General features: G+C 63.0%; 79 protein-coding genes, 3 pseudogenes and 1 riboswitch. Of the genes and pseudogenes, 37 read left to right on the top strand and 45 right to left on the bottom strand.

What is annotated here, in order from left to right:
* Window positions 1-121: 121 nt before the first annotated feature.
* Window positions 122-253, bottom strand: a pseudogene (locus AB4Y44_RS26995) (epimerase); the annotation flags it as partial.
* A gap of 21 nt (window positions 254-274) precedes the next feature.
* Between AB4Y44_RS26995 and AB4Y44_RS26990 the strand changes: the two are divergent.
* Window positions 275-841, top strand: coding sequence for a tyrosine-type recombinase/integrase (locus AB4Y44_RS26990; RefSeq protein WP_342922462.1), 567 nt, complete (start codon window positions 275-277; stop codon window positions 839-841).
* Between the two features lie 120 nt (window positions 842-961).
* Here AB4Y44_RS26990 and AB4Y44_RS26985 read toward each other — a convergent pair whose 3' ends face one another.
* Complete coding sequence (locus AB4Y44_RS26985) at window positions 962-1,162, bottom strand: hypothetical protein (protein WP_342922463.1); 201 nt, start codon at window positions 1,160-1,162, stop codon at window positions 962-964.
* Window positions 1,163-2,500: 1,338 nt separating this feature from the next.
* On the opposite strand from AB4Y44_RS26985, the gene AB4Y44_RS26980 reads away from it, so the two are divergent.
* Both AB4Y44_RS26980 and AB4Y44_RS26975 read left to right on the top strand, forming a co-directional pair.
* Window positions 2,501-2,872 carry a YciI family protein gene (locus tag AB4Y44_RS26980; protein ID WP_028207700.1) on the top strand — a complete coding sequence of 124 codons (372 nt, stop codon included), beginning with the start codon at window positions 2,501-2,503 and terminating at the stop codon, window positions 2,870-2,872.
* The gene (locus tag AB4Y44_RS26975; protein ID WP_342922464.1) at window positions 2,869-4,137 is read left to right on the top strand and encodes a DUF6596 domain-containing protein; all 1,269 of its coding nucleotides are present in this window, start codon (window positions 2,869-2,871) and stop codon (window positions 4,135-4,137) included. The genes AB4Y44_RS26980 and AB4Y44_RS26975 overlap by 4 nt, the downstream gene beginning before the upstream one ends.
* A 341-nt stretch (window positions 4,138-4,478) precedes the next feature.
* Here the strand turns inward: AB4Y44_RS26975 and AB4Y44_RS26970 are convergent, their stop codons facing one another.
* Window positions 4,479-5,396: a LysR family transcriptional regulator gene (locus AB4Y44_RS26970; RefSeq protein WP_368701322.1), complete on the bottom strand. Its 918-nt coding sequence runs from the start codon at window positions 5,394-5,396 to the stop codon at window positions 4,479-4,481.
* Window positions 5,397-5,531: 135 nt separating this feature from the next.
* Between AB4Y44_RS26970 and AB4Y44_RS26965 the strand changes: the two genes are divergently transcribed.
* From AB4Y44_RS26965 to AB4Y44_RS26955, 3 genes and pseudogenes are all read left to right on the top strand, one after another.
* Window positions 5,532-6,296, top strand: coding sequence for an SDR family NAD(P)-dependent oxidoreductase (locus AB4Y44_RS26965; RefSeq protein ID WP_368701321.1), 765 nt, complete (start codon window positions 5,532-5,534; stop codon window positions 6,294-6,296).
* A gap of 42 nt (window positions 6,297-6,338) precedes the next feature.
* Window positions 6,339-6,449: pseudogene (locus AB4Y44_RS26960) on the top strand (RES domain-containing protein); the annotation flags it as partial.
* Between the two features lie 277 nt (window positions 6,450-6,726).
* Window positions 6,727-8,187 (top strand): esterase-like activity of phytase family protein, encoded by a 1,461-nt coding sequence (locus AB4Y44_RS26955; RefSeq protein WP_368701320.1) that lies wholly within the window; start codon window positions 6,727-6,729, stop codon window positions 8,185-8,187.
* A 511-nt stretch (window positions 8,188-8,698) separates the two neighbouring features.
* Here the strand turns inward: AB4Y44_RS26955 and AB4Y44_RS26950 are convergent.
* Window positions 8,699-9,166, bottom strand: coding sequence for a hypothetical protein (locus AB4Y44_RS26950; protein ID WP_368701319.1), 468 nt, complete (start codon window positions 9,164-9,166; stop codon window positions 8,699-8,701).
* Window positions 9,167-9,371: 205 nt separating this feature from the next.
* On the bottom strand, window positions 9,372-10,172 hold the full coding sequence (locus AB4Y44_RS26945) for a LuxR C-terminal-related transcriptional regulator (protein WP_368701318.1): 801 nt from the start codon (window positions 10,170-10,172) through the stop codon (window positions 9,372-9,374).
* Between the two features lie 162 nt (window positions 10,173-10,334).
* Here AB4Y44_RS26945 and AB4Y44_RS26940 point away from each other — a divergent pair, with 162 nt between their 5' ends.
* Window positions 10,335-10,718, top strand: a complete 384-nt coding sequence (locus AB4Y44_RS26940) for an ATP-dependent protease (RefSeq protein WP_342921614.1) — start codon at window positions 10,335-10,337, stop codon at window positions 10,716-10,718.
* Between the two features lie 62 nt (window positions 10,719-10,780).
* Window positions 10,781-11,005 carry a hypothetical protein gene (locus AB4Y44_RS26935; protein ID WP_368701317.1) on the top strand — a complete coding sequence of 75 codons (225 nt, stop codon included), beginning with the start codon at window positions 10,781-10,783 and terminating at the stop codon, window positions 11,003-11,005.
* On the opposite strand, the gene AB4Y44_RS26930 is transcribed toward AB4Y44_RS26935, so the two are convergent.
* Window positions 10,988-11,194 carry a hypothetical protein gene (locus AB4Y44_RS26930; protein ID WP_028204535.1) on the bottom strand — a complete coding sequence of 69 codons (207 nt, stop codon included), beginning with the start codon at window positions 11,192-11,194 and terminating at the stop codon, window positions 10,988-10,990. The genes AB4Y44_RS26935 and AB4Y44_RS26930 overlap by 18 nt on opposite strands.
* 786 nt (window positions 11,195-11,980) lie before the next feature.
* On the opposite strand from AB4Y44_RS26930, the gene AB4Y44_RS26925 reads away from it, so the two are divergent.
* The 3 genes from AB4Y44_RS26925 to AB4Y44_RS26915 all read left to right on the top strand — a co-directional run bounded on the left by AB4Y44_RS26925 (window position 11,981) and on the right by AB4Y44_RS26915 (window position 15,766).
* A complete protein-coding gene (locus tag AB4Y44_RS26925; protein ID WP_368701316.1) occupies window positions 11,981-12,601 on the top strand; it encodes a carbonic anhydrase in 621 nt (206 codons plus the stop codon).
* A gap of 112 nt (window positions 12,602-12,713) precedes the next feature.
* Window positions 12,714-14,243 carry a SulP family inorganic anion transporter gene (locus AB4Y44_RS26920; RefSeq protein ID WP_368701315.1) on the top strand — a complete coding sequence of 510 codons (1,530 nt, stop codon included), beginning with the start codon at window positions 12,714-12,716 and terminating at the stop codon, window positions 14,241-14,243.
* 356 nt (window positions 14,244-14,599) lie between these two features.
* Complete coding sequence (locus AB4Y44_RS26915; protein ID WP_342921619.1) at window positions 14,600-15,766, top strand: porin; 1,167 nt, start codon at window positions 14,600-14,602, stop codon at window positions 15,764-15,766.
* 131 nt (window positions 15,767-15,897) lie between these two features.
* On the opposite strand, the gene AB4Y44_RS26910 is transcribed toward AB4Y44_RS26915, so the two are convergent.
* From AB4Y44_RS26910 to AB4Y44_RS26885, 6 genes are all read right to left on the bottom strand, one after another.
* Window positions 15,898-16,635 (bottom strand): BON domain-containing protein, encoded by a 738-nt coding sequence (locus AB4Y44_RS26910; RefSeq protein WP_342921620.1) that lies wholly within the window; start codon window positions 16,633-16,635, stop codon window positions 15,898-15,900.
* Between the two features lie 135 nt (window positions 16,636-16,770).
* Entirely contained in the window at window positions 16,771-18,270 is a 1,500-nt protein-coding gene (glnA, locus tag AB4Y44_RS26905) for a type I glutamate--ammonia ligase (protein ID WP_368701314.1), read from the bottom strand.
* Window positions 18,271-18,289: 19 nt separating this feature from the next.
* Window positions 18,290-18,493 (bottom strand): hypothetical protein, encoded by a 204-nt coding sequence (locus tag AB4Y44_RS26900; protein WP_342921622.1) that lies wholly within the window; start codon window positions 18,491-18,493, stop codon window positions 18,290-18,292.
* Window positions 18,494-18,555: 62 nt separating this feature from the next.
* A complete protein-coding gene (locus tag AB4Y44_RS26895) occupies window positions 18,556-19,530 on the bottom strand; it encodes a cysteine synthase A (RefSeq protein ID WP_342921623.1) in 975 nt (324 codons plus the stop codon).
* 167 nt (window positions 19,531-19,697) lie between these two features.
* On the bottom strand, window positions 19,698-20,042 hold the full coding sequence (locus AB4Y44_RS26890; protein WP_342921624.1) for a hypothetical protein: 345 nt from the start codon (window positions 20,040-20,042) through the stop codon (window positions 19,698-19,700).
* Window positions 20,043-20,780 carry an alpha/beta hydrolase gene (locus tag AB4Y44_RS26885; RefSeq protein WP_368701313.1) on the bottom strand — a complete coding sequence of 246 codons (738 nt, stop codon included), beginning with the start codon at window positions 20,778-20,780 and terminating at the stop codon, window positions 20,043-20,045.
* 192 nt (window positions 20,781-20,972) lie between these two features.
* Between AB4Y44_RS26885 and AB4Y44_RS26880 the strand changes: the two genes are divergently transcribed.
* Window positions 20,973-21,920 carry a pseudouridine-5'-phosphate glycosidase gene (locus tag AB4Y44_RS26880; RefSeq protein ID WP_342921625.1) on the top strand — a complete coding sequence of 316 codons (948 nt, stop codon included), beginning with the start codon at window positions 20,973-20,975 and terminating at the stop codon, window positions 21,918-21,920.
* Between the two features lie 148 nt (window positions 21,921-22,068).
* Window positions 22,069-22,491 (top strand): ACT domain-containing protein, encoded by a 423-nt coding sequence (locus AB4Y44_RS26875; RefSeq protein ID WP_342921626.1) that lies wholly within the window; start codon window positions 22,069-22,071, stop codon window positions 22,489-22,491.
* A 248-nt stretch (window positions 22,492-22,739) separates the two neighbouring features.
* Here the strand turns inward: AB4Y44_RS26875 and AB4Y44_RS26870 are convergent, their stop codons facing one another.
* The 8 genes from AB4Y44_RS26870 to AB4Y44_RS26835 form a co-directional block, all read right to left on the bottom strand.
* On the bottom strand, window positions 22,740-23,300 hold the full coding sequence (locus tag AB4Y44_RS26870; protein WP_342921627.1) for a hypothetical protein: 561 nt from the start codon (window positions 23,298-23,300) through the stop codon (window positions 22,740-22,742).
* A 9-nt stretch (window positions 23,301-23,309) separates the two neighbouring features.
* The gene (atzF, locus tag AB4Y44_RS26865; RefSeq protein WP_368701312.1) at window positions 23,310-25,121 is read right to left on the bottom strand and encodes an allophanate hydrolase; all 1,812 of its coding nucleotides are present in this window, start codon (window positions 25,119-25,121) and stop codon (window positions 23,310-23,312) included.
* Window positions 25,122-25,139: 18 nt separating this feature from the next.
* Entirely contained in the window at window positions 25,140-28,739 is a 3,600-nt protein-coding gene (gene uca, locus AB4Y44_RS26860) for an urea carboxylase (protein WP_368701311.1), read from the bottom strand.
* A 172-nt stretch (window positions 28,740-28,911) separates the two neighbouring features.
* Window positions 28,912-29,553 carry an urea amidolyase associated protein UAAP2 gene (locus tag AB4Y44_RS26855; protein WP_342921630.1) on the bottom strand — a complete coding sequence of 214 codons (642 nt, stop codon included), beginning with the start codon at window positions 29,551-29,553 and terminating at the stop codon, window positions 28,912-28,914.
* Between the two features lie 14 nt (window positions 29,554-29,567).
* Entirely contained in the window at window positions 29,568-30,272 is a 705-nt protein-coding gene (locus AB4Y44_RS26850; protein WP_342921785.1) for an urea amidolyase associated protein UAAP1, read from the bottom strand.
* A gap of 13 nt (window positions 30,273-30,285) precedes the next feature.
* Window positions 30,286-31,074: an ABC transporter ATP-binding protein gene (locus tag AB4Y44_RS26845; RefSeq protein ID WP_342921631.1), complete on the bottom strand. Its 789-nt coding sequence runs from the start codon at window positions 31,072-31,074 to the stop codon at window positions 30,286-30,288.
* Window positions 31,071-31,886 carry an ABC transporter permease subunit gene (locus AB4Y44_RS26840; protein WP_342921632.1) on the bottom strand — a complete coding sequence of 272 codons (816 nt, stop codon included), beginning with the start codon at window positions 31,884-31,886 and terminating at the stop codon, window positions 31,071-31,073. Before AB4Y44_RS26840 ends, AB4Y44_RS26845 begins: the two co-directional genes overlap by 4 nt.
* Window positions 31,887-31,919: 33 nt before the next feature.
* On the bottom strand, window positions 31,920-32,990 hold the full coding sequence (locus tag AB4Y44_RS26835) for a putative urea ABC transporter substrate-binding protein (protein WP_342921633.1): 1,071 nt from the start codon (window positions 32,988-32,990) through the stop codon (window positions 31,920-31,922).
* A 58-nt stretch (window positions 32,991-33,048) separates the two neighbouring features.
* A riboswitch (guanidine-I (ykkC/yxkD leader) is annotated at window positions 33,049-33,148 on the bottom strand.
* Window positions 33,149-33,448: 300 nt separating this feature from the next.
* On the opposite strand from AB4Y44_RS26835, the gene AB4Y44_RS26830 reads away from it, so the two are divergent.
* The 4 genes and pseudogenes from AB4Y44_RS26830 to AB4Y44_RS26815 all read left to right on the top strand — a co-directional run bounded on the left by AB4Y44_RS26830 (window position 33,449) and on the right by AB4Y44_RS26815 (window position 37,927).
* A complete protein-coding gene (locus AB4Y44_RS26830; protein WP_368701326.1) occupies window positions 33,449-34,855 on the top strand; it encodes an MBL fold metallo-hydrolase RNA specificity domain-containing protein in 1,407 nt (468 codons plus the stop codon).
* A 214-nt stretch (window positions 34,856-35,069) separates the two neighbouring features.
* Window positions 35,070-36,299, top strand: a pseudogene (locus AB4Y44_RS26825) (PAS domain S-box protein); the annotation flags it as partial.
* A complete protein-coding gene (locus AB4Y44_RS26820) occupies window positions 36,296-36,943 on the top strand; it encodes a response regulator transcription factor (protein WP_342921634.1) in 648 nt (215 codons plus the stop codon). The pseudogene AB4Y44_RS26825 and the gene AB4Y44_RS26820, both read left to right, overlap by 4 nt.
* A gap of 276 nt (window positions 36,944-37,219) precedes the next feature.
* Window positions 37,220-37,927, top strand: coding sequence for a helix-turn-helix domain-containing protein (locus AB4Y44_RS26815; protein WP_368701325.1), 708 nt, complete (start codon window positions 37,220-37,222; stop codon window positions 37,925-37,927).
* A 72-nt stretch (window positions 37,928-37,999) separates the two neighbouring features.
* On the opposite strand, the gene AB4Y44_RS26810 is transcribed toward AB4Y44_RS26815, so the two are convergent.
* Both AB4Y44_RS26810 and AB4Y44_RS26805 read right to left on the bottom strand, forming a co-directional pair.
* On the bottom strand, window positions 38,000-38,326 hold the full coding sequence (locus tag AB4Y44_RS26810; protein ID WP_368701324.1) for a hypothetical protein: 327 nt from the start codon (window positions 38,324-38,326) through the stop codon (window positions 38,000-38,002).
* A gap of 69 nt (window positions 38,327-38,395) precedes the next feature.
* The gene (locus AB4Y44_RS26805; protein WP_324160659.1) at window positions 38,396-38,635 is read right to left on the bottom strand and encodes a hypothetical protein; all 240 of its coding nucleotides are present in this window, start codon (window positions 38,633-38,635) and stop codon (window positions 38,396-38,398) included.
* A 338-nt stretch (window positions 38,636-38,973) separates the two neighbouring features.
* Between AB4Y44_RS26805 and AB4Y44_RS26800 the strand changes: the two genes are divergently transcribed.
* Entirely contained in the window at window positions 38,974-39,795 is an 822-nt protein-coding gene (locus tag AB4Y44_RS26800) for a universal stress protein (protein ID WP_342921636.1), read from the top strand.
* Between the two features lie 82 nt (window positions 39,796-39,877).
* On the opposite strand, the gene AB4Y44_RS26795 is transcribed toward AB4Y44_RS26800, so the two are convergent.
* The 8 genes from AB4Y44_RS26795 to AB4Y44_RS26760 form a co-directional block, all read right to left on the bottom strand.
* Window positions 39,878-40,567: a CBS domain-containing protein gene (locus AB4Y44_RS26795; protein WP_368701310.1), complete on the bottom strand. Its 690-nt coding sequence runs from the start codon at window positions 40,565-40,567 to the stop codon at window positions 39,878-39,880.
* A gap of 178 nt (window positions 40,568-40,745) precedes the next feature.
* A complete protein-coding gene (locus AB4Y44_RS26790; RefSeq protein ID WP_368701309.1) occupies window positions 40,746-41,630 on the bottom strand; it encodes a dienelactone hydrolase family protein in 885 nt (294 codons plus the stop codon).
* 174 nt (window positions 41,631-41,804) lie between these two features.
* Window positions 41,805-42,632, bottom strand: coding sequence for an enoyl-CoA hydratase-related protein (locus AB4Y44_RS26785; RefSeq protein WP_368701308.1), 828 nt, complete (start codon window positions 42,630-42,632; stop codon window positions 41,805-41,807).
* The gene (locus AB4Y44_RS26780; protein ID WP_368701307.1) at window positions 42,629-43,075 is read right to left on the bottom strand and encodes a nuclear transport factor 2 family protein; all 447 of its coding nucleotides are present in this window, start codon (window positions 43,073-43,075) and stop codon (window positions 42,629-42,631) included. Before AB4Y44_RS26780 ends, AB4Y44_RS26785 begins: the two co-directional genes overlap by 4 nt.
* Window positions 43,076-43,114: 39 nt before the next feature.
* Window positions 43,115-45,139, bottom strand: coding sequence for an FAD-dependent oxidoreductase (locus AB4Y44_RS26775; protein ID WP_368701323.1), 2,025 nt, complete (start codon window positions 45,137-45,139; stop codon window positions 43,115-43,117).
* Window positions 45,140-45,267: 128 nt separating this feature from the next.
* Window positions 45,268-46,380 carry a lactonase family protein gene (locus tag AB4Y44_RS26770; RefSeq protein ID WP_368701306.1) on the bottom strand — a complete coding sequence of 371 codons (1,113 nt, stop codon included), beginning with the start codon at window positions 46,378-46,380 and terminating at the stop codon, window positions 45,268-45,270.
* Between the two features lie 150 nt (window positions 46,381-46,530).
* The gene (locus tag AB4Y44_RS26765; protein ID WP_368701305.1) at window positions 46,531-47,223 is read right to left on the bottom strand and encodes a DUF1223 domain-containing protein; all 693 of its coding nucleotides are present in this window, start codon (window positions 47,221-47,223) and stop codon (window positions 46,531-46,533) included.
* Between the two features lie 97 nt (window positions 47,224-47,320).
* Window positions 47,321-50,218 carry an EAL domain-containing protein gene (locus tag AB4Y44_RS26760; RefSeq protein WP_368701304.1) on the bottom strand — a complete coding sequence of 966 codons (2,898 nt, stop codon included), beginning with the start codon at window positions 50,216-50,218 and terminating at the stop codon, window positions 47,321-47,323.
* A 32-nt stretch (window positions 50,219-50,250) separates the two neighbouring features.
* On the opposite strand from AB4Y44_RS26760, the gene AB4Y44_RS26755 reads away from it, so the two are divergent.
* A complete protein-coding gene (locus AB4Y44_RS26755) occupies window positions 50,251-51,690 on the top strand; it encodes a GGDEF domain-containing protein (protein ID WP_342921644.1) in 1,440 nt (479 codons plus the stop codon).
* 30 nt (window positions 51,691-51,720) lie between these two features.
* Here the strand turns inward: AB4Y44_RS26755 and AB4Y44_RS26750 are convergent, their stop codons facing one another.
* The 3 genes from AB4Y44_RS26750 to AB4Y44_RS26740 form a co-directional block, all read right to left on the bottom strand.
* The gene (locus tag AB4Y44_RS26750; protein ID WP_342921645.1) at window positions 51,721-52,581 is read right to left on the bottom strand and encodes a transporter substrate-binding domain-containing protein; all 861 of its coding nucleotides are present in this window, start codon (window positions 52,579-52,581) and stop codon (window positions 51,721-51,723) included.
* An 84-nt stretch (window positions 52,582-52,665) separates the two neighbouring features.
* Complete coding sequence (gene ehuD, locus AB4Y44_RS26745; RefSeq protein ID WP_368701303.1) at window positions 52,666-53,367, bottom strand: ectoine/hydroxyectoine ABC transporter permease subunit EhuD; 702 nt, start codon at window positions 53,365-53,367, stop codon at window positions 52,666-52,668.
* A gap of 65 nt (window positions 53,368-53,432) precedes the next feature.
* The gene (locus AB4Y44_RS26740) at window positions 53,433-54,239 is read right to left on the bottom strand and encodes an IclR family transcriptional regulator (protein WP_342921647.1); all 807 of its coding nucleotides are present in this window, start codon (window positions 54,237-54,239) and stop codon (window positions 53,433-53,435) included.
* A 264-nt stretch (window positions 54,240-54,503) separates the two neighbouring features.
* On the opposite strand from AB4Y44_RS26740, the gene AB4Y44_RS26735 reads away from it, so the two are divergent.
* Entirely contained in the window at window positions 54,504-54,761 is a 258-nt protein-coding gene (locus tag AB4Y44_RS26735) for a hypothetical protein (RefSeq protein ID WP_342921648.1), read from the top strand.
* 45 nt (window positions 54,762-54,806) lie between these two features.
* On the opposite strand, the gene AB4Y44_RS26730 is transcribed toward AB4Y44_RS26735, so the two are convergent.
* Window positions 54,807-55,166, bottom strand: coding sequence for a DUF3564 family protein (locus AB4Y44_RS26730; protein ID WP_342921649.1), 360 nt, complete (start codon window positions 55,164-55,166; stop codon window positions 54,807-54,809).
* A gap of 315 nt (window positions 55,167-55,481) precedes the next feature.
* On the opposite strand from AB4Y44_RS26730, the gene AB4Y44_RS26725 reads away from it, so the two are divergent.
* Complete coding sequence (locus tag AB4Y44_RS26725) at window positions 55,482-57,323, top strand: EAL domain-containing protein (protein ID WP_368701302.1); 1,842 nt, start codon at window positions 55,482-55,484, stop codon at window positions 57,321-57,323.
* Window positions 57,324-57,405: 82 nt separating this feature from the next.
* A complete protein-coding gene (locus AB4Y44_RS26720; RefSeq protein WP_342921789.1) occupies window positions 57,406-58,569 on the top strand; it encodes a hybrid sensor histidine kinase/response regulator in 1,164 nt (387 codons plus the stop codon).
* On the opposite strand, the gene AB4Y44_RS26715 is transcribed toward AB4Y44_RS26720, so the two are convergent.
* From AB4Y44_RS26715 to AB4Y44_RS26700, 4 genes are all read right to left on the bottom strand, one after another.
* Window positions 58,542-61,130 (bottom strand): hybrid sensor histidine kinase/response regulator, encoded by a 2,589-nt coding sequence (locus AB4Y44_RS26715; RefSeq protein WP_368701301.1) that lies wholly within the window; start codon window positions 61,128-61,130, stop codon window positions 58,542-58,544. The two genes, AB4Y44_RS26720 and AB4Y44_RS26715, sit on opposite strands and share 28 nt — an antisense overlap.
* A gap of 28 nt (window positions 61,131-61,158) precedes the next feature.
* Window positions 61,159-62,196, bottom strand: a complete 1,038-nt coding sequence (locus AB4Y44_RS26710; RefSeq protein WP_368701300.1) for a 3-oxoacyl-[acyl-carrier-protein] synthase III C-terminal domain-containing protein — start codon at window positions 62,194-62,196, stop codon at window positions 61,159-61,161.
* Between the two features lie 440 nt (window positions 62,197-62,636).
* On the bottom strand, window positions 62,637-63,881 hold the full coding sequence (locus AB4Y44_RS26705; protein WP_342921653.1) for an FAD-binding oxidoreductase: 1,245 nt from the start codon (window positions 63,879-63,881) through the stop codon (window positions 62,637-62,639).
* Between the two features lie 31 nt (window positions 63,882-63,912).
* A complete protein-coding gene (locus AB4Y44_RS26700; protein WP_324156923.1) occupies window positions 63,913-64,710 on the bottom strand; it encodes an ABC transporter substrate-binding protein in 798 nt (265 codons plus the stop codon).
* Between the two features lie 168 nt (window positions 64,711-64,878).
* On the opposite strand from AB4Y44_RS26700, the gene AB4Y44_RS26695 reads away from it, so the two are divergent.
* On the top strand, window positions 64,879-65,847 hold the full coding sequence (locus AB4Y44_RS26695; RefSeq protein WP_342921790.1) for an ornithine cyclodeaminase family protein: 969 nt from the start codon (window positions 64,879-64,881) through the stop codon (window positions 65,845-65,847).
* 104 nt (window positions 65,848-65,951) lie between these two features.
* The gene (locus AB4Y44_RS26690; protein ID WP_069262415.1) at window positions 65,952-66,599 is read left to right on the top strand and encodes a transcriptional regulator; all 648 of its coding nucleotides are present in this window, start codon (window positions 65,952-65,954) and stop codon (window positions 66,597-66,599) included.
* An 18-nt stretch (window positions 66,600-66,617) separates the two neighbouring features.
* Here the strand turns inward: AB4Y44_RS26690 and AB4Y44_RS26685 are convergent, their stop codons facing one another.
* The 4 genes from AB4Y44_RS26685 to AB4Y44_RS26670 form a co-directional block, all read right to left on the bottom strand.
* Window positions 66,618-68,426 (bottom strand): SLC13 family permease, encoded by a 1,809-nt coding sequence (locus AB4Y44_RS26685; RefSeq protein WP_368701299.1) that lies wholly within the window; start codon window positions 68,424-68,426, stop codon window positions 66,618-66,620.
* Window positions 68,427-68,478: 52 nt separating this feature from the next.
* Window positions 68,479-70,140, bottom strand: coding sequence for a gamma-glutamyltransferase (ggt, locus tag AB4Y44_RS26680; protein ID WP_368701298.1), 1,662 nt, complete (start codon window positions 70,138-70,140; stop codon window positions 68,479-68,481).
* Between the two features lie 69 nt (window positions 70,141-70,209).
* Window positions 70,210-70,428: an EmrB/QacA subfamily drug resistance transporter gene (locus AB4Y44_RS26675; protein WP_368701297.1), complete on the bottom strand. Its 219-nt coding sequence runs from the start codon at window positions 70,426-70,428 to the stop codon at window positions 70,210-70,212.
* 10 nt (window positions 70,429-70,438) lie between these two features.
* Window positions 70,439-72,073 carry an L-lactate permease gene (locus AB4Y44_RS26670; RefSeq protein WP_342921658.1) on the bottom strand — a complete coding sequence of 545 codons (1,635 nt, stop codon included), beginning with the start codon at window positions 72,071-72,073 and terminating at the stop codon, window positions 70,439-70,441.
* 540 nt (window positions 72,074-72,613) lie between these two features.
* Here AB4Y44_RS26670 and AB4Y44_RS26665 point away from each other — a divergent pair.
* The 3 genes from AB4Y44_RS26665 (at window position 72,614) to AB4Y44_RS26655 (ending at window position 73,690) form a co-directional block, all read left to right on the top strand.
* Window positions 72,614-72,919, top strand: a complete 306-nt coding sequence (locus AB4Y44_RS26665) for a hypothetical protein (protein WP_368701296.1) — start codon at window positions 72,614-72,616, stop codon at window positions 72,917-72,919.
* A gap of 63 nt (window positions 72,920-72,982) precedes the next feature.
* On the top strand, window positions 72,983-73,186 hold the full coding sequence (locus AB4Y44_RS26660; RefSeq protein WP_368701295.1) for a hypothetical protein: 204 nt from the start codon (window positions 72,983-72,985) through the stop codon (window positions 73,184-73,186).
* 288 nt (window positions 73,187-73,474) lie between these two features.
* The gene (locus AB4Y44_RS26655; RefSeq protein WP_342921661.1) at window positions 73,475-73,690 is read left to right on the top strand and encodes a hypothetical protein; all 216 of its coding nucleotides are present in this window, start codon (window positions 73,475-73,477) and stop codon (window positions 73,688-73,690) included.
* A gap of 168 nt (window positions 73,691-73,858) precedes the next feature.
* On the opposite strand, the gene AB4Y44_RS26650 is transcribed toward AB4Y44_RS26655, so the two are convergent.
* Window positions 73,859-74,761, bottom strand: a complete 903-nt coding sequence (locus tag AB4Y44_RS26650) for a LysR family transcriptional regulator (RefSeq protein WP_368701294.1) — start codon at window positions 74,759-74,761, stop codon at window positions 73,859-73,861.
* 134 nt (window positions 74,762-74,895) lie between these two features.
* Here AB4Y44_RS26650 and glyA point away from each other — a divergent pair, with 134 nt between their 5' ends.
* Entirely contained in the window at window positions 74,896-76,212 is a 1,317-nt protein-coding gene (gene glyA / locus AB4Y44_RS26645) for a serine hydroxymethyltransferase (protein ID WP_368701293.1), read from the top strand.
* Between the two features lie 143 nt (window positions 76,213-76,355).
* On the top strand, window positions 76,356-77,501 hold the full coding sequence (locus AB4Y44_RS26640) for a branched-chain amino acid ABC transporter substrate-binding protein (protein ID WP_368701292.1): 1,146 nt from the start codon (window positions 76,356-76,358) through the stop codon (window positions 77,499-77,501).
* Between the two features lie 33 nt (window positions 77,502-77,534).
* On the opposite strand, the gene AB4Y44_RS26635 is transcribed toward AB4Y44_RS26640, so the two are convergent.
* Window positions 77,535-78,638, bottom strand: a complete 1,104-nt coding sequence (locus tag AB4Y44_RS26635; RefSeq protein WP_368701291.1) for a GlxA family transcriptional regulator — start codon at window positions 78,636-78,638, stop codon at window positions 77,535-77,537.
* Between AB4Y44_RS26635 and AB4Y44_RS26630 the strand changes: the two genes are divergently transcribed.
* The 6 genes from AB4Y44_RS26630 (at window position 78,631) to AB4Y44_RS26605 (ending at window position 84,073) form a co-directional block, all read left to right on the top strand.
* Window positions 78,631-79,164, top strand: a complete 534-nt coding sequence (locus AB4Y44_RS26630; protein ID WP_368701290.1) for a 4-oxalocrotonate tautomerase family protein — start codon at window positions 78,631-78,633, stop codon at window positions 79,162-79,164. The genes AB4Y44_RS26635 and AB4Y44_RS26630 overlap by 8 nt on opposite strands.
* Window positions 79,165-79,529: 365 nt before the next feature.
* Entirely contained in the window at window positions 79,530-80,006 is a 477-nt protein-coding gene (locus AB4Y44_RS26625) for a MarR family winged helix-turn-helix transcriptional regulator (protein ID WP_368701289.1), read from the top strand.
* 49 nt (window positions 80,007-80,055) lie between these two features.
* Entirely contained in the window at window positions 80,056-81,048 is a 993-nt protein-coding gene (locus AB4Y44_RS26620) for a carbon-nitrogen hydrolase family protein (protein WP_368701288.1), read from the top strand.
* A gap of 80 nt (window positions 81,049-81,128) precedes the next feature.
* Window positions 81,129-82,064 (top strand): NAD(P)H-binding protein, encoded by a 936-nt coding sequence (locus AB4Y44_RS26615; protein WP_342921669.1) that lies wholly within the window; start codon window positions 81,129-81,131, stop codon window positions 82,062-82,064.
* Window positions 82,065-82,217: 153 nt separating this feature from the next.
* The gene (locus AB4Y44_RS26610) at window positions 82,218-83,576 is read left to right on the top strand and encodes an epoxide hydrolase family protein (protein WP_368701287.1); all 1,359 of its coding nucleotides are present in this window, start codon (window positions 82,218-82,220) and stop codon (window positions 83,574-83,576) included.
* A 68-nt stretch (window positions 83,577-83,644) separates the two neighbouring features.
* Window positions 83,645-84,073, top strand: a complete 429-nt coding sequence (locus AB4Y44_RS26605; protein ID WP_368701286.1) for a hypothetical protein — start codon at window positions 83,645-83,647, stop codon at window positions 84,071-84,073.
* Between the two features lie 32 nt (window positions 84,074-84,105).
* On the opposite strand, the gene AB4Y44_RS26600 is transcribed toward AB4Y44_RS26605, so the two are convergent.
* Window positions 84,106-84,732, bottom strand: coding sequence for a LysE family translocator (locus tag AB4Y44_RS26600; protein ID WP_342921672.1), 627 nt, complete (start codon window positions 84,730-84,732; stop codon window positions 84,106-84,108).
* A 124-nt stretch (window positions 84,733-84,856) separates the two neighbouring features.
* Here AB4Y44_RS26600 and AB4Y44_RS26595 point away from each other — a divergent pair, with 124 nt between their 5' ends.
* Entirely contained in the window at window positions 84,857-85,309 is a 453-nt protein-coding gene (locus AB4Y44_RS26595) for an Lrp/AsnC family transcriptional regulator (protein WP_069262125.1), read from the top strand.
* Window positions 85,310-85,610: 301 nt separating this feature from the next.
* Window positions 85,611-86,030, top strand: coding sequence for a MarR family winged helix-turn-helix transcriptional regulator (locus tag AB4Y44_RS26590; RefSeq protein ID WP_342921674.1), 420 nt, complete (start codon window positions 85,611-85,613; stop codon window positions 86,028-86,030).
* The last annotated feature ends 277 nt before the right edge of the window (window positions 86,031-86,307 follow it).

Below are 86,307 nucleotides of genomic sequence, written 5' to 3'. Positions count from 1 at the left end.
ATCACCAGCCACCCACCAGACCCGGTGACAACACCCCCCGGATCATGACTGCGACTGGGGGCGAGAATCATGCCGGGCCTGGCTGGCCAAAGCCTCGATTATCGAGGCGGGAAGATAGTAACGGGGGCCAGACCCGTGCAGGGTGAAGACGATCGACAGGCAATCGCGCAGCGTGGAGCAGGTTGTCAACGCATCGACCTCGCGACATCCACCATGCAGTGGCCGATGAGGAAACCGGACAGGTATACGGCTGGGCCCACCGCTACTACCCGACGTGACGCGCATCGCCATTGTGCTTCTGTATACGGCGGGGTTGCGGCGCGGCGAACTGCTGCACCTGACGCTACGAGACGTTGAACCCAAGTCGGGGGTGTTGCAGATTCGAGAGTCGAAGTTCCACAAGAGTCGGCTGGTGCCGCTATCAACCGATGCCGCACGCGAACTTCGGCTTTACCTACGCAAGCGCCTCACCGCTTCGCTCAGCACAGGCCCGGAAACACCACTGTTGTGCAATACGACCCGAGGTCTACGTGGATACACCGGCACGGGAATCAGCCGTCTCATACATGCACTCTTCGAGCTTGCTGACGTTCGCGATGCCGAGGGACGATGTCCACGAATTCACGACTTACGGCATAGCTTTGCAGTCCAGGCTCTGATCCGGTGGTATCAGCAAGACGCGGACGTACAGTCGAACCTCCCGAAACTGGCCATCTACATGGGGCATGTCTCGATCGTATCGACGGCATACTACCTTCCATTCGTTCCGACGATCGCTGCGCTCGCAAGTGAACGCTTCGAGAAGCATCCAGGCCACGTGCTCGGCGGGAGAAAGCCATGAAACCGCGCAAACCGACAGAGCTTGGCCGATGTCTGCTGCGCTTCTTCCAGGATTATCTGCCCACACTGCGCGGGGTCAGCGTGCATACGATACGGAGCTATCGGCAAGCGCCATGTCGAACTACTGCTCCCGCACAGCGGCCGCCTGACTCTTGAGTTCGTCAAGTTGTGCTTTCAGTTCCTGTACGTTGGCACGGACTTCCCCCATGTGGATACCCGGGGCGGCCTGGAGCCTTTGCATCACCGTCTCATACAGGCGTCCACCATGTCTTCTAACCAGTGCTGGCTTCGCGGTTGAAAAGCGGATGCGGATATCTGTCATCGGGCTCCCCAAGACTAGCGGCTAAGGAGCGTAACCGTGATCGAACTGTACGCGCCCCCCACCAACAATTCACTCCCGGTCAGGCAAGTCGACAGGGAATGCGCCCTTTTTTTTGCTTCAAAAGCGCTTGCCGGTCTCTGATGCCTAATAGGTATAATCGCCGCCCGGGTGGCGCAAAAATCAAACAAGGGGACATGTCGTGCGCGCGACAATGGCAGCGGTAATGGCAGTTGCGACAATGAGTGTGACGACGGCGGCCGCGGCCTCCGTCGAGTATCGCGAACAATGGACGCCGCCGGATGTGCGGCACGGAGCCGTCGCGAAACGGGCCGAGGCAACAGATCAGAATGCGGTCGGGGCGGCTGCGGGCAACGCGTGTGTTTGCCAGCCTGCGGGCGCCGACCCGCGCGCTGCGGCAGCCCGCCCTGCACCGCCGTCGGGCGATCATAAAGACCAGGATGACGACGGAGCGCTAAAGGCGGGGGCAGCGATGCTCGGGCTTTGGCCGAAAGACTCGGGGAACCATACAAGTCACGTCGTGACCGGGCAGATTGTCCGCAACGTTCGGCACGAGCCGGTTGCTGCCGCACACGCGCCGGAGGGTGGATCGCATCACGCGTTTAGCTATGGCCGTCGCGCAAACGTTTGGCATGCGCCGAGTACTGTCGCGCGAACGACAACGGACGCGCCGCCGCATCGCACTTCAGCCGGCAACAGTAAGGACAACACCCGGCACAAGCCGGTCGCTGGCGCGCGCCTGGCGGCAAAGTTACCGCCGCACAGTGACGGCTCGCGACGTTCGCTCGCAACTGCCGCCGCTCATGCGGTGCCGCATCATCGCCTCGTCGTCGAGACGAAACCGATGCAACCGAAGGTCCTGCCGAACTCGCCACGACGGGAATTGCCGCCCATTCTCAGTTGATACTGCATATAAACTGCGCAGAGATTCGCTCTCTGCGCTGCGCTTCGTTTCGCGCAGCGGCACGTCGTGCGACATTCCCGCCCATCGCTCGATCTGGTCACGGCATGGCGCATCGAGAGATCGCCTGGCGTTCTCCCGGAGGGATGTTCCTGCAGATACGTTTGGGAAACTCCGTTCATGCGCGTGCGCCGCACCTTCGCCCGTTGCCAGGGCACGTGTCGCCGAACGGCGCTGCGTGTATGCGAATCTGACAGGCCGTTAGTTGCGTTGAATTGTCGACCCCTTTGCTGCTGCCGCTTGACATCTGCCCTCCGCGATTTTTTTGATGCGCCTTGTCCGTCAGCATGCCATGCGAGCGTCATTATGATGGCGGCACGATGTAATTCATCCGCCTCAACCCCATGACGGAGGCTCAAATGGAATACCTCTTGATGATCTATTCGGAAGAAAACGGCTGGAACCAGATGACCGACAGCGAGCGACAGCAAGGCGTCGCCGCCTATCACGCGTACACCGAATCGCTCCAGAAAGCGGGAGCGCTGGTGGGTGCCAATCGGCTGCAGCACACGAATACGGCCACGACCGTGCGGCTGGTCGACGGCAAGCCGCAGGTGCTCGACGGACCGTACTCCGATTCGAAGGAGCAGCTCGCGGGCTACTACCTGATCGACGTACCCAACCTGGACGCGGCAATGGCGTGGGCGTCGCGATGTCCTGGCGCGGCGCACGGCATCATGGAAGTGCGCCCGGTCTGGACCGCTCCGTACGATGCGCCATCTGCTGCATGAGCCAGTCCGGTGGCGGCCGTCACGCTGACGCCGCCGCACATTCCATCGCCGAGGCAGTCGCGCGCCGCAGTTATGGCAAGCTCGTCGCGCTGTTGGCGATGCGCACGCGCGACGTCGCCGCGGCCGAAGACGCACTCGCCGACGCGTTTGCGGCGGCGCTCACGGACTGGCCGGAGCACGGCTGCCCCGCGAGCCCCGAAGCGTGGCTGATGACCGTTGCGCGCCGCCGGGCGATAGATGGCGCACGCCATCGCCATGTCGGCGACGCAGTGGTGAACCAGCTCGCGATCCTCGCGGAAGAGATCGACGAGTGTGAACCCGGGGCGTTGCCCGACCGGCGGCTCGCGCTGCTCTTCGCGTGCACTCACCCTGCACTCGAGGCCGCGATTCGCACGCCGCTGATGCTGCAGGTAGTACTGGGCCTGGAAGCGAAGACGATTGCATCCGCGTTTCTGATGTCTCCCGCCGCCATGAGCAAGCGCCTCGTGCGCGCGAAGACCAAGATCCGCGAAGCGGGCATTCCGTTCAGCGTGCCCGCGCGTGAGGAACTGCCCGGCCGGCTCGACTCAGTGCTTGAAGCTGTCTATGCCGCGTATGCGGAAGGTTGGACGGACCCGGTCGGCGGCGATACCGAACGGCGAGACCTGGCCGACGAGGCGTTGTATCTTGCACAATTGCTCGTCGAACTACTGCCCGAGGAACCGGAGACGCTGGGTCTGCTTGCGCTTATGCTGTTTGCGCAGGCGCGGCGAGATGCCCGACGCGATGCGGCTGGCGATTACGTGCCACTGTCGGCTCAGGACCCGGCAACATGGAACGCACCGATGATCGACGCAGCCAACGCACTGCTGCGGCGCGCGAACGCGTTAAATTCAATCGGTCGCTTTCAACTCGAGGCTGCGCTGCAGTCGGCGCATGTGCATCGCTGCCGATCGCATTGCCCGAACTGGGACGAGATCGTGCAACTCTACGATGGGCTGCTCGCCATTGCAGCTTCGCCCGTGATCGCGGTGAACCGCGCACTCGCGCTGGCGGAACGCGACGGCCCACAGGCGGCGCTCGACGCACTCGCGCCGTATGCGGACGATCCGCGGCTGACTGACTACCAGCCATACTGGGCCGCACGCGCCAATCTGCTCGCGCGCGCCGGCGCTACGACCGAAGCGCTTGACGCGTACGATCTTGCGATTGGCCTCGAGCGCGATCCGGCCGTGCGCCGGTTCCTGCAGCGCAAGAAACTGGAACTTGCATCGGCGAGCAGCTAGGGACGCGTGGCTATGCGAACCTCCGCAATGGAACGTTGCAGCCGCCGCACGGCCCCTGGTCACCGACCTTCGGCAATGGCCGAAATCCTGTCGTCGCGCAACGTTACCGAATGATCTGGCCGCCCGGCGGATTCAACCGGTCATTGCGACACCTCCACTGCTCACGCAGATTCCAGGTGTTGCATCGACCGGTCGAATCCGCCACGCATCCTTCGTCATTGCTGCGACGCCGGATTGAAATGCTGCATCGAGGCGGTATGACGTATTCGCCTCCCGGTCGCTATATCGCCACATCCACAATTGCAATGATCCATGCACTCCGGACTCACCACAGCGTCGGGTCACTTCGGCCATCGCCACGACGGTTCGGACAGATGCTGCGCGAAGTAATCGGAAAGCGCGCTCACCTTCGCGGGCCGCGCACGCGCCGAAGGCGTCACGAAATACAACCCGCCTTTCGTCAGCGACCAGTCGGTGAGGATCGCCTCGAGGCGACCGTCCGCCAGATACTCGCCGGCGATGAATTCCGGCAGTTCACCGATAGCAAGTCCGTCGAGCAGCGTCGGCAGCAACGCATCTGAATTCGTCACACGCAGCGGACCGCTCGGCATGACCGGCTCTTCCTCGCCCGCAGCGTTCGTGAAACGCCAGACATCGCTACGCGCGCGGTACGCGTAGGAGAGACTCGGGCGATCCGCGAGTTCGCGCGGGTGCGCAGGCCGCCCTTCGCGCTTCAAATACTCCGGCGACGCCACGACGTACTGCGTCACCGCGCATAAGCGCCGCGCAACCAGCGACGAATCCGGCAGCGCGGCGATGCGCAGCGCCGCGTCGAAGCCGTCGGCAACGATATCGACGGTCGCATCGGAGAGATGCAGGTCGATCGACACGTCGGGGTACATGCGGAAGAAACCCGGCAGCAGCGGCGCCACCCAGCGCAGGCCAAACGACATCGGCACGGCCAGGCGCACCAGTCCGCGCGGCTGCACCGACATTTCGCGCGCCGCGCTCTCGGCTTCCTCGGCCTGCCGGTAGATCTCGCTCGCCTTCTCGCAGATCGTCCGACCGAACTCCGTTAACGCCAGCTGGCGCGAGGTGCGGTTGAAGAGCCGCGCGCCCAGGCGGTCCTCGAGCCGCGCAACGCCGCGCGACACCGTGGCCACCGACACGCCCATGGCGCGCGCGGCCGCGGCGAACGAGCCTTCTTCCGCGACCTTGGCAAACATCGCGAGGCCTTCGAAGTCAGGCAGTTTCGGCATTTGCTTTCATCTTTTCATTTTTGCAACGTTGGCTTGCGATTCATTCTATTTCGAAAAGTTCGTGCCGTCGATATTCTCCTTACATCGCAGTACCAACGCCCCACCCACTCGATGACCGAATGAAGGAGAAACACCATGGCACTCAAGCTCGACAACAAGATCGCCCTCGTTACCGGCGCAACCAGCGGTATCGGTCTGGCCACTGCTCAACGCTTCGCAGCCGAAGGCGCGCACGTCTACCTCACCGGCCGCCGTCAGGCCGCGCTCGACGCAGCGGTAAAAGCGATTCGCGAAGCGGGCGGCAAGGTGACCGGCGTGCGCGTCGACTCGTCGAAGCCGGTTGAACTCGACGCCCTCTACGCCCAGATCCGCGAGGAACAGGGCCGCCTCGACGTGCTGTTCGCGAATGCCGGCGGTGGCTCGATGCTGGCGCTCGGCAGCATCACCGAAGAACACTTCGACGACACTTTCAACCGTAACGTGAAGGGCGTGCTGTTCACGGTGCAGAAGGCGCTGCCGCTGCTCGCCGGGGGCGCATCCGTGATCCTCGCGGGCTCGACGGCGGGCAGCGCGGGCACGGCAGCGTTCAGCGTCTATTCGGCTTCGAAGGCCGCCGTTCGCGCCTTCGCCCGCAGCTGGATTCTCGACCTCAAGGACCGCGGCATTCGCGTCAACACGCTCAGCCCCGGCGCGACGCGCACGCCGGGCCTCCTCGACCTCGCCGGTCCGGACGCCACGCAGCAACAAGGCCTCGCCGATTACCTCGCCGCACAGATTCCGCTGGCGCGACTCGGCGAGCCCGAGGAAATTGCAAGCGCAGCGCTCTTCCTCGCCTCGGACGATTCAAGCTTTGTGAATGGCGCCGAACTGTTCGTGGACGGCGGTCAGCAGCAGATCTGAGTGTGGAGATGGTTGTGGGCGCATCGAGCAGTCGAAACGCCCAACGCGCTGACGAATCCCGCCCATCCAGACGCCGCGCGGCTCGTCGTATCCGAAGCGCAGCCGGTCGTATGGAATGAGCGCCTGTTCGTACTACCAACGATGACCGGTTGAGCGAAACCGCAGCTATTACGACGAGTATCAAAGGCGTTCGTTTTCTCGTACGACATTCACGAACGAAAACGAACCTCTCCCCGGCTCCCGGCCATGACTCGATCGCCCGATTAACCAGTGCCGTGCATAAGCGTCACGCGTTCGTCATCAACAAACCTGACAATCTGCAAGCTTGACCACAAGAGAAGGCCCGCACCGCCATGCGCATGGTGACGGGCACGAGAATGACTGCGGGGATCGTCCTTCGAGAATGACCAACAACGAACGGAGATCGACCATGCTGCAGATACACCGTCTAATGACTTCAGGGATCGTTGCTTTCGCATTGACGAATTACGCACACGGCGCCGTTGACTTGATCGCGAACGGCCAGTTGAGCGGAACGATCGGCGACCGCGCCACCCAAACCGCCGCCCCGCTCGAAAACGGCGTGGCGGGCAACCTGCTCGGCGGCCTCGGTTCAGGCATCGCCTATGCTGGTTGCGAAACGTTTCTCGCCCTGCCCGATCGCGGGCCCAACGCCGTCTCGTACAACGCCGCGGTGGACGACACCGTCTCCTACATCAACCGCTTCCAGACCTTGCGCCTGCGCCTGCGACCCGCAGCCAATGGCGCCGCGCTTCCCTACACGCTCACGCCCGAGCTGCGCGCCACCACGCTTCTGCATACTGACGACGCCCTCGTCTACGGCAGTGGCTCTGCACAAGGCCTGCCCAACGGCGCTCCCGCGCTCAACGCCAGCGAGCACACTCGTTACTTCACAGGCCGCTCGGATAACTTCGCGGCTACGCACCTGTCGACCTGGCCGCTCGACGCGCGCCTCGACCCGGAGAGCATCCGCGTAAGTAACGACGGCGCGAGCGTCTATATCTCCGATGAATACGGCCCGTACATCTATCGCTTCGACCGCCGCACCGGCCGCCGGATCGATGTCATCAAGGTGCCCGACTCGTTCGCCGTGTCCACGTTGAGTCCCATCGGCAATACCGAAATCAGCGCGAACACCTCGGGCCGCGTCGCGAACAAGGGCATGGAAGGCCTCGCCATCTCGCCGGACGGCAAGACGCTCTTCGGCGCGATGCAGAGCCCCTTGCTGCAGGACGGCGGAACCAGCGGCGCCTATACGCGCATCCTGCGCATCGACCTTCGTACGGGCAAGTCGCAGCAGTTTGCCTATCCGCTCAGCAACATCGGCACCACTGCGAAGCCGAAATATCCGACCATCAGCGACGTGCTCGCCGTCAACGATCACCAGCTGCTGATGGACGAACGTGACGGCAATGGCCTCGGCGACGACTCGACGGCCTCGTTCAAGAAAGTCTTTCTCATCGATCTCGACCATGCGCAGGACGTGAGCCAGGCGAGCGGCGAGGCGGGGCTGGCACCCTATGCGCTGACCAAGACGCTGTTCCTCGACGTGGTCTCGGTGCTGACCTCGCACGGCTATGCGACGGCCGATATTCCGGCGAAGCTGGAAGGTCTCGCGTTCGGCGAAGACGTGACCGTGAGCGGCCAGCGCAAGCACACGCTCGTGATCGCCAACGACAACGATTTTCTCGGCACGATTACCGACACCCATCACCCGAATGGCATCGCGAATCCGAACCAGTTCTTCGTGTTCGCGTTTTCGTCGGCTGACTTGCCGGGATTCACGCCGCAGGATCTGCGTACACGCGCCTGTAACGCCGAACGCGACGATCATCACGGCGACAACGACGACCAGGGCCACGGCCACTGAAACACCGCCCGCGCGCGCCCACGGCGGGCGGGTAGCACAGGCGTGGCGATAGAGAAAAAGGACCCACGGTTATTACCGTGGGTCCTTGCGTTTTTTCCGCGCTTCGCTTGACTGTCAGTCCTTTCGGCTCACGCCTGGCGGTAACAAGACATTGCGCCCCAACGACGTCGCGCTACCCGTGTTGGAGTGAGCAATACAGGTCCGGGAGGCAAAGCGCAATGTCCAGGGACGGTAGGGGCGCCCCCGTATCCGACGGCGCATGCAAAGGGAAGAAACGTGGGAACGGCGTGGCGCCCGAATGGGGCACGTCCGCGGAGCCGCCAAGCTCGAACTCGGCCTCTTCGGGAGCTGCAACGCATTGTTGACTCCCTGCTGCCACAATCGCCGCGAAAATACAGCAGGCTAAAGCTATTGCGCTGCGGACCTGGAATCTCATGTCCTGTCTCCCCATCCGGTTGCGTCGTTCTCCTCATCAATGGAGGAGCCCGAAATCGCTTTCACCCTTAGCCCGTCACGTGGGTCGATCGTCAATGACGAACCATCGGAGCGTGCGAGCCGGTTGGTCAGGCACGGCAATCTGTGTAGGAAGGCTGCTGATCACGCCCTTCACCTCGGCGACAAACGCGTCACCCTTCACCGACGCAAGCGCGACGGTTTTCAGGCCGCACTGCGCCGCCGTGTTCAAACGCGAGTGAACGACGGTGAGCCACCAATCCGTCATCGTGTAGCCCGTGTCGAGGCTTTCGATGCACGTCCGATAGTTCGAGGCGACAAACTTCCCCGCGTCACCGGAGGCAGCCACCACCGCCCACGCCTTCTCGTAACCCCCGCCAGCCCGTCCCGGAGCGGCCCCCTCTATCGGCTGCGTTTGCAGCCCATAGAGGTTGACCACTGCGACACCTGCAATGGCAACGAGTCCTGCGAGAGACACGGGATGACGCTTCGCTGCCTGACGCCCCGTTTTCAGTACAGAAATCATGACGATCCCCTCCCTTCGACGACACGGTCTGGTCCATGGATCTGCGGCGGTTATGGTCACCCTGCAATGCAATAGCGGCCTGTATCTTCTACGGCATCGTAGATTATTCGCTGACGCCCGAACATAACCTGAACAGGTGACACGCGTGAGCCGCGCCCAGCCAGCCCGGCATCGTTGCCTGCAGAGTCGCTGCGCCTGCAGTTCGCTATCGCAACTTGCCGAGCCACAGCGCGGTGAGCGTTGAGCGGCTCTGGACGTTGAATTTGGTGTAGATCGACTTGACATGGACATGCGTCGTATTCGGACTTTGGTCGAGCTTCTGCGCGATCTGTTTCTCCGTGAGTCCGTCGAGCAGCCCAAGCAGCACCCTTCGTTCGGCCGACGTCAGGGGAGCGTCGGCGATGAGCAGGCCGTGGCTGAGCAGTTGCTGCCGGCAGTACCATCTCAGCCCGTGCATCACGAAAGCCAAAACTTCGAGATCCAGCGCAGAGAAGCGGGAGGCCTGCAGATCGCGAAACACAAAGAGATGAATCCGCACATCGTCGTTGAGCGAGCATCGCACCTGGATGCTGTCGCCGTGACCGACTTCGAGGTAGTGGCGGCGATAGTGCTCACCTTCAAACCATCCGGCAGGCATCGCCTCGAAGAGCAGGTTGGCGCGGAACGGCTCGTTTCCCGACGCGGCCACGATATGTGACGCGTCGACGTTGCCGGACCAGAGCGTGTCGAACTGCTCCTGCACGGAAGCGACCACCGCGGGTACCGGATGCAGGAGCCGAACCAGACGCGGACGCCAGCCGAACAAAGGATCGTTTGGCGCGGGCGAAGGCAAGCGCACAACCACGGCCCACAGCGCATTCTGTGCCGAGACCATCGCACAGAGCGTGGTTAGCAAGTGGGTCAACGCGGCATCGCCTTCGCCTGCGGAGAACTCGGCCAGCCGATCCCAGAGTGCAAAGACGCCATCGTGGAGCGGTGGATTGGCGGAATCCGCGAATGGAGGCATGTCGTCCCCAGCAAGAATGGGCAGATCACCGATATTCGGTGATCCTGGCCTCCCCTGACAAGGGCCTTCGCACGGAAAACCTGTCGTTGGGCGCGGCCTTTGTTTTCCGAACGGTGCATGCGGCCCGTGCGATGATGTGCCACGAACAACATGAGATATGAAATGAAAACGACATTCGACGAGCCAACAACGGCGGCGATCGCCGCGTTTGCCGAACTGGATTTCTACACGGCTGTGCAGGCGATGCGCGCCGAGGCCGACTACGACCGCGAACTGGACCAGTGGATCTCGCGCTACATCGACGAGCACGGCGGCGGCGCGGACGATGCGGCATACGACGCCTTGCACGCGCAGGCCCAGGCAACCCCGGAATACGCGCAGTTCGTCGATGCCGTTCGCAGGGAAATCCTGGAGTACTTCGGCGTGAACGACAATCAACTGGACTGGGTGGTCCTGCTGCGCAACGACGACGGCGACGAGCTTTGGGCGGAGGTCAACCGGCGGCGAGGCGTGCTGGGAACCGGTGAAGTGCGCGGAGATCTCTGATCATCGCTTGCCATCGGGGTTTCAAGTCGTGCCGGGTGCGGGGCGAGCGTCAGGCCAGTCACGTGTTGCGCCTTCGCGTCCCGACCGAGGTGATCGAACTCCGGCTGGACCGGGTCTGCGACGTATTTTCCAATCCCGCGGACCATATCTATGTCGAGCAGCGCTGCCTGCGTCTGGATTTGCTGAACGTGGTCAGGAACGACGATACCGAGGCGAGCCGGGAGATTGAGTTCGGCGTCGCTTCCAGGTCCACCGTTGCTTCCTGTTTTCTAGTATTCGTTAATTAATCGCGCCAACGACTCGGCCTCTCGGGCAACGGCTTCGTCTGCGGATACGCCATCACCTATCCATAGCTGAACGGTGTCTGCGAACGCTGTTTTTGCCGCGCCGCACAACTGCGCGATGCGAATTCTATAAACACCGTCGAAGCTGAACACTTCCAGCCGCCCTTCATACTCTCGCGCATAGAATTTCATCGCCAGCTCCTTGTGTCGCCGCCGAACGTTTCTTCACTGCTCCAGGTATCGCCGCCGCGCCAGGCGTGCTGCCTACCTCTGGTACGCGCACGACCACAAACCGCGTTCACCCATCATGCGCTCAATCGGCCAGCGGTCGCAACGGTCGTCGCGATACGCCAGCAACGGCCTATGGTCAACATCGTTTCCCGGATATCTGCGCGTCGAATTGACAGCGATATATAGACCTTCGCAAACCAGCTCAATCTGCTTTCTATCCACGGTTTCCGAACGTTGACCTCGCCACTATTGATATGTCGCCTAACGCGAGGCACCCTTTCACCGTCATCGTGCGGATCATGCAGGCACTTGGGATAAAGTCCCGCCTATTACCGTGGTCCCGACCGATGGCATGTCGAGCAAGGACCCGATCGGCGAGCTCTCGGCTGCGTGGATTCTCGCCAATGCGCCGGGCAGCGTGTCCAGAAACGTTACGCTGACCCGCTCGGGCATGATCAAGTTTCCGCAGTAGGCGAGGCTTCATCGGCAAGCGTAGCAAGCGCGAGGCACAGGGATGACGTGAGTTGCGCCTCCGTGTGAGCGGACTGCCGAGCTTTCGGCGCGCCGCGACGAGCCAGATTCCGACGGTTGCGTTTCTGCCGTTTGCGGGCGGGTGTTGCGGGGCTGTTTTTTTATATTCGCCGCGCATGTTTCCGATTTATTTTTCGAAAGCGACAGGCTGATTTCTGATAGAAAGGTATACGTAAGGATTGAGCGAAGCCGCCACCTTCAATGGAGCCTCGACCCATGAATCTTCCGAAACGTATGCTCGTTGCCAATGTCGCCTGGGCGCAGGAAATCGTCCGGCGCGATCCGCAATTCTTCAGCACGCTTGCCACAGGGCAAAAGCCCAAGGTGCTCTGGATCGGCTGCTCCGACAGCCGCGTACCCGCCGAAAGCGTCACGCACTGCGCGCCCGGAGATTTGTTCGTTCACCGCAATATCGCGAACCTTCTCCATCCCGACGACGACAACAACATGAGCGTCCTCGAATACGCGGTGCATGTGCTGCGGGTCGTGCACATCATCGTTTGCGGGCACTACGGATGCGGCGGCGTACGCGCCTCGCTGTTGCCGCCCGCCGACGCCCTGCCCCACTTGAACCGTCGCATCAAGCCGCTTTGCGCGCTCGCGCAAACGCACCGCTCGACGCTGGCGCGCCTGCCGTCGGAAGAGGCGCGCGTCAACCGCCTTGCCGAACTGAACGTGATCGAACAGGTACGCCTGCTGCGCGAGCATCCCCTCGTGCGCAACGCCGCAACTGTGCCGCTCGTGCACGGGTGGATCTTTTTGCTCAACGACGGCCAACTGCGCGAACTCGCGTCGGGCTACGACGTTGAAACAGCGAAGGCCACCGTCGCGGCCTGAGCAAGTCCATTCTGCTTTGTGCAGTCCACGCACGCTCGAGGCGCAGGCCTCAAGTCGCGCGTCAGGACCGCCCCATCGACTCCTCTACCTTCCTTTTCTACCCGCTTCCATCATGACTTCGAGAGCTTCCCTGTCCGCGCTCGCGCGTGACCTCGCCGCCGGCACCGTCGTCTTTCTCGTCGCCCTGCCGCTATGCCTCGGCATTGCAAGGGCATCCGGCGCGGAGCCGTTGGCCGGGCTCGTTTCCGGCATTGTCGGCGGCATCGTCGTCGCCGCACTCAGCGGCTCGCGCCTGAGCGTGAGCGGCCCCGCCGCCGGGCTCGTCGTGATCGTCGTGGATGGCATCGCGCGCCTCGGCAGTTTCTCTGCATTCCTGATTGCCGTGCTGCTATCGGGTGTGCTGCAGTTCGGTTTCGGCATGCTCAAAGCCGGTCGCCTCGCCTCGTATGTGCCCACCCCCGTCATCAAGGGCATGCTCGCCGCAATCGGCCTGCTGCTGGTCATCAAGCAGGTTCCGCTCGCACTCGGACTGTCCTCGGGCAGCGGGACCAGGTCTCTGACCCACGCGCTTGAGTCGATCTCACCCATCGTATGCGCGGTCACCGCGATCTCGCTCGCCATTCTCGCGGGTTGGGAAACGCGCGCATTGCGTCGCTTCGCGCTTGTGCGGCTCGTGCCCGCACCGCTCGTCGTCGTGCTTGCGGGCGTGAGCGCGACGCTGGTCTGTGGCGCGCCCGGCACGGCGTTCGCATTGCCGGTCGACCAACGCGTGGCACTGCCTGCCATCGAATCGTTCGCGGCCCTGGGCAATGCCCTCCAGTTCGGCGAGTTCGAGCTTAGTTTCGCCCGCCTGGTCGACCCGGAGATCTGGATCGTCGCCCTGACGCTCGCCGTCGTGGCCAGTCTCGAGACGCTGCTGAGCCTCGAAGCCGTCGAGCAGATCGACCCGCAGCGGCGCGCCGCGCCGCCCAACCGCGAACTCAAGGCGCAAGGGGTAGGCAATATCGTCGCCGGCGCAATCGGCGGCCTGCCCATCACTTCGGTCATCGTGCGCAGCTCGGCAAACGTGCACGCCGGCGCGCAAAGCCGGCTCTCCGCGATCGTGCACGGCGTGCTGCTGCTCGTCAGCGTGTTTGCGCTCACCGACGCGATCAACATGATTCCGCTCGCGAGTCTTGCGGCCATCCTCATTCACACCGGCATCAAGCTCGCCAAACCTTCCTTGTTCATCGCGCTCGCGAAACAGGGCGCGGCACCGTTCGCGCCATTCATCGTTACGATCGCCAGCGTGCTCGCCACCGACCTGCTCACCGGAATCATGCTCGGCGTGCTGTGCAGCGCGGGGCTCGCGCTGTGGGCGAATCTGCATCGGCCGATCGCGCTCGCGCGGCACGACGATCATTTCCTGGTTTCCTTTCGCAAGGATGTGTCATTCCTCGGCAAGGTGCCGCTCAAGCAGATGCTTGCTCACATCCCGGATCGCGCGACGGTGATCGTCGACACCTCGCGCGCCGACTACATCGATCACGACGTGCGTGAACTGCTCGATCGTTTCATCGCCGATGCGCCGCTGCGGTCGATCGCGGTGGAGGTACGGCATGCAGCCGCCGTGCTACCGCCGGCAACTCGCGCCGGCGCCTGAGCGCTCACCGGGTCACCCTCTACCAGAGGTGCCACCCGATCGCGCCGCAAGGCGGCAAGCGCTGGCCGATGCGAAACGCGCGAGTCGGCTGCCGGCCATGAAGCGCCAGTCACAGAAGGGTCCGGCCGGACCTTCAAACGTCGGCGGCCGACGGGAATGGCCACCCATCCGCCCTTGCCGACCTGGCACGGAATAGTCCATCGATCCCCCGCCGGACAAGACATTGCGCCTTTTTGTTACGTTTTTGCGACAGTCTATTTTTTTTCGTTTCTTGAGTTTGCAGGAGGTGCCGTATCCTCCGGCGCGCAGTAACAGATAAACCAATCCAAAAGATAATCAGGGACACTGAATTACAGATGAAGAACAGCACCATCAAGGCAACGGTTATCGCTGTTGCCGCTTTCGCCGCATCCTCGGCAGCAATGGCACAGTCGTCGGTCACCCTGTACGGCATGCTGGACGCAGGTATCAGCTACACCTCGAACGTCAATGGCCACTCGCTGGTCGCGCTCGTCGGCGGTGCCTCCGGTTCGAACAAGTGGGGCCTCCAGGGTCAGGAAGACCTCGGCGGCGGCCTCAAGGCGGTCTTCAAGCTCGAAAATGGTTTCAACATCGCCAACGGCGGCATCGGCGGCCAGGGCCCCATTGGCTCCTCGCGTTCGCTGTTCAACCGCCAGGCCTACGTAGGCCTCACGTCGGACCAGTACGGTACCCTGCGTATGGGTCGCCAGATCGACGCCGTGACGGAAATGGTTCAGGGCCTGACGGGCGACGCCGTTTCGGCGTCGACGTTCTCGACCCCGGGCGACGTAGACAACAACGACAACACGACGAACCAGAACAACGCCGTCAAGTACATTTCGCCGATTTTCCACGGCTTCCAGGCTGAAGGCGCGTACTCGTTCGGCGGCGTTGCCGGTGCGATGGGTTCGGGTCAATCGTGGTCGGTGGCTGCAGACTACGCTCAAGGTGGTCTGACGGTCGCTGGTGGCTACTTCCATGCCGCAAACCAGGGTGAGAACGGCTGGCAGAACGCAACGGCACAACCGTCGTTCGGTGGTGCGCTGGGCTATCCGAGCTCGGGTTACTACGGTGGCAATGCGTTCAAGAGCGCGGGCATCGCTCAAATCGCTGGCCAATACCAGTTCGGTCCGTACACGGCCGGCCTGCGCTACTCGAACGCTCAATATGAAGGCAACGACGGCCAGGAATCGATCCACTTCAACGTAGTGGGTGCCCTTCTGCAGTACCAGGCAACCCCGGCGCTGTCGCTGGCTGCTGGATACACGTACGTCTACGGCTCGGCAGCCACGCCTGCACAAGCCGCTGAAGGCCGCACGATGGCTTCGATCAACCAGGCGTCGCTGGGCGCTACGTACGCGCTGTCGAAGCTTACCTCGGTATATGTGATGGGTGCCTACGTTCACGCGCAGGGTGCTCAGGCTTCGGCTGCTGACTTCGGCAACACGGCATCGGGCGGCAACCAGGTTCAAGCCAACATTGGCATGTACCACCGGTTCTAATAGCAGGTTCAGAAGCCCGGGGGAAATGGACGCATTACCCCGGGCCAGGAAAAGCCGCGCTAGTAAATTGCCCCGCAGCAGAGCTTGATGACAAGCAGCATTCGTCGACTCCGGAGCATGCCCCAATACGGTCAGGCGCGCACCTCGATCCGGTTGACCACACCTCCTATGGTGTCCAGACACCACGCATCCGTCTCTGCCTGGCGCCTCTCAGCTTCGGTCGCTACACACCCCGCGAGCGTAATCCGCTTGCCCTGCACGTCGATTGTGATTTGTTCAGCGTGAACGCGCGGATCGGATTCGAGCACGAGAGCGAGGGCCTCGTGAATCTCTTCGTCGCCATCCGCTTCGGCCGGCACCAATTCCAGCAGATTCGCCACGTCCCGGCACCCGCCGACCCACCACGCGATCACACTTGCGAGCCGTCTATGCGACAGGCTCATCACCTGGCCCGTCAACGTCACGACGCCACCTTCCACGGTCACCTCCACAACGCCGCCGCCCTCCTCGCCGGCCTGATCCATGGTGCCACGCAGCATTTCGAGCTGGTCTTTCACGCGCGCGCATATCACGCAGTTGCGGAACTCCACCGTCTGCAGAATCCGTTCGCAGATCCGCGTGCGCAACTCGCCGTCGCCAATCGGCGGCACAGCGCTGACGCGCAACTGGTCAATGAGCGCTTCGCCGTCGCTGTAAGTCCGGGTCAGTTGAATCAGCCGCTTCTTTGACGCAACGTCCGGCGCCTCGCCTGCAACCGTCAAGGCACCGCTATCGCGGCTGATATGAATGGCGGAATTGTGGAGCTTCAGGTGCGATTCGTGTTCGAACGCCGCCATCACCTGCTTGAGGATCGCGTCAGGGCGTTGCATGATCTGCCTCGCGCAAAGGGGGACGAAGCAGCACTCTCCCTGCCCCGCAGTCTAAAACGTGTCACGCGAGGCGGGCGCTGCCCAGTTCATTATAGTTATTGCGCCCTTCCCTTCCCCTCAGCGTTGCACGGGTGATCAGACGTCGAAGTACAAATAAAACTCCCACGGATGCGGGCGCAACCTGATCGCGTCGATCTCACGCTTGCGCTTGTACTCGAGCCACGTGTCGATGACATCTTCGGTGAAGACATCGCCTCTGCGCAGAAACTCGTTGTCGGCCTCGAGCGCATTCAGCGATTCGTCGAGCGAACCCGGCACCTGACGGACGTCTTTCGCTTTCTCGGGCGGCAGGTCGTAAATATTGACGTCAAGCGGATCGCCCGGATCTGTCCTGTTTTCGATGCCGTCGAGCCCGGCCATCAGCATTGCCGGGAAGGCGAGGTACGCATTGGCCGACGGATCGGGACACCGGAACTCGACGCGCCGCGCGTTCGGCGAATCGGAGTACATCGGAATGCGCGCGGCCGCCGAGCGGTTGCGTTGTGACATCGCCAGATTCACCGGCGCCTCATATCCGGGCACGAGACGCTTGTAGGAGTTCGTGGTCGGCGCGCAGAATGCCATCAGCGCTGGCGCATGCTTAAGCAGGCCGCCGATATACCATCGACACATATCGGACGTAAGCGCCCAGCCGTGCGCATCGTAGAACAGATTCTCGTCGTCCTTCCACAGGCTTTGATGGCAGTGCATGCCGCTCGCGTTGTCGGCGAAGAGCGGCTTCGGCATAAACGTCGCCACCTTGCCGTGCTGGCGCGCGACGTTCTTGCAGATGTACTTATAGATCATGACGTTGTCGGCCATCCACGTAAGCGTGGAAAACCGCATGTCGATTTCGTTCTGCCCCGCTGTCGCCACCTCGTGATGATGCACTTCCACCTGCACGCCGGCCTGCTGAAGCAACAACACGATCGTCGAGCGGATATCCTGCAGGGTGTCGTGCGGCGGCGCCGGGAAATATCCTTCCTTGAAGCGAGGCTTGTAACCGAGGTTGCCGCCGCCATACGCTCCTTCGTCGCGGCCCGAATTCCAGTCCCCTTCGGCAGATTCGACATAGAAGTAGCCACTATGGGCATCCTGGCCAAAACGGATCGAATCGAATATGAAGAACTCGAGCTCGGGTCCGAAGTAGCATGTCGTCGCAATGCCGGTCTGCTTCAAGTAGGCCTCGGCCTTCTTCGCGATGTAGCGCGGATCGCGCGAGTAAGGCTGATGCAGTACGGGATCGATCACGTCGCAGATCATCGAGAGTGTGGGCGTTTCGCTCACGGGATCGATGAACGTGGTCGTGGGATCCGGCTTGAGAAGCATGTCGGATTCCTGAATTTCCTGAAATCCGCGAATCGACGACCCGTCGAAGCCGATCCCGTTGGCAAAGAGGTCTTCGTGCACCTCGGGCAGCGTGATCGAAAAGTGCTGCCAGAGACCGGGCAGATCCGTGAATTTGAGGTCGACGATCTGAATCCTGTGTTCGCGCAGTAGCTCGATCACCTGCTGCGGGTTATCAGGCCGCGCGACACGATAACTGCCGGGGTCGACGGATACGCCGAACGCCGATCCCCCTCTTGGACTGGCCATGAGGACTCTCCCTGCGCAGCTACTGATCGTGTGCGAGCGCTTCGAGACGGGCGTAGCCTGCGTCTTTCGCCGCGCGCTCCGTGGCGAAGGGTTCTTCGGCGACGAGCGAGCGCCGCACTTCGCGCGCATCGAAATCGACGAGCGAGATAACCCACACCCAGCCGCCGATCTGTTCGGCCGTCTGCACGAATGCGCGCACGTTGCCTTTATCCTTGGTGTTCATTTGACCTCCTCACGAGATAAACACAAGGGGGAACATGGGTGACGCCAGACTTGACGGGCAGTCTACGCCGGGACCAGGCCCCTTTGTTTCAACCAGTCCAGATTGAAAAGGCGGGAGCGGTACAACTCGCCGCCGTCGCACAGCAGTGTGACGATCGTATGCCCCGGCCCCATCTCCCGGGCAAGCCTGACAGCAGCCGCGACGTTGATGCCTGTCGAACCGCCGACATAGAGCCCTTCTTCGCGCAGCAATCGGTAGACCATGGTGACGCATGACTGGTCATCGATCTGGTAAGCGTCATCGATCGGCGTGCCATCGAGGTTCGCGGTAAGGCGGCTGGAGCCGATCCCTTCGGTAATCGAGCTGCCTTCCGCGTGAATCTCGCCCGTCTTCACGTAGCTGTACAAGCCGCTACCGTACGGGTCGGCGAGAACGATCCACACATCGCGGTTCTTCTCCTTCAGGAAGCGGGCCACACCGGCGAGGGTGCCACCAGTACCGGTCGCGCTGACGAATGCATCGACCGTGCCAGCGGTATCGCGCCAGATTTCAGGGCCGGTGGTTTCGTAGTGAGCCTTGCGATTGGCAAGGTTGTCGAACTGGTTCGCCCAGATCGCGTCGTCCAGTTCCTGCGCGAGCCTTCCTGCGATCTTCTGGTAGTTGTTCGGGTCCTTGTAGGGGGCGGCCGGTACCGGGTGGACCTCCGCACCCAGGACGCGCAACAGTTCCATTTTCGCGGGAGACTGCGTCTCTGGAATAACGATGACACAGCGATAGCCGCGAGCCGCGCAAATATGGGCAAGGCCAATGCCGGTATTGCCCGCAGTCCCCTCCACTACCGTTCCGCCAGGCTTAAGTTCGCCACGCTGCTCGGCGTCCTGAATAATGGACAACGCGGCCCGGTCCTTCACCGAACCACCCGGGTTCATGAATTCGGCCTTACCGAGAATCTCGCAGCCGGTTTCGTCGCTGAGCCGCGCGAGCCTGATCAGCGGCGTATCGCCTATGCACCCGACAAAACCCGTCCGAACATGCATACCGCCCCCCGTAATCGCAAGCCTGGCAACAGGCCACTCTCACACTGAAAGCATAGGCAAAGATCCGGCGCACTTCCCGAGGTTTGATCTGCAGTCGGCGAAGGTGACCACGAAATGGATACGCTGACTCACCTGCAAAAAGCTTGCCAGTGATTTGGGCGCGCCGATCATCGCCCGGTCAGCAGCCGAAGGATCTTCTGCACGATGCGTTCGTGCAACTCGAGCGCCTCACCGAGCGTGCTTGCGCCAAAGCTCTCGTTGTCTTTTCGCGCTTCCATTCCGGCGATGCGCGTCACGAAGAGCGCGGGCTCGCCCGTCCGCGCGTCGGCCACACCGCGAAATCGCGTCGTGACCGTCACGCCGGACGCTTCGAGCAGCGTGCGGCGAAAGATCAATTCGTTTTCGGCCATCCAGCGCGACCACTCGCTGCGGTCGAACATCTCAACAGGCCTGTTCTTCGCGTCGAGGATGTAGAAGCGTTCGCACTGGGGCGGGACCGGGCGGGATCTCATCTATTCTGATCCGGAAGGTGTGAGCAGGAAGCCAATCGCCTCCCGCCACCAGCTATCGTCGACGTGGCCAGGCCAGTCGTTATGCTCAGCCGCCTCCACGATCCTCAGTTGCTTCGGACCGGGCAGCGCGTCGTAGAGCGCTTCGCCCAGGCGTGCCGGTACGATGCTGTCGCGTTCGGCAACCACCACGAGAACCGGGCGGCCGAACCCAGCCAGGTGGGCCACGCTGTCGTATCGGTCATGCATTAGCCACTTCACGGGCGCCCATGGGTAGTGGAAAGCGGCGACGTTCAGCAGCGTATCCCACGGTGTGATGAGCATCAGGCCCGCGATCCTGTCGCGTTCGCGCGCGCCGGCGGCGGCGGCCACGCCGGCCCCGAGCGACTCCCCGGTGACCAGCACAGGCGCGCCGTAAAAGCGATGCGCAAGGGCGATGGTCTCTTGCGCATCGGCGACCAGGCATTGCTCATCGGGCGTGCCCTCGCGTGGCCCATAGCCCGGATATTCGGCCAGGATCGTGCGCAGTCCCAGCCGGTTGAGCGCGGCGGCGTAGAAGGCGCGATGTCCAGCGTGCCCCGCGTTGCCATGAAAAACAATGGCGGTGCCGCGTGCGGCTCCGGGCGGCTCGGCGGCGAGCCCCCGGAACGCCTCCATCGTCGGCCAGGCCGCGAGTCGATCGGAAACGACGTCCTCGATTACGGCCTTCTCTGGAAAGTAGAGAAAACGTTCCTGCAACATGGCGAAGCCTGTCAAAAGGATCGGCGCGCGAAGGCGCGCCTCAGCACGAATCCCGTGAACGATGCGCCGGTCAGGGTCTGGCCGCAAGCCGGACTGCCCGATCGTTCGTCTGGAGCACGTGGATCAGGTGGTGCGCCGTGAAGCGGCCCCATGCGGCATACTCGAGTCCACGATCCCCAAAGGCCCAAAGACATGGTTGCCGACCTCGCACACTCCTGGTTGACGTTCAGCGCCTCTGTTGCCGCTGCAAAGGCCGCCGGCCGCCCGCTTGTCGCGCTGGAATCGAGCATCATCGCTCACGGCATGCCCTATCCGGAGAATATGCGCACTGCGCGCGAAGTGGAGGCTCTGGTCCGCGCGATGGGAGCTGAACCGGCAACGATCGCACTGATCGGGGGGCAAATCCACATCGGACTCGCTGACGACGAACTGGAACGGCTTGGCCGCTCGGAGCATGTACACAAGGTTAGCCGCCGCGACCTGCCAGCCGTGCTGGCCGGCGGCGGGCTCGGCGCCACGACGGTGGCTGGCACGATGATATGTGCCGCGCTGGCCGGCATCGAGGTCTTCGTCACCGGAGGCATTGGCGGCGTGCACCGGGGCGCGCAGGAAACCTTCGACATCTCGGCCGACCTGCAGGAATTGGCAAAGACCTCGGTGGCGGTGGTTTGTGCCGGTGCGAAGTCCGTCCTGGACATCGGGCTCACACTGGAATATCTGGAAACTTACGGCGTGCCGGTGCTCAGTTGCGAGCAAGACAATTTCGCGGCCTTCTACACGCGCGACAGCGGCTTTCGCGCGGACTTCCGGCTGGACGACGCAGCGGACCAGGCGCGCTTCATCCGCACCAAGTGGAACCTGGGCCTCAAGGGCGGCGTCCTGTTGAGTACGCCGGTGCCAGAAGGATCAGCGATGCCGTCCGCAGAGATCGACGCGCTGACTCAGCAGGCGCTTGCTGAGGCCACGGCACAAGGCATCACAGGCAAGGCCGTGACGCCCTTCCTCCTGTCTCGCATCACGACACTCACGGGTGGACGCAGTCTGGCGACGAACATCGCGCTCGTGAAACACAACGCCGAGGTCGGGGCACGACTAGCGTTGGCGTTGGCACACACAGCGCGCGAGACAGGCTCGGCGTAGCCGCCGGAACGCCCATCCTCCACCGCACTTCCGGCAACCGCCCGCCTGCGCCAGGCACGGGCGCGCACATCCGCGCGCGGCCTGTCTTGCCCGCGTGCCGTTCGTGAAGTAGATTTTTCTAATCACGTCCGAGGCGGGAGAGACTGCCATGGAACTGAGTGTGGAACGAGTCGAGGTTTGGGCAGCGACCATCGACGACAAACCGGGCGGCCTCGCAAAGGTATTAGGCGCCTTGCGAGATGCGGGTGTCGACTTGCAGTTTATCGTGGCGCGTCGCACGCCGGAGGCATCGGGCAAGGGGGTCGTATTCGTCGCTCCGATCGAGGGCGACAGCGCGATCGGTGCTGCCAGACAGGCGGGGTTTAGCGTCACCCCGAGCCTTCATTCCGTCCGTGTAATGGGTCTTGACCAACTGGGAATCATCGCCCAATTGACCCAGATGCTGGCGGACGGGGGCATCAGCTTCCGCGGCGTTTCTGCCGCGGTACTTGGAACGCAGTTCATTGCTTATCTCGCGCTCGACTCATTGGACGACGCCGAAAAGGCAATCGACATTCTGCAAAGGGCCTGAAGCGCCCGTGTCGAGCGCGATGAAAACACCGACGTCCAGAGGGCGGGTACTTTGGGTGCTCTCGCTCTGCACTACTACCACCTGCGCGGCGGTTGGCGCGGTATTGCTGTTCGAACTGTCGGTGCTGACTGGCGGCACTGGGGGTTGCGAACCAAGGTCGCGGCCACCGTGATGTGGCTGGGCCACGATCCACCGGGAACGTGGTGGACCTACGTGCAAATCAAGTGCGTTGACTGGTTTCCTCAAGCTCACGCGGACAGCGAGCCGATCGTCGATGTTGCCGACGCTTGCCTCGGCGAACCGCGTTGATTGGCGGCCCCGTCCAGGGCGACTGAGGATAGTGAGGAATTGCCTGACTCAGGCAAACCCATGGTTGGGCACTGAATGTCCAGATATCCAGCCCGAAGTCGAACAATCAAGTCGTCGGTAACCCTGCGAGCCGTCGATAAATCGCGTCGCAACCGTCCGAAGGCAACCATGCACCATGGCACGGCAATGACGATGACAACGCATCCCATGCCGGTGAGCATCGCTGCAATCGTCCGGTTTTCGAGCGTACCGGTATGCGGCAACCTGTGGCGCAGCCACACAAATGCCGGTTCAATCCCAACGTCGAAAGTCATCGCCAAAAGCAGGATCAGAGCGACGTGCAATGCCAGCTTCATTTCGAGGAAAACCATAGCGTGGTCATTGCCTTCGTGGATGAGCACTATCATTCGGACAGCAATCGCAAACGTAGCCAGCGGTAAAGCGCAAAGACAGCTCAATTCGAACATGGTGATTTGGTCGTCCCAGGTATTGCGGTCCATCTCGCAGGGTCAGTCGGGCCGGCGCTCGCTGGCGAGCCACGCTCGCCATCCGCCGAATTCGGAGATATCGGTTCCCGACAGCACGCCATAGGGTTCGCACAGGAAGCCGGTCACCCACGAGCCGTCCGACAATTCGACTTGCCCCAGCACCAGCGGAGACGGCACGGTTGCCATGAACGAGCCCAACTCGACGCTTGGCATTTCCCAGACTTCGACCGCAATCCTGGAGCCGCTCGCGGTAACTCGCCACAATCCGGGGCGCCTGGTGCCGTCGGCAGAAGCGGGCAGCGCGGCCAGCCGATAATGGGCTGCCGTCTGCGTTACCTGCATGCGTTGCGCGCCTCGCGAAACCAGGTCCTTGTTCAGCGGCAGCCCCTGCATGTGAGCACCGCACACTGCGATGCGAATCCGGTCGTTGGCCGCGACTCGTCGTGCGCCAGGCTCCGGGCGGCTTCCGCCAACACATTCGATGCCGCTCGCCGTTTGCAACACATCGGCGACACCCAGCAGATACTGGTCGGTGAACGCGCGCCCGAAGACCGTCACGCCCCACGGGAGTCCGTTCTTCATGAACCCGGTCGGCGTAGCGACGGCCGCGTAATCCAGCAGATTCATGAAGTTCGTGTAGTAGCCGAGCAATGAGTTCGGCCCAATCGGGTCCTCTTCCAGTTCAGCGAGCGTCACAGGGCGCGGATACGTCGGCGTCAGCACGAAGTCCAATGAATCGACTACCGCATCGCAGGCTGCCTTCAACGCCTGCAGGCGATACTGCGCGCGAAACAGTTCGACCGCCGTCGCACCCGGCGCCTTGGCGAGCACGTCCCGAATGACGGAAAGCACGGCGTCCGGCGTCGCTGACATCAACTCGCCAACCACGCTGTAGCGCTCCGCAACCCACGGACCCTGATAAAGGAGATTCGCGGCCTCGACAAAGGGCTCGAAATCAATCTCCACTGCCTCGCCACCTGCTGCTTCGAGGCGTGCCCGCGCCCTTGCGAACAGTTCCGGACTCTCGGCGCATCCCGCGAATTCAAGGCGCGCCGGCACGCCGAACCGGAACGACGAGGGCTTGCCGAACGCCCTTGCCGAGTTCCACTGCGGGTTCTTGCGGCTGTATGCATCGCGGGCATCGGTTTGCGCGGTCAATGAGAGAAGCTCACTGGCCTCGCCGGCCGTGGCCGTGAAGAACGTCACGCAATCGAGTGTGCGGCAGGCCGGGACGACACCTGCCGTCGACAGGATGCCTTTGGTCGGCTTGAGTCCGATGAGATTGTTCAGGCCGGCAGGCACGCGGCCCGACCCCGCCGTGTCGGTACCGAGCGCGAAACTCGCCACGCCCAACGCAACGGCAAGCGATGAGCCCGCGCTGGAACCACCCGACGGGTAGTCAGGGTGCACGCTGTTGCGGCATTTGCCGTATGGCGAACGCGTGCCGTTCAGACCTGTAGCGAACTGGTCGAGATTGGTCTTCCCGATCGGGATCGCGCCAAGCGAAATCAGCTGGCTGACGAGCGTCGCGGACTCCCCCGGCGTGTACGCAAAGTCGGGGCATGCAGCGGTCGTTTGGACTCCTGCAAGGTCGATGTTGTCCTTGATCGCGAACGGCACACCGTACAACGGCAGACGCTCGAAGTCCTGCGCCTCGACCCAGTCGAGGTACGGCGCGAGTTCGCGTTCGGACAGAATATGAATGAAGAGATTGAACTCCGGATTCAGCGCGAGCGCTTTTCCAAGCAGTTCAGCCACGAGCTTGCGCGGCGTGAGGCGCCCGTCACGATACGCGCTACGGAGCGTGGAAAGTCGCAGATCGAATGTCGGCATGATGCTCTGTCCTTGTAGTTAGTGGCGTTCAATGACTGCGACTCGCTGCCCTGCCCGCACGGGCGAGCCAGGGGCCACGTAAATTTCGCCGACTGTCCCCGCACACGAGGCAAACACCGAGATCTCCATCTTCATCGACTCGATAATCAGCAGTACGTCGCCGGCGGCAACGACGTCACCGGTCTTCACCTTTACCTGCCAGAGGCTGCCGGCGATTTCACAGTCCACGGCGACCTGGCCGTCCTCCAGGGGAGCCAGTTGGGCGTCCTCCGCGTCCGGTGCCTCGATTGCCTCTTCCGGGGTGCCCGCTTCGCGCCAACGCTCCCGTTCGGCCTGGAAGGCCGCCTGCTGTCGCGAACGGAATTTGCCGATGCTGTCCGCTTCGCTGTCGAGAAACGCTTGATAATCCGGCAGCGAGAGTTCCGACTCTTCGATCTTCAACGGATAACGCCCAAGCGGAAAATCGGCGCGGATGCGAAGCAGTTCGTCGGCCGACACTTCGTAGAAGCGAATCTGGTCGAAGAAGCGCAGCAAATAGTGCTGACCGGCGAAGTCCGCGACCTTGCGATAGCGATTCCACATCTGCAGCGTGCGCCCGACGAATTGATAGCCGCCGGGCCCTTCCATGCCGTACACGCACAAATACGCGCCGCCGATGCCGACCGAGTTCTCCGCGGTCCACGTACGGGCCGGGTTGTATTTGGTCGTCACGAGGCGATGACGTGGGTCGAGCGGTGTCGCAACGGGGGCACCCAGGTAGACATCACCGAGGCCCATCACGAGATAGCTCGCGTCGAAGACGATCTCCTTTACGGCATCGATGGATTCGAGGTCGTTGATCCGGCGAATGAACTCGAGGTTGCTCGGGCACCACGGCGCGTCTTTGCGCACCGTGGTCATGTATTTTTCGATCGCGAGCTGGCACGCCGGGTCATCCCAGGAGAGCGGAATGTGCACGACTCGCGACGGCACCCGCAGATCCTTTTTCAGCAAGACCCGCTCCCACGCCTGACGTACAACGCCCAGCAGATGCGCGAGCGCCAGTTGCTCCGGTCGATAGTGAATCTGGAGAGAGCGGATACCCGGTGTCAGATCGATCACGCCGGGAAGCGCCATGGCCTCGAGCGACTGCATGAGCGCGTGCCCACGAAAGCGCGAGACGAGGTCCAGTTCAGCCGGTCCAATCTCGAGCAGCAGATGCGTGTCGCCGGACACGCGCACAACGAGCCGCTCGCCGCCCGAACCCATGTCGAGCACGATGGGGGACGTCAGGGACGACCGTCTGCGGGCCGGCGCGTTCGACTCGATCTCGAGACTTTCCAGTTCGCGGGCGCGCTGGTGTGCGGCTTCACGCGCTGCTTCCACTTCCACCGGCACAAAGCGGATCTTGTCGCCCGCCTTCAGCTGCCCGATGTGCCAGAGGTCGGCCTCGATGATGGTCACCGGACAGACGAAACCGCCGAGACTCGGCCCATCGGGGCCGAGAATCACCGGCATGTCGCCAGTGAAATCGATGGCACCGACCGCATAGGGATTGTCGTGAATGTTCGACGGGTGCAACCCCGCCTCGCCGCCGTCTTCGCGTGCCCACTCCGGCTTCGGCCCGATCAGGCGCACACCGGTACGGCTCGAATTGAAGTGAACTTCCCAGTCGGTGTCGAGGAAGCGTTCGATGTAGCGGGAGCTGAAGTACTCGGGCGCGCCATGCGGACCATAGATTACGCGGATGTGCCGCACGTCTTCGAGCTTCGGCACGGCAAGCAGCGTCTTGCCAGCCTGCGGATTCCCGAGCGCATAGACGTGAAGCACGTCGCCTGCGCGTATTGCGCGGCCGCCATGCCCGCCGAACTGGCCGAGCGTGAAGGTGCTACGGCTGCCGAGATACGCGCCGACGTCCAGGCCTCCGCGTACGCACAGATAAGCGCGTGCGCCGGCGCCCCGAATGGTGCCGAGCGACAACGTCGAGCCTGCCGGGACAAAGAGGCTCGTATTCAACGGTTGCCTGACGTCGTCGAGCAGTACGGGGATTTCGGCCCCCGTGATGGCAACGACCGCGTCGGTATTGAAACGCAGCGTCGGGCCGCTCATCGTGATTTCGAGTGCGGCGGCATCCGGGGCGTTGCCAAGCAGGCGGTTGCCCAGCCGCATGGCGCGGTCATCCATCGGCCCAGAAGGCGGAATGCCGACTGACCAGTATCCCAGACGGCCCGGGAAATCCTGGACCGTCGTCTGCGTACCGCCGCTGACGACTTCGACCGTACTGGCCTCGTACTTGAGTCCTTCGAGGCACCGCGTCCATGGTTCGCCCGATGCAAACGGCTCGTCGTCCAGGATCTGACGCAGGTAGTCGCGGTTCGTCTCCACGCCGTAAATGCGCGTGTTTTGGAGCGCGTCCTTGAGCGCGCCGCGCGCCTCGTCGCGAGTCGGGGACCAGGCGATCACTTTGGCGAGCATGGGGTCGAAGTACGGCGGCACTTCGCAGCCGGCTTCGATCCACGTGTCGATGCGCAGCGCGCGACCGTCGGCTTGCGGGAACGCAACGTCGGTCAGCAGGCCGGGGCTGGGCTTGAAGTCCCGGCCGGGGTCTTCCGCATAGAGCCGCGCCTGAATCGCATGGCCGCGCGGCGTCAAGTTCGCTGCGAGTTCCTGCAACGGCTCGAGCGTGCCCGCTGCCAGCTCGACCATCCAGCGCACGAGGTCGACACCCCACACCTGCTCCGTTACGCCGTGCTCCACCTGCAGGCGCGTGTTGACTTCGAGGAAGTAGAACTGCTCGGCAGCACTGTCGTACACGAACTCGACGGTGCCGGCGGAGCGATAGTCCACCGCCTTCGCGAGCTTCACGGCAGCCGCACAAAGTGCCTCGGAAATCCCATCCGGCAAGCACGGCGCGGGCGTTTCCTCGAGCACTTTCTGGTTGCGCCGCTGCACTGAGCAGTCGCGCACACCGAGTGCGATGGCATCGCCCTTGCCATCTCCGAAGATCTGCACTTCAAGATGTCGCGCCCGCTCGATGTACTTTTCGAGGAAAACGCCGGAGTCGCTGAAATTGTTTTCACCGAGTCGCTTCACGGCATCGAAATGCGCACTGAGTTCGGCTGCATTCCAGCAGACACGCATGCCGATACCGCCGCCGCCGGCCGTGCTCTTCAACATCACCGGATAGCCGATGACTTCCGCCGCTTCCTGCCCCGCCATCAGGTCACCGAGCAAGCCGGTGCCCCTGAGCATCGGCACGCCCTCCTTCTCCGCGATTTCACGCGCCGTGTGCTTCAGGCCGAAGGCGCGCAACTGCGCGGGCGCGGGCCCGATGAACGCGATGCCTGCCGCTTCGCAAGCCTCGCCAAAGGCTGCGTTCTCGGAGAGGAATCCATACCCGGGATGAATGGCCTGCACGCCCTCGCGGCGAGCGATCTCGAGGATTTTTTTCGTGTCGAGGTAGGTCATTGCCGCGGGCCCGTCGCCCAGGCAGTGCGCGACGGGAGCCTCGCTTACATGACGGCTCGCTCTATCCGCCTCCGCAAAAACGGAGACTCCGGTGACATCGAGTTCGCGCAGCGTTCTCAGAATCCGGCACGCGATAGCGCCACGATTGGCGATAAGAATCTTCTCGAACATGGAAGGAATCTTGATTCAGAGGCGGGCCGTCCCGCCGTGGGAAAGGCGAGCCGCGGTCGTCCACGGCCGTATTCGCGTCAGCGATCTGCCTGAGTCAGCGCTTCGCGCGTGAGCGTGAAATGACGTCCGGAGCGCACGAGCATGAGAAACCAGTACCAGCTACGGATACGCCTCAGTCCCATATCAGCAGCTCCGCTGGCGTCGGGTTGTAGGCGTTGCACGGATTGTTCAACTGGGGGCAGTTGGAAATCAGCACGATGACGTCCATCTCGGCACGCAGTTCGACGTACTTCCCCGGTGCGGAAATGCCGTCTTCGAAGGTGAGCCCCCCTTCCGCCGTCACGGGCACGTTCATGAAAAAGTTGATGTTCGCGCCGATGTCGTGCTTCGAGAGGCGGCCGTCATGCGCGCAAGCGCGCAGGAAATTGTCGCGGCAGCTGTGCATATAGCGCTTTCCCAGCGCATAGCGCACGGTATTGCTCTCCTGTGCGCAGGCGCCGCCGAGCGTATCGTGGCGTCCACAGGTATCGGCAACGACGGTCAGCATGGGGTTGCCGAGATTCGAGTACAACACCGAGCCAGCCGTCAGGTAGAGCCTCTTCTGCCGACGCAGCGTGCGTTGTGGGTCGAAGCGCTCGCGCGGATCGGCGAGACTGTAGAACAACGTATCGACCGCCTGGTTGCCTTCCAGATCGACGATGCGTAGTGTCTGACCCGCCTTCACTTCGTGAAGCCAGGGCTCACCCGCAGCCACCGTCTCGCGGTAGACCGCGCTCTCGGGCTGTTTGTCGCTGACGACAAGCGTGCTCATCATGAAGTGATCTCCGCTCAAAGAAAGAATCGCTCTGTGTTGATAAAGCCGCGTACGTTTTCCTCGCATGCGGTACGGCACACTTCAGCCACGCCAGGCTGCGCCTCGCTCAATTCGAGTTTCACCGCTTTGGGCGCATATTCAGGGTTCGGGTCGAGCGGGTGCTGAATCGCGGTGAGCACGACAAGCGTGTTCATCGGCGCATACAGTTCGACGTAGTCGCCGGCCTTCGCGTTGTCGCTCACGAAATTCAGCTCTCCTTCGCTCGTGACATCAACGCGGCTGAAAAGATTGAGCGTCATCAGCAGGTCTGAAATCTCGAGGCCCCACTTGCCCATCTCGACGAGCAAGTTGTCCGTGCCATTCCGGTAGAACGCGTTGCGCAGCTCTTGATAGCGGCCAGCACCATACCGCGCCATGACCTCGTCGGCGTTCGAGACACCGCCGATGCTGTCGTGCCACCCGCATGTATCGTCGACGATGGCAGCGAGAACACGCCCCATATCGGAGTACAGGCAGTGACCCGTCGTGAGCTTTGCGGTGTGCTGGCACTTCAGCGAATCCGGGAGATTCAGTCGCTCGCTCTTCTCCGTTGCATTGACCATCATGACGCTGACATTGGCGCCACCGTGCAGGTCAGTCACGCGCAGCGATTGCCCGCGCTTCACGATGAGCGAGGTATGGCCCCCGCCCGGTACGGTTTCTTCAAGCAATAACTTCATGTTCGAGTTCCCTTCATGAGACCACTTCGATGCTGGACGCGCCTTGAACCGCCGCACGCGCCAGATGCACCGCCGACACCGATTCGCGGCTGCGGTCGAGTGGAATGTTGTAGGTGATACGGGCTCCGTAGGCGCCCGGCGCATGGGGGTCTACACGTACCTTGTCGAAAACCAGCACACGGCTTCCCAACGTGAAGCCCTCTTTGAGATCATGCGTAACCATGAAAATGGTCAGCTTCGCTTCGCGCCACAGGTCCGAGAGCAGCGCGTGCATGTCCTTGCGGATACCGGGGTCGAGTGCGCCAAACGGCTCGTCGAGCAGCAGGACGCGCGGCTTCATCATCAAGGCCTGCGCGATGGCGAGGCGTTGTTGCATGCCACCGGAGAGTTGCTGCGGGTATTTGTTCAAGGCCGCACCGAGTCCCACCCGCTCGAGCATGGCCACGGCCTCGTCTCGCGCGGCGCGCCGTTGCGCTCCGAAGAGTCTGCCCGTGAGCTTCGCTTTCGGAAGCTCCAGTCCCAGCATCACGTTGCCCAATACGCTAAGGTGCTCGAACACCGAGTAACGCTGAAACACCACGCCGCGATGGGCGTCCGGTTCGCCGGGCAGCGGTTGACCGTCCAGCAGGATCTCACCGCGCGTCACTTGCTCCTGACCCAGCAGCAATCGCAGAAACGTCGACTTTCCGCAGCCTGAAGCGCCGACCATGGAACAGAACTCGCCCTCCTGGATCGTCAGATTCAAACGTTCCAGGACCACCTGGCTGCCGTACTCTTTCCAGACATTGCGAACTTCGATCATCGCCCACCTCCGCCGTACCAGGGGAACGACCACTGCGTGATGCGGCGAAGCAGTTCATCGGTGAGCCACGCGAGCAGCGTGATCCAGGCGACGTACGGCAGAATCAGATCCATGGAGAGGTAGCGGCGCACGAGAAAGATGCGGTAGCCCAGGCCGTCCGTCGACGCGATCGCTTCAGCGGCGATAAGAAACAGCCATGCAGCGCCGAGCGAGAGACGCATCGCCACCAGCAGGCGCGGCAGCAGTTGCGGCAAAACCAGACGCAGAATCACCGTCCAGCTCGTGGCCCCCAATGTCTGGGCCTTCACCCACAGCTCGGCGGGAATATCGCGGGCACGGGCATGCAGGTCCCGAATGATCATCGGTGTGATGCCGAAAACAATGAGCACGACTTTGGATAGCTCATCGAGCCCGAAGACGATGAACAGGATCGGCAGCACCGCCAGCGGAGGCACCATCGAGACGACAGTGATGAATGGCGAAAGCGTTGCGCTGACGAGCGGAAACGAGCCGGTCGCGATTGCGGCCACCAGTGCAATCACCGCGCTCACAACGAGACCGATACCCAGTCGTCGCAAGCTCGACAGGGTGTCGTCCCACAACAGATATTCACCCGTGCGCTTGTCTTCGGTGAATGCGACCAATCTCACGGCATCGCTCATTTGCGCCGCGCTCGGAAGCAGCTTGTCATCGGGATTGAGCTTGAGCCGCGCCGCAGATCCCGTGAAATACACGGCAAACAGCACGACGAACGGCAGCAGGAGCAGCATCATGCTGCCGATCCGGCTCGGATGTCGATTGATGAGTCGCATGGTGACCGCCTGGTGGTTGCCTCGAAATCAGTCTCAGAGCTTGCCCGCGGCCGCCATCTCGACGTAGCTCGGGTCGAAGCGCAGCTTGACGTTGTTCTTGTCGCCGACGATCACGTTCTTGTCGAACGCCATGCCCACGGAATCCGCACTCTTTGCATCCTGGCCGAGCAGACCGTGGTCAAACGAGAACTTCGCGACGCGCGTCATGATCTTCGGCATGTCCGGGCTCGTGACGAAAGCGACTGCCGCCTGAGGTGTGTAGAAGAGCGCGGTGGTCGACAGCTGCCCCTTGAAGTTCGCCAGGTCGGTACCGGAGGCCTTCGCCATCGACGTCAGCGCGCTGGTGCTCGCCGCCGAATTGCTGTGCATCAGCGCGACCATCTCGAACCATGCGCCGGTCAGTGCCTTGCCGAGCGCCGGGTTCTCCTGCAGCGTCTTCGTGTTGACGACCATCATGTCCATGATTTCGCCGGGAATCTTGCTCGAATCGAAGACTTCGGTGACGTTCGGCTGCGCCTTCAGATCGGCGAGCATGGGGTTCCATGTCACCGCGTTGTGAACAGTCGGGGTTGCAAATGCGCCTGAGATATCGGCGTCGGATGTGTTCACAACCTTGAGATCGCGCTCGCTCATATGGGCGCTTTCCAAAGCGCGTGCGAGCAGGTAGTGGGAGACCGAGAACTGCACGAGATTGACCTGTTGGCCCTTCAGGTCGGCGATCTGCTTGCCCTTGCCCTTCATGAGCACGCCGTCGTTGCCGTTCGAGTAGTCGCTCACGATCAGGGCAGTCGAATCGACGCCGCCCGAGGCCGGGATGGTGAGCGCATCCATGTTGGTCATCGCGCAGCCGTCGAACTTGCCAGCCGTGTACTGATTGATCGATTCAACGTAATCGTTCAGCTGGACGACATCGATCTTGATGCCGTACTTCGTGGCCCACTTCGAGATGATGCCCTGGGTCTTTGCCTGCCCCCACGGCATCCAGCCGGCGTAGATGGTCCAGCAAACCTTGAAGTCGCTGCGGCCCGCGGCGAACGCGGCACTTGAAGCGAAGGTGGCGAGGGAGACGGCGGCGATGCCAAGACAGCGAGCGAGCTTGCGCATGAGGTTGACCTCGAAGGGGACGGTTAGCAACGGCAGGGAGCAGCGCAAACTTCGCGTTCTCTCCCGGGCTTTTATCCCGCCGTGTAACCTCGCCTGAGGTCGCCAGCTCTCGGACCAGCACCTGCGAGAAGCAGGCCGGAACCCTAGCTGTCCATTTCCAGATTGTCTGAACCGGATGCTGCGCCGGCTCCTTGCCCACTCCTTAAAGCGAGAAGCGTGCCAATGAACCAAGGCACGACTTCGTGGCGTGGAAGGCGTTTTCCCGCCCTGCGCCGGTAACAACGTGCACTAATAAGAGTCGCGGCGCACCCGTTTCGGGCACTGCGATGGGCTGGCGCCTCCACTGCAATGAATCGCAGGCGATGCCGTAACCTCTGATCCAGGTCAAACGAACTGCGGCCGAGTGCGGTCCAATCAGCATCAGGCGCGCATGGCGTGCACGAGGCGAGGAGACCATGATGAAGTTGACGTTTCTGGGCGCAGCGCAAACCGTCACGGGATCGCGATACCTGCTGGAGGCGGCGGGCAAGCGTGTGCTGATCGACTGTGGGCTGTTCCAGGGCACCAAAAACCTCCGCTTGCGCAACCGGGATCCGTTGCCTTTCCCCGCCGACTCGCTCGACGCCGTGATCCTCACGCACGCCCACCTCGATCACTGCGGCTACCTGCCGGTCCTCGCGCGCAACGGTTATCGCGGACCCGTCTTCTGCACGCCGGGCACCGCTGGCCTGTGCGAAGTCATGCTGCGCGACAGCGCAAGGCTCCAGGAGGAAGACGCCGCGTTTGCGAATCGCCACGGTTATTCGAAACACCACCCGGCCTTGCCGCTCTATACGCTGCAAGACGCCGAACAGGCATTGCGGCTCATCGGGCCGCGCGAAGTCGACATGTCCGTCGCGCTGGCGCCGCAGTTGAGCTTCCGGATGCTTCCCGCCGGTCATATCCTCGGCGCGGCGAGCGTCGTACTCTGTTGCGGGCACACGATCGTCGCGTTCTCCGGAGACCTCGGTCGTCCCGACGACCCGATCGTGCGCGCACCCTCACCGCCGGCACACGCCGATTACCTGGTGGTCGAATCGACCTATGGCGACCGGCTCCACGATGCCGGCAATCCCGAGGACGAACTCGCCGACGTCTTCGCACGCACCTTCGCGCGCGGCGGCGTCGTCGTGATGCCGTGCTTCGCAGTGGGGCGCGCGCAGGAAGTCCTTTATTACATTGCGAGGCTCAAGGAGACGGGACGCATGCCCAACGTTCCCGTCTATCTCGACAGCCCGATGGCGATCAGCGTGACCGACCTGTATCGCCATCACATGCGAGAGCATCGATTGACGGTCTCACAACTGCATGCCATCGATCACGCGGCATTCATGACGCGAACCGTCGACGAATCGAAGGCCATCGCTTCGCGCCACGGTCCGATGATCATCATCGCAGGCAGCGGCATGGCGACCGGCGGGCGCGTGCTGCACCACCTGAACCTCTATGCGCCCGACCCGCGCAACACGATCGCACTGGTCGGCTACCAGGCGCCCGGCACGCGCGGCGCAGCGCTCGAAGCCCACGCGCCCACCATCAAGTTGCATGGCGACTACGTGCGCGTGCGCGCCGAGGTTGCCTCGATCTCCTCGCTCTCGGCGCACGCCGATTACCGGGAAACGCTGCGCTGGCTTGCCGGCATGACGTGCCCGCCCCTGCGCACGTTCGTCACCCATGGCGAGCCCGCCGCTGCCGATGCGCTGCGCCGGCGTATCGCCGAAACGCTCCACTGGGAATGCTGCGTGCCCGAATTTGGCGAGTCGGTCGAACTGGCGGAGGACACCGTGCGCGTGTGCGCGCCGCGCGAACCGGAAACGCCGGCCTGAGCGGTCGCGGCGCGTCTGTTTCGGCGCCACCCGGCGCGCCCGATTTTTTCGCTACACCTTCCTGTGTCACTCCTACAATGGCGGCAGGCCCCCGTGCGACGGCTGACGCCGGGGCTCCCTGCATCGAAGTCGATACTTCATACGCAAATGGCTCATGCACCGGTTCCGCGCAAGCGAGTCGCCCCGGACAGTCCTCATGGGCACGGGCGCTAACCCTCTGGCAAGCGTCGCCCGAGGCGCGGCGACCCTCCTTGTCGCGGGCACCGCGGCTGCCGCCGCATTCGCGCTCCTTGTTCCTCGCCTCATCCGCCCGAATGCGACGCCTTCGAAAGCAGGCAGTGCGCCGGCGCTCAACGATGCGCGCATGATGGCAATCATCCGTTCGTCGATGGAGGCGATCATTACCGTCGACGAAGCACAGCGGGTCGTCATTTTCAATCCCGCTGCCGAGTTCGCATTCGGCCTGGCGGCTACCGAGGCGATCGGCTCCCCTTTGTCTCGCTTCATTCCCGAGCGATTCCGCGAGGCGCACGCGCAGCACGTGAACCGATTCGGCGCGACCGGCGTGACCGAACGGCAGATGGGCCAGCAGCAGCGCGTGCTCTACGGACTGCGCGCCAACGGCGAGGAATTTCCGATCGAGGCGTCCATCTCCCAGGTCCGCGATCCGTCCGGCAAACTCTATACGGTCATGCTCCGCGACATCACGGAGCGCCTGCGCGCCGAAAATGCGCTCAAGCGATCGCGCGAGGAACTGCGCGAACTGTCGGCCAATTTGCAGAACGTGCGTGAGGCCGAAAAGACGCGTATTGCACGGGAGCTTCACGACGACCTTGGCCAGCAACTCACTGCGCTCAAGCTCGATCTTGCCGCCCTCGCGCATGGGCTCGGCGATGACGCCACGCCGGAGACCGCCTCACGCCTGACCGGCATGAGCAAGCTGATCGACTCGACCGTCGCGGCCGTGCGACGCATCGCAGCCGACCTGCGGCCCGTCATGCTCGACGACCTCGGCCTCGTGCCGGCCATCGAATGGCTTGCGAACGATTTCACGAGCCGCTACGGTATCGCAGTCGAGCGGCACGTCGACACCGGTGGCACGGAATTTTCAGGCGCGGCTGCCTCAACGCTGTTCCGTATCGTTCAGGAAGCCCTGACCAACGTCGCCCGACACGCCGAAGCCACTCGCGTCGCGCTCACATTGACGGTAGACGGGCAACGCTGCGTCCTGCGCATCGCAGACGACGGCCTCGGCGCGCGCAGCGATGCTGCTGACTCACAACGCCGCGGCCCTCGGGACAAAACGTTCGGTCTACTTGGTATCCGCGAACGCGCGCATATGTTCAACGGCACCGTTTCGATCGACACGGCGCCTCGCGAGGGCTTCGCCATGACCGTCACGTTCGCGGTCGATGCCCTCCAGTCCGAAGAGGCCCCGTCATGATCAAGGTGATCCTCGCCGACGATCACACGCTCGTGCGGGAGGGCTTGCGGCGCATTCTCGAAAGCGCGCGCGAGTTCGAGGTCGTAGGCGAAGGCTGCGATGGTCCGTCGACACTCTCATTGGTGCGCGAACGCGACGCCCAGGTGCTGGTGCTCGATCTCTCGATGCCGGGGCGAAGCGGCGTGGATCTGATCAAGCAGATCAAGGAGGAGAAGCCCGCGCTGCGCATCCTCGTGCTGACCATGCATGGGGAGCAGCAATATGCCGTGCGCGCCTTCAAGGCCGGCGCTTCGGGCTATCTCACCAAGGAGAGTGCCAGCGCGGAACTGGTGAATGCCGTGACGAAGATTGCCGCCGGCGGCGTTTTCGTCAGCATGGCGATGGCCGAGCGCTTCGCCCAAAGTCTGCACGAACCCGCCGAAACGCTGCCGCACCAGCGGCTCTCGGATCGCGAGTTCGAAGTCTTCCGGCGTATTGCGGCCGGGCAGACCATCACGGAGATCGCCCAGACGCTTTGCGTGAGCGCCAAAACCGTGAGCACCTATAAAGTGCGCATTCTTGAAAAGATGCAGATGCCGCATGAGGCCGCGCTGGTCCGTTATGCCGTGCGTCACAAGCTTCTCGACGACCCGGACGAACCCTGAGCGCGTAGTTGCCGCGACCGTTCGTCACATGATTGTAGGAATCGGCCTACAACCCTTCCGTTCCGCGTACGCGAATTTCAACCACCGCCGATATTTATTCGAGATCGCGCCGCCAATACTGACTACATGAATGCCAGTGCGAATCGCCGGCGCCTGTGAAACCGCGCGCCCGCTCCGCGCGCTGAACCGGAGACGATCATGTACGCTGCACCCGCCTGCGACACTTCCCGGACCGTACCGCCCACGCCGCCGCCCGTGTGGCCTTTGCAGCGGAGCATGCGCGAGGCGGAACCCCGCAGTCCGGCCACGCGCTGCTCGACCTGTTCGCTGCGCGCAGTCTGCATGCCGCACGATCTCACCTCGAGCGAGCTGCGGCAGCTCGACAGCATCGTCCACACCACGCGCCATGTCCGGCGCGGCGAAGCCCTGTTCCGTGCGTTCAGTCCGTTCCAGAGCCTCTACGCCGTGCGTACCGGCTCATTCAAGACGATCGTGATGCATCGTGAAGGCGCCGAACAGGTCACCGGCTTCCAGATACCGGGTGAACCGCTCGGACTCGACGGCGTGTGTTCCGGCACGCACACCTGCGAGGCCATCGCGCTCGAAGACAGCACGGTCTGCATCATCCCGTTCGGACAACTCGAAATGCTTTGCCGCGAGAGCCCGCGTATGCAGCGCCATCTTTACGCCCTGATGAGCGGGGAAATCGTGCGCGAATCGAGTCTGATGATGTTGCTCGGCACGATGACCGCCGAACAACGCCTCGCCACGTTCCTGCTCGACCTGGCGGCGCGCTTTCGGGCTCGCGGCTACTCCGCCGTGCAGTTTCATCTGAAGATGAGGCGCGAAGAAATCGGCTGCTTTCTCGGCATCAAGCTCGAAACGGTGAGCCGGATGTTTTCGCGCTTTCAAAGGGAAGGTCTGGTCGAGCCGAACGGCAAACAAATCCGCATCATCGACCCCGAGGGGCTTGCGCGCATCTGACGTGAGACGTACGCGAACACCGCATTCGCGCAGGCAACCAATGCCACGCGCCCGCCTCGCCGAACGCATGGATCAGTTACCCGAACGCACACGACCCTGCAGGGCCGCATGGGCGATCGGCGCCGACCTCAGTTCGCGCTCGGCGGCATCGAACGCCGCACGCATGGCGGCTATCGGATCTTCGTTCTCGCAATGAGCGATCGGCTTGAACTCGCGCGAGACCGACAGGAGTTCGAGCCGGACGTCGTATGCGGGCGCGCTGCCACTGGCGCCCAACTGCTCGACCGCGAGATGGCAGCCCGACAGCGTGCCGCTGAACCGGTCGAGGCGCAGCAACTGCACGCCGGCTTCTGCATCGAGCGCAGACGAACCCGCAAAACCCAGATAAACGATTTGCATCCCGAGTCCCATCGTCAGGCCTCCGTGTCGCCTTTGCCGGATCCGCTCGCGGGTCGCTTGCCAGCGGGACTAGACATCGAATGCGTGACGGCATTTGAGATCTACCCACACCACGCCCTCACGCAAGCCCTCCAGCACCGCCGCAACCTCGCTCTCGAAGATGCGATGATGGGGAAACGCGTGGTTGAAATGCCGATCTGGCGAACCGTGCGCAACGTTGATCAGGCAACAGAAGCCGCCCTGCTCAGCGGGTGACGTTTCTGCCTCGACGCGCCACACGCCCGAGTCGACGGTGCCCTTCAATGTCATGATTTCACTCTCCGTTTTGCGGGTAAAACGGGCGCCCCGCGAATCCAGGGCGCAGCGTCACTGGCTCCACGCCCCTCCTGCTTCGCCTGCTCATTGCCTTGCCTCCTTTCAGCCGTTGGTGTGCGCCACGCCATGCGGCACGTACCGTTATCAATCTAGCCAGGCAGGGCGTTTTCCGATTGATCTGCCTCAATGACTCCTTTTTCCGGAACCCATGCGCGCCGTCCACGCATACAAAAAATGGCTGATTCAGATCAAACTTATGACGTCGCCCGTCTTTAGACTCGGATCACGTTGTGAGCGTCGAAACTTAGGTCAACCCTTCGCTGGAGATCGCAATGAGCTGCAAGACCATCATGGTTCACATGGACACGAGCGCCTGCGCCAATGCGCGGCTCGCGCTCGCACTGAGGCTGGCCCGCAAGTTCGGCGCACATCTGGAAGGACTGTTCGCGCGGTTCGAACCCAACCCGCGCGAGTTCTACGTGATGGGTGGCACAGCGGAGTATTACGAGACGCACCGCACGCTACGCATGGAGCAGCGCGGCGCGATCGAACGGCTCTTCCGCGCAGAAGTGTCTCGTGCGCAGATCGACGGCGCCTGGGTTGTCCCCGATGGCGATCCAGTGTCTGCAATCATGCAGCGCAGCCGCACCGCGGATCTCGTGATTCTCGGACAAGCCAATCCGGACGATCCGGAGTCCTGGCTTGCGGACGGATTCCCGCAGAGTGTTCTGCTGGGAGCGGGAGGCCCGGTGCTGCTGGTGCCCTATACGGGCCGATTCGAGTCGTTCGGCGATCGCGTGCTGATTGCCTGGAACGCAAGCCGCGAAGCCGCCCGTGCGGTTCACGACGCGCTGCCGTTCATCCTGCGGGCGGCTCACGTGAGGATCCTGACGCCTGAGCAGTCGCACGCATCGTGCGAAGACCTCGTCGCCATGCTGGCGCGCCACGGCGCCAAGTCAGTAGACATCGCCATGCTTGACGGCCACGCGGCTGAGTCCGCGGGCGATACGCTGCTGAACCATGCGGCCGACGGCGCGTACGACCTGCTCGTCATGGGAGCGTATGGCCATGCGCGATTCCAGGAGCTGGTTCTGGGCGGCGCCACGCGATCCATACTCTCCACGATGACGCTGCCGGTACTGATGTCTCATTGACCAGGCCGCCCGCAGCGCGACGACCCAACGGGGCCTCGCAAGATCCCCGGTGCAAGAGAAAGACACCGGGGACAAGACGCCCTTACATCGGCGTGAACACGACCGGATAACCGAGGTGGTCTTCGACCCCCTTGACGCCGGTGACACGCTCCGCGGAGACGAGTATCGCCTTGCGCTCCTCCTCCGAGCTTACCGTGCCCCAGAGATGGACGATCCCCTCCTTGACGACGACGTTCTCTGCGGCCATCGCCCAGCGGCGCCCGTCCAGCGCACGCAGCACGTCGCGCTGGATCGCCTCGTCAGAAGCGACTGCTTCCGGATCGGGCTGCGTCGCGCTCGCCAACGCGCGTATCAGGTTGGCACGGCTCACGATGCCCACGAGCCTGCCCTGCTCCAGCACGGGCACGCGCTTGATGTGGTGGCGCTCCAGCAGGTCGGCGATCTCGCCCAGTTCCGCTTCCGGCGAGACGTAGATGACATTGCCCGTCATGATGTCGCCGACCTTCACGGCATTCTCCTTCAGGTACTCGCTTGCGAGCCTGCGAGTCGAGTGGAGCCATTCACCGAACCAGCTGCGCTGCGGCTTGCCTGTCCCTGTTTCCACGCGATGCAGCAGATCGCCCTCGCTGAGAATGCCGACGACGGCGCCGGCGTCGTCGACGACCGGGACGCCGCTCACGTGATGCTCGGTGAGCAATGTCGCGGCCTCGAAGACCGATGCGTCAGGACGCAGGCTGACGACGTCCGTGGTCATGATGTCTGAAGCTTGCATGAGTTCCTCCGTTAGCGGCTAAGACCGCACTGGAACCCAATTTAGAGATCGGTTGCGCACGCGCATTGATTTAAATCAATGAATCTGACGCCGGCCGATATGACCTTTCGTCGCCCGGTATGACGTGCTGCTTTTGCGACTGGCGTGGCTCCCGGCCTTCAACGCGGTCACAGTGAACCTATGGCTTCAGCACGGTCTTGACGATGCCGCCGACGGCTTCTTTGGCGCTGATCGCGGCGTTCTCGTCGTACCCGATGGTTGTCCCGCGCTCGATGCACGAATCGCCATAACTAAACGGTTGCTTCGTTTTGGCGTCGACGAGCAGTCCGTTTTCGACCTCGACCGTCCGGCAGTTTCGCGTGGTCTGCGCCTGGGCGAGCTGCTGAGGCTGCCTGAGCGCTCGCGCGTCGAAGAAGTGACTGGCGCCGGCGTACTCGGTCAACTGGACGTCATGCAGTTTTGTTTTCAGACGTTCCACATAGGCGCGGCATGGCGCGACAGGATTGTAGTTGTCCGCAGTCCCCTGGAAAATACGCACAGGTTTGCCAACGACGTCCTCGTCTTCGAGATACGTGGAGGTACAGTCGGGATAGAACGCGATGAACGCCGCGAACTGGGTGCCGGGTTGGGCGTGCATCCTCTGGAACCGGCTCAGGCTCGCATAAAGCGCGTTTTGCCCTCCACGCGAGAAGCCCATGAGCATGATCCGGCTCGGGTCGATTCGCGGATGCTTCGAGAGCGTCGCAATCGCGCGATAGGCGTCCTCGGTCTGTGCCAGGCGGCCGAGTTGCGATTGATCGTTGATCGTGTTGACGATACCTCGGCCGGAGAAGCTGTCGATCACAAAAGTCGCGACACCGAGCGAAAGAAAGTACTCCTCCCAGTCGGTGATGCTGCTGCCGATCCCGCCTGACGCATGCAGCAGAATGACGAGCGGAAGCCGGTCGGTACCGCTTCGCGGAAGCCGAAGCTCGCCAGCCACCGTAACAGGTTTGCCATCCTCGCGCCCGCTCAGGAATTCCTGGTCGGTGAGCGTCACGGACGGAATCGGGATGACCTCCATGCGCGTCACCTGCGCGCGTGAGGCGTTCGCGAGGCAGCTGCACATGCAGATCAATGCGATTCGGACGAGCAGAGTTTTGCTTGTTCTCGACATGACGCGCCTCTTCTTCAGTACTGGTTCGCGTGACTGACTTACGAAGTCCAGTATAGGCAGGCGTAGCGCGAGAGCGGGAGATCAGTCAGGCAACGGCGGCAGGCCTTCGAAGCGTGGGTCACGCCTCGCCTGCCAGCCTGCGATGGCTTCGGAGAGGTCCGCGGTATCGAATATGGCGCTCTGAAGCAGCGCCATGTGCTGCAGCGACTCCGCGGTTGCGTGGTCGCGGGCGAAGTTCAGCGCCGTCTTGCTCCCTGCCACGGCCAGCGGCGATTTCGATGCAATGCTGCGCGCCAGTTCCATCGCATGGTGCTCGAGCGCATCGGCGTCGGGCAGCACGGCATTGACGAGCCCCACGGCGAGCGCCCGTTCGGCGCTCAAACGCTCGCTGGTGTACGCCATCTGGCGCGCGACGCCCGCCGGAATCAGCTTGGGCAGGCGTTGCAGCACGCCCAGATCGGCCACCATGCCGATCTGCGTTTCCTGCAGGCAGAAGAAGGCGTCTGCCGTGCAGACGCGAATGTCGCAAGCAGCGGCAAGGTCGAGGCCGCCACCGATGCACCCGCCCTGCACGGCGCAGATGACGGGGAAGCGTGCCTTGTCGAGCACGTCGAAGCAATCCATCAGACCTGCCAGGGCGCGCTGAAATCCGAGGCGCTTGCGCGGACTGCGGGTGTCGAAGTCGTTCGAAATGTTGGCGAACACCTCGAAATCCATGCCGGCCGAAAAGTGCTTGCCCGTCGAACTGATGACGAGCACGCGAACCTCGCCACTCGCATCGAGCGTCTGCACGATTTCGCGCAGGCCCGCATAAAACGCGATGTCCATCACATTGAGCCGGTCGGGACGGTTCAATTGAAGATGCGCGATGCCGGCTTCGGTACTGAGGCGAAAGTATTGATCGTTCATGGATTGCTCGCGGCTTTATACGCGGGGAGAACATGAGCCAGACGTGCGCCCATCTCGGCGCCCAGTACCTGCAATGCGTTGAACGGCCGGATCATCACTTCGAATTCGACGATGCGACCCGTCTCGTCGAAGCGGATCATGTCGATGCCTTTGAGCTGCTTGTCCTGCACGGTCGCGCTGAATTCGAGCACGACGCTCAGGCCGTCGGCGCTGCCGAACTGCCGATGGTAGGTAAAGTCCCCAAAAATGGTGATCACCGTACGCAGCGCCATCAGCAAGGCGGGCGCGGGACCGTAGGGCATGAACGCCATCGGCGAGCGAAAAACGGCCTCGGGATGCACGATGGACTCCAGCCGGCTGAGATCCTTTCTGTCCACGAGCTCATGCCAGATCGCGAGGGAGCGCGCGACAGCGGGAGGCAGGTTGAGTATGGCGTGGGTCATATGAGGTCCGTTTTCAGGTCGAGAGAAAACGCAGCGCGCTCATAACGCGGCTGCGAGCGTTGTGCCCTCGTGGATGGCCCGCTTGGCGTCGAGTTCGACCGCCTCGGCGGCACCGCCGATCACGTGCACCTTGCGGCCGGCGGCCAGCAACTGGTCGGCCAGTTCACGCAGCGGCTCCTGTCCTGCGCAAACCACGACGTTGTCGACGGCGAGGGTTTGCGGCACACCGTCGATGCTCACGTGCAACCCATCGTCGTCGATGCGCTGGTATTCCACCGAGGACGACATGCCGACACCGCGCGCCTTCAAGGCCGTCCTGTGAATCCACCCCGTCGTCTTGCCGAGGCTTTCGCCAACCTTCGAGCGCCTGCGTTGCAGCAGATGCACGCTGCGAGCCGCCGGACCCACCACCGCGCGACGCAATCCGCCGCGTTCGGCGTAGTTCGTATCGACGCCCCATTCGGCGAAAAATTTTTGCGGATCGAGGCTCGCGGACACGCCTTCATGCACGAGGTACTCTGCCACGTCGAAGCCGATGCCGCCAGCCCCCACGATGGCGACGTCCGAGCCCACCGGCTTGCCGTCGCGCAGCACGTCCAGATAGCCGAGCACCTTGGCATGGTCGGCGCCTTCGATGCGCAGCTCGCGAGGCAGGACGCCGGTCGCCACGACCACCTCATCGAAGCCCTCCTGCATCAGCGCTTCGGCGCTCGCGCGCGTGCCGAGGCGAAGCTCGACGCCCGTCAATTCGATCTGGCGGCGGAAGTAGCGCAGCGTTTCATTGAACTCTTCCTTGCCCGGAACCTTCCTGGCGATATTGAACTGGCCGCCGATCCCGGTGCTGGACTCGAAGAGCGTAACGGCATGGCCGCGGCTGGCCGCCGTCACCGCGCAGGCGAGACCGGCCGGACCCGCGCCCACGATCGCCACGCGCTTTGGCTGCGCGGCAGGCCGGATAACGATTTCCGTCTCGTGACAGGCCCGCGGATTAACGAGGCAGGACGTGACCTTGCCGGCGAACGTATGGTCGAGACAAGCCTGATTGCAGCCGATGCAGGTATTGATCTCGTCAGCGCGACCCTCGCGAGCCTTGCGTACGAATTCGGCATCGGCGAGGAATGGACGCGCCATCGACACCATGTCGCACGCGCCGCCAGCGAGCAGCTGCTCGGCGAGTTCGGGCGTGTTGATGCGATTGGTGGCGACCAGCGGCACCGAGACCTTGCCCATCAGTTGCTGCGTGACCCAGGCCCAGGCGCCGCGCGGCACCTTGGTGGCGATGGTAGGAATGCGCGCCTCGTGCCAGCCGATGCCCGTATTGATGATGGTGGCTCCCGCCTGCTCGATAGCCTGCGCGAGCTGGATGACTTCCTCCAGTGTCGAGCCGCCCTCGACCAGATCGAGCATCGAAAGCCGGTAGATGATGATGAAATCTCGGCCGACGCGCTCCCGCACGCGGCGCACGATCTCCACCGCGAAACGTATGCGGTTCTCGTAACCGCCGCCCCAGCGGTCAGTGCGATGATTGGTACGCATCGCGATGAACTCGTTGATGAGGTAGCCCTCCGAGCCCATGATTTCCACACCGTCGTAGCCAGCATGTTGCGCGAGGGCCGCGCAGCGGACGAAATCGTCGATGGTTTCTTCGACTTCGTCGTCACTCAGCTCGTGAGGTGTGAACGGATTGATGGGGGCTTGCAGCGCACTGGGCGCGACCAGCATCGGCTGATACGAGTAGCGGCCGAAATGCAGGATCTGCATCGCGATCTTGCCGCCTTCCGCATGGACGGCGCGAGTAATCGTACGGTGCCGCCCGGCTTCCTCCTCTGTGGTCACCATCGCGCCACCATGCATGGGGCGCGCGCGTTCGTTCGGCGCGATGCCGCCGGTCACGATCAACCCAACTTCGCCACGCGCGCGCTCCGCATAGAACGCGGCCATACGTTCGAAGCCATTCGGCACTTCCTCCAGACCGACGTGCATGGAGCCCATCAGCACGCGGTTCTTCAAGGTCGTGAAGCCCAGATCGAGTGGGCGTAGAAGGTGCGGATAGCGATTTGTCATGTTCATGCAACTGGTTGTATGACGGCGAAGTCGATAATGCAACCAGTTGCATAGAGAATCAAGCGAATGCGCGGATTTCGAAAACCTCCTCTACACCATCGCTTTGATCAGACGTGACTCCCGCATGCCTAGCGCGCTGCGATCCCCTGGGCTCCAGGCGGTACACCGGTCACTGAACCAACCGGTTCGAGCGCGCCATCGGGCATCACGCGAAACCCGGTTACGGCACCGTTGCCCTCCCGCACATAGAGGAATTTGCTGCGACTGCTGAGCGCCATGTCGAGCGGCGCGCTGAGCGTACCCGCAGCGGGATTGAGCAGGTTTATCTTCCCGTCCGCGGCAATGCGCAGGCTGCTGATCGTGCCGCTACCGGCATTGGCGGTATAGGCGAAACGTCCGTCGCCGGTTGTGACGAGCCAGCAAGGAGCGGACTGGCCCAGCGGGATCGCCGCGCTGATCGAATCGAGATGTTTGCCGTCTTCGACTTCGTACGAAGAAACCGAACCGGACCCGGCCTCTGAGACGATCGCATAACCGCGTGTCGTGACGGAAAAGCCGAACGGCGTAACGCCGTTCGAGGCATGCGGGGTTGATGTCGAGGCGTAGCCGGTAAAGCCGACAGAATAGGTGTCAATGAGCTGCGTGCCCTTTTCGGTCACGAGCAATTCGTTGCCTTCCGGTGCGAACCTGACTTGCGCCGGCTGGGCGGAGGTACCGCCAGCAAGTGACCGCTGCGAGCCGGGTAACGCGACGAGGCGCTTGCCGAACGCGTCGACAAAATAGCCGCTAATGTTCGGCGTGCCGCCGGCATTGAGCACATACGCGATCGCCCCCTTGACCGTCACGCTGACGGGCATCTGACCGCCCGACGGCTTTCTGTCGAGCAGCGTCAGCTTGCTGCCGTCGATTGCGAAAAGCGAAACGTCATTGCTGCCGGCATTCACGGCGAGCAGAAAGCCCGAGTCCAACGTCAGCGCGCCCTGCGAGCCTAGCGGATCGGCGCCCGTGCCCGCTCCTTTTCCGCCGGTTTGATAGGTGGCCGCGTAGGTCAGTGTTCCGTTCGTGGCTCGAGCATAGACAAGAACCGAGTTTCCGGAAGGCTGGTTCGACATGACGTAGACCGCCCCGGGCGGATCGACCTCGGAAGCGGTTTGCGCAAAGCTGCCTGAAGCAAATCCCAGCGCTGCGGCGAACGCGATGATCCGCAAAGGAAACGATGAAGCGTACGTGACAAATGACATGACGAACTCCTTGCCTGGTAGACACGACTTCGTTAGGGGAACTGCCACTGCACTGCGCACTCCTTCTGTTCTCGTAGCGTCGCTTGTGAAGATAGGAAGCACACCTTATTAATGACAACGGAGAGACCTGATGACGTCATCCCTGGCGGCTCAAGGCGCGCCGTTGGTCACTCGTGCCGCGCCGATGATTGCCCCATCCGGCGACTGGATCAGGATTGCCGCCTGTTCACCAGCCGGCGACGCCGGTTCGAGCTTCAATGGCGCGCCGGTCCATTCGCCGACGGCCTGTATCGAGCGAACGACATTGGACTCCCTGAGCGTACGTCCCGTGTTTTCGCCTCGCCCGACCGCGGTCACGTGCCCGGTGTCATAGCCGACGAGCAAGACCCGACCGTGACCGGTGCCGCGCCCCACCATGACTGATAACGTCCCGCCGCGGCGCACGCCACTCACCTCCACCGCTGCCTCGTCCGCTTTCTGCGCGATCGCGATCGCCGCCTCGGCTGCACGTCGATTCGAACCCACCAGTCCCTTCTGGCCGTCGATCACCATTTCCGGGGTGTAGGCGCTCTGACCAAAACGGGCGCTGTACTCGGCCTGGCGCTGTGTGGCGGCTTCCAGCGAGTAAGGGTCGCGCCAGCCCAGGCCGTCCCAGTACGTGACGTGAAACGCGAGGGGAAGCACGTCCTGACGCTCACGTGAGAGCTCAGACAGGTAGGCATCCGCGGGAGGACACGAGGAACACCCTTCCGAGGTGAACAGCTCGACCACGACCGGCCTCGCTGATGCTACGACGGGCGCGACGAAAAAAAAGAACGCAAGTGTAACGAGCCGAACGGACATGATCGGTCTCCAGGACGACAGGACTGCCTCTTAATTCGTTCGGTTACGCATTCCGGTTACAGCCGGAAGAAATTTGTTTCGTCGGGCCCGGCCACCCTTACGGATTGACGCTGTCCGCAGCACCGGGATCGAGAAAACGGGGAAGCGACGCAATGGCAGGCTGTGGCAGCGGCACACTGTAGAGAAAGCCCTGCGCAATCTCGCAACCATGCGCATCGAGAAAGGCGGCCTGCTCCATGGTTTCGACGCCTTCGGCAACGACCCGCTGCCCGAGGCAGCGGGCGATGGAAAGGATCGCCTTCACGAGTTCGGCATGGCGCCGGTCCGTCGTGACTCGCTGCACGAACGTACGATCGATCTTGAGCGTATCAATCGGGAATCGGGTCAAATAGCTGAGTGCGGAATAGCCGGTGCCGAAATCATCGATCGCAATCGATAGACCCATGCTTTCAAATTCGAGGAGCACGCTCAGGACCGAGTCGTCTTCCTCCAGCAGCAGACTTTCGGTAATCTCGAACTCCAGCCACTCCGGTTGACAGCCGGTTTCATCGAGGACTTCCTTGACCGTCAGCGCGAGGTCGCGCGACTGAAACTGTCGCGCGGAAAGATTGATCGACACCCTGTGGCGCGCGGCACGCCCGCTATTCCATTCAACGGCCGAGCGGCAAGCTTCGCGAAGCACCCACCGCCCAAGCTCGACGATCAGGCCGGTTTCTTCCGCAAGCGGCACGAACTGATCCGGACGAATGAAGCCCTCTCCGGGGCGATTCCATCTCAACAACGCTTCCGAACCGATGACTTCCGCACCGCGCAGCGTCACCTGAGGCTGGTAATACAGTTCGAACTCGCCCAGATCGACTGCACGCCGCAGCTCCGACTCGAGCGAAAGACGCGCCGTGGCCTCGACGGTCAGGTCCTTCGTATAAAAGCGAAAGCCGCGACGCCCTGAGCGCTTCGCGAGGTACATCGCAGAGTCGGCGTATCTCAGCAAGTCTTTCGCGTCGGTGCTGTCGAGCGGATGCAGCGCGATCCCGACGCTGCACGATATGAATACTTCTCTTCCGTCGAGCAGGAAAGGCTCGTCGAGCCGACGGATGATTCTCGCGGAGATCTCCTCGAGGATGCCGCGATCAGCAATCCCGGGCAGCAGCACGGCGAACTCGTCCCCACCGAAGCGGGCAACCGTGTCTCCCACACGCACGCATGAAACCAGCCGATGCGCGGCCTCGCGCAGCAGCTCGTCACCGACCGCATGACCCATCGTGTCGTTGACACCCTTGAAGCGGTCCATGTCGATCATCATGACGGCCGTATAGTGGCCGTGCTTGCTGTTCGAGATTGCCTGACGCAATTGCTCGTTGAACAGGACGCGATTCGGCAGCGCGGTCAACGCGTCGAAATACGCCATCCGATGGATCTTTCCTCTGGAAGCGTGCAGTTCCGAGATATCCCGCCCTACGGCAAGGACGGTTTCCACCTTGCCATCCTCGCCCAGTTCCGCGGTCAACCGGATCAGCTGGCATAGTTCCCGGTTCTCGTCAGGCCCCCAGACCAGCTCGAATTCCCTGTCGCTTGCCGTTGCGAATACTTCCCGGAGTCGCTGCTCATAGAGGACGGACCCTGGCCCGCCCGGATATTCGGCCGGCGTCCTGCCGAGCAGCGCCTGTGCCCCTCCACTGGCGAGCGCGGCGAAGGTTGGATTGACGTAGAGACGTCGGCAATCCCGTCCGTAACGGGCGACCGTATCGGGCGAGTTCTCGACGAGGGTTCGAAACTCGCGTTCCCGGCGGGCCAGTTTTTCCTCGAAACGGCGCCGTTCACTCATGTCGCGTGCCACACCGAGAACGCCCGCCACCGTCCCCCCTGCGCCGAACACCGGCAGGCGTCGAGTTTCGAGCAAGGTCCGTTCACGGGTCGCCGGAGCGACCACCCAATCGTCATTCACGCAAACATGCAGCGCATCGATTGCTGCCTTGTCGCGTTCCCGGAAGTAGTCCGCCAGCTCGGCATCGAAAATGTCGTAATCGGTTTTCCCGAGAATTTCAGCTTTCGGCTTGCCGACAAATTGCTCGAAGCTGTAATTGCAAAGCAGAAAATTGCCAGCGGTGTCCTTCAGCCATACCAAATCGGGGATGGTATGGAGCACGGTCATCAGCTGTGCGCGCGCGTCGGACAGTTGACGCGCCTTGTCTTCGAGGCGTCCGTTGAGTTGCAGGATCCTCTCGTATTGGGCCCGCTGCTCGGACTCCGCCTGCTTACGTTCGGTGATGTCCAGAATCGCACCGATCAAGCCGGCCTGGCGGCCTTCATCGTCGTGGAAAACCGCCTTGCTGAATTCCACGTCGCGCACCGCTTTCCTTGCGTTCTGGACCTTGAATTCGTAGCGCTGAATGCCGCCTTTCGCGAACAGCGCCTCGTCCTTGGCGAAATAGGTTTGCGCCAGCTCGGGCGGACTCGTCTCAAAGACGGTCTTGCCGATGAATCGCTCCTTGGGGACGCCAAGAAATTCTTCGAAAGCCCGATTGAGATGCAGGTACCGCCCTTCCCTGTCTTTCGAAAAGACCGGAATGGGCATGGTATCGAGCAACGATTCGAGAAATGACTCGCGTTCACGGAGCTTTGCCTCCGCACGTTTGCGCGCCGTGATGTTGAAATAGATCGCCAGCACCGCAGGAGCCGCGTCGGGTGTCGGATGCCTTACGAACTGCACGAGGTAATGCTCACCCAGCGTTTGCGGCAGGCCGTCGAACGTCAGTTCCAGCTCGCGCGCAACGCCCGTGATCGCGACTTCGCGAATGGTATCGAGGTACTGCTGCAGTGCCTGGGGTGAAAACATCCGGGCTTCGGCGTGCGTCGCGCAGGCGCTTTCGGATGCGGCCCTCAACATCGCCAATGCCGCGCTATTCAGGTAGCGTCGTTGGCCCTGCGCGTCGTAACGGATGACCGGCATAGGCAGGTTGCCGAGCGGCTCGCCGTACTCGCTTTCTGCGTCCATTCCAGGGTTTCTCATGCTGTCAAAGAGAATGTGTGCTCGTACAACGCCATCTACGCACGCGTTCCCGGAATCGGCAACTTCAACAACGCGCAACACGGCATGCCATCCATGCGGTAACGGCAGGATACGGGAATTCTGAAGAGCGTAAAAATGGGCGCCGATGGATTTCCGGCAAGCACATCGCGGGTATTGCGTGCGAATTCATTCAACGCTTGCGTGTGTTATCGATCACGCCTCACTCTGGCATCGCTCTCGACGACATCGATATGTTATATAGGCGCAGTGCCTACTCTCGCCGAACCTGCATGCCGCTCTTCGATCTGCGCACGGTCATCCTGATGTCTTCGGTCATGCCGGGACTCATGGCAATCGCGTTGTTCTCACTGGCCCGAAGCTTTCCTCAGAACATACGCGGCGTCCGTCATTGGGCATCCGGTGCGCTGGTGGTCAGCGTATCGGTTCTTCTCCTCGCGTTTCGAGGCAGCGTGCCGGACTGGCTTTCAATTCTGGTTGCGAACTGCGGCATCGTTTTTGGCGCGGGGCTGGGACTCATTGGCACCCAACTCCTCTATGGGTGCCAACCCAGCTGGCGCTTCGTTTCGCTGCTCGTCTTCGTTGCCGCGGCCGGCATGACGTGGCTGTGGGTGGTCGAGCCATCCGTTGCGGGCCGCACGATCGTAATCACCGGGGTGCTCGCGGTACTCTACGGCACGCACGGCGTGCTGATGCTCCACCTTGGCCGACCCAGCCGCACGGCGCTTGCCGTTGGCGCACTGCTGCTTGCCGAATGCGCAGTGGCGGGCGCACGCTGCATCTCCGTCGCGCTTGCGACGCGAGGCCTGCCCGATCTCTTCCATCCGGAGTGGATGCAGACGTTCTATCTCACCGCGGGCGCCGCGTTTTCCCTGCTCGTGACAGTGGGCCTGCTGCTGATTGCCATGGAGCGCTTGCGCATCCAGCTCGAGCGGCAGTCGTACCGCGATCCGCTGACCGGCTTGCTGAACCGCCGCGCGCTCGCGCTCGCATTCGAAGAGGAACGTGAACTGGCGAAGCGCAACGGGGCCGTGCTCTCCATGCTCCTGATCGACCTCGACCACTTCAAGCGGGTCAACGACGAGCATGGACACGATATGGGAGACAACGTCCTGATCGACTTCGCGGAACGCGCCAGTGCGGCAATACCGGCCTCGGCGTATCTCGCGCGCTGGGGAGGAGAAGAGTTCGCCGTGTTGCTGCCGGCACTCTCCCTGCAACAGGCTAACGATCTGGCCGAAGTGGTCCGCACGCGAATCGCTCAGCCCGGCTTCACCGCGCCCGTGATTCGATACACATGCAGCATTGGCGTGGCCTGCCTCGCCGCCGCCGAAGCGACAATCCAGCAACTGGCGCGCGATGCCGACACGGCGCTCTATCACGCCAAGCATCTCGGCCGAAACCGCGTCGAGATCTGCGACCGCGCATTTGCTGCCTGAAACAGACAGGCAGCCTGGTACGCGACGCAATCAGTTTTTCACCGGGAAATACCAGAGATTGCGGTCGGTATAGCCGAACTGCCTGATGATCGATCCCAGCGTTCCGTCGGCGCGAATTTCGTCGAGCGTTCGCGACACCGCGTTGTTCAGATCGACGTCGCCCTTGCGCAACGCGTAGCGCGCGTAGCCGTACTCCTGCGGCAGCGGCCGGTAGTCCGCCACCATTTGCATCGCGGCAGTGGGATGCTGCTTCAGGAATTGCCCGATCTTGATGTCGTCTTCCATCGCGACGTCGATGCGCCCAGCGATCAGATCGGAGAACTCCGCCTCGCTGCTCGTGTAGAGCTTGAGCTCCTTGAGGTCCTTGCGCCCTTCGAGCAACTGGTGATTGAAGCTCCCGCGCACCGTGCCGACCGTATGGCCCGCAAAGTCGTCCCACCCATGAATCTTCGACGGATTGCCACGCTGTACCGCGATGCCCGATCCGTACCAGTATGCCGGGCTCGTGAATGCGACGACGCGCAGCCGCTGCTCGTTCTCGTGCAGGTTGTCGACGATGACGTCGGCGCGGCCGGCGAGCAGTGCCGGAATCATCGCGTCGAACGGCACGATATCCCACGTGACCTTCGTGATCTTGAGCCGCTTCGTGATTTCGCGGAAGATGCGCACGTCCGCGCCGTCGAACGTGTGTGTTTTCTCGTCGCGGAAGGTCGACGGCGGGTCGGCGGCGATCACGAGCGTGATGCCGTTCCTGATTGCGCGTGCGTACGAGCCGTCTCCGCCATCGAAGCGCGCGTCGCCGATTGCGGTGCTATCAGCCGCATGGGCACTGGACAGCAACGTTGCAACACCCATCAATATCGATGCAAACGCCAGCGTAGCTTTGCGCATGAAACACCCCGAATTGGTTAGTTATCCAGATCTGACGAATCGATCGCGACATTTGCCTTGCTGCCTTACGTACGAGCGCGACGGTCATCGTGGACGCACTGCGGCGTTCGCCGACCGCGCGGTGCCCATCTTGCGCTCGAGCCAGTGCACGACCAGGGCGCTCGGCCAGGAAAACGCCAGATAGAGCGCGCCGACCAGCGTGAAGATCGTGACGTACTGGAAGTTCGTCGACGAGATGATCTGGCCGGTGAACATCAGCTCCTTGACCGTCACGATCGACACGAGCGAGGTGTCCTTGAAGAGCGAAATCGCATAGTTGCCGAGCGGCGGCACGACGATGCGGATGGCCTGGGGAAGCACGATCAGGCGCAGCGTCTGGCTGCCGGACATGCCGAGCGCCTTCGCGGCTTGCGTCTGGCTCTTCGGCACGGCTTCGATGCCCGCGCGATACACCTCGGCGAGGTACGCTGAATAATTGATCGACAGCCCGATGACACCCGCCGTGAACGGCGCGAAACGAATTCCGAACGAGGGCAGCACGAAGTAGATGTAGAACAGTTGCAGCAGCGCGGGCGTGCCGCGTATGACCTCGATATAAACCGATGCAATGGCTCTCGGCAGCCGCGCGCGGCTGATTCTGGCGATGGCGAGCAGCAGGCCAAACGGCAGGCTGAGCGCCAGGATGCTGAAGGTCAGCTCAATGCTCGTGAGCGCCCCTTTGAGCAGATCGGGCAAATACCTGTTCGCGTCGTGCAGATCGAACAGATCGAAGAAGGTGGTCAGCATGAGGTCCTCGCCCCTTCGCGGGGGCACCAGTGATCTGCCAGGGAGATGCGCGCCGGCTCGCCGCGTTACGCGCCAACCTGCGCGCCGAGCATCCGGCTGATGCGTTCTGCATGGTTGCGCAGCGTGCGCCCCAGCGCGTGCAGGTCGTCGTCGTCCAGTCCGTTCTTGAGCGTCGTCACGCTGATCGCAGCCACGCCTTCGCCGTCGCGGTTCGTAATGGCCGCGCCGACGCAAACCACGCCCAGATTGTCTTCTTCGTCGTCGAATGCATAGCCGCGCTCGGCGACGAGGATCAGATCCTTCATCAGCTCCGCGGGCGTCAGGCGGGTGTACTCGGTGCGACGCGGCATGCCGGTATGCGCAAGCAGCTTGACGACGCGCGCCGGCGGCATCAGCGCGAGCAGGGATTTCCCGAGCGCCGAGCAATGCGGAAGCTCGCGTTGTCCGAGGGCGGACGCGATACGCACGATGCCGGGCGCCTCGACGCGGCTAATTGCGACGGCGTAGCCGTTGTCGTCGAGCACCGCAAGCCGGGACGTGAGACCGGTCGTGTCGGTCAGCTCGCGCAGAACCGGCATCGCAAGCTGGGAGATGCCGACGTCCGCCGCCGCCCGGTCGCCGAGATGCACGAGCGCAAAGCCGAGCCGATAGCGTCGTGAGCCGCCAAGGCGTACATCGGTGACGTAATGACGGGCGAGCAAGGTCTGCAATAACTCGAACGCCGTGCTCTTCGACACGCCGATTGCCGTCGCAATCTCGGCAACCGTAAGCCCCTCGTTATCGCTGGCCCCCAGCGTCTCCAGGACATCGAGCGCCCGGCTGACGCTGCGAAGCGCATTGCGCTCCCCAATGGTTTGGTCCGTTTGTGTCATTTGTATTTCGTCTTTTATCCGCTAGCGGGCAGTCGAGCGTTTTAGCCAGCTTAGCGCTGCCAATATTGACAGTCATCAAGGTGGAAACTACCATAAATAAGCCGCCGAACGACGTTCGGCCTAGCCGAACAAAATATCTATTCGGCATACAGGACGCCTGATTCGTGGCGTGGCTTACCCAGGTAAATGACAACAGGAGGCCGCAGGGCCGGTGATGCGCTCGGGGCATGCATGCGCGGCGCCATATTCCGACGGCAAATAAAGATGGGAACAGTGTCAGAAAGGGGTTTGGACGGGGGCGGGCAACCGAGAAAGTCGGACGCCTGGTCGTCGCAAGTCGCTCACAGCGACATCCTGCACATTAAATCCGTGATTCAGCGATTGTCTGCAGAGGACCTGAACGAGTCGCGTTTGCCGCCGGCTTATTGGCGAAAGCGCTTGCAGGAAATCATGCAAAGCCATCAATTGTCGAAAAGCCAGTTCGACGAGATCGACCGGCTGCTCGCGACATTGAAGGAGTAATGGCGCACGGCATCGGCGATGGCTCGACAGCCATCGTGCGAACGACTAGCAGGCAAACAGCGAATTCGCGGCGCGTACCGATTTACGGTCAACCGCCTGCAAGCGCCACTGCCATGCTGTTTCGTTGCACGCGCTGCTGTCCGGCCAGCTCGCATCGCCATGTCCGGAATGGACTTCCTGCCGCTCGTCCAGGCTGAGACCGCGCATGATGCAAAGGGGTGCATCGGTTTGCGGAGCGCATAAGACCGTCCCATCGCCGCCGGCGCGGACGTCGCCCCACGAAGGCAGGTCGACCCCTTCGTGTGACTCGCGCGACCAGCGTTTCTGGTCGAGATCGATCCACACCAGGGCGAATTCGTGTTTGTCTGCCGGGTCAGAACCATTGATCAGGATGGTCAGTCGCATGAGCACTCCGTGCAGTGCGGCTCGTTGATGGGATCGCGGCGCGAATCGCAAGTTGTCAGTCTAGAAGTTCCGCGATGGAACGCAAGCGGATTTTCCATATATTGGGAAAACTCCGTGGTGCGGAGGCGCACATAACGCGAAGGTCGAGCCGGAACCGAAGACGTCGGTGCAGCTTCGGTTCGCCCCGGGGGTCGGAATGAGCTCTCCGCATCCTGGCGTCCGATCTGGTCTATGCTCATGAAATCATATGATTTGAATCGGGGAGACGACGTGCTTACGTCCGCCACGGGCGACAAGTTCTGGACCGCCGGCATTTTGCGCCGCATTTATGTTCTCCGGGTCCTCGGCTACGCGATCGGCTCCATCCCCGTTCTGTCCTTGCTGCACGTGCAACATGCGCCGGCGTTGCTCTTCGCCGGCGTTCTTGCCATCTGTCTCGTCTGGCCGCATGTCGCTTATTCGCGGGTACGCGCCAACACTGACGATGCACTCCGCAAAGAGAAATGGAACCTGCTCTTCGATTCGGCGTTCGGCGGCTGGCTGGCCGCGGCGGTTCATTTCGAACCGGTCGCAGCCGTCGTCATCCTGTTGATGTTTGCGCTCGACACCATGGCCGTGGGTGGTTGGCCGGTCTTCGTCGCCGGGGTGGGCGCGAGTGCGGCGGGCCTGATCGCCGGGGCGGCGATCTTCGGTATCGCCACCACGCCGCTGGACGCACGGATCGCGCCGGTGTGGCTGCCCATTATCTTCATCTATCCACTCCTGTTCGCCAAAACGACCCATGACGTGTCGGTCAGGCTTCTCGATCGTTCGCGCCGTTTGCGCGAACTCAGCGAATGCGACAGCCTGACCCGGCTCGCGAATCGTGCGGCGCTCAGCGCACGATTGCAGGCACTCCTGACTGCCCCCGCCCGGCAGGGCGAATCCGTCTATGTCGTTTTCCTCGACCTGGACACGTTCAAGACCGTCAATGATGCGCTCGGGCACAGCGTCGGCGATCAGCTGCTCGTCGAAGTTGCCGGGCGTCTGCGGAGCTGCGCGCGGCCGGGCGACATTCTCGGTCGTTACGGCGGCGACGAGTTCATGATCGTTGCGCCGCGCGGGCGCGACGACGCACGCTTCGACCTTCCCGACACCGTACTCGCGGCAATCGCGAAGCCCGTGCTCGTCGGCGGGAATGAGCTCGTGGTGAGCGCCAGCGTCGGCATCAGCGTGTTTCCAGCGGATGGAGACAATGTGGAAACACTGATCTCGTGCGCGGACATGGCGATGTACGCGGCCAAGAGTCGTGGCCGCAATTGCTGGGATCGCTATCGGCCTGAGATGGGCGAGAACGCCGACGCAAAGCTCATCCTTTCGGCACGGCTGAGAAAGGCGATCGAAGCAGGGACGCTGCGCGTGCACTACCAGCCGCAGGTCGACATGCGCAACGGCCACGTGCTTGGCGTCGAAGCATTGGCGCGTTGGCACGATGAGATTTACGGCGAGATCGCGCCGGCCGAATTCGTTTCGATAGCGGAGGCCTCGGGATTTGTCGAGATGCTCGGCGAGTGGGTGCTGCATGAGGCGTGCCGGCAGTCGGCGCTCTGGAGGCACATGGGGATTGCGCCGTTGCGCATCGCGGTCAATCTGTCGCCGCTCCAGTTGCAACGCACGGATATGGTCGAGACGTTTCAGACCATCCTGCAGGAGACTGGTGTCGATCCGACGATGCTCGAGCTCGAGGTCACCGAAACCGCGTTGATGAAGCAACCGGAGATCGCCGCGCGCCGCCTTCACGCATTTCGCCGCGCGGGTATTCGTATTGCAATCGACGATTTCGGCATGGGCTACTCGAGCCTGAGTCAACTGCGCGCGCTGCCGGTCGATCGCATCAAGATCGACCGTGCGTTCGTGCAAGGCGTCGGGGAAACGGACACGGATGCGATCGTGAAGGCGATGGTTACGCTTGCGCAGGCGCTCGGTTTATCCGTCATCGCCGAAGGGGTGGAGACGCTCGCCCAGCAGGAGTTCCTGCTCGCGCTCAGTTGTGTGGAAGCGCAGGGATTCCGCTTCAGCAGGCCGCTCGATGCCGAAAGCATCACGCGCATGCTCGCCGACGGCGGCCCGCTACCGCGGCCTTCGCTTGCCACGCTCAGCGAAAACGTCATCGTCTGAGCGACGCGACGCCGGCCAGCGACGCCCGAAAGCTCGCGTAAGTGCGTGCTATGCTGACGTCACGCGACTTGCCGAAACCCACATGCCTAAGCCGTTGTCCATTCTTTTCGTCGATGACGACGAGATGTCTCGCACCCACTTCGCACGCGCCGTCCAGGGGCTTTATCCGGTTCATCTCGCGCGCAACGCGGACGAAGCCATCGAGATACTCGAGGAGCACGGCGCGGACATCGCAGTCCTGGTGACCGACTTCCGCATGCCGGTCAGCAATGGCGATCAGCTGCTGCGCGAAGCCGCCCAACGCTATCCGCGAATCGTGCGGATTCTGGTGACCGCTTACGCCGACAAGGACATGCTGTTGCGAACGGTGAATACCGGGGGCGTATTTCGCATCATCGAAAAGCCGCTGCGGATCGAAGCGGTACGCGAGACGCTGCGCGAGGCGATTGCGCAGTGGACCGAGCGTGAAACCCGCCAGCATCAGTTGCTGGCGATGGATGAAACGCTTGCGTTCCTCGCGCACGAGTTGAACACGCCTTTGGCGACGATCGCACTGATTGCGCAAACCATCGAAAACGGCAGTATCGGCGCGTCCGATCCGATGCCGCAGAGCAAGGTCGCCGATGCGGCAACCTCGATGCTCGCCAATGCGCAGTACTGCATGACGCTGATCTCTTCCTTCTGGGCGAGCTTGCATAAAAGCGGTGGCGCGCAGTCCTTATCGCGCGCTGGCGCCCGGGAAGTGCGAGCGACGCGCCTGATTGCCACCCTGCTCGACACTTACCCGTTCTCAGCCTCGCAGCGCGACTGGATCACGGTCGACGTGCGGGACGATTTCATCGTGCGTGCCATGCCCAATTGCGTGACGCTCGTCCTTTCTTCGTTGCTGTCGAACGCCCTGCGCGCGCTCAGCCGCACGCCCCGCCCTGCGTTGCGCATTGAGGTGCTCGACACGCTCGAACCGCAGATCCGCGTGCGCGACAACGGTCCGGGCATTGCTCCCGAAATCAAGGCGCGACTCTTGCGGGACCCCATCACGACTCACGCCGAAGAAGGTGGCCACGGCATGGGCATGATCTTCTGCAACCGCATCATGCGATCTTTTGGCGGCGGCCTGGAAATCGACTCCACCGTGGGTGTCGGGACGACGGTCACCATGCGCTTTGGCACCCGCAAGGAATGCGCGCGAGCCACTGACGCGCAACGGCCGCTCGAGCCTCAGTCCTCGCTCGACACGCCCGGCTGATCGACCGGGCTTATCGCCGCCACAAAATATTGATGCAGCGCGTCGGCCGAGCGGTTTCCCAGTGCGGTGGTCTGGTCGAACCAGTCGGTCTCGTCCGGCCATTGGCCATCGAGGACCCGCGGATAGATCTGCTTCACATACAGGTGCAGCGCTTTCGCGCCGATATTCCCGCTGATACCTAAAAGCACGTGTAGCGTCGCGTGGACTGCCCGGATGTCACCGGCCTCCACACTGGTTGCAAGCTGCGCCAGTAGCGAGCGGATTTGCGCAATGCCCTTGAGGAAGGTCTGATCCAGCAGGTCGAGCGACGCCAGTTCGTCGAGGTGTGCCTCATCGAGCAGGTCGTTCTCCGCGATCGCCGGCCGATTCGCAGGCCGGTTTGCAACCCGCATGACCGGCACTGCCGGCCGCTCGCGTTTCTCCGGCGCGCTCGCCACGCGCGAGTGTGCAAACTGCCGCGCGAGACAGGCATAGAGCACGCCGACCTGCACCGGTTTCGTCATGACCTCGTTCATGCCCGCGGCGAGACAGGCTCTGACTGCCGCCATATCGGACTGGCCGGTCAGGGCCACGATAGGCAGCTCGCCATACTCGTCCACGCGGGCGCGAATCCACGCCGCCGTCTCCACGCCGCCCATGCCGGGCATGTTCATGTCCATCACGATGGCGTCGACATTGCCACCGCCCTGCAGGCGCGCCAGCACGCCCTGTCCGTTCTCCGCCTCCACGACGCTGGCGCCGCAACGCTCCAGATAGCTCTTCGCGACCATCCTGCTGTAGGTGTCGTCGTCGGCGACGAGAATCGTCTTGCCCGCGAATCCGTCGAAGCGCGGGTGGCGCAAATGGCGATCGCCGCTTTCCATGAGCTTCTGCAGCGTACTCACCAGTTCCACCATGCGTATGGACTTGTTGATCGTTGCGTCCATGCCGGCACCCTTCGCGAGCACGCGAGCCAGGTTGTGAGCTTCGGCCGTATAACCGACGACCAGCAGCCCCCCGCCAGCCAGGTCGGCGTCGGAACGGATCTTCTCCGTGGTCGTGTAGCCGTCGAGACCCGGCATATTGATGTCCATCAGCACGAGATCGTAGGCGGCACTCTCTCGAAGGAGCGTCAGCGCGCGCTCACCGCTCTCCGCTTCGACAACCCGGGCGCCCACCCCCGAAAACGCATGGCAGACTTTCTCGCGTATCACCGCGTCATCATCCACAAACAGGATCGCCTTCCCGCTGAAGAACTCCGTGGCGCGCGCGAGTAGCGTCTGCCGGTAGGCCGCGATTTCGCTCTCCGGTATGGCAGGAAACTCGAGCGTAAACTGGGTGAATCGGCCGGCTTCCGAGCGGCACTCGATCGTGCCGCCGAACGAGCGCATCGCACGCTGGCAGTAGGCAAGCCCCAAACCCGTGCCGGCAGCATTTCCCTGGGTGCGGAAAGGCTCGAACAGATGGGACATCATCTCGGCTGCGATGCCCGGCCCCGTGTCGTGAACGATCACCTTGTTCCGGTCGACAGTCAGCGTGAGCGTTGCCGTGGGATGCGCTGCCATGTGATGCAGCGCATTCTTGATCAGATTGAACAAGGTAAACAGATAGACGGTCTCGTCGACCTTGAAGGTAAAGTCTTCGAGGACCATCAGTTTTACGCGGCCGCGCTCTTTTCTGCCGCTAAAGCCGTACTCGTCGAGTGCCTTGCGTGTCGCCTCTGCCGCGCTCGCATAGTTGAGATTGTCCGACTGCATGGGCTTGGCGCTGACCTCATCGAGCGTCATCGCAATGATTCTGAGCCCGCGGTCGATCGCCAGCTGTCCGTGCGCAACGTGCTGCGAGAGCGAAGCCACCGCGTCGACCGGCAACGCCGGCACAGGCTTCGACTCGGCCATCGCGGGCAGCGCCTCCTCGACGCGATCGAGCACGTACCGGAGCTGGCTGAGCGGATTCCGCATTTCATGGGCGATCGTGCCCGCGAGCGCCCGGAGTGCGCCGTTCTTGGCCTGCGCCGTGATCCCCCGCATGTTGCTGTAGCTGAACGTGAGGCCCGCGCTGATGCCGAACGCGAAAACCGGCAGATAGGTGTAGAGCAGCAAATGGCCGTCGACGTGCAAGGACTCCGGCGTGACGATCCACGCGCAGAGGATGGCGAGGCCAACCCCGAGGGCGAGATTCAGCGCCAACGCGACGAACGACGGAAAAATCGCGATCAGGAAAAACATCATCCCGACTTCCGCCATCGACCAGATCATCGAATAGTGGCCGGTGATCAGGTAGTAGGTGAAAAAGAACGGTAGCGTATAGGCTACCGTCAGGAAGTAATACCACGGCAGGAAAGGCACTGCTGCTGCGGGCCAGAAGCGGCGCAGCAGCAGCAACAGACAGGCGAGCGCGCCGATCACGCGCATCAGCGTGCTTTCATTGGGCTGGGGGTCGATGTAGGTCCACCACAACCAGTACAGCGGATGTCCGATGGTCCCGATGACGCCCACCGCCAGCACGCTAAGGTCCGACAACCCATATGCGTCGCGAACCCGCTGCATCAGATAGCGAACGCCTCCCGCAATGCCTTTCATATCGTTCTCAATAGACTGATACCGAGCCTCAGAACAGGAAGCTGCTCACGTTGAACGACATGCCGGCGCTGCCGACCCAGCACAGCGCCCTGTCGCCCCGCTTCAGCTTCCCGGTCTCCTTGGCCATTGAAATCGCGGCCGGAATCGAGGCGGAAACGAGATTTCCGGTATCCGGATAGATGTGATACATCTTATCGTCGATGCCTGCCTTCACGCCGTAGCCGTGCCACGCGGCCTTGGAGGAGGCGTGCGTAAACACGATGTCGATGTCCTTTTTGGGAACGGCCAGTCGGGAGAAGACTTCGCCAAGCTCATCTGAATTTTTGTGCAATTCGTGGCCGAACGAGGTAAACCGCATTTCGCCGTTCTTGCCGATACGGTCGGTGGGATGGCAATACCCCTCGTAGCCAGGAATCGGAATCGTGCACAGGTCCGAGACGTCGGGCTTGCCGCGAAATGCAAAGCTGAAGTTATCCGGTTCCTTCGCGACCACGAGCGTGGCCGTCGCCGCTTCGCCTATCGTAAACGACGGCAGCGTGTATTCGACCTGGGCGTGATGCTTGAGCGCGAAATTCGAAGGATAGAGCGGCCCCCCTGCGAGCATATTGAATTCGGCGTTCACGATCATCGCGTTTTTATACTGGCCGGTCTTGAAGAGACTGTCGACGATCGACATGGCCCGCGTCCAGCTCATGCAGGCGTCGACCACATCGAAGCATTCGGCATTGCCAAAGCCGAGCGTGCTCGCCATCATGTGGCTGTTGCCCGGCTCGAGGAATCCTCGACCGATACCGACGAAGATGAACAGCTCGATGTGCTCCGGCCTCAGATACGTTTCCGACAACACCTTGCGCGTCGCCATCGCAACGTGATCGATGGGCGACTCATGGCTGTCGCACCAGCGGCGATGAACCAGACCGCTCCGGTCGAGCAGTGTCTTGATGGTGCGCACGGTCCTGTCGATGTCGCCATCGAAAGCCGTAGAGTGGGACCGGATCATATCGACGACTTCTTCGTTCGTGACGACCCGCGAAGGGAGACTGACTGCAACGTTCTTGATAAGCATAGAGAATCCGTGAATCGCGAAAAAATGGATGGGTAAAGGTCTCGCGCATGTGGCACGCGGATACCTGGACATCAGATATCCGGCCGAACGGCCCCCGTACGTTAGCGCCCCCACCGTTTATCACGAATTTCCCCCCTTCCCTACGCGTTGACTTTCAGCGGCCGGGTCTCGAGCGCCCGGGGTTCGTCGCCATGCTCACGGGAACCTGCCTCCCTCCCATTCTTTCAATTCACCTTCTGACTACCTGAGCCATTCGGCGACGGCTCAGGCTTCACGACTCATGTTCGGCGCATACTTTGCGGGAATGATCCCGAACGGCATATCGGCAACAGTGAGTGGAACTTGAGCGTCGGGAAATCGACCCACCGGGCTCGCCAACGAGCGCCTGCGCAAGTTCATTGACTGGCGAAAGCAAAGGCTACCGGTTCAATGCACGTCTCTTAGCCGAACCGTGCGGGCCAATACGGCGTGGGATCGATGAACGGCGTTTCGCCGACGATCTGCTCGGCAACGAGGCGCGCCGTGACCGGCCCGAGCGTGAGTCCATGATGATTGTGACCGAACGCGAACCACAGCCCCGCATGACGCGGCGCAGGCCCGAGCAGCGGGCGCATGTCGGGCGTGCAGGGGCGCAAGCCCATCCACGGCGTTTCGTCCAGCCGCGTGCCGAGGCCGAACACGGGACGCGCCTCGCGCTCGGCCGCGTCGAGCTGCGCGTAGTTGGGCGGACGCTCGCGCGTGGCAAGCTCGACGCCCGTGGTCAGACGCAGGCCGCGACGCATCGGCGCGACCACGTAACCGCCTTCGATATCCACCACCGGACGCACGAGCGGCGCACGCGCGTCGCTCGCGTAGTGCATGTGATAGCCGCGCTTGACCATGAGCGGCACGCGGTAACCGAGCGGCCGCGTCACGAGATCCGACCATGGGCCGAGCGCCACGACCGCAAGCCCGGCGCTCAGCGGTCCTGCGTCGGTCTGCACTCGCCAGCCCTTGCCGTCGGGCATCAGCGTGCGCGCATCGCCGTGTGCAAATGCACCGCCTTCACGCAGGAACAGCTGCGCATAGCCCTTCGTCAGTGCGCCAGGATCCGCCACGCTCGCGGGATCGATCCAGTGAATCGCGCCCGCATAGGCTGCGTTGAGTGAAGGCTCCAGTGCGAGCAGGCCCGGCGCGTCGAACATCTGCACATGCAGGCCATGTGCGTCGGCCACGCCCTGCGCCGCGCGCATTTCGCGTTCGAAGCCGGTGGGCGAGCGCCACGCTTCGAGCCAGCCGATGGGCCGCACGATGTCGCGCAAGCCCGCGCGCGCGATCAGCGCGTCGTGCTCGGCCACGCTGCGCTCAATGAGCGGCAGCATGTCGCGCGCTGCGTGCGCGAGGCGCGCCGGCGACGACTCGCGCCAGAACGACGCGAGCCAGCGCGCGTAGGCGGGCAACGAGCGCACGTCGTAGCGCAGCACGGTCGAGTCGTTGCGCACGAGGCGCAGCAGCGTGCGCCAGTCGCGCGGGAAACCATAAGGCACCACCGACGACGACTCGATCAACCCCGCGTTGCCATGGCTCGTTTCCTCGCCGGGCCCGCGCCGGTCGACGAGCGTGACCTGCACGCCGCGCGCCTGCAGATGCAGTGCGACGCTCACGCCCACGATGCCCGCCCCGAGAACGATCGCGCTCTGGCTCATGAATCGGCTCTGGAGTCCGAAGTCATCGACATCACTTCGCGACGATATCGCGGCCGAAGTACTTCATCGACAGCTTCGTGAGCGTCCCGTCCTGGCGCAGCGAATCGATCGCGGCCACCACCTTCGCCTTGAGCGCCGCGTCGTCCTTGCGCATGCCGAAGCCCGTGCCTTCGCCGAGCGTGGCCGGGTCCTTGAGAGGCGCGCCCGCGAATTCGAAGCCCTTGCCCTGCGGTTTCGAGAGGAAGCCGTCGGTGGCGGTCTGCACTTCCTGCACCGCGCCGTCCAGGCGCCCGGCCGCGAGGTCCGCAAAAATCTGGTCCTGGTTCTCGTAGGTGACGACGTTCACGCCCTGCGTGCCCCAATGCTTGCGCACATAGTCTTCCTGCGTCGAGCCTTGCAGCACGCCAACCGACTTGCCCTTCAGGCTCGCGGGCGTAGGCTGCAGGCCCGAGCCGCGCTTCGCGACCATCTGGATCGGCATCACGTAGATGGCGGGCGTGAAGGCGATCTGCTGACGCCGCTTGTCGGTGATGTTCATGGCCGAGTTGATGACGTCGAACTTGCGCGCCTCGAGCGCGGCGATCAGGCCGTCGAAGCTGTTCTCCACCCACACGCACTTCATCTGCAGTTTCTGGCACACCGCGTTGCCGATATCGATGTCGAAGCCTTGCAGATCGCCAGCAGGCGTCTTGCTCTCGAACGGCGGATAGGACGCCTCCACGCCGAAGCGCAGCGTTTTCGGGTCCTGCGCGTGCGCCGCGCCCGCCGTCATGCCCGCCAGGCACGCAAGGCTGGCCGCCGCCGCAAAGCGAATCATCTTCCTGTTCATCGTCGTCACCCAATTCGTAATAAGTGTCTGTTCAAGTGTGCTGCGCTTCGTGCGGCGCCCTTTCACGCGGGCCGCGGCCGCAGGAGGAATATAGACGAAAAATAAAAATAAAGTCTAGAATGGACAAAAATGTCTACACCGCGACTCCGGAGCCCCAACATGAACGAGATGTCCCAAGCCATCGCCGCGCCGCTCGTCGTCGACGCCGCCCAGGTGCGCGCCGCCCTGCCCAGCCTCGACGTGCGGGGCGAACTGGCCCGCCTGTTCGCCTCGCTCGGCCGCGGCGACGCCGTGCAGCCGCCGCAAACCCTGACGCTGTTCCCCAAGCAGGCCGGCGACTTCATCACCTATCTCGGCGTGCTCGCCGAAGCGGGGGTGTTCGGCGCGAAGCTCTCGCCGTACATCGCGGGCGCCGAAGGCCAGCCGCCGATCATCACCGCATGGACCGCGCTGATGTCGATGAAAACGGGCCAGCCGCTCATGTGGTGCGACTCGGCGCTGCTCACCACCGAGCGCACCGCGGGCACCACAGCGCTCGCCGTCGACCAGCTCGCGCCGCGCGAGGCGAAGCGCCTGGCCGTGATCGGCTCGGGCGCGGTCGCGCTGGCGCATCTTCGTCACGTTGCGCCGCTGCGCGCGTGGGAGACCATTCGCGTGTTTTCGCCGAAGCTCGCCGGCGACCCACAGCGTCAGGCCGAACTGCGCGCACTGGATGCGCGGGCAAGCGTGGCGCAGACGGCACAGGCCTGCGTGCACGACGCCGACGTGGTGATGCTGTGCACCTCGTCGGGCAAGCCCGTGCTCGCGCTGGACACGCTGACGAAACCCGCCCTCGTCACCTCGATCAGCACGAACGCCGCACACGCGCACGAGATCGATCCGGCCGCGCTGCCCTCGCTCGACGTGTACTGTGACTATCGCCACACCACGCCGCAAAGCGCGGGCGAAATGGTGCTGGCCGCGCGCGAGCACGGCTGGTCGCCCGATGCGATCGCGGGCGATCTCGCGGAACTCGCCAACGACGCGTGCCCGCGACCGGCGTACGCGCGCCATGCCTTCTTCCGCTCGATCGGCCTTGGCCTCGAAGACATCGCCGTCGCGAACGCGCTGTACGAGCATCTGCAAAGCGCAAGCTGATGCCCGTTGATGCGCGGCGTCGAGTGAACGCAGTATCATCGATGTCCTTTCTGCCGCAACCCGGTCCCACACCGATGCCGAAACGAGAAGACGAGAAAACCCGCGTGAAGAAAACCGCCAGCCCGAAGTCCGCGCGCGACCTGCTGCTCGCGCGCTACGCGCACGTGGCGGACAGCATCACCACGCTGTTCTTTCCGTTCGCGGAGGTCGTGATTCATGACCTCTCGGACCAGACCGTGGCGTATCTCTCGAACAATCTCTCGAAGCGCGAGGTCGGCGACGACTCCGCGCTCGAAGACGTCGAGGAAACCACCCGCAACAAGCTGCTCGGCCCCTACGAGAAGGTGAACTGGGACGGCCGGCGCATGCGTTGCGTGAGCACGGCGCTGTTCGACGACGAAGGGCACGCGGCGGGTGTCATGTGCATCAACTTCAACATCGCCGCGTTCGACGACATGCAGGCCACGCTCAACCTCTTCCTGCGCGGCGCAGGCGTGATCGCACAGCCCGAGGAGCTATTCCGGGACGACTGGCAGGAGCGCATCAACACCTTTTTGCACGGCTGGCTGCGCGAGCGGCAGATCGCGCTCAACTCGCTCACGCGCGAGCACCGGCGCGAACTGGTCGAGGCGCTGCACGCCGAAGGCGCGTTCAAGGGCAAGAGTTCCGCCAACTATGTGGCGAAGGTGCTGGGCATGGGGCGCGCGACGGTCTACAAGCATCTGCGCGAAATGAAGGCGGACGCCGAATAGCGCGCAACCCATGCCTGACTAGAAGCGCCAGTACAAGGGCGCAATGAACACGACCACGGCCATCGACCACGACACGATCAGCACGCCGATCTTCCAGTAGTCGCCGAACGCGTAGGCGCCCGGCCCGTACGTGACGATGTTCACCGGCGTGCTCATTGGCGTGAGGTGGGCTGCGCCCGCGCCCAGTGCGACCGCGATCAGGAACGGCGTCGCCGACACCCCGAGCTCCCGCGCCGTGGCAACCGCAATCGGCACGGTCACGAGCGCGGAAGAGTTGTTGGAGATGACCTGGGTCAGCACCGCGGCGACGACGAAGAGCCCCGCCATCACGGCGCGCGGGCCGCCGGAGCCGACGATCTGGATCACGTAGTCGCCAAGCAGATACGCGAGCCCGGTCTTCGACATCGCCGTGGCGAGCGGGATCAGCGCGCCGACCAGCACGCAGGTGTTCCAGTCGATGGAATACAGCTGGCTCAGCTTGATCACGCGTGTCAGCACCATCGCCGTCACGCAGATCAGCGTGGCCACGGCGGCCGGCACGACATTGGTCGCAAGCAGCACGACCAGCACGGCGAGGATGATGAGCGCTTCGCGAGCGCCGCGACTGAGCGCGACAGTCTGGCGCCGGACGGCTTGCGGCGCATCGACCATGAGGATCTGCGGGTCGGAGAAGTGCTTGTCCAGCGCCTCCCAGGTACCCCGGAACAGCAGATGGTCACCGGCGACCAGATGCGTGGAGGGCCCCGGCACGTCTTCCCCACCGCGCTGGACGGCGAGGACGATCAGGTCGCCTTCGTGCGTCGCCATGCCCGGAAACACGGCTTGACCAATCAACGCGGAGCGCTGCGGGATCACCACTTCGGCAAGGCCTGACGTACGGTTGAACAGCGCGTTGGTCACCGCCTGCGATTCCGCGTACGGCTCGCGAATGGCGAGGTGCAGGTCGTTGGCCAGCCGCGCGACAACCGGCGCGGCGCCACGCACCAGCAGGTGCTGCCCCTCCACCGCTTCCTGCCCACCCAGCTCCGCGTCCGCTTCGTCCATGAGCCCGAGGACGCTGAGGCCCGGGTATTGCGACAGATCGATGTCGCCCACCGTCTTGCCGATGAACGGCGAGCCCGCACGCACGCGCAGCCGGCACACGTCGTCGGCCATGCGGTACTGCTCGACGAGCGTATGCGCATGCTGGCTGAAATCGGCTGGCAGCGATCCCGAACTGCGCTTGGGCAGCAGGAGCGGCCCCAGCACCAGAATGATGACGAGGCTGCCCGCGAAAAGCGGCAAGCCGACAATCGACCATTCGAAGAAGCGGATCGGCGCGCCGCCTGCCGCATCGGCTGCGCTCGCCGCGATGACATTCACAGGACTGCCTAGCAGTGTGAGCTTGGCGCCGGTCAGGCACGCAATCGACACCGGCATCATCAGCTGGGAAGGCTCGAGCCGCGTGCGCACGCAGACGATGACCGCGATCGGCAACATCGCGACGACGGCGCCGTTCATGCCGATCAGCGCCGCCGAGATGGCGGACAGGATCAGCAGCGAAGCGATGAGCCGTTTCTGGCTCTGGCCGGCATGACGAATGAGCCACTGGCCCGCCCACGTGCCTACGCCGGTCGTCTCGAGGCCGATCCCGACGCCGAGCAGCGCGGCGATGAAGACGATGAGCGGATCGCCGAATCCGCCCAACGCCTCGTGCATCGTCAGCACGCCGGTGAGGTAGAGCGCGAGCAGCGACATGACGGCGACTACCGCCGCCGGCAGCTTGTTCCAGATGAACAGCACCATCGTTACGGCGAGGATGAGCGAGGTAACGATCATCGGGTTCATGTCTTCGACCCTTCGTGTGCGTCTGCCAGTCCGCAGTCAGTTGCCGCGGAAGCTAGTAGCCCAGCGCGGCGCCATCTCCGCGCGGATCGGCGCCGCCTTCATAAAAGCCCTGTTCGTGATCGACCCGGATCGCGTGCGCATGTCCCATGTTGTCGTTCCAGTGCGTGACCATCTGCACGGGCTGTCCCCGGCGTTTCAGTTCGCGCACGACTTCGTCGGAGATGCGTCCCTCGAGTGACATGTTGCGCGATTTGGTGCCCCAGGTACGGCCCATCAGCCAACGCGGCGCCTCGATGGCCTGCTGTACGTCGTAGCCGAAGTCCACGATCCGCGTGACGAGCGCCGCCTGCGTCTGCGGCTGCCCTTCCCCGCCCATCGAACCGAACGCGAGGCAAGGCTTGCCGTCGCGCGACATCAGCGCCGGGATCAACGTATGGAACGTTCGCTTGCCCGGCTGCAGGCTGTTCGGATGATGCTCGTCCAGCGAGAAAAACGCGCCGCGATTCTGCATGATGATGCCGGTGTCGCCACCCATCACCGCGCTGCCGAAGTCGTGATAAATCGACTGGATCAGCGAGACGACTATCCCGTTCTTGTCCGAGGCGCAGAAGTAACAGGTGTCGCCGTCCGGCGCGCGGCGTTCGTGCGGATGCTGATACGCAATGCCCGCGGGCACCGTTGCGATGTCCAGCGCGCGTTTGGGGTCCAGCAGCTTGCGGCGCTCGTCGCAGTACGCCTTGGAGATGAGCTCGTCCACGGGTATCGCGACGAAGCTCGGGTCGGTCAGCCACTCTTCGCGGTCGGCAAACGCGATCTTCACCGCTTCGGCGAGGTGGTGATAGTAGTCCGCCGTGCCGTCGCCCCACGCGGTGACGTCGTAGCCCTCGATCAGGTTCAGGATTTGCAGCGGCGTGAAGCCTTGGGTGTTCGGCGGCAGCTCGTACACGGTATTGCCCCGGTACGTCGTGCTGATCGGCGTCACCCATTGCGCGTGGTACGCGGCGAAGTCGTCCGCCTGCAGCGGCGAGCCCGCCTGACCGATCGCACCGCAGATCCGTGCGGCGAGGTCGCCTTCGTAAAATCCCGCCCGTGCGCCGTGATCGGCGAGATGCTGCAGCGAGCGTGCGAGCGCACCCTGCACGAGCCGTTCGCCGTCCGCCGGCACGCGGCCGCCCGGCAGGAAAATCGCCGCGGTTTCGGGATATTTCGTGAGGATCGGCACGTCCTGCGCCGTCCAGTCCGCGAGCGAGCGGCTCACCGGCACGCCGTCGCGCGCGTAGCCGATCGCCGGCGCAAACAGCTCCGCCCACGTCAGCCGCCCAAAGCGCTCGTGGGCGAGCCGCCAACCATCGATCGCCCCCGGCACGGTGAGCACGGCCTGTGGTCCGCGCGCCGCGATTTCGTCGGCGCCGGCGCTGCCCCGATAGCGGGCCAGTGTGGCTTGCTGCGCAGCGGGTCCGCTCGCATTGATGGCGTACACCTGCTCGCTCTTGCCGTCGGCGATCAGCCAGAATCCGTCGCCGCCCAGTCCCGCCATGTGCGGATAGGCGACGCACAGCACGGCATTCGCGGCAATCGCGGCATCGACTGCTGTGCCGCCGCGTTGAAGCATGGTAAGGCCGGCCTGGCTCGCGAGATAGTGAGGAGTGGACACCATCCCTTGCGGCGCGCGGGTGGGCGGCCGACCGGTGCGAGGGCCGTTTGGATGACTCATGATGAATGCGCTCCCGTGATGTTGATCCGGCAAAGCGACACGCTTGAACGCGCGAAACCGACGAATCAATCAGGAGGCCCGATCGTCGAACTCGACGCCCGCGTCCCTGACCTTGTCTTTGGAGTGGTCCATGAAGCGCGTGATGACAGGCAACGCGCCGCCGGCAATCACACATAGCAGGCCGAAGCTCAGCAGCAGCGTGTTACCGGTGGTCGCGCCCCTGCTGGTGAGCGGAAAGGCGAGGAACATCAGGATCAGCGCCATCGTTTCTGCCACGAGCTTGTCCATGCCGATGACCTCACGCGAGCATGACGAGAACAATCGTGCCTATCCCGGTGAGGACGGCCACGATGATCGTCCACGGAATGGCGAGTTTCATGACCGCGCCTTCCTGGCCCTTGATACCGGTGATGCTGGTGCCCAGCACGATATTCGCGGGGCCGATCGCATTCCCGTAGGCGCTGCCTGCGGCCTGCGCCGCCACGATCGCCTCCACGGGCAGCGAATGCAAATGCGCCACGTCGCTCTGCAAGCCGCCGAACAGGACGTTCGAAGCGGTGCTGCTCGATGTCATGAACGCGCCAAGCGCGCCAATCACACTGGCGATGCCCGCGTAGACGAGCGGCGGCGACGCGTCGGCAATACCGTGCGCGAGCACCATGGTCTGGCCGCTGTGATCGAGAACCCGGCTCGTCACGAGGAACGCGATGACGGGCAGCGACGCGGGCACGCCATCCACAATGAGCGAGCGCCCGAGGTTTTCCTTGCCATGACGCGACTGCCACGCCCCGTAGTAGCCATTCGCGCGATACACGATCCACACGATGATGGCCGATATCAGCAGCATCGTGCCCGGATGGGTGAACGGCGCGAAGGGCGCATAACGCGGGACCGCCGCGTTCGTCACGCCGAATCCCGTGGTCACTTCGGGAAACGGCAGACCGATACGGAATTGCCGCAAGGTGTTATTCAGCGGATCGATGAGCAAAATACCCAGCGTGACGACCGTGAGCACGACATACGGCAGAAAGGCCATGCCGATGCTCATCACCGGCTCGCTCGCATCCGCCTGGGTACGGACCGCCGTTTCGTCCATTGCGGGCCGCAGCGGCACGTCGGCTTGCGGAACCGGCTCGCTGAAACGGCGCCAGCGCGAGAGCGGGTACAGCGAGATCATCGCAATGGCCGCTGCGAGAAACGTGGAGAGCTCCGGACTCAGGAACGCAAAAATCAGCTGACCGAAGCCGAGTATGGTGCCAAGAATCAGGACGAGCGGCCAGGCATGACGCACCGCGGCCCAGCGTCCGTACAGCCACACGATCAGCAGCCCGCCAAAGTAGGTGGGAATGAGCAGAAGCAGCGACGATTCGAACGCGGCCCGCGTCACGTCCTGCACATCCGCCACCTGCAAGGTCGCCAGCCAGCCGACGCCAAGCGTGCCGAAGAACCGGGCCCATGCATGCGCAATGATCGATATGGCGGCGGCGTAAACGGGTCTCACGCCGATTGCGAGCAGCAGCGGAGCCACAACGGCAATCGGCGCGCCGAACCCGGCGATGCCTTGAAGAAACGATGAAAATACCCAGCCGAGCCCGAGAATGACGAACAATTCATTTCGGCTAAAGCGGGAAATCCCTTGACGAAGGGCGTCGTATCCGCCGGCCTGTTTGGTGATCTGGTAGAGCAGCAATGCCGGCCACATGACATACAGGATGAATATGGCGTCCCATACGCCCTTCGCGCTTGCGACGGTCAATGTCCCAAGGGGAGTGCGGAATGCGAAAAAGGCGATCAAACCCGCCACGAACATTGCACCCGGACCCGCCTCGGGCGCGCGCCAGCGCAGCGGCACGAGAAAGACAAGCAGCGCGACGATGGAAAGTGTTGCCAGAATCCAGTGAATCAGATCGACCGGAATTGATGTCTCAGCCATCTCCTTCCCTCATACCGACAAAGTCTCCGTTGACGTTGGGAGATTCGGCCTGGAAATCGATTTAACTGATGATAGTCGCTTTTGCTTAAGCTGCAAGATAAAAATCCAGTAACTTATTTCGTTGTGCAACATTTTTCTGATTTGAGTGGCTTATCCTTTCCCTGAAAATTATTTCGTTATTTAACGTCGTTCTCAACCGATTACCGACTTTCGAAAAACGATAATGATTGCGCCCGCAATGAAACATCGGCATTTGCGCAGGCGGGACATCCCACACGTTGGGATGCTGTTCGCGCGCCACTACCAGGTTTGCTAATGCGATCGACCGTTGCGTGGCACATCAACCCTGCAAGCGAATTGGGGATCAAGTGTAAACGCCCGGTTTATTTTTCCGCTCCGGCGAAATAGCTGACGCACGCCGCTCCGAAAAGCACGGCTTTCGGACACGCCTATGCTGGTGACTGCCGGCTCGCCCCGGGGGTATGCTGAATCATGACGAGTTGCGGCATCGAGCTTGTCGGTTCCACGGATACGGCGGCGATGGACGATAAAGTCAACGCGTTGGAAGGCAGTGACTACCTGCTGAGGCTTGCAGTCCTTCGAATGCAGGTGGTCGATCTCTGGTCCGGCGAAAAGACACGCGTGCGGTCCGATCTGTCGAAATTCATCAACTTCGTCGAGGCGCAACTGCCTGACGACCTACGCGTTCAAAGCGCCTGCAACATCGCCCGATCGCTGGTCGTGCTGGAGCGGCCATTTTGCGCTCTCCTTCGCATCGAGTTGCTGCTTGCCCAGTTTGGGCACTTCGCTGACTCCCGACTCATGCCCGGAGCCTGGCGGCACTGATGCAGGAATGGCCGTTTAGCCCGCCGGCCACCGTCCGCGCCCTCCGCATGAAAGGCTGCGCTGTTGCGCGACCTCGCGTCTGAGCAGTTCGCGGTGCAGCGTCATGGTTTGCATGACGTCGCGCATGACGCAAAGCAAATCTTCTCCTGCCACGCTGGCGGTGCCGTGATCCCGCTGACGCTGGACGCATGCAGTGAGCACCGCCAGCCTGTGGCGAGCTTCCGCGAGGTGAAGGTCTGCGGTAAGAAGCTCGAGCTCCTCGGCTGATGGGTCGTTCATGATGCCCCTCTCCGGATTCGCCGCAATCGGCCGCAACGAATGGCAAGGCTGGCACCGCGACCACCCCAGTATATGCCTCGCACGAGCAGTTATCGCTGTACAAATGAAGGCGGGGGCGTAGTATGAAAACATCCGTCGACTGCGACCGATCCCGCCGCTCCTCCTGCTGCCACTTCTCAGGGATCGCGCCGCCCTCCTCCATCGCAGACCACGAATGCCGCCGGCCGAAGACCCGGACGGCGTGCGGATTCTTCACTGGGATTCAGGGAGCGAACTATGCGTTCAGATCCAGACCGGTTTCATATCGATCCAACGCCACGCCGGGCGGATGGGGAATACATGGCACACGCGCGCATCAGCACCAGCCGTATCGATGGGAGCGAGTGCGAAGTCCACTCCAGCGGCGATCTCGCGGGATTCGACGCGCGCGAGGATGCGATTGCCTTTGCGGAGAACTGGGCACGGCAATGGCTCGATGCCCGCTTTGGCTAGGCTATTGCTCATCGATGTCGACGATTTGGGTGTACCCGAAACGTTTCGGCTCGCCGACCGTGCGCGCTACGAAGCGAAACGGCAAGGAAAAAACCGATGCGTGGTCACCGCACCGGAGTCGTGGTGACGCGCGTCACCGGACGAGCTTCGCGGTCCACCACTGCCGGACTAGCCAATCAGACGTGCGGCCGTGCGGACCACCTCCTCGACGAAGACGTTGATCGCTGGGTGGTTGCGTTCGCCGCGCCGAAACGCCACGTAGATCTTGCGGTGCACCTCCGGCCTCAGCTTCACCCATGCGACGCCCGCAGGCGGGCGCACCAGCCGTAGCCCCGGGACGATCGACACGGAGCACCCGGACGCCACCATGGCGCCGACCACTTCGAATCCGCGGCATTTCGCGTTGATCTTCGGTTCGTACCCTGCGCGCCGGCATAGATTGGCGATGAAGTCGCCGAACACGCTCGAGGTCGAATCGATCGCCCAAGCTTCATGCCTGAGGTCGGCCACGCTCAGCGACGGCTTGCTGGCCAGCGGATGCGTTGTCGCGAGCGCCACCGACAGCACGTCTTCGGCGAGCGGCACGACACCGACGCTTTCCTGTTTGTCGCCGACGACGAGCGACAGATCGTCGATCAACGCGATGTCCGCTCGCCAGGAACGCAGCGCCGAGAGCCCGTCGACCGGCTCCATCTCTTCCAGGATGATCTCGAGGCGCGGAAAGACTTGCCGCAATGCCTTGACCGTGTCCGGCAGCAGCGCCGACGCGACCGAAGGAAACGCGGCGACCCGCAGTTCGCCCGCGATTTCCCGGCGCAGCACGGCCAGTTCGGAGCGCGCTTCGTCGAGCACGACCATGACCCGTTCCGCGTAACCGACCAGCGCCTGCCCCGCGGCAGTGAGCCGGACACCGCGTCCGACGCGCTCCGTGAGTTCGACGCCCGCCTCCTCTTCGAGCTGGGCAATCTGCTGCGATACGGCCGATGGCGTGAGGAACAGCGCCTCAGCGGCAGCCGCAATCGTGCCACGCCTCGCCAGCTCCAGCAGCGCCCGCAGGCGGCCCACTTCCATGGTGTCTACCCCCGGTCGGACAGCGAGTAATTCAACAGAATTTCTAATCTATTACACAAAAAACGATAAGTATACGTGATTAAATTCACCACCTACGATGGGTTCCACGGCTACATATCGACAAGGAAGTCATCATGCTGGAAGCTCGCCCCTGGGTTCCGCGCGAGGCGGAAAATTACGTTCAATCGCTGGTGAAGCGCTTTGCCGCACAGAGTCTCGAGCAAAACGAGCGGGACCTGCTCGCATTCGTCGAAGAAAATCGTGTCATCCACGAGCGCGACTGTTTCAACCTGAATCCGGCGACCAACGCCATTAACCCGAAGGCGGAAGCGTTGCTGGCCGCTGGCGTCGGCTCGCGTCCGTCGCTGGGTTATCCCGGCGACAAATACGAAATGGGTCTGGAAGGCGTCGAGAAGATCGAAGTGCTCGCCGCCGAACTCGTCGCGCAGGTATTTGGCGCGCGCTTTGCGGAGATTCGCGTCGCCTCTGGCGCGCTGGCCAATCTCTATACCTACGTCGCGGCGGCGAAACCGGGCGATACGGTATTCGTGCCACCTGCCACGGTCGGCGGCCACTTCAGCCACCACGTCAACGGTGCCGCCGGCATGTACGGCGTCAAGCCGTATCTGATGGCATTCGATGCGAAGCGCTACACGGTCGATCTGAATGCCTTGCGCGAGGATGCGCTGCGGATGCGCCCGAAGGTCATCACACTTGGCCAGAGCCTCAACCTGTTTCCCCATCCGGTCGAGGAAGTGCGCGCGATTGCCGACGAAGTCGGCGCGGTGCTGCTCTACGATGCCGCGCACCTGTGCGGCCTGGTCGCGGGCCGCGCGTGGCAGCAGCCGCTCACCCAGGGCGCCCATCTCATGACCATGAGCACCTACAAGAGCCTCGCGGGTGCTGCGGGTGGACTGATCGTGACCAACGACGCGGCGCTTGCCCGCAAGCTCGACGCCATCGCCTATCCTGGCTTGACGGCCAACTTCGACGCGGGCAAGTCGGCGTCGATCGCCATGACCATGCTCGACTGGCAGGCGTTTGGCCGCGAGTACGCCGCCGGGATGGTGAAAACCGCCAAGGCCCTCGCGACCGCGCTCGTGGAAGAAGGTCTCCCCGTGTTCGCACGCGACCGCGGCGTGACCACGTCGCATCAGTTCGCGATCGAGGCGCACGCGTTCGGCGGCGGCCAGACGATGGCGAAGTTACTCAGGCGAGCCAACATTCTCTCGTGTGGTATCGGTTTGCCGCTCCCCGAAATCGACGGCGATGTCAACGGCCTGCGGATGGGCACGCCCGAACTCGTTCGTTGGGGCATGGCCGCCGACGACATGCCACGGCTCGCCCGCTTCATCGCCGACGTTCTGCTGCGCCGCAATTCGCCCGAAGAGGTGGCGCCTGCCGTGAGTGAATATCGCCGACAGTTTTCCCGACTGCACTATCTGCGCTGAAGGGAACCTGCGAGTGCCCGAATATGCGGCGGCAGAGGTAGATCCGCTCGCAATCGGCTCAGGCATCCGAACTCGCCAATATGCTTCGGATGCCGAAGCATAGGTATGTTTCGAGACACTAATCGAAGGTTGGAGGAACGGCAATGAAACGCTTGAAATCTGTCATCGCGGTCGGCAGTGCTGTCGTGTCGCTCGGAATGGGAGTCGCCTATGCACAGGAGGTCACGGTCAAGCTGGGCTTCGCTGGACCGTTGACTGGCGAGAATGCGAACCTTGGCAAGGACGTTGAACGGGGCGCGCGGATGGCAGTCGACGATCTGAACGCCAACCCGCCTGTTATCGGCGGCAAGAAAGTCAGGATCGAGCTGGATGTCGAAGACGACGCCGGCGATCCGCGCCAGGCGACGCAGGTGGCACAGCGTCTCGTCGATGCCGGCGTAAAGGGCGTGGTCGGCCACTTCAATTCCGGCGCGACGATTCCCGCATCGAAGATCTACTACGACGCGCACATCCCCGAGATCTCGCAGTCGTCGACCAATCCGAAATATACCCTGCAGGGTTTCGACACCGCCTTCCGCCTCGTCGCGAACGACGGCCAGCTGGGTTCCGTGCTTGGTCGGTACGCGGTTCAGAAGTGGAACGCCAGGAGCGTTGCCGTGATCGACGACCGCACCGCGTACGGCGAAGGGATCGCGGAAGAGTTCGTCAAGTCGGCAACGGCGGCTGGCGCCAAAGTCGTTTCCCGCCAGTACACGAACGACAAGGCGACCGACTTTCACGGCATCCTGACGGAGGTGAAGGGAACGAATCCCGACGTCGTCTTCTACGGCGGCATGGACGCGCAAGGCGGCCCGATGATCAAGCAGATGCAGCAACTCGGCATGACCGCGAAATTCATGGGCGGCGACGGCATCTGTACCGGCGAACTGCCGAGCCTCGCGGGCGCGTCGCTGTCCGGCCGGCAGGTGATCTGCGCCGAAGCGGGCGGCATCACGCCGGAATACGTCGCCGGCATGGACAACTTCAGGAAGCGCTTCAAGGAAAAGTATGGACAGGACGTCGTGATCTACGCGCCCTACGCGTACGACGCCATCATGATTCTGGTGGACGCGATGAAGCGGGCCGGTTCGTCCGATCCGGCGAAATATCTGGCGTATCTGAAGAAGACGGACTACAAGGGCGTGATCGGCGAGACGCGTTTCGATTCGAAGGGCGATCTGCAGAATGCAACGCTGACCCTGTACACGTTCAACGACGGCAAACGCGAGAGCCTCGGTGTCCAGCACTGAGCCACGACCGCATCGCGGCCCGGCGCGATGCTTTTAGCGGGACGCGCGCGAGAAATGCAACTGATACTCGCGCGGCGAGAGACCCGTTTTACGCTTGAACAGCACGCGAAACGAACCCGGATCGGCGTAACCGACGCGGTCGCTGAGGTTTTCGAGCGCGATGGGCCGGGATTCGAGCAACTGTTTCGCCACTTCGATGCGAAGATTCTGCAGATATTCGAGGGGCGCGAGGCCCGTGGCCTGCTTGAAGCGGCGGTTCAGCGTCCGTTCGCTCACGGCGAGCCACGTGGCAAGCTCGCTTAACCGGAACCCCTCGGCGATCGTTGCTTCCATGCGCCGCTGCGCCCGGGCGATGAGGGGATCCGTGTGACCGTGCTCGTCGACCAGCGTCGCATAGGATGCCTGATCAATCCGATTGACGTCGATCAGCAAGGATCTCGCCGTCACGGCGGCAAGCTGTTCGTCGGCGAGTACTTCCACGAGCCGTATCGCGAGGTTGAGATATGACGTGACCGCGCCGCTGGAAATGATGCGGTCCTGCCCGGTCAGGACCTCGCGGGCCCGCAACTCGACGGCCGGATAGCGGCGCGCGAAATCGGCCGCCTTCGCCCAGTGCGTGGTGGCGACCCGCCCGTCCAGCAGGCCCGCCTCGGCAAGCAGATAGTTGCCTGTGCAGTAGGCCGCCAGCACGGCGCCTGCCTTGTGCTGGCAGCGCAGCGCCCTCGAGAGCTTGTCGATCCGCTCGCGGTGTCCAATGAACTCGTCCATGTCGGCGAAAAACGGCGCCGTGAGCAGGATGGCGTGCGCGCCTTTGCGTCCGTCGATCTTGCCGTCCACCGCGATGGTCTGGCCCGACGCCGCCCTCACCGGCTGCCCGTCGAGGGATTCGACGCGCCACGCGAAACGCCGCACACCATGGCCCCCGCGTGCCGCCAGTTGATCGGCGGCGTTGAAAACGTCGATGGGGCCGGCCACGCCGGAGGCCAGAATACCGTCGTAAACCCAGATGCGGATCGTGATCATTGGCGTGTCCGATATGCCTTCAATAATGGCGATCTTGCCACTTCCTCGCTGGCCGGTAAAGCCGCATGATCGCCCCATCCCAACACCTGATCGACGGAGTAGCGCCATGCCCATGATCGACGCACTGTGGCCCGAAGACGCCCTGACACCCGAAGCCGAAGCCGGGCTCGTCAAGGAACTCACCAACATTCTGATCCACGCGGAAGGCTACGATCCCGGCAACCGGATCGCGCAGGGCGTGACCGTGCTCTATCTGCATCGGCCGGCCGCCGTCTATGTCGCCGGGGAACGCTCGCCGCTGCCGCGCTACCGCATCGTTCCTTCGGCACCGGAAGGTCAGTACACCGATGCTTCCCGCAAAGCGCTCGTCAGGGCCGTGACCGAAGCCGTGGCCCGCGCCGAGAACCGTCCCCTCGAAGACGTGGCGCCGCGCGTATGGGTTTTCCCGACCGAGATTCCGGACGGCACGTGGGGCAGCCGCGGCAGCATCTGGACGTTGCCCGACATTCACTCCCTGCTCGAAGGCGAGGCCGAACGCGACGTGGGCGCGGCGCGACTCGCGCGCCGACGCCGCGAAACAGCGCGTACCACGCTCGCGGCAGCGCTCGACGCGGCATCCACGGGGCACGCTGACGAGTAACGGCAAGCATCGTTAATGCGCGTAGACCGGACCGAGCCCGGGTGTGTCCTGCCGGGACGAAACCGTCGCCGCACCGGCGCCTGCCGCCGACGAGCCGTCCGCCACGCCGCCAAATCCCGAAGCCACCGCGCCGTTCGGGCCGGCGCGCCTGTCTCAATCGTCTGAATGTTGCGGATGCCGGGCTAGTGCGTGTGGCGCGCCGTTCCTGGCGACCCCGCGCCGATTTTGTATCGCCATGTATCTGGCCGCAAAGTGGAAACATGCACATACACTGAGGCGGCCGACGGACACGTGCGGGATACATCGGCACGCTTCAATACGTCAACCGGGCGAACCGCCCCGCACGAACCCTGGAGTCGCGAAGCATGTCCTGTATCGAAACCGTTCCGTGCAGCACCGAACTATCGGCCGACGTGAGCGCGCAGATTGCCCGCCACTGCCTGCTGACGCGCACCCGGCAGATCGCACGCGTGCTGACCGGCCTTTACGACGAGGCGCTGCGCCCGCTCGGCATCAGCTCATCGCAGCTTTCGCTGCTCGTGCTCGTCGCGGAGTACGGCCCCTTGAGCCGCGCTGCGCTCGGGCGCAAGAATCATCACGACCGCACGACGCTCACGCGCAACCTGCAGCCGCTCATCGCGCATGGCTGGGTCGCCGATGGCGAACCTGGCGGCGACGGCCGCAGCCGTGCGCTCTCGGTTACGCAAGCGGGCCGCGCCCTGCTTCAGACCGCCGGGCCCGCGTGGTCCACCGCCCAGCAGCGTGCCGCCGGCGTGCTCGGCCTGGAAGGCGCGAGCGCGCTCATGAACATCGCGGCGGATCTGTCGTCAGTCACCATCTGAATTTTTTTCGTCGTCAATGTTGCATATGCAACACCATCAGGAGCCTGTAATGAAAGTCGTCAAAGCCGCCGCCGTCCAGATCAGCCCCGTGCTCTACAGCCGCGAGGCAACGGTTGCCAAGGTCGTGCAGAAGATTCTCGAACTCGGCCGCAAGGGCGTGCAGTTCGCCACGTTCCCCGAGACCGTGGTGCCGTATTACCCGTACTTTTCCGCGGTGCAAACGCCCATGCAGTTGCTCGCGGGCACCGAGCATCTGCGCCTGCTCGAACAGTCCGTGACGGTGCCCTCGCCCGCCACCGATGCGATCGGCGAAGCGGCACGGCAGGCGGGCATGGTCGTCTCCATCGGCGTGAACGAACGCGATGGCGGCACCATCTACAACACGCAACTGCTCTTCGACGCCGACGGCACGCTGATCCAGCGCCGCCGCAAGATCACGCCCACCCATTTCGAACGCATGATCTGGGGCCAGGGCGACGGCTCGGGCCTGCGCGCCGTGGACAGCAAGGTGGGCCGCATTGGCCAGCTCGCCTGCTTCGAGCACAACAACCCGCTCGCGCGCTACGCGATGATCGCCGACGGCGAGCAGATCCATTCGGCCATGTATCCGGGCTCGGCCTTCGGCGAAGGCTTCGCGCAACGCATGGAAATCAATATCCGCCAGCACGCGCTGGAATCCGGCGCCTTCGTCGTGAACGCGACGGCGTGGCTCGACGCCGACCAGCAGGCGCAGATCATGAAGGACACGGGCTGCGCGATCGGGCCGATCTCGGGCGGCTGCTTCACCACGATCGTCGCGCCGGACGGTTCGCTGATCGGCGAACCGCTGCGCGAGGGCGAAGGCGAAGTCATCGCCGACCTCGACTTCTCGCTGATCGACCGTCGCAAGATGCTGATGGACGCGGCCGGCCACTACAACCGTCCGGAACTGCTCAGCCTGCGGATCGACCGCACGCCCACGGCGAACGTTCACGAACGTGTGCAGCACGCCGCTGCGGCGACCGGAAACGACAGCGAGGAACCACGTACGATCGTTGCCTGAGGGAGCTGCATCCGCTCTGGCTACTGTGTCTCCTTAAATGTGTATATACACTCTTTAGTGTTACGAAAGAGGTAAGCGAAATGACCACTCAAACCCAGCATGACCGTCCGATTCTCGTCACGGGCGCCGCAGGTGCAATCGGCGCCGTCGGCCGCAGCATCACCGAAAACCTGCTCGCGAAGGGCCATCGCGTGCGCGCGCTGGTGCGCCGCGAGGACGCGCGCGCCGACGACCTGCGCCGCCTCGGCGCACAGGTCGTGCTCGGCGATCTGACCGATCTCGATTCGATGCACCGCGCCATGGAAGGCGTCTCGCGCCTCTACTTCGGCATGTCGGTGTCGCCCGCGTATCTCGAAGCGACGATCAATACCGCGGCCGTTGCGCGCCATCACGGTGTCGAAGCGTTCGTGAACATGTCGCAGATGACCGTCTCGCAGATGAGCATCACCGAAACCACCGACAGCGTGCAGCAGAAGCAGCACTGGCTCGCCGAGCAGGCGCTCGCCTGGTCGGGTCTGCCCGTCGTCACCGTGCGGCCCACGGTGTTTCTGGAGAGCTTCTTCCTGCTTCTTGCGGCAGAGGGCGTGCGCAAGCACGACGAACTCGTGCTGCCGCTCGGCAAGGGCCGGACCTCGCCGATCTCGTCGCTCGACGTGGCGCGTGCCGTTGCGGAGATCCTCGACAATCCGGCGCCGCATATCGGTCAGGTCTACCACCTCACGGGCCTCGAATCGTGCGATATGGAGCACTATGCGCGCCTCTTCTCCGAGGTGTTGGGCCGCACGATCCGCTACCGCGACGTGCCCGTCGAGGCATGGGCTGCGAAGTTGGGCGAACTCGGGATTACCGCACACGTCGCCAAGCATCTCGCGGTCATGGCCGAACTGCATGCGCAAGGCCGCTACGACCGCATGACCGACGACCTGCGCAAGCTCACGGGTCAGGCGCCGATCGGCATGCGCGAGTTCGTGACGCGCCATGCTGCGGCATTTGCGAGCGGCGCGGCGTCGGCCTGATGCGACGCACGTTTGTGTGCCGGAACATCCGGCGCAAATTCCGTTGGCGAGCGATGCAAAACTGCAGCACATGCGCGCGCCAGCACAACTACGCCTGGTATTGCGAAGCATCCCCATGCGCTCTGCCTCCAATACCAGAAAAACGGAGTACCTATGTCTGACGATTTTCTCATCCCGTCGCCATCGCGCCGCCGCTTCATGGGCGCGACCGCGGCCGCCGTGGCGGCAGCCTCGCTGAGCCAGCTGGCGTTCTCGCAAACCCCGCAAGGCATCACCGAAGTCAAGTCCGCACCGAACGGCGACAAGACCGCGATTCGCCCGCTGCGCGTGCATGTGCCCGAAGCGCAGCTCGTCGATCTGCGACGCCGCATCAAGGCCACGCGCTGGCCCGACAAGGAGACCGTGAACGACGATTCGCAAGGCGTGCCGCTCGCCATGATGCAGGAGGTCGCCCGCCACTGGTCGACCGACTATGACTGGCGCCGCTGCGAGGCGAAGCTGAACTCGCTGCCGAATTACGTGACCGAAATCGACGGACTCGATATTCACTTCATTCATGTGCGCTCGAAGCACGAGAATGCGATGCCGCTCATCGTTACGCACGGCTGGCCGGGCTCGGTCATCGAACAGTTCAAGATCATCGACCCGCTGACCAATCCCACGGCTTACGGCGCGAGCGCCTCCGACGCCTTTCATCTGGTGATTCCGTCGCTGCCGGGCTATGGCTTCTCGGCCAGGCCGACCGAGGTCGGCTGGGGCCCCGAGCGGACCGCGCGTGCGTGGGTCGTGCTGATGAAGCGCCTCGGCTACGATAAGTTCGCGGCGCAAGGCGGCGATCTGGGCGGCATCGTCGCGAACGTGTTGGCGAAGCAGGCGCCGCCGGAACTGCTCGGCATTCACGTGAATTTCCCGGCGACGATTCCGCCCGAAATCGCCAAGGCGCTGCAAGCCGGCTCGCCCACGCCAGCCAGTCTCAGCGACGACGAAAAGCACGCCTACGGGCAGCTTGCGAGCGCAGCCAAATCGCGGCGCGCCTACGCGCTCGAACAGGGCACGCGCCCGCAAACGCTCTATGGGCTCTCGGACTCGCCGATCGCCCTGGCCAGCTGGCTGCTCGATCACGGCGACGGCTATATCCAGCCGGCTGCGGCGCTCACCTCGGCCGTATACGGGCGCGACGTCAATGGCGAATCGGCTGGGGCGATGACGCGCGACGACGTCCTCGACGACATCACGCTCTACTGGCTCACGAACACGGGCATCTCGGCCGCTCGCTTCTACTGGGAGTCGCACTTCAATTTCCTGGCCGCCGCCGATGTATCGGTGCCGGCCGCGGTGAGCGTCTTCCCACGCGAGAACTATCAGGCGCCGCGCAGCTGGACCGAACGCGCCTATCACGACCTCATCTACTACAACCGGCCCGACAAGGGCGGCCACTTTGCGGCGTGGGAACAGCCGCAACTGTTCGCGCAAGAGGTGCGAGCGGGCTTGCGGCCGCTGCGTCAGTCATAGCGCGAGCCGTCTGTACGGCGCCGGGACGCGACTTCCGGCGCCGACCTGAAACCGAAGGAACATCCGACATGAAATTCAACGACACTGCGCCTGTCTTGGCGCCCGAAAACACGCCGCCGCTCTGGCTGGCGAAACTGGCAGAAAATGCCACGCTGGAAGCGACCGTCCTGAAGCGTCCGATCGAGGGCCGCGCCGATATCCTTGCCGTGATCAGGCATGCCGTTTCTCTCTATGAGTTCCAGCATCACAGCTACAAGGGGAAAATCGGCGACAGCCTCTATCTGGAGTCCTACCGGTCGCAGATCCAGGGACAACCCATCGAGACCGTAGTCGCCGCGCATTTAAACGAGAACGGTGAAACGGACTCGGTCGTCATCAACCATCGACCGCTCGAGGCTGCGCTGCTATTTTCGGCACTGATGTGGGAGCGGGTAGACGAACGATTCCGCGACTACTATCTGAGCGGACCGGAAGCGGCGGCCATGAAGACGGCGTAGTTCGGCAAGCGGCGTTGAGCCGCCCGCGGCCGTCAATGCATGAAAGCAAATGCCTGCTCGGCAAACAGAATGACCGCTACCACGATCATCGTCGCCCCGGACAACTGACTCACCCTGCGGGCAGCCGTTGGCCGCGTGGTCAGAATGGCTTTCGAACCCACGCCGACGACGGAGTAAACCGACGCACAATTGATCATGTGCAATAGCCCCAGCGCCACGATCTGCGTGGAAACCGGCCACAAGGCATCGCGCCGCGTGAACTGCGGCAGGAGCGCGACGAACAACAGAATGGCCTTCGGGTTGAGACCGCTGATCGCGAATCCGCGCAACGACCATCGCCACCGGCTGCTCTCCTCCTGCGCCTGTCCAACCGCGAGCTCCGATGGCCGCATGAATGTCCTGATGCCCAACCAGACCAGGTAGGCCCCGCCAACGGCAGTCAGTACAGGAAGCACGCCGGGGACGCTCATCACCAGCGTTCCGACACCGGCTGCCACGATCAGCGTGATCGCGAGATAGCCGGCCAGCATGCCGCCAACGGCGGGTGCGACCGCGCCGCCGCGCAGTCCCGCCGAAATCACGTACGCCCAATCCGCGCCGGGGACCATCACCAGCGAGATCGATACGATCCAGAACGCCGTCAACAAACTTGCTTCCACTTCTACACTCGCTTCCTGTCAAGCGGGCGCCCCCGGCCCGAAGGCGCAAATGGTAGGGCCTGGGACGCGAAAAGTGCTCCCTATGTCTTGCGTGTTCCGGGCGCTGAACGCTAATATTTAGCGCATGGACGCGATCGATCGAAAAATTCTTGCTGAGATCCAGCAGGATGGACGAATTTCACTCACCGAACTGAGCGAGCGGGTTGGCTTGAGCGTCTCCCCATGCCAGCGACGGCTGCGCGCGCTGGAGAGCGAGCAGGTGATCAGCGGTTACCGCGCCACGATCGATGCGTCGGCGGTCGGCCTGAATTTTTCCGCGATCGTCTTCGCGACTTTGCGCGAAGGCAGCAGTGAGAACGTGCAATCGTTCGAGGACGCACTCATCGACATTCCCGAGATCACACGCGCGGAGCGTCTGTTCGGCGAACCCGACTACATGCTGCATGTCGTCACGCGGGATCTGAAGGCGTTCCAAACCCTCTATGATCGCCGGCTGCTACCGCTGCCGTCGGTACTGCGGCTGACCTCGACGCTCGTGATGAAGAGCATCTTTCAGGACCGGCCGCTTCCGTTGTGATCACATCGATCGTTCCCGCTTGAACGATGGCGGGGGCAACCTTCTTCGTCGCACTGCTTGCACTCCTGACTGGATTTGCGCGAACGTCAACGCGCTGCTGCGTGACTACGTGCAACTGCGCATTTGAGTACGACAAGACAAGTGATACGCACGAACCGGAAATCATCAACAGAAAGACTGCTACGGTGCGCGCCCGATGGCTGGAAGCACGTGCGTGGTAACCTCCCCGACGGCCGGTCCGCCGCAACCCGTTTGCCCGGCGAGGCACCCCGCACGACCGGCAACGCATCAGGAACCGCACATGAATTCAGGCAAATCAACCAGACGCGCGCTGCCAGGCAAGCGCGAACTCGAAGCGATGTCGGCGTTCCGGTATGACCTGCGCAAGTTTCTGCGGGCTTCCGAAGAGATCGCCAACGCCGCGGGCATCACGACGCTCCAGTACCAGTTGCTGCTGCACGTATGCGGCTTTCCCGACCGCAACTGGGCGACCGTCGGCGAACTCGCGGAGCGCTTGCAGGCGGCGCCGAACGGCACGGCGGCGCTCGTCTCGCGCTGCGAATCGGCCGGGCTCGTGACGCGCAAACCCGACCCCGCCGACCGCCGCCAGGTGCAGGTCCATCTCACGGCCAAGGGCGAGATGTTCCTGCTCGAACTCGCGGCCGAGCACAAGGCGATTTATGGCGCGTTTGGCTGGGTGTTCGACGAGGCCGGCAGTTAGCCCTTCCCGGAGCGGGCCTGTTGGACTGTGGCGGGGGAAAAGGCAATTTATGTCACAATGTGCCTTAAATGCCATTTTCTCCGGCCACTCATGCGATTTGCGAACATTTTTGATCGGCGCACGATTGTGCGAAGCCATCGGCGCTGGCGCTATTTCGGCGTGTTCTGGCTCGGCGCCATCGCGACGGGGCTCGTCGCGGTCGTGTATGCGCGGCTCGTCGACTTCGGTTACTCGCTCTTTGTGCAGATGACAGGCCACAACCGGTGGCTGCCACTCG

The sequence above is a fragment of the Paraburkholderia sp. BR10937 genome (assembly GCF_040965695.1).
Lineage (GTDB): Bacteria > Pseudomonadota > Gammaproteobacteria > Burkholderiales > Burkholderiaceae > Paraburkholderia.
Note: the sequence above shows the minus strand (reverse complement) of the source record. Positions and strands in the feature narration are given on the sequence as shown.

Bases quoted from the DNA above. Each gene is read 5' to 3' on its own strand.
- AB4Y44_RS26890 (WP_342921624.1), bottom strand. From the start codon at position 20,042: ATGAGATCCCGCCCGGTCCCGCCCCAGTGCGAACGCTTCTACATCCTC.
- AB4Y44_RS26795 (WP_368701310.1), bottom strand. From the start codon at position 40,567: ATGCAAGCTTCAGACATCATGACCACGGACGTCGTCAGCCTGCGTCCT.
- AB4Y44_RS26715 (WP_368701301.1), bottom strand. From the start codon at position 61,130: ATGAAAGGCATTGCGGGAGGCGTTCGCTATCTGATGCAGCGGGTTCGC.
- AB4Y44_RS26810 (WP_368701324.1), bottom strand. From the start codon at position 38,326: ATGCAAATCGTTTATCTGGGTTTTGCGGGTTCGTCTGCGCTCGATGCA.
- uca (WP_368701311.1), bottom strand. From the start codon at position 28,739: ATGTTCGAGAAGATTCTTATCGCCAATCGTGGCGCTATCGCGTGCCGG.
- AB4Y44_RS26710 (WP_368701300.1), bottom strand. From the start codon at position 62,196: ATGCTTATCAAGAACGTTGCAGTCAGTCTCCCTTCGCGGGTCGTCACG.
- AB4Y44_RS26965 (WP_368701321.1), top strand. From the start codon at position 5,532: ATGGCACTCAAGCTCGACAACAAGATCGCCCTCGTTACCGGCGCAACC.
- AB4Y44_RS26805 (WP_324160659.1), bottom strand. From the start codon at position 38,635: ATGACATTGAAGGGCACCGTCGACTCGGGCGTGTGGCGCGTCGAGGCA.
- AB4Y44_RS26950 (WP_368701319.1), bottom strand. From the start codon at position 9,166: ATGATTTCTGTACTGAAAACGGGGCGTCAGGCAGCGAAGCGTCATCCC.
- AB4Y44_RS26855 (WP_342921630.1), bottom strand. From the start codon at position 29,553: ATGATGAGCACGCTTGTCGTCAGCGACAAACAGCCCGAGAGCGCGGTC.
- AB4Y44_RS26830 (WP_368701326.1), top strand. From the start codon at position 33,449: ATGAAGTTGACGTTTCTGGGCGCAGCGCAAACCGTCACGGGATCGCGA.
- AB4Y44_RS26910 (WP_342921620.1), bottom strand. From the start codon at position 16,635: ATGCAACGCCCTGACGCGATCCTCAAGCAGGTGATGGCGGCGTTCGAA.
- AB4Y44_RS26765 (WP_368701305.1), bottom strand. From the start codon at position 47,223: ATGTCCGTTCGGCTCGTTACACTTGCGTTCTTTTTTTTCGTCGCGCCC.
- AB4Y44_RS26970 (WP_368701322.1), bottom strand. From the start codon at position 5,396: ATGCCGAAACTGCCTGACTTCGAAGGCCTCGCGATGTTTGCCAAGGTC.
- AB4Y44_RS26840 (WP_342921632.1), bottom strand. From the start codon at position 31,886: ATGCGACTCATCAATCGACATCCGAGCCGGATCGGCAGCATGATGCTG.
- AB4Y44_RS26780 (WP_368701307.1), bottom strand. From the start codon at position 43,075: ATGACCCACGCCATACTCAACCTGCCTCCCGCTGTCGCGCGCTCCCTC.
- AB4Y44_RS26895 (WP_342921623.1), bottom strand. From the start codon at position 19,530: ATGCATGTTCGGACGGGTTTTGTCGGGTGCATAGGCGATACGCCGCTG.
- AB4Y44_RS26610 (WP_368701287.1), top strand. From the start codon at position 82,218: ATGTCTGACGATTTTCTCATCCCGTCGCCATCGCGCCGCCGCTTCATG.
- AB4Y44_RS26915 (WP_342921619.1), top strand. From the start codon at position 14,600: ATGAAGAACAGCACCATCAAGGCAACGGTTATCGCTGTTGCCGCTTTC.
- AB4Y44_RS26775 (WP_368701323.1), bottom strand. From the start codon at position 45,139: ATGACAAATCGCTATCCGCACCTTCTACGCCCACTCGATCTGGGCTTC.
- AB4Y44_RS26705 (WP_342921653.1), bottom strand. From the start codon at position 63,881: ATGAGCCAGAGCGCGATCGTTCTCGGGGCGGGCATCGTGGGCGTGAGC.
- AB4Y44_RS26750 (WP_342921645.1), bottom strand. From the start codon at position 52,581: ATGCGCAAAGCTACGCTGGCGTTTGCATCGATATTGATGGGTGTTGCA.
- AB4Y44_RS26670 (WP_342921658.1), bottom strand. From the start codon at position 72,073: ATGGCTGAGACATCAATTCCGGTCGATCTGATTCACTGGATTCTGGCA.
- AB4Y44_RS26735 (WP_342921648.1), top strand. From the start codon at position 54,504: ATGGGAACAGTGTCAGAAAGGGGTTTGGACGGGGGCGGGCAACCGAGA.
- ehuD (WP_368701303.1), bottom strand. From the start codon at position 53,367: ATGCTGACCACCTTCTTCGATCTGTTCGATCTGCACGACGCGAACAGG.
- AB4Y44_RS26695 (WP_342921790.1), top strand. From the start codon at position 64,879: ATGTCCCAAGCCATCGCCGCGCCGCTCGTCGTCGACGCCGCCCAGGTG.
- AB4Y44_RS26650 (WP_368701294.1), bottom strand. From the start codon at position 74,761: ATGGAAGTGGGCCGCCTGCGGGCGCTGCTGGAGCTGGCGAGGCGTGGC.
- AB4Y44_RS26900 (WP_342921622.1), bottom strand. From the start codon at position 18,493: ATGAACACCAAGGATAAAGGCAACGTGCGCGCATTCGTGCAGACGGCC.
- glnA (WP_368701314.1), bottom strand. From the start codon at position 18,270: ATGGCCAGTCCAAGAGGGGGATCGGCGTTCGGCGTATCCGTCGACCCC.
- AB4Y44_RS26820 (WP_342921634.1), top strand. From the start codon at position 36,296: ATGATCAAGGTGATCCTCGCCGACGATCACACGCTCGTGCGGGAGGGC.
- AB4Y44_RS26980 (WP_028207700.1), top strand. From the start codon at position 2,501: ATGGAATACCTCTTGATGATCTATTCGGAAGAAAACGGCTGGAACCAG.
- AB4Y44_RS26940 (WP_342921614.1), top strand. From the start codon at position 10,335: ATGAAAACGACATTCGACGAGCCAACAACGGCGGCGATCGCCGCGTTT.
- AB4Y44_RS26730 (WP_342921649.1), bottom strand. From the start codon at position 55,166: ATGCGACTGACCATCCTGATCAATGGTTCTGACCCGGCAGACAAACAC.
- AB4Y44_RS26925 (WP_368701316.1), top strand. From the start codon at position 11,981: ATGAATCTTCCGAAACGTATGCTCGTTGCCAATGTCGCCTGGGCGCAG.
- AB4Y44_RS26885 (WP_368701313.1), bottom strand. From the start codon at position 20,780: ATGTTGCAGGAACGTTTTCTCTACTTTCCAGAGAAGGCCGTAATCGAG.
- AB4Y44_RS26675 (WP_368701297.1), bottom strand. From the start codon at position 70,428: ATGGACAAGCTCGTGGCAGAAACGATGGCGCTGATCCTGATGTTCCTC.
- AB4Y44_RS26920 (WP_368701315.1), top strand. From the start codon at position 12,714: ATGACTTCGAGAGCTTCCCTGTCCGCGCTCGCGCGTGACCTCGCCGCC.
- ggt (WP_368701298.1), bottom strand. From the start codon at position 70,140: ATGAGTCATCCAAACGGCCCTCGCACCGGTCGGCCGCCCACCCGCGCG.
- AB4Y44_RS26615 (WP_342921669.1), top strand. From the start codon at position 81,129: ATGACCACTCAAACCCAGCATGACCGTCCGATTCTCGTCACGGGCGCC.
- AB4Y44_RS26845 (WP_342921631.1), bottom strand. From the start codon at position 31,074: ATGATCGAAGTTCGCAATGTCTGGAAAGAGTACGGCAGCCAGGTGGTC.
- AB4Y44_RS26785 (WP_368701308.1), bottom strand. From the start codon at position 42,632: ATGAACGATCAATACTTTCGCCTCAGTACCGAAGCCGGCATCGCGCAT.
- AB4Y44_RS26835 (WP_342921633.1), bottom strand. From the start codon at position 32,990: ATGCGCAAGCTCGCTCGCTGTCTTGGCATCGCCGCCGTCTCCCTCGCC.
- AB4Y44_RS26665 (WP_368701296.1), top strand. From the start codon at position 72,614: ATGGACGATAAAGTCAACGCGTTGGAAGGCAGTGACTACCTGCTGAGG.
- AB4Y44_RS26880 (WP_342921625.1), top strand. From the start codon at position 20,973: ATGGTTGCCGACCTCGCACACTCCTGGTTGACGTTCAGCGCCTCTGTT.
- atzF (WP_368701312.1), bottom strand. From the start codon at position 25,121: ATGCCGACATTCGATCTGCGACTTTCCACGCTCCGTAGCGCGTATCGT.
- AB4Y44_RS26720 (WP_342921789.1), top strand. From the start codon at position 57,406: ATGCCTAAGCCGTTGTCCATTCTTTTCGTCGATGACGACGAGATGTCT.
- AB4Y44_RS26800 (WP_342921636.1), top strand. From the start codon at position 38,974: ATGAGCTGCAAGACCATCATGGTTCACATGGACACGAGCGCCTGCGCC.
- AB4Y44_RS26770 (WP_368701306.1), bottom strand. From the start codon at position 46,380: ATGTCATTTGTCACGTACGCTTCATCGTTTCCTTTGCGGATCATCGCG.
- AB4Y44_RS26975 (WP_342922464.1), top strand. From the start codon at position 2,869: ATGAGCCAGTCCGGTGGCGGCCGTCACGCTGACGCCGCCGCACATTCC.
- AB4Y44_RS26595 (WP_069262125.1), top strand. From the start codon at position 84,857: ATGGACGCGATCGATCGAAAAATTCTTGCTGAGATCCAGCAGGATGGA.
- AB4Y44_RS26630 (WP_368701290.1), top strand. From the start codon at position 78,631: ATGCCCATGATCGACGCACTGTGGCCCGAAGACGCCCTGACACCCGAA.
- AB4Y44_RS26685 (WP_368701299.1), bottom strand. From the start codon at position 68,426: ATGAACCCGATGATCGTTACCTCGCTCATCCTCGCCGTAACGATGGTG.
- AB4Y44_RS26620 (WP_368701288.1), top strand. From the start codon at position 80,056: ATGAAAGTCGTCAAAGCCGCCGCCGTCCAGATCAGCCCCGTGCTCTAC.
- AB4Y44_RS26625 (WP_368701289.1), top strand. From the start codon at position 79,530: ATGTCCTGTATCGAAACCGTTCCGTGCAGCACCGAACTATCGGCCGAC.
- AB4Y44_RS26870 (WP_342921627.1), bottom strand. From the start codon at position 23,300: ATGGACCGCAATACCTGGGACGACCAAATCACCATGTTCGAATTGAGC.
- AB4Y44_RS26700 (WP_324156923.1), bottom strand. From the start codon at position 64,710: ATGAACAGGAAGATGATTCGCTTTGCGGCGGCGGCCAGCCTTGCGTGC.
- AB4Y44_RS26875 (WP_342921626.1), top strand. From the start codon at position 22,069: ATGGAACTGAGTGTGGAACGAGTCGAGGTTTGGGCAGCGACCATCGAC.
- AB4Y44_RS26985 (WP_342922463.1), bottom strand. From the start codon at position 1,162: ATGACAGATATCCGCATCCGCTTTTCAACCGCGAAGCCAGCACTGGTT.
- AB4Y44_RS26760 (WP_368701304.1), bottom strand. From the start codon at position 50,218: ATGGACGCAGAAAGCGAGTACGGCGAGCCGCTCGGCAACCTGCCTATG.
- AB4Y44_RS26605 (WP_368701286.1), top strand. From the start codon at position 83,645: ATGAAATTCAACGACACTGCGCCTGTCTTGGCGCCCGAAAACACGCCG.
- AB4Y44_RS26790 (WP_368701309.1), bottom strand. From the start codon at position 41,630: ATGGAGGTCATCCCGATTCCGTCCGTGACGCTCACCGACCAGGAATTC.
- AB4Y44_RS26955 (WP_368701320.1), top strand. From the start codon at position 6,727: ATGCTGCAGATACACCGTCTAATGACTTCAGGGATCGTTGCTTTCGCA.
- AB4Y44_RS26740 (WP_342921647.1), bottom strand. From the start codon at position 54,239: ATGACACAAACGGACCAAACCATTGGGGAGCGCAATGCGCTTCGCAGC.
- glyA (WP_368701293.1), top strand. From the start codon at position 74,896: ATGCTGGAAGCTCGCCCCTGGGTTCCGCGCGAGGCGGAAAATTACGTT.
- AB4Y44_RS26850 (WP_342921785.1), bottom strand. From the start codon at position 30,272: ATGAAGTTATTGCTTGAAGAAACCGTACCGGGCGGGGGCCATACCTCG.
- AB4Y44_RS26635 (WP_368701291.1), bottom strand. From the start codon at position 78,638: ATGGGCATGGCGCTACTCCGTCGATCAGGTGTTGGGATGGGGCGATCA.
- AB4Y44_RS26640 (WP_368701292.1), top strand. From the start codon at position 76,356: ATGAAACGCTTGAAATCTGTCATCGCGGTCGGCAGTGCTGTCGTGTCG.
- AB4Y44_RS26655 (WP_342921661.1), top strand. From the start codon at position 73,475: ATGCGTTCAGATCCAGACCGGTTTCATATCGATCCAACGCCACGCCGG.
- AB4Y44_RS26815 (WP_368701325.1), top strand. From the start codon at position 37,220: ATGCGCGAGGCGGAACCCCGCAGTCCGGCCACGCGCTGCTCGACCTGT.
- AB4Y44_RS26945 (WP_368701318.1), bottom strand. From the start codon at position 10,172: ATGCCTCCATTCGCGGATTCCGCCAATCCACCGCTCCACGATGGCGTC.
- AB4Y44_RS26590 (WP_342921674.1), top strand. From the start codon at position 85,611: ATGAATTCAGGCAAATCAACCAGACGCGCGCTGCCAGGCAAGCGCGAA.
- AB4Y44_RS26930 (WP_028204535.1), bottom strand. From the start codon at position 11,194: ATGAAATTCTATGCGCGAGAGTATGAAGGGCGGCTGGAAGTGTTCAGC.